This window comes from Nocardia sp. 149-1B, from assembly GCF_057747975.1.
Genome location: NZ_CM173233.1, coordinates 3,329,922 through 3,443,597, shown reverse-complemented (window position 1 = coordinate 3,443,597; position 113,676 = coordinate 3,329,922). Strand labels below are relative to the sequence as shown.

General features: G+C 71.7%; 101 protein-coding genes and 1 pseudogene (2 of these 102 running past the window's edge). 75 read left to right on the top strand and 27 right to left on the bottom strand.

All coding sequences use genetic code 11. The annotated features are described in order from the left end of the window. Both AC3ANS_RS16405 and AC3ANS_RS16400 read left to right on the top strand, forming a co-directional pair. Positions 1-138 carry the 3' end of a CBS domain-containing protein gene (locus tag AC3ANS_RS16405; RefSeq protein WP_488292649.1) on the top strand. Its footprint begins 240 nt before the window's first position, so 138 of the gene's 378 nt are visible here — the last part of the coding sequence; its start codon lies beyond the left edge, outside the window; its stop codon occupies positions 136-138. A gap of 94 nt (positions 139-232) precedes the next feature. Beyond that, the gene (locus AC3ANS_RS16400; RefSeq protein WP_488292648.1) at positions 233-559 is read left to right on the top strand and encodes a plasmid stabilization protein; all 327 of its coding nucleotides are present in this window, start codon (positions 233-235) and stop codon (positions 557-559) included. Positions 560-561: 2 nt separating this feature from the next. Here AC3ANS_RS16400 and AC3ANS_RS16395 read toward each other — a convergent pair whose 3' ends face one another. Further along, complete coding sequence (locus AC3ANS_RS16395) at positions 562-3,129, bottom strand: hybrid sensor histidine kinase/response regulator (protein ID WP_488292647.1); 2,568 nt, start codon at positions 3,127-3,129, stop codon at positions 562-564. A gap of 263 nt (positions 3,130-3,392) precedes the next feature. On the opposite strand from AC3ANS_RS16395, the gene AC3ANS_RS16390 reads away from it, so the two are divergent. Next, positions 3,393-4,178, top strand: a complete 786-nt coding sequence (locus AC3ANS_RS16390) for a sigma-70 family RNA polymerase sigma factor (RefSeq protein ID WP_488292646.1) — start codon at positions 3,393-3,395, stop codon at positions 4,176-4,178. 12 nt (positions 4,179-4,190) lie between these two features. Here the strand turns inward: AC3ANS_RS16390 and AC3ANS_RS16385 are convergent, their stop codons facing one another. From AC3ANS_RS16385 to AC3ANS_RS16375, 3 genes are read right to left on the bottom strand one after another with little or no spacing between them, the layout of a single operon-like run. Continuing rightward, on the bottom strand, positions 4,191-5,057 hold the full coding sequence (locus tag AC3ANS_RS16385) for a crotonase/enoyl-CoA hydratase family protein (protein WP_488292645.1): 867 nt from the start codon (positions 5,055-5,057) through the stop codon (positions 4,191-4,193). Next, on the bottom strand, positions 5,054-6,289 hold the full coding sequence (locus AC3ANS_RS16380) for an LCP family protein (protein WP_488292644.1): 1,236 nt from the start codon (positions 6,287-6,289) through the stop codon (positions 5,054-5,056). Before AC3ANS_RS16380 ends, AC3ANS_RS16385 begins: the two co-directional genes overlap by 4 nt. 9 nt (positions 6,290-6,298) lie before the next feature. Further along, positions 6,299-7,675 carry a WS/DGAT/MGAT family O-acyltransferase gene (locus AC3ANS_RS16375; RefSeq protein ID WP_488292643.1) on the bottom strand — a complete coding sequence of 459 codons (1,377 nt, stop codon included), beginning with the start codon at positions 7,673-7,675 and terminating at the stop codon, positions 6,299-6,301. Positions 7,676-7,836: 161 nt separating this feature from the next. Here AC3ANS_RS16375 and AC3ANS_RS16370 point away from each other — a divergent pair, with 161 nt between their 5' ends. The 10 genes from AC3ANS_RS16370 (at position 7,837) to AC3ANS_RS16325 (ending at position 20,180) form a co-directional block, all read left to right on the top strand. Further along, complete coding sequence (locus tag AC3ANS_RS16370) at positions 7,837-8,025, top strand: hypothetical protein (protein WP_488292642.1); 189 nt, start codon at positions 7,837-7,839, stop codon at positions 8,023-8,025. A gap of 63 nt (positions 8,026-8,088) precedes the next feature. Beyond that, the gene (locus AC3ANS_RS16365; protein WP_488292641.1) at positions 8,089-8,607 is read left to right on the top strand and encodes an acyl-CoA thioesterase; all 519 of its coding nucleotides are present in this window, start codon (positions 8,089-8,091) and stop codon (positions 8,605-8,607) included. A 116-nt stretch (positions 8,608-8,723) separates the two neighbouring features. Next, positions 8,724-10,169: an LCP family protein gene (locus AC3ANS_RS16360; protein WP_488292640.1), complete on the top strand. Its 1,446-nt coding sequence runs from the start codon at positions 8,724-8,726 to the stop codon at positions 10,167-10,169. 23 nt (positions 10,170-10,192) lie between these two features. After that, complete coding sequence (locus AC3ANS_RS16355; protein WP_488292639.1) at positions 10,193-11,140, top strand: glycosyltransferase family 2 protein; 948 nt, start codon at positions 10,193-10,195, stop codon at positions 11,138-11,140. After that, the gene (locus AC3ANS_RS16350; RefSeq protein WP_488292638.1) at positions 11,137-12,057 is read left to right on the top strand and encodes a glycosyltransferase family 2 protein; all 921 of its coding nucleotides are present in this window, start codon (positions 11,137-11,139) and stop codon (positions 12,055-12,057) included. The genes AC3ANS_RS16355 and AC3ANS_RS16350 overlap by 4 nt, the downstream gene beginning before the upstream one ends. 6 nt (positions 12,058-12,063) lie before the next feature. Continuing rightward, on the top strand, positions 12,064-13,251 hold the full coding sequence (gene glf / locus AC3ANS_RS16345; RefSeq protein WP_488292637.1) for a UDP-galactopyranose mutase: 1,188 nt from the start codon (positions 12,064-12,066) through the stop codon (positions 13,249-13,251). Positions 13,252-13,279: 28 nt separating this feature from the next. Further along, positions 13,280-15,259, top strand: a complete 1,980-nt coding sequence (locus AC3ANS_RS16340; RefSeq protein WP_488292636.1) for a glycosyltransferase — start codon at positions 13,280-13,282, stop codon at positions 15,257-15,259. Beyond that, positions 15,250-16,314, top strand: a complete 1,065-nt coding sequence (locus AC3ANS_RS16335; RefSeq protein WP_488292635.1) for an ABC transporter permease — start codon at positions 15,250-15,252, stop codon at positions 16,312-16,314. Before AC3ANS_RS16340 ends, AC3ANS_RS16335 begins: the two co-directional genes overlap by 10 nt. Then, positions 16,314-17,114, top strand: coding sequence for an ABC transporter ATP-binding protein (locus AC3ANS_RS16330; protein WP_488292634.1), 801 nt, complete (start codon positions 16,314-16,316; stop codon positions 17,112-17,114). Before AC3ANS_RS16335 ends, AC3ANS_RS16330 begins: the two co-directional genes overlap by 1 nt. Before the next feature lie 195 nt (positions 17,115-17,309). Beyond that, the gene (locus AC3ANS_RS16325; RefSeq protein WP_488292633.1) at positions 17,310-20,180 is read left to right on the top strand and encodes an FG-GAP-like repeat-containing protein; all 2,871 of its coding nucleotides are present in this window, start codon (positions 17,310-17,312) and stop codon (positions 20,178-20,180) included. Between the two features lie 41 nt (positions 20,181-20,221). Here the strand turns inward: AC3ANS_RS16325 and AC3ANS_RS16320 are convergent, their stop codons facing one another. Next, on the bottom strand, positions 20,222-20,956 hold the full coding sequence (locus AC3ANS_RS16320) for a TIGR03089 family protein (RefSeq protein WP_488292632.1): 735 nt from the start codon (positions 20,954-20,956) through the stop codon (positions 20,222-20,224). A 17-nt stretch (positions 20,957-20,973) separates the two neighbouring features. Between AC3ANS_RS16320 and AC3ANS_RS16315 the strand changes: the two genes are divergently transcribed. After that, the gene (locus AC3ANS_RS16315) at positions 20,974-22,062 is read left to right on the top strand and encodes a mannose-1-phosphate guanylyltransferase (RefSeq protein WP_488292631.1); all 1,089 of its coding nucleotides are present in this window, start codon (positions 20,974-20,976) and stop codon (positions 22,060-22,062) included. Between the two features lie 200 nt (positions 22,063-22,262). Here AC3ANS_RS16315 and AC3ANS_RS16310 read toward each other — a convergent pair whose 3' ends face one another. The 3 genes from AC3ANS_RS16310 to cofD form a co-directional block, all read right to left on the bottom strand. After that, on the bottom strand, positions 22,263-23,018 hold the full coding sequence (locus AC3ANS_RS16310; RefSeq protein WP_488292630.1) for a DUF3105 domain-containing protein: 756 nt from the start codon (positions 23,016-23,018) through the stop codon (positions 22,263-22,265). A gap of 71 nt (positions 23,019-23,089) precedes the next feature. Beyond that, positions 23,090-24,052, bottom strand: coding sequence for a coenzyme F420-0:L-glutamate ligase (gene cofE, locus AC3ANS_RS16305; protein WP_488292629.1), 963 nt, complete (start codon positions 24,050-24,052; stop codon positions 23,090-23,092). Continuing rightward, complete coding sequence (cofD, locus tag AC3ANS_RS16300) at positions 24,049-25,074, bottom strand: 2-phospho-L-lactate transferase (RefSeq protein ID WP_488292628.1); 1,026 nt, start codon at positions 25,072-25,074, stop codon at positions 24,049-24,051. The genes cofE and cofD overlap by 4 nt, the downstream gene beginning before the upstream one ends. A gap of 154 nt (positions 25,075-25,228) precedes the next feature. Here cofD and AC3ANS_RS16295 point away from each other — a divergent pair, with 154 nt between their 5' ends. The 3 genes from AC3ANS_RS16295 (at position 25,229) to AC3ANS_RS16285 (ending at position 30,100) form a co-directional block, all read left to right on the top strand. After that, positions 25,229-25,483, top strand: a complete 255-nt coding sequence (locus tag AC3ANS_RS16295) for a WhiB family transcriptional regulator (protein WP_284534102.1) — start codon at positions 25,229-25,231, stop codon at positions 25,481-25,483. A 337-nt stretch (positions 25,484-25,820) separates the two neighbouring features. Beyond that, positions 25,821-28,685: a glycosyltransferase family 2 protein gene (locus AC3ANS_RS16290; RefSeq protein ID WP_488292627.1), complete on the top strand. Its 2,865-nt coding sequence runs from the start codon at positions 25,821-25,823 to the stop codon at positions 28,683-28,685. After that, positions 28,682-30,100 (top strand): DUF5719 family protein, encoded by a 1,419-nt coding sequence (locus AC3ANS_RS16285; RefSeq protein ID WP_488292626.1) that lies wholly within the window; start codon positions 28,682-28,684, stop codon positions 30,098-30,100. The genes AC3ANS_RS16290 and AC3ANS_RS16285 overlap by 4 nt, the downstream gene beginning before the upstream one ends. 68 nt (positions 30,101-30,168) lie before the next feature. Here the strand turns inward: AC3ANS_RS16285 and AC3ANS_RS16280 are convergent, their stop codons facing one another. Then, entirely contained in the window at positions 30,169-30,621 is a 453-nt protein-coding gene (locus AC3ANS_RS16280) for a metallopeptidase family protein (RefSeq protein WP_488292625.1), read from the bottom strand. A gap of 49 nt (positions 30,622-30,670) precedes the next feature. Here AC3ANS_RS16280 and AC3ANS_RS16275 point away from each other — a divergent pair, with 49 nt between their 5' ends. The 17 genes from AC3ANS_RS16275 (at position 30,671) to secA (ending at position 51,471) form a co-directional block, all read left to right on the top strand. Next, positions 30,671-31,030, top strand: a complete 360-nt coding sequence (locus tag AC3ANS_RS16275) for a DUF3499 domain-containing protein (RefSeq protein WP_488292624.1) — start codon at positions 30,671-30,673, stop codon at positions 31,028-31,030. A gap of 23 nt (positions 31,031-31,053) precedes the next feature. After that, on the top strand, positions 31,054-32,436 hold the full coding sequence (locus tag AC3ANS_RS16270) for a phosphomannomutase/phosphoglucomutase (protein WP_488292623.1): 1,383 nt from the start codon (positions 31,054-31,056) through the stop codon (positions 32,434-32,436). After that, entirely contained in the window at positions 32,433-32,624 is a 192-nt protein-coding gene (locus tag AC3ANS_RS16265) for a Trm112 family protein (protein WP_488292622.1), read from the top strand. Before AC3ANS_RS16270 ends, AC3ANS_RS16265 begins: the two co-directional genes overlap by 4 nt. Positions 32,625-32,635: 11 nt before the next feature. After that, the gene (locus tag AC3ANS_RS16260) at positions 32,636-33,664 is read left to right on the top strand and encodes an SIS domain-containing protein (protein WP_488292621.1); all 1,029 of its coding nucleotides are present in this window, start codon (positions 32,636-32,638) and stop codon (positions 33,662-33,664) included. 29 nt (positions 33,665-33,693) lie between these two features. Continuing rightward, positions 33,694-34,842: an acyltransferase family protein gene (locus tag AC3ANS_RS16255; RefSeq protein WP_488292620.1), complete on the top strand. Its 1,149-nt coding sequence runs from the start codon at positions 33,694-33,696 to the stop codon at positions 34,840-34,842. A gap of 75 nt (positions 34,843-34,917) precedes the next feature. Then, positions 34,918-36,342 (top strand): protoporphyrinogen oxidase, encoded by a 1,425-nt coding sequence (hemG, locus tag AC3ANS_RS16250; RefSeq protein ID WP_488292619.1) that lies wholly within the window; start codon positions 34,918-34,920, stop codon positions 36,340-36,342. Next, complete coding sequence (locus AC3ANS_RS16245; protein ID WP_488292618.1) at positions 36,339-37,505, top strand: TIGR04053 family radical SAM/SPASM domain-containing protein; 1,167 nt, start codon at positions 36,339-36,341, stop codon at positions 37,503-37,505. The genes hemG and AC3ANS_RS16245 overlap by 4 nt, the downstream gene beginning before the upstream one ends. A 45-nt stretch (positions 37,506-37,550) precedes the next feature. Further along, positions 37,551-38,495 (top strand): DUF808 domain-containing protein, encoded by a 945-nt coding sequence (locus AC3ANS_RS16240; protein WP_488292617.1) that lies wholly within the window; start codon positions 37,551-37,553, stop codon positions 38,493-38,495. A gap of 143 nt (positions 38,496-38,638) precedes the next feature. Then, on the top strand, positions 38,639-40,069 hold the full coding sequence (gene ahcY, locus AC3ANS_RS16235) for an adenosylhomocysteinase (RefSeq protein ID WP_488292616.1): 1,431 nt from the start codon (positions 38,639-38,641) through the stop codon (positions 40,067-40,069). Between the two features lie 204 nt (positions 40,070-40,273). After that, the gene (mtrA, locus tag AC3ANS_RS16230; protein ID WP_488292615.1) at positions 40,274-40,978 is read left to right on the top strand and encodes an MtrAB system response regulator MtrA; all 705 of its coding nucleotides are present in this window, start codon (positions 40,274-40,276) and stop codon (positions 40,976-40,978) included. Positions 40,979-40,984: 6 nt separating this feature from the next. Further along, positions 40,985-42,619 (top strand): MtrAB system histidine kinase MtrB, encoded by a 1,635-nt coding sequence (gene mtrB, locus AC3ANS_RS16225; protein WP_488292614.1) that lies wholly within the window; start codon positions 40,985-40,987, stop codon positions 42,617-42,619. After that, positions 42,616-44,376, top strand: coding sequence for an LpqB family beta-propeller domain-containing protein (locus tag AC3ANS_RS16220; RefSeq protein WP_488292613.1), 1,761 nt, complete (start codon positions 42,616-42,618; stop codon positions 44,374-44,376). Before mtrB ends, AC3ANS_RS16220 begins: the two co-directional genes overlap by 4 nt. An 87-nt stretch (positions 44,377-44,463) precedes the next feature. Further along, positions 44,464-45,198: a ComF family protein gene (locus AC3ANS_RS16215; RefSeq protein ID WP_488292612.1), complete on the top strand. Its 735-nt coding sequence runs from the start codon at positions 44,464-44,466 to the stop codon at positions 45,196-45,198. Positions 45,199-45,631: 433 nt separating this feature from the next. After that, positions 45,632-46,261 (top strand): ribosome hibernation-promoting factor, HPF/YfiA family, encoded by a 630-nt coding sequence (gene hpf / locus AC3ANS_RS16210; protein WP_488292611.1) that lies wholly within the window; start codon positions 45,632-45,634, stop codon positions 46,259-46,261. 124 nt (positions 46,262-46,385) lie between these two features. Continuing rightward, on the top strand, positions 46,386-47,069 hold the full coding sequence (locus tag AC3ANS_RS16205) for a response regulator (RefSeq protein ID WP_488292610.1): 684 nt from the start codon (positions 46,386-46,388) through the stop codon (positions 47,067-47,069). 263 nt (positions 47,070-47,332) lie between these two features. After that, positions 47,333-48,565 (top strand): winged helix-turn-helix domain-containing protein, encoded by a 1,233-nt coding sequence (locus AC3ANS_RS16200; RefSeq protein WP_488292609.1) that lies wholly within the window; start codon positions 47,333-47,335, stop codon positions 48,563-48,565. Positions 48,566-48,639: 74 nt separating this feature from the next. Further along, on the top strand, positions 48,640-51,471 hold the full coding sequence (secA, locus tag AC3ANS_RS16195; RefSeq protein ID WP_488296511.1) for a preprotein translocase subunit SecA: 2,832 nt from the start codon (positions 48,640-48,642) through the stop codon (positions 51,469-51,471). 173 nt (positions 51,472-51,644) lie between these two features. Here secA and AC3ANS_RS16190 read toward each other — a convergent pair whose 3' ends face one another. Next, entirely contained in the window at positions 51,645-52,160 is a 516-nt protein-coding gene (locus AC3ANS_RS16190) for an Rv3235 family protein (RefSeq protein ID WP_488292608.1), read from the bottom strand. Further along, positions 52,157-52,792, bottom strand: coding sequence for a LysM peptidoglycan-binding domain-containing protein (locus tag AC3ANS_RS16185; protein ID WP_488292607.1), 636 nt, complete (start codon positions 52,790-52,792; stop codon positions 52,157-52,159). Before AC3ANS_RS16185 ends, AC3ANS_RS16190 begins: the two co-directional genes overlap by 4 nt. A gap of 111 nt (positions 52,793-52,903) precedes the next feature. Here AC3ANS_RS16185 and AC3ANS_RS16180 point away from each other — a divergent pair, with 111 nt between their 5' ends. Continuing rightward, positions 52,904-53,437 (top strand): hypothetical protein, encoded by a 534-nt coding sequence (locus AC3ANS_RS16180; protein WP_488292606.1) that lies wholly within the window; start codon positions 52,904-52,906, stop codon positions 53,435-53,437. A 22-nt stretch (positions 53,438-53,459) separates the two neighbouring features. Here the strand turns inward: AC3ANS_RS16180 and AC3ANS_RS16175 are convergent, their stop codons facing one another. The 4 genes from AC3ANS_RS16175 to AC3ANS_RS16160 are packed head-to-tail and all read right to left on the bottom strand — an operon-like array spanning position 53,460 to position 56,786. Further along, the gene (locus tag AC3ANS_RS16175; protein WP_488292605.1) at positions 53,460-53,798 is read right to left on the bottom strand and encodes a sec-independent translocase; all 339 of its coding nucleotides are present in this window, start codon (positions 53,796-53,798) and stop codon (positions 53,460-53,462) included. Between the two features lie 3 nt (positions 53,799-53,801). Further along, positions 53,802-54,965 carry an Mrp/NBP35 family ATP-binding protein gene (locus tag AC3ANS_RS16170; RefSeq protein WP_488292604.1) on the bottom strand — a complete coding sequence of 388 codons (1,164 nt, stop codon included), beginning with the start codon at positions 54,963-54,965 and terminating at the stop codon, positions 53,802-53,804. An 11-nt stretch (positions 54,966-54,976) separates the two neighbouring features. Further along, entirely contained in the window at positions 54,977-55,519 is a 543-nt protein-coding gene (locus AC3ANS_RS16165) for a DUF1003 domain-containing protein (protein WP_488292603.1), read from the bottom strand. After that, on the bottom strand, positions 55,512-56,786 hold the full coding sequence (locus tag AC3ANS_RS16160) for a magnesium transporter MgtE N-terminal domain-containing protein (RefSeq protein WP_488292602.1): 1,275 nt from the start codon (positions 56,784-56,786) through the stop codon (positions 55,512-55,514). Before AC3ANS_RS16160 ends, AC3ANS_RS16165 begins: the two co-directional genes overlap by 8 nt. Before the next feature lie 231 nt (positions 56,787-57,017). On the opposite strand from AC3ANS_RS16160, the gene AC3ANS_RS16155 reads away from it, so the two are divergent. The 11 genes from AC3ANS_RS16155 (at position 57,018) to AC3ANS_RS16105 (ending at position 71,996) form a co-directional block, all read left to right on the top strand. Continuing rightward, positions 57,018-58,112: an endonuclease/exonuclease/phosphatase family protein gene (locus tag AC3ANS_RS16155; RefSeq protein WP_488292601.1), complete on the top strand. Its 1,095-nt coding sequence runs from the start codon at positions 57,018-57,020 to the stop codon at positions 58,110-58,112. 37 nt (positions 58,113-58,149) lie between these two features. Beyond that, positions 58,150-58,590 (top strand): PIN domain-containing protein, encoded by a 441-nt coding sequence (locus tag AC3ANS_RS16150; RefSeq protein WP_488292600.1) that lies wholly within the window; start codon positions 58,150-58,152, stop codon positions 58,588-58,590. A gap of 263 nt (positions 58,591-58,853) precedes the next feature. Further along, on the top strand, positions 58,854-60,182 hold the full coding sequence (locus AC3ANS_RS16145; RefSeq protein ID WP_488292599.1) for a phospholipase D-like domain-containing protein: 1,329 nt from the start codon (positions 58,854-58,856) through the stop codon (positions 60,180-60,182). 4 nt (positions 60,183-60,186) lie between these two features. Beyond that, positions 60,187-63,228 (top strand): cutinase family protein, encoded by a 3,042-nt coding sequence (locus AC3ANS_RS16140; RefSeq protein ID WP_488292598.1) that lies wholly within the window; start codon positions 60,187-60,189, stop codon positions 63,226-63,228. A 39-nt stretch (positions 63,229-63,267) separates the two neighbouring features. Continuing rightward, positions 63,268-64,830 carry a LicD family protein gene (locus AC3ANS_RS16135; protein ID WP_488292597.1) on the top strand — a complete coding sequence of 521 codons (1,563 nt, stop codon included), beginning with the start codon at positions 63,268-63,270 and terminating at the stop codon, positions 64,828-64,830. Next, the gene (locus AC3ANS_RS16130) at positions 64,827-66,131 is read left to right on the top strand and encodes a DUF6752 domain-containing protein (RefSeq protein WP_488292596.1); all 1,305 of its coding nucleotides are present in this window, start codon (positions 64,827-64,829) and stop codon (positions 66,129-66,131) included. Before AC3ANS_RS16135 ends, AC3ANS_RS16130 begins: the two co-directional genes overlap by 4 nt. Beyond that, a complete protein-coding gene (locus AC3ANS_RS16125) occupies positions 66,128-66,352 on the top strand; it encodes a hypothetical protein (protein ID WP_488292595.1) in 225 nt (74 codons plus the stop codon). Before AC3ANS_RS16130 ends, AC3ANS_RS16125 begins: the two co-directional genes overlap by 4 nt. After that, positions 66,349-67,362 carry a glycosyltransferase family 2 protein gene (locus AC3ANS_RS16120; RefSeq protein WP_488292594.1) on the top strand — a complete coding sequence of 338 codons (1,014 nt, stop codon included), beginning with the start codon at positions 66,349-66,351 and terminating at the stop codon, positions 67,360-67,362. The genes AC3ANS_RS16125 and AC3ANS_RS16120 overlap by 4 nt, the downstream gene beginning before the upstream one ends. Next, positions 67,359-69,698, top strand: a complete 2,340-nt coding sequence (locus AC3ANS_RS16115; protein ID WP_488292593.1) for a hypothetical protein — start codon at positions 67,359-67,361, stop codon at positions 69,696-69,698. The genes AC3ANS_RS16120 and AC3ANS_RS16115 overlap by 4 nt, the downstream gene beginning before the upstream one ends. A gap of 37 nt (positions 69,699-69,735) precedes the next feature. Continuing rightward, a complete protein-coding gene (locus AC3ANS_RS16110) occupies positions 69,736-70,929 on the top strand; it encodes an acyl-CoA dehydrogenase family protein (protein WP_488292592.1) in 1,194 nt (397 codons plus the stop codon). Beyond that, positions 70,926-71,996, top strand: a complete 1,071-nt coding sequence (locus AC3ANS_RS16105; RefSeq protein ID WP_488292591.1) for a hypothetical protein — start codon at positions 70,926-70,928, stop codon at positions 71,994-71,996. Before AC3ANS_RS16110 ends, AC3ANS_RS16105 begins: the two co-directional genes overlap by 4 nt. Positions 71,997-71,999: 3 nt before the next feature. Here AC3ANS_RS16105 and AC3ANS_RS16100 read toward each other — a convergent pair whose 3' ends face one another. Further along, entirely contained in the window at positions 72,000-73,004 is a 1,005-nt protein-coding gene (locus AC3ANS_RS16100) for an endonuclease/exonuclease/phosphatase family protein (protein ID WP_488292590.1), read from the bottom strand. A 130-nt stretch (positions 73,005-73,134) separates the two neighbouring features. On the opposite strand from AC3ANS_RS16100, the gene AC3ANS_RS16095 reads away from it, so the two are divergent. The 3 genes from AC3ANS_RS16095 to AC3ANS_RS16085 all read left to right on the top strand — a co-directional run bounded on the left by AC3ANS_RS16095 (position 73,135) and on the right by AC3ANS_RS16085 (position 75,552). Continuing rightward, positions 73,135-73,317, top strand: coding sequence for a DUF5302 domain-containing protein (locus AC3ANS_RS16095; protein ID WP_488292589.1), 183 nt, complete (start codon positions 73,135-73,137; stop codon positions 73,315-73,317). Positions 73,318-73,385: 68 nt separating this feature from the next. After that, positions 73,386-73,919 (top strand): MaoC family dehydratase, encoded by a 534-nt coding sequence (locus tag AC3ANS_RS16090; RefSeq protein ID WP_488292588.1) that lies wholly within the window; start codon positions 73,386-73,388, stop codon positions 73,917-73,919. A 160-nt stretch (positions 73,920-74,079) separates the two neighbouring features. Continuing rightward, the gene (locus tag AC3ANS_RS16085; protein WP_488292587.1) at positions 74,080-75,552 is read left to right on the top strand and encodes a peptide MFS transporter; all 1,473 of its coding nucleotides are present in this window, start codon (positions 74,080-74,082) and stop codon (positions 75,550-75,552) included. Here AC3ANS_RS16085 and AC3ANS_RS16080 read toward each other — a convergent pair. Further along, a complete protein-coding gene (locus AC3ANS_RS16080) occupies positions 75,524-76,717 on the bottom strand; it encodes an MFS transporter (protein WP_488292586.1) in 1,194 nt (397 codons plus the stop codon). The two genes, AC3ANS_RS16085 and AC3ANS_RS16080, sit on opposite strands and share 29 nt — an antisense overlap. Positions 76,718-76,826: 109 nt before the next feature. On the opposite strand from AC3ANS_RS16080, the gene AC3ANS_RS16075 reads away from it, so the two are divergent. After that, on the top strand, positions 76,827-78,794 hold the full coding sequence (locus AC3ANS_RS16075) for a CASTOR/POLLUX-related putative ion channel (protein ID WP_488292585.1): 1,968 nt from the start codon (positions 76,827-76,829) through the stop codon (positions 78,792-78,794). A gap of 37 nt (positions 78,795-78,831) precedes the next feature. Beyond that, entirely contained in the window at positions 78,832-79,389 is a 558-nt protein-coding gene (locus AC3ANS_RS16070) for a histidine phosphatase family protein (protein WP_488292584.1), read from the top strand. 211 nt (positions 79,390-79,600) lie between these two features. On the opposite strand, the gene AC3ANS_RS16065 is transcribed toward AC3ANS_RS16070, so the two are convergent. Together AC3ANS_RS16065 and AC3ANS_RS16060 are read right to left on the bottom strand one after the other, a co-directional pair. After that, positions 79,601-80,095, bottom strand: coding sequence for an HNH endonuclease signature motif containing protein (locus AC3ANS_RS16065; protein ID WP_488292583.1), 495 nt, complete (start codon positions 80,093-80,095; stop codon positions 79,601-79,603). A gap of 92 nt (positions 80,096-80,187) precedes the next feature. Next, positions 80,188-80,748: pseudogene (locus AC3ANS_RS16060) on the bottom strand (DUF222 domain-containing protein); the annotation flags it as partial. 578 nt (positions 80,749-81,326) lie between these two features. Between AC3ANS_RS16060 and AC3ANS_RS16055 the strand changes: the two are divergent. Both AC3ANS_RS16055 and AC3ANS_RS16050 read left to right on the top strand, forming a co-directional pair. Further along, positions 81,327-81,974, top strand: coding sequence for a DUF6758 family protein (locus AC3ANS_RS16055; protein WP_488292582.1), 648 nt, complete (start codon positions 81,327-81,329; stop codon positions 81,972-81,974). A 31-nt stretch (positions 81,975-82,005) separates the two neighbouring features. Next, positions 82,006-82,881, top strand: coding sequence for a PHP domain-containing protein (locus AC3ANS_RS16050; protein ID WP_488292581.1), 876 nt, complete (start codon positions 82,006-82,008; stop codon positions 82,879-82,881). Between the two features lie 3 nt (positions 82,882-82,884). On the opposite strand, the gene AC3ANS_RS16045 is transcribed toward AC3ANS_RS16050, so the two are convergent. Then, positions 82,885-83,646 carry an SDR family NAD(P)-dependent oxidoreductase gene (locus AC3ANS_RS16045; RefSeq protein ID WP_488292580.1) on the bottom strand — a complete coding sequence of 254 codons (762 nt, stop codon included), beginning with the start codon at positions 83,644-83,646 and terminating at the stop codon, positions 82,885-82,887. A gap of 132 nt (positions 83,647-83,778) precedes the next feature. Between AC3ANS_RS16045 and AC3ANS_RS16040 the strand changes: the two genes are divergently transcribed. Next, positions 83,779-84,588: a ParA family protein gene (locus AC3ANS_RS16040; RefSeq protein ID WP_488292579.1), complete on the top strand. Its 810-nt coding sequence runs from the start codon at positions 83,779-83,781 to the stop codon at positions 84,586-84,588. Next, positions 84,585-85,271, top strand: a complete 687-nt coding sequence (locus AC3ANS_RS16035; RefSeq protein ID WP_488292578.1) for a L,D-transpeptidase — start codon at positions 84,585-84,587, stop codon at positions 85,269-85,271. The genes AC3ANS_RS16040 and AC3ANS_RS16035 overlap by 4 nt, the downstream gene beginning before the upstream one ends. A gap of 62 nt (positions 85,272-85,333) precedes the next feature. Here the strand turns inward: AC3ANS_RS16035 and AC3ANS_RS16030 are convergent, their stop codons facing one another. Then, positions 85,334-86,818 carry a DEAD/DEAH box helicase gene (locus tag AC3ANS_RS16030; protein WP_488292577.1) on the bottom strand — a complete coding sequence of 495 codons (1,485 nt, stop codon included), beginning with the start codon at positions 86,816-86,818 and terminating at the stop codon, positions 85,334-85,336. Positions 86,819-87,007: 189 nt separating this feature from the next. Between AC3ANS_RS16030 and AC3ANS_RS16025 the strand changes: the two genes are divergently transcribed. Further along, a complete protein-coding gene (locus tag AC3ANS_RS16025; RefSeq protein WP_488292576.1) occupies positions 87,008-87,757 on the top strand; it encodes a ferritin-like fold-containing protein in 750 nt (249 codons plus the stop codon). Here the strand turns inward: AC3ANS_RS16025 and AC3ANS_RS16020 are convergent. After that, positions 87,708-88,109, bottom strand: a complete 402-nt coding sequence (locus tag AC3ANS_RS16020; RefSeq protein ID WP_488292575.1) for an STAS domain-containing protein — start codon at positions 88,107-88,109, stop codon at positions 87,708-87,710. The genes AC3ANS_RS16025 and AC3ANS_RS16020 overlap by 50 nt on opposite strands. A gap of 290 nt (positions 88,110-88,399) precedes the next feature. On the opposite strand from AC3ANS_RS16020, the gene AC3ANS_RS16015 reads away from it, so the two are divergent. Further along, a complete protein-coding gene (locus AC3ANS_RS16015; protein ID WP_488292574.1) occupies positions 88,400-89,638 on the top strand; it encodes an ANTAR domain-containing protein in 1,239 nt (412 codons plus the stop codon). 49 nt (positions 89,639-89,687) lie between these two features. Continuing rightward, a complete protein-coding gene (locus AC3ANS_RS16010; RefSeq protein ID WP_488292573.1) occupies positions 89,688-91,514 on the top strand; it encodes a SpoIIE family protein phosphatase in 1,827 nt (608 codons plus the stop codon). A 40-nt stretch (positions 91,515-91,554) separates the two neighbouring features. On the opposite strand, the gene AC3ANS_RS16005 is transcribed toward AC3ANS_RS16010, so the two are convergent. After that, positions 91,555-91,776 (bottom strand): DUF3107 domain-containing protein, encoded by a 222-nt coding sequence (locus tag AC3ANS_RS16005; protein WP_488292572.1) that lies wholly within the window; start codon positions 91,774-91,776, stop codon positions 91,555-91,557. Positions 91,777-91,841: 65 nt separating this feature from the next. Further along, positions 91,842-92,477: a TetR/AcrR family transcriptional regulator gene (locus tag AC3ANS_RS16000; RefSeq protein WP_488292571.1), complete on the bottom strand. Its 636-nt coding sequence runs from the start codon at positions 92,475-92,477 to the stop codon at positions 91,842-91,844. Positions 92,478-92,618: 141 nt separating this feature from the next. On the opposite strand from AC3ANS_RS16000, the gene moeZ reads away from it, so the two are divergent. The 5 genes from moeZ (at position 92,619) to AC3ANS_RS15975 (ending at position 97,150) form a co-directional block, all read left to right on the top strand. Next, positions 92,619-93,818 (top strand): adenylyltransferase/sulfurtransferase MoeZ, encoded by a 1,200-nt coding sequence (gene moeZ, locus AC3ANS_RS15995; RefSeq protein WP_488292570.1) that lies wholly within the window; start codon positions 92,619-92,621, stop codon positions 93,816-93,818. Between the two features lie 182 nt (positions 93,819-94,000). Continuing rightward, entirely contained in the window at positions 94,001-94,885 is an 885-nt protein-coding gene (locus AC3ANS_RS15990; protein ID WP_488292569.1) for a hypothetical protein, read from the top strand. Positions 94,886-95,004: 119 nt separating this feature from the next. Continuing rightward, positions 95,005-95,328: an MGMT family protein gene (locus tag AC3ANS_RS15985; protein WP_488292568.1), complete on the top strand. Its 324-nt coding sequence runs from the start codon at positions 95,005-95,007 to the stop codon at positions 95,326-95,328. Between the two features lie 41 nt (positions 95,329-95,369). Beyond that, positions 95,370-96,341 (top strand): ATP-binding cassette domain-containing protein, encoded by a 972-nt coding sequence (locus AC3ANS_RS15980; protein ID WP_488292567.1) that lies wholly within the window; start codon positions 95,370-95,372, stop codon positions 96,339-96,341. Beyond that, the gene (locus AC3ANS_RS15975; RefSeq protein ID WP_488296510.1) at positions 96,341-97,150 is read left to right on the top strand and encodes an ABC transporter permease; all 810 of its coding nucleotides are present in this window, start codon (positions 96,341-96,343) and stop codon (positions 97,148-97,150) included. The genes AC3ANS_RS15980 and AC3ANS_RS15975 overlap by 1 nt, the downstream gene beginning before the upstream one ends. A gap of 34 nt (positions 97,151-97,184) precedes the next feature. Here AC3ANS_RS15975 and AC3ANS_RS15970 read toward each other — a convergent pair whose 3' ends face one another. From AC3ANS_RS15970 to AC3ANS_RS15960, 3 genes are read right to left on the bottom strand one after another with little or no spacing between them, the layout of a single operon-like run. Continuing rightward, entirely contained in the window at positions 97,185-98,612 is a 1,428-nt protein-coding gene (locus AC3ANS_RS15970) for a YlbE family protein (RefSeq protein WP_488292566.1), read from the bottom strand. After that, the gene (locus tag AC3ANS_RS15965) at positions 98,609-100,027 is read right to left on the bottom strand and encodes an AllF/FdrA family protein (RefSeq protein ID WP_488292565.1); all 1,419 of its coding nucleotides are present in this window, start codon (positions 100,025-100,027) and stop codon (positions 98,609-98,611) included. The genes AC3ANS_RS15970 and AC3ANS_RS15965 overlap by 4 nt, the downstream gene beginning before the upstream one ends. Further along, positions 100,024-100,680, bottom strand: coding sequence for an oxamate carbamoyltransferase subunit AllH family protein (locus tag AC3ANS_RS15960; RefSeq protein ID WP_488292564.1), 657 nt, complete (start codon positions 100,678-100,680; stop codon positions 100,024-100,026). The genes AC3ANS_RS15965 and AC3ANS_RS15960 overlap by 4 nt, the downstream gene beginning before the upstream one ends. Before the next feature lie 75 nt (positions 100,681-100,755). On the opposite strand from AC3ANS_RS15960, the gene AC3ANS_RS15955 reads away from it, so the two are divergent. From AC3ANS_RS15955 to AC3ANS_RS15900, 12 genes are all read left to right on the top strand, one after another. Then, positions 100,756-102,042, top strand: a complete 1,287-nt coding sequence (locus AC3ANS_RS15955) for a PucR family transcriptional regulator (protein ID WP_488292563.1) — start codon at positions 100,756-100,758, stop codon at positions 102,040-102,042. A 185-nt stretch (positions 102,043-102,227) separates the two neighbouring features. Beyond that, entirely contained in the window at positions 102,228-103,661 is a 1,434-nt protein-coding gene (locus AC3ANS_RS15950; RefSeq protein WP_488292562.1) for a uracil-xanthine permease family protein, read from the top strand. A gap of 21 nt (positions 103,662-103,682) precedes the next feature. Continuing rightward, positions 103,683-104,507, top strand: a complete 825-nt coding sequence (locus AC3ANS_RS15945; RefSeq protein WP_488292561.1) for an FAD binding domain-containing protein — start codon at positions 103,683-103,685, stop codon at positions 104,505-104,507. After that, positions 104,504-104,983: a (2Fe-2S)-binding protein gene (locus AC3ANS_RS15940; protein ID WP_488292560.1), complete on the top strand. Its 480-nt coding sequence runs from the start codon at positions 104,504-104,506 to the stop codon at positions 104,981-104,983. The genes AC3ANS_RS15945 and AC3ANS_RS15940 overlap by 4 nt, the downstream gene beginning before the upstream one ends. Beyond that, complete coding sequence (gene cutA, locus AC3ANS_RS15935; RefSeq protein WP_488292559.1) at positions 104,980-107,403, top strand: aerobic carbon-monoxide dehydrogenase large subunit; 2,424 nt, start codon at positions 104,980-104,982, stop codon at positions 107,401-107,403. The genes AC3ANS_RS15940 and cutA overlap by 4 nt, the downstream gene beginning before the upstream one ends. After that, positions 107,400-108,026 (top strand): SRPBCC family protein, encoded by a 627-nt coding sequence (locus AC3ANS_RS15930; RefSeq protein ID WP_488292558.1) that lies wholly within the window; start codon positions 107,400-107,402, stop codon positions 108,024-108,026. The genes cutA and AC3ANS_RS15930 overlap by 4 nt, the downstream gene beginning before the upstream one ends. Next, on the top strand, positions 108,023-109,429 hold the full coding sequence (locus AC3ANS_RS15925; RefSeq protein WP_488292557.1) for an amidase: 1,407 nt from the start codon (positions 108,023-108,025) through the stop codon (positions 109,427-109,429). Before AC3ANS_RS15930 ends, AC3ANS_RS15925 begins: the two co-directional genes overlap by 4 nt. Positions 109,430-110,440: 1,011 nt before the next feature. Then, the gene (locus AC3ANS_RS15920) at positions 110,441-111,484 is read left to right on the top strand and encodes an ice-binding family protein (protein ID WP_488292556.1); all 1,044 of its coding nucleotides are present in this window, start codon (positions 110,441-110,443) and stop codon (positions 111,482-111,484) included. After that, positions 111,474-112,100, top strand: a complete 627-nt coding sequence (locus tag AC3ANS_RS15915; protein ID WP_488292555.1) for a class F sortase — start codon at positions 111,474-111,476, stop codon at positions 112,098-112,100. The genes AC3ANS_RS15920 and AC3ANS_RS15915 overlap by 11 nt, the downstream gene beginning before the upstream one ends. 410 nt (positions 112,101-112,510) lie before the next feature. Beyond that, complete coding sequence (locus tag AC3ANS_RS15910; protein WP_488296509.1) at positions 112,511-113,176, top strand: lysophospholipid acyltransferase family protein; 666 nt, start codon at positions 112,511-112,513, stop codon at positions 113,174-113,176. A 10-nt stretch (positions 113,177-113,186) separates the two neighbouring features. Continuing rightward, positions 113,187-113,531: a hypothetical protein gene (locus AC3ANS_RS15905; RefSeq protein ID WP_488292554.1), complete on the top strand. Its 345-nt coding sequence runs from the start codon at positions 113,187-113,189 to the stop codon at positions 113,529-113,531. A gap of 91 nt (positions 113,532-113,622) precedes the next feature. Next, positions 113,623-113,676 carry the beginning of an amidohydrolase family protein gene (locus AC3ANS_RS15900; protein WP_488292553.1) on the top strand. 1,185 nt of this gene lie beyond the right edge of the window, so the window shows 54 of its 1,239 coding nt (coding positions 1-54); the start codon lies at positions 113,623-113,625; the stop codon falls past the right edge of the window.

The following is a 113,676-nucleotide window of genomic DNA, read 5'->3' as shown; positions in this document are numbered from 1 at the left end:
GCGACCGGACGCCGGCGGCTCGCCGTCGTCGATGACGACAGCGGATTGCTCGGCCTGCTGTGCCTCAAGCGGCGCCTCACCGGGTTCTGCAGCGACGCGGACGTGTCCGCGCGAGCCGGCGATCACCGCCGCGGCTGATCGGCCCGTCCGCCCTGGGCCAGGCATCCCTCGCGCGCGGCCGGGTACCGACGATGCACGGAGAGTGCACCCGACGTCAGGGAGGTCGAGGACCATGCCCCAGCAACAGTGGAGCAACAAGCGCGAACGGCAGTACGAGCACATCAAGGAGGGCCTCGAGGAACGCGGCCGAGCCGAGGACCAGGCGGAGGAGATCGCCGCCCGCACGGTCAACAAGGAGCGGGCCCGCAGCGGCGAGGCCCGCCAGCGCAGCCGCACCTCGACCCAGGACATCTCCTCGTCCCGGCGTGGCGGGCTGCGCTCGCACCGGGGTGCCGGCGGCCGCACCCGGGACCAGCTCTACGAGGAGGCTCGGCGCAAGAACATCAAGGGACGATCGAAGATGAACAAGGCCGAGCTCGAGAAGGCCGTCGGGCGCTAGCGCTAGCCGGCGGGCACGGCGACCACCGGTCGGTCGCGCGGGACCCAGCGCTCCAGGACGCGCGCGAGCTCCTCGGTGGTCGCGGGCTTGGTGACGTAGTCGTTCATGCCGGCGGCCAGGCAGCGCTCGCGGTCCCCAGCCACCGCCGAGGCGGTCATGGCGATGACGGGCAACGCCGAGGGGCACCGGCGTCGGATCTCAGCCGTCGCCTGGTAGCCGTCCATGCCGGGCATCAGGCAGTCCATGAGTACGGCGTCGAAGACCCCGGCCTCGAGCGCCTCGAGCGCCTGGAGGCCGTCCGGTGCGACCTCGGCGTCGTAGCCGAGGTGCTCCAGGATGCCGACGGCCACCAGCTGGTTGACCTCGCTGTCCTCGACCACCAGGATCCGGCCCCGGGACGGCGCGGCCGCCTGCGAGAGCGGGGCCGGCACCGGTTGCGCGGACGGGCCGCGTGTCGTCGGCGCCCGTCCCGGTCGATCCGGGGTGATCGGGAGCGGGACCGAGAACCAGAACACGCTGCCGCCGCCGAGGCCCGGACGCGGGTCGACACCGATCTCGCCACCCATCGCCGTCACCAGCTGGCGGCTGATCGCGAGCCCGAGACCCGAGCCCCCGAAGCGCCGGGTGGTCGAGGAGTCCGCCTGGGTGAAGGCGTCGAACAGGTGCTCTCGTTGGGCGGGATCGACACCGATCCCGGTGTCGACGACCTGGAAGCGGACCCGCGCCACCGCCGAGGCGAGCGGGTGGTCGAGCCGGGCGGCGAGCACGACGCGTCCGGTCTCGGTGAACTTGATCGCGTTGGCGGCGAGGTTGAGCAGCACCTGGCGCAGCCGCACGTGGTCGCCGCGGAGCCCCCGCGGTACCTGCGAGGAGCAGTCGACGATGAGCTCGAGCCCCTTGTCGCGCGCGGACTCGCCGACGAGTCCGGCGGTCTCCTCCAGGAGCTGGACGACGTCGAAGTCCACCTCGTCGAGCTCGAGGCGGCCGGCCTCGATCTTCGAGAAGTCCAGGACGTCGTTGATGACCTGGAGCAGCGCACCGCCCGCGACGCGGATGCCCTCGGCGTAGCGGCCCTGCTGCTCGTCGAGCGGGGTGGTCAGCATCAGCTCGGTCAACCCGAGGACGCCGTTGAGCGGCGTACGGATCTCGTGGCTCATGGTCGCGAGGAACGTCGACTTCGCCCGGGACCCCGCCAGAGCTGCGTCCCGGGCGCGCTCCAGCCCGAGCTCGGCCTCCTTGCGTGCGGTCGAGTCCGACAGCGAGATCACGATCCCCCGCACCTGCGGGTCGTCGAGGAGGTTCACGAACCGGCCCAGCACCCAGCGGTGCCCGACGTTGGCGGCGAGACGCCCGGGGGCCTCGTCCGGATCGAGCTCGAACTCGTCCTGCACGACGACCCTGGGGGAGGCCAGCGAGCGACGGAGCGCGTCCGCCAGGTCGTCGCGGACCCGGGGCCCGACCTCCTCGACCCACGCGAGCAGGCCTTGCTCGGGAGCCGAGCCCAGGTAGCGCTCGACGCTCCGTGAGCAGAAGACGACCTCCAGCCGCTCGTCGACGACCATGATGGCGTCGACCGAGTTGTCGGCGAGGGCCTGGAAGTACCCGCGGCTCCGAGCCACCTCGGCGTGGGCTGCCGCCTCGGAGGCGAGCAGTCGGCCCACTCGGAGCAACGTGATGAAGAGCAGCACGCTCATCCCGACGTAGGGCACGTAGAGGGCGTGCTGGTCGCGGTGCGTGATCAGGTGAGCCGCCGGGGGCACGGCCGCGGGCAGGATCGCCAGCAGCATCCTCGAGGTCGCATGGCTCTGCGGGGCCGCGATCTGTGCCCGGATGACCGACTGCACCGGGTCGGATCGCGGCACGGTGGCGAGGGCGAGGAACAGCATGCCGAGCAGCCATCCGGCGTCGAGCCAGGCCGGTGAGGAGTCTGCCGCGGTGACGAAGGCCGCGCCGGTCCCCAGCCAGGTCGTCAGACCCGCTGCGAGCAGCCAGCTGGTCGCCGAGCGACCCCGGTAGAGGACGATCGCGCGGATCGTGAACACGACGAGGATCAGGTCGGCGAGCGGCGTGGAGGCCTGGAGGGCCCCCTGGGCGACGCTCAGACCGCTGTTCTCGAACGCCTTGGTGGTGGACGCGGTCCACACGAGCAGGACACCGATGGTCACGACGGTCGCCGCCTCGAGCGCGACGTCGGCGCGCGCGAACCGCCTGCGGGCGCCCGGAGGTCTCAAGAGCGCGAGCACGGCGGCTCCGAGGATCAGGTAGCCGACGAAGTAGGCGCCTGCCGCGAGCCAGGCGCCGGTCCCGATCCCGGCCATCTCGCTGGTGATCTCGATGACGTCGCCGAGCTGGGAGACGCTCAGGCCGGCCGCGATCAACGTGGCGACGCTCCGGCACTCCTGCTGGGCCCCGACGCCCGCCCAGGCGATCGCGGTCACCACCGCGAGAGCGCCCAGGTAGCTCAGCTCGCCGACCGGGCCGGTCGGATGTCCCGCGTGCACGGCGGCGACCACGCTGAACGTCACCACGGCCGCAACAACGGCCGTGGTCCGGACGGCGGTGGGCTGCATGGCTCCCCCGGGTCGGTCGGTCAAGGTCACGTCGCCGGACCCGAGTGGCGCCGCGTGCTCTTCCGTTCGGCAGCGAACCACCCGACTGAAGGCTTTCCGGCCGCCTCGCCGCCGTCCCGGAGACGCGCTGGAAACCCGCGTCCTGGTGCCGGCCGGGCCATCGACCAGTCGCCCGAAGGGGTGGTGTGTCACCTGGGGTCCGCTGCGACCATCGAAGTGGCGGACGCTCTGCGTCCGCCGCCAATCCTTCTAGGAGGTGCGAGATGGAGCACCGACGCGAGGCCACGGCCCGGCTGTTCGAGGAGCTGGCGTCGGCCTCCGACGAGGGCGCTCACCACATCCGCGACGAGATCGTCCAGATCAACATGGGGGTCGCGAGCGACTGTGCCCGCCGCTACCGGGGCCGGGGCATCGCGACCGAGGACCTCGATCAGGTCGCCTACCTCGGCCTGGTCAAGGCGGTCCGCTCGTTCGAGGTGGGCCGGGGCTACGACTTCCTGTCCTTCGCGGTGCCGACCATCCGCGGCGAGGTGCGCCGTCACTTCCGCGACCTCGGCTGGGCGCTGCGTCCTCCGCGCTCGATCCAGGAGCTCCAGTCGCGGATCCTGGGCGCCGAGAGCGACCTGGCCCAGGAGCTCGGTCGCTCGCCGCGTCCCACCGACCTGGCCAAGCACCTCGGGGTGGACCTCGAGCAGGTGCTCGACGCGCTCGGGGCGAGTGGCTGCTTCGCCCCCGCCTCGCTCGACGTCCCGGCCCTCGAGGGTGACGACTCCCTCGGCGAGCGGATCGGCGACGTCGACCCGGCGTTCGCCACCGCAGAGGCGCGAGTGACGCTGGCCGCAGTGATGCGCGGGCTGACCCCGCGCGAGCGCCGGATCCTCGAGCTGCGGTTCTTCGGCAATCGCACCCAGGCCGAGATCGGCGCCGACATCGGCGTCACCCAGATGCAGGTCTCCCGGCTGTTGAACCGCATCCTGGCGCGGCTCCGCGAGCGCCTGCTAGCCGATGCGGACGCCGAAGCCGACGCCGCGTCCCCGGCCGCCTCGTAGGGCCGCGAGGCGTCAGAAGATCCGCGGCAGCTCGGAGGCGCGTCCGGTGAACCCCGGCGTCCGCTTCTCGAGGAACGCGGCCACCCCCTCTTTGCCGTCGCCGATCGAGGAGTAGTACATCGCCAGCGAGTCCGACAGGTGCGCCTCGAGCGGTTCGGCGGCGGCGCTGTTGCGGTAGAGCAGCTGCTTCGCCAGCCCCAGGGCCGCGGGTGAGCGGTCCACCACGAACAAGCGAGCCAGTTCGTACGCCGCCGGCAGCAGGTCCTCCGGCGCGTGCACGCTGCGCACCAGGCGGCCGGCGAGCGCCGCGTCGGCGGTGAGGATCTCGGCGGAGTAGACCCACTCCAGCGCCTGCTGGATCCCGACGATGCGGGGGAGGAACCAGCTCGACGCCGCCTCCGGGACGATGCCGAGCCGGCCGAACACGAAGCCGATCCGGGCACTGGTCGAGGCGAGCCGCAGGTCCATCGCCAGCGTCATCGTCGCCCCGATCCCGACGGCAGGACCGTTGATCGCGGCGATCACCGGCTTTGGGAGCGCGTGGATCGCGAGGGTCACCCGGCCACCGGTGTCGCGCACCCCGTCTTGGTACGGCGCATCGTCGTACGCCGCGCGGAACTCCTCGGGCGTCGGCTGCAAGGACTCGTCGAGCCCGAAGACGTTGCCCTCGACCGCGAGATCCATGCCCGCGCAGAAGGCTCGGCCCGCGCCGGTGACCACGACCGCGCGCACGTCGTCGTCGCGCGCATCGGTGCGGAACACCGTCTCGAGCTCGCGCGCCATCGTGACGTCGAAGGCGTTGAGCTGGTCGGGCCGGCTCAGCGTCAGCGTGGCGATGCCGTCCCCATCGACCGTCCAGTCCAGGGTCTCGTAGCTCATCCGGTCACGCTCTTCGGCAGGCCGGTCGGTGTGCAGAGGCTCTTCGGGATGTCACCGGTCTTGTCCTCGATGATGTAGCGGAACATCTGCCGGGACCGCTCGGGGTCCCAGTGGACGGCGAGGTCCGAGATCGGCACGACGCAGCTGAGGTCCGCGCTCCGCATCGCCGTGGCCCACATCGCCGCCCGGGTCGCGCCGGTGCCGTCGCCGAACGCGAAGAAGTCGGGCACGGCGTTCGCGAGGTTCCAGTACCGCACCGGGTTGATGAAGGTCCACGGTGAGAAGACCTTCCCGCCAACGGCGGCCACGACCTCGCGCTGGTGCTTGACGCGGGTGATGTCGCCGTAGCGGGGGTCGGTGTGCCGCGATCGCGCGTAGCCGAGCGCGGTCTCGCCGTCGGCGTGCTGGCAGCCCTTCTTGATGTGCAGGTTCGCCAGCTTGTCGTCCATGTCGAACGTCGGGCAGATCGTGATGCCACCCACGGCATCGACCACGCCCGCGAGCCCCCCGAGGCCGATCTCGACGTAGTCGTCGATCCGGATGCCGGTGTTCTGCTCGAGGGTCTTCACCAGGAGCTTGGGGCCGCCGTACGCGTAGGCCGCGTTGATCTTGGTCGTCCCGTGCCCGGGGATCTCCACCAGCGAGTCGCGGGGGATCGACATCAGCAGGTTGGGGCCGTCCCCGGTGTGCAGGAGCATGATCGTGTCCGTGCGCTGCCCGGCCGCGTCGCCGGTGCCGAGCTTCTTGCGCTCGGCAGCGCTCAGACCAGCTCGCGAGTCGCTGCCGACGAGCAGGTACGTCGTGCCGGGCTGGTCGTCGGGGCGCTTGCCGGACGGCTCGAACGCCACCTGGTCGACGTTCTTCCACGCCCACAACGGCACCGCGACCAGATAGACGACCCACAGCAGGAGCAGCGCCAGCACGATCCGCAGCCAGAACCCGGGGCCCCGGCGCCGGCGAGCCGGCCGCGCCGCGCCTGGCGTGGGCGGCGGTGGTGAGGGCGGCGGCGTGGGCCCGCCGGGGGAGCGGGGTGCGGGCGCCGGCACCGGCGGCGTCGGTCGACCGGAGCCGGGCTGGCCGGAGCCGGCTTGGCCGGGGCGTGGCATCGTGGGCATCACCCGGGTCTCGTCGGGGCGGGGCTCGCGGTCCGGCTTGCCGGCACCGCCGTACAGCCAGTGGTAGTCGGGCGTCCCGTCCCCGGGCTCACCGTCCTCCCGGGGACGATCGGTCATGCGCCGACGCTACCGTGCGACCAGATCCGCCCAGGACTCCGCAATGCCGTCGGCGAGCACCTGGAGGTCCGGCATCGACTCGTGGTCGCCGGTCAGCCCGAACGTCAGCGTGTCCCGGTAGGACAGCATCGCGATCCCCACCCGGAGGTGGTCGGCGATCGGGACCCACGGCACCATCGAGCGCACCGGCCGGCCCAGGCAGTAGAGCTGCACCGGCGGTCCTGGCACGTTCGTGGTCACGGTCGTGACCTGGTGCTGCGGGAACCGCCAGGCGGTCCGCATGCCCCACGACACGAGGGGGAAGGGACCGAGCTCTGCGGCCGAGGTGATGCCCACGCCGGCCTCCGGCTCGTGGTGCGCGCGGAGCCGGCGCAACCGGCGGTGGACCGTCTGCACCCGCTCCAGCGGGTCCGCGACGTCGACGGGCAGGTAGGGGAGCAGCAGCGTGACCTGGTTGTCCGGCGTGGACTCACTGCCCTTGGTCCGGGTCGAGACAGGCACCAGGGAGCGCACCGTCCGCGCTCCGGGTTCCTCGCCCCGCTCCAGCAGCAGGCGGCGGAACCCGCCCGCGACCGCCGCCAGGGCGACGTCGTTGACGCTGGCGCCGCACCGCCGGCGTACGTCGCGGACCTCGGACATCTCGGCCTCGACCCAGGTGAACCGGCGGTCGGCACCGATCGGGCCCAGCAACGAGGACGGCGCGACGGGCCGGGCCGCCCCGCTGAGGTCGACCAGCCCGCGCGCGGCGTGCGCGACCGCGTTGATCGACCGGACGGGGGTGCGCGAGAGCCGGCCCACCGCCGTCGCGACCCGGGCCGGGTAGCCGACCAGCTCGCCGAGGCCCCGGGCAGCGTGGGCGGCATCGGTCGCCGGGGGTGGTGCTGGTGCGGCGTCGGGGACCAACGGGGTCGTGTTGGGCGCCAGGTCGAGGAAGAGCCGGTACAGGTCGGTGCCGGACACCCCGTCCGCTAGGCAGTGGTGCACGCGGGACAGCACGGCCCACCGGCCGTCGGGGAGCCCTTCGCACAGCCAGCACTCCCACAGGGGATGGGCACGGTCCATCCGGGGCGCCATCAGCCTGGCCATCAGGTCCGCCACCTCGGCCGGTCCGCCGGGACTCGGCACGGCCGCGCGCAGCACGTGCCTGCGGAGGTCGAAGTCGTCGTCCGCGACCCAGGCCGGCGCGGCCAGGTCGAGCGGCACCGACCGCAGGCGCTGGCGGTAGCGGGGGACCAGCGGGAGCCGCGCGTCGATCATCGCCAGGAACTCGGCGTACCCGGGCGCGGGCCCGTCGAAGACCGCGAGGGACCCGATCGCCAGCGACACGGCCGGGTCGACGTCCTCCACCTCGAGGAACGCGTCGGCGAGCGGTGTGAGTCGGTCCACGGCGGACTCCTTCCCGCGCCCAGTCTCGGCGCGGTGGCGACCCGGCGCCCGGGCCGACCGACCTCGCCCCGGCCGCCGGGGGTCCCGAAGGGCCCGGGCCGAAAGGCCCTAGGGCGGGGGCACTGTTCGGAGTGATGGTGGTCATAGCGAGAGGAGGAGCCATGACCGAGCGGGAGCAGGTACAGGCCCAGCAGGAGGCGAAGTCCGCGGCTACGCGAGCGCCCAGCAGCGCCGAGCGGGCGCGGCTGTGGGCGGGCATGAACCGCTACCTCGCCGCCGAGGCAGCCCACGCGCACCGGGTCAACGACGAGTCCGAGGAGAAGGCTCCCCGACCGGGCGACTCCGACTGACCGCTGTCCGACTGAACGGCTCCGACGGGCTGGCTCGACGGCGCCGGCGGTAGCGTGACGGGCATGCCACCAGAGCCCGAGCGCCACGGTCTGTCGCCGTCCTACGCCCGCGTGTCGCTGGCGGTCGTGACCTCGAGCGCCCAGGCCAACCTGCTGGGCAACATCCACGGCGGCGAGATCATGAAGCTCGCCGACTCGACCGCCGGCGCGGTCGCCGCGCGGCACAGCGGCGGGCCTGCGGTGACCGCAGCCATGGACGAGATGGCCTTCCTCGAGCCCGTGCACGTCGGTGACATCGTCCGCACGTTCGCCCAGGTCAACTGGGCGGGCCGGTCCTCGATGGAGATCGGGGTCCGGGTCGAGACCCAGCCGTGGAACGACCCGTCGACGACGTCGCTGCACGTGGCGTCGGCGTACTTCGTGTTCGTCGCGGTCGACGGTGCCGGCCGGGCGCGGCAGGTGCCCGGCCTCGTGCCCGAGACGCCCGACGAGCTGCGCCGCCACCGCGAGGCCGAGATCCGGCGCGCGCACCGGCTCTCACGGCGTACGGCGATCGAGGCGGGACGCCGCCCCCACGCCTGACCCGCGGGTTGATCGGGGCGCACCGGCGCGTCGCGGGCCGCTGTGACGGGTGTGACTGGTGATACTGGCGGTCAGCACCATCCCCTTCCCCGTTCCACATGCAGAGAGGCATCTCGATGCCGCCCGTCACTTCCCCCGGGTCGCTCGAGCGCCAGGTTCCGCGCTTCACCGCCGGTGACCGAGCCGCTCGGGTGCGTTTCCGCAGGGCCCTGGCCCTGATGCTGATGACCCTGCTGCTGCCGGGGTCCGCCCAGCTGGTGGCCGGCCGGCGCCGAGTCGGCCTGATCGCGCTCCTGACCTGGTTCGTCACGGTCGTGGTGTTCCTGGTGACCGTCGTCGTCGGGTTCTTCTGGCACGGGTTGGTCTTCAAGCTCGGCTTCGACACCACGGCCCTGCTCGGGCTGCGGCTGGTGCTGATGGCGCTCGCCATCGGGTGGGCGGGGCTGTTCTTCGACGCGTGGCGGCTGGGCCAGCCGCTGACCCTCAGCCTGGGACACCGGCGCGCGGCGGTCGGGTTCAACGGGGTCCTCGCGCTCTCCGTCGCGGCGGCCCTGCTGTTCGGCGCCCACCTGGCGGGCGCCCAGCGCGACCTGATCCTCACGATGTCCGGCGACGGCGACGTGACCGGTGCCCACGACGGCCGCTACAACGTGCTGCTGATGGGCGGCGACTCGGGCGCGGGGCGCTGGGGGCTGCGCCCGGACTCCATGACGGTCGCGAGCATCGACGCCGAGACTGGCCGCACCGTGCTGATCTCGCTGCCGCGCAACATGCAGAACTTCCCGTTCGTCAAGGGGTCGGTGATGCGCGAGCAGTTCCCCGACGGCTTCGACGCCGACTACCTCAACGGCGTCAGCACCTGGGCGGGCGACAACACCGAGCTGTTCCCGCACTCCAGCAACCCCGGTGTCGACGCGACGATCATGGCCATCGAGGGCATCACCGGCCTGAAGATCAACTACTGGGCCATGGTCAACCTCGAAGGGTTCAAGGACCTGGTCGACGCCGTCGGCGGAGTGACGCTCAACGTGCGGCAGCCGATCCCCGTCGGTGGCCTCGGCAACGACGTGACCGGCTACATCCAGCCCGGGGTGCGCAAGCTCGACGGCCACGACACGCTGTGGTTCGCCCGGGCGCGTGACGACTCCGACGACTACTCGCGGATGGCCCGGCAGAAGTGCGTGATGAACGCGATGCTCCAGCAGATCAGCCCGCAGTCCGCCGTACGCAACTTCGCGAGCATCGCGGAGGCCAGCTCGGCGATGGTCTCGACCAACATCCCGTCGGGCGAGTTCGGCCACTTCGCCGAGCTCGCGCTCAAGGCCCGGGGGCAGAAGATCTCGACCCTGTCGCTGGTGCCGCCGATGATCGAGACCGCGCACCCCGACATCAAGCTGATCAAGAAGAAGGTCGCCGAGGCGATCGACCGGGCCGAGGGCAACGCCCCGCCGCCGGCCAAGCCGAAGGGACACACCGACGACCCGGTGACCGGAGGCTCGATCGGCACGCTCAGCTCCGGGTACGCCGCCAACGAGGCCGACGACCTCGACACCGCGTGTTGACGCGCCACCCCTAGGGTGGTCGCGTGACCGAGCAGCCGCTGGACCGACGCGTGGTCGCGGTCGTGGTCACGTTCAACCGGCTCTCGCTGCTCCAGGGGCTGCTCGAGCGGCTCGACCAGGTGCCGGGTCTCGCGGAGATCCTGGTCATCGACAACGCCTCGACCGACGGCACGGGGGAGTGGCTGGCCGGGCTCGACGACCGCGACCCCGGGGAGGCCCATCCCACGACCCCGGTGCTGGGCCGCACGCTCGCCGAGAACGGCGGTGGCGCGCGGGGTTTCCACGACGGCCTCGCGTGGGCGATGGAGCGAGGTGCCGACCTGGCGTGGCTGATGGACGACGACGGCCTGCCCGAGCCCGACTGCCTGTCCCGGCTGCTCGTCGAGGACGACCTGGACTTCTGGGGCCCGGTCGTCGTCGACCAGGACCAGCCGGACCGGCTGGTCTTCCCGATCCGGCTGCCCGGTGGCACCCGCGTGGTGCACGACCTCCCGGACGTGGAGCGCGCGGCGGCCGACGGCCGGATCGACGGCATCGTGATCCCCTTCAACGGCGTGCTGGTCACCCGAGGGCTCGTGGAGCGGATCGGGCTGCCACGTGCCGAGTACTTCATCTGGGGCGACGACCACGAGTACCGCCTGCGCGCCGAGGCCGCCGGGGCCCGGATCGCCACCGTGGTGGGCGCGCAGGTGCGACACCCGGCCGTCGGCAGCCTGGGGACCCCGATGATGTTCGGGCGCACGACGTACAACCACAGCCCCAGCGACCTCAAGCACTACTGCATGGCGCGCAACAACCTGCTCAACCAGCGTGAGTACCGCGGCTGGCCGCACGCGTTGGCGTTCGTCGCGAAGACCGTGTGGTTCTACACGTTCACCCGCCCCGACCCCCGTCGGGTGGTGCTCAGCGTCCGGGCGATGTACGCCGGTCTCCGCGGCGACTTCGGCGGGCACCGGAGGTTCCTGCGATGAGCGCGCGGGAGAGCGTCGCGGTCGTCGTCGTCACCTACAACCGGGCAGACCTGCTCGCGCACATGCTCGACGGGCTGGCCGCCCAGACCCGGCCGGCGGACGCGATCTTCGTCATCGACAACGCCAGCAGCGACCACACCCGGGCGGTGCTGACCGAGCAGGTGGCCGCGGCTCGGCCCGGGCTGCCGCTGCTGGTCACCCACGCCGAGGAGAACCTCGGCGGCGCCGGCGGCTTCCACCGCGGCGTCCAGCTGGCGTTCGCCGCCGGCTACGACCGGATCTGGCTGATGGACGACGACGTCGTCCCGGCGCCCGACTGCCTGGAGGTCCTGCTGGCCCAGGACGAGGCGTGCCTGATGTCGGTGCGCCAGGACGTCCACGGGCGGCTGGTCGAGAAGGCCGCCACCCGGTTCGACCTGCGCAACCCGCTCTCGGTGCGCCCCAAGACCGCGATGGTGGAGACCGAGTACGGCAGCCGGGACCGGATGCCAGCTCGGGTCGAGCTCGAGAACGTCGCGTTCGAGGGGTTCATGCTGCGCCGCGAGGTGGTCGAGGCGATCGGCCTGCCCGACCCGTCGTACTTCATCTTCTACGACGACGTCGACTACGCGGTGCGGGCGCGGCGCGCCGGATTCCGGATCTGGGCGATCCGCGACGCGGTGCTCGTGCGTCAGCTGGCCTTCGACCAGCAGCACGACCTGAGCGGGTGGAAGGGGTACTTCATGTACCGCAACCTCTTCGTCGTGCACCTCCGGTACGGCGAGAACGTGCTGGTGCGGCTCAAGCCCTGGATGGTGACCGCGGCGGTCGTGCTGCTCAGCCCGCTGCGGGGTGGGCGCGCGGAGGCGCGCAATGTGATCCGGGCCATGCGCGACGCGCGGGAGATGCGGGCGGCGCCCTCGCGATCCGTAGACTGACCCACCGTGTCCTCCTCTGCTCCCACGCCTGATCTCGTCGTCGTCGGCTCCGGCTTCTTCGGGCTGACCGTCGCCGAACGCTGTGCGACCGAGCTCGGCCTGAAGGTCCTGGTGCTCGAGCGCCGGTCGCACCTCGGCGGCAACGCCTACAGCGAGTTCGACGAGGAGACCGGCATCGAGGTGCACGTCTACGGGACGCACCTGTTCCACACCTCCAACCAGAAGGTGTGGGACTACGTCAACAACTTCACCGACTTCACCAGCTACCGGCACCGGGTCTTCGGCAAGTACCAGGGACAGGTCTACTCGCTGCCGATGAACCTGGGCCTGATCAACCAGTTCTTCGGCAGGAGCCACACCCCCGACGAGGCCCGAGCGCTGATCGCCGAGCAATCGGCAGAGTTCGACACCGCCGACGCCCGCAACCTCGAGGAGAAGGCGATCAGCCTGATCGGGCGCCCGCTCTACGAGGCGTTCATCAAGGGCTACACCGCCAAGCAGTGGCAGACCGACCCCAAGGAGCTGTCGGCCGACATCATCACCCGGCTGCCGGTCCGCTACACGTTCGCGGACGGCTGGTTCAACGACACCTACGAGGGCCTCCCGGTCGACGGCTACACCGCCTGGCTGGAGCGGATGGTCGCGCACCCGAACATCGAGGTCCGGCTCGACACCGACTTCTTCGCCGTGGCCGAGGAGTTCAAGGGCCAGGTGCCGATCGTCTACACCGGCCCGGTCGACGAGTACTTCGGCCACAGCGAGGGTCGCCTCTCGTGGCGGACCATCGACCTGGAGCGCGAGACCGTCGACGTCGACGACTACCAGGGCACCGGAGTGGTCAACGCCAACGACGCCGATGTGCCCTACACCCGTACGCTCGAGTTCAAGCACCTCCACCCCGAGCGCACCTACCTGCCCGGCAAGACGATCGTCGTGCACGAGTACTCCCGCTTCGCGGAGGAGGGCGACGAGCCGTACTACCCGATCAACACCGCCGCGGACCGCGAGAAGCTGCTGCGCTACCGCGAGCTCGCCAAGCGTGAGCCGAAGGTGCTGTTCGGTGGCCGGCTCGGCACCTACAAGTACCTCGACATGCACATGGCGATCGGCTCGGCGCTCTCCATGTTCGAGAACAAGCTCCGGCCGCACTTCGCTGAAGGCGTGCCGCTGACCAGTGGAGGCGTCGACGAATGACCACCCCACGATCCCGAGGGGACCACGAATGAGCACGACCCGACTGCTGCAGCGTCAGATCCTGCCCCTCGACCGCGACTTCGACGTCCTCGCGCTGTACGTCGACCCGGAGGACGCGAAGCTCGACGCCGACAAGTACGAGATCGGCGGCAGCCGCGCGGCCAAGGACCTCAACAACGCCGCGATCCGCCAGTCCACGGCGACCGGCCACGCGATCCACCCCGACCAGATCGTGTCCCGCACCGCGTTCCGGGTGAAGTCGGGCGACCGGCTCTCGTTCGGCACCTACTTCAACGCCTTCCCCGCCAGCTACTGGCGGCGCTGGACGGTCGTCAAGGACGTCCGGCTCACGGTCACCGTGGCCGGCAAGGGCGCGACCCTCCTCGTCTACAAGTCGATGGCCCGCGGCCACGCGCAGCGCGTCGCGTCGGCGGACACCGCCGACCAGGAGCGCGGCACCTACACGTTCGACCTGCCGTTGAAGCCGTTCGTGGACGGCGGTTGGTACTGGTACGACCTCATCGCCGGTGACGACGACGTCGTCGTCGAGTCCGCCGAGTGGACCGCCGAGGTCCCCGACGACCGTGCCCAGCACGGCACCGTGGACATCGCGATCACCACGATGAACCGGCCCGACTTCTGCGCCAAGCTGCTCGGCCAGATCGGGGACGACGAGGTGCTCCGTCCCTACCTCGACACGGTCTTCGTGATGGAGCAGGGCACCGACAAGGTCGTCGACTCACCGGACTTCCCCGCGGCGCAGGGCGCCCTCGGCGACACGCTGCGCGTGCTCGAGCAGGGCAACCTCGGCGGCTCCGGCGGCTACGCCCGCGGTCAGCTGGAGTCGGTCCGCAAGGGCACCGCGACGTACGCGATGATGATGGACGACGACGTCGTCTGCGAGCCCGAGGGCATCATCCGCGCCGTCACGTTCGGCGACCTGGCCAAGCGTCCGACGATCGTCGGCGGCCACATGTTCAACATCTACTCGCGCTCCCGGCTGCACAGCTTCGGCGAGATCATCCAGCCGTGGCGGTTCTGGTGGCAGTCGCCGCTGGACACCTACAGCGACTGGGACCTGGCCGGCCGCAACCTGCGCTCCAGCCGGTGGCTGCACAAGCGCATCGACGTGGACTTCAACGGCTGGTTCATGTGCCTGATCCCGCGGGTCGTGCTCGAGGAGGTCGGCCTGTCGTTGCCGCTGTTCCTCAAGTGGGACGACTCGGAGTTCGGGCTGCGCGCCAAGGCCGCGGGCTACCCGACGGTCACGCTCCCGGGTGCCGCGGTGTGGCACATCCCGTGGACCGACAAGAACGACGCGGTGGACTGGCAGGCCTACTTCCACCAGCGCAACCGGTTCGTCGCCGCGCTGCTGCACTCGCCGTACCCCAAGGGCGGACGGATGGTGCGCGAGAGCCTCAACCACCAGATCGCGCACCTGGTCTCCATGCAGTACTCCACCGCCGAGCTGCGGCTGATGGCGATGGAGGACGTGCTCGCCGGACCGGAGGGCCTGCACGCGCTGCTGCCGCACCGACTGGCCGACGTCAACGCGTTCCGCAAGCAGTTCACCGACGCACAGGTCGAGGTGGACCCGGACGCGTTCCCGACCGTGCGCCGATCGAAGCCACCGCGCAAGGGCAAGGACGCCGCCGAGGTCCCGAGCCGGATGTCGCAGCTGGTCAGCGCCGGCCTCCAGCCGCTGCGCCAGCTCAAGCCCGCGCGACCGCTGTCGCGCGAGCACCCCGAGGCGGAGGTCCGCGCGATGGACGCGAAGTGGTACCGGCTGGCGTCCTACGACTCCGCGATCGTCTCGATGAACGACGGCACCTCGGCCGCGTTCTACCGCCGTGACCCCGAGCTCTTCCGTGACCTGATGAAGCGCACGCTCGCGATCCACGAGCGCTACCGCCGCGAGTGGCCGCGGCTGGCGGAGGAGTACCGGGCCAAGCTCGGCGAGATCACCTCGCCCGAGGCCTGGGAGGAGACCCTCCGACCGTGGCTGTGAACCCGTCTGCGCCGGAGCCCGCAGGGGCGCCGGTGCCGGACCCGTCTCCGGACCAGGGCTCCGGGCCCGACCCGGCCCGGGTGTCCGACTCGGCTCCGCTGCCTGACCCGGCTCCCGTGCCCGACCCGGCACCCAAGCCGGCGTCGAGCGGCGTCGCGACGGCGGTCCCGCTGTCGGAGCGGCCGATCCGGGTCGTCGACGCCGAGCTCGCGCCACCGTCGTCGACGACCGGGCTGCTGGGGGTGTTCAAGCGCCGCTACCTGCTGCGGCTGCTGGTCCGCCGCGAGGTCAGTGCCCGCTACCAAGGCTCGTTCCTCGGGCTGATGTGGTCCTACGTCAACCCGCTCTCGCAGTTCTTGATCTACTACTTCGTGATGGGCGTGCTGTTCAAGCTCCATCAGGAGGTGCCGAACTTCGCGATCCACATGTTCTGCGGGATCATCATCGTCCACTTCTTCAACGAGACCTTCAACGCGGGCACCCGCTCGATCGTTCGCAACCGGGGCCTCGTGCAGAAGATGGCGATGCCGCGGGAGATGTTCCCGGTCGCGTCGATGCTCGTCTCCGGCTACCACGTGCTGCCGCAGCTGGCGATCCTCGTCGTGGTCTGCGCGTTCTACGGGTGGACCCCGACGGTGGTCGGCATGCTCGCCCTCGCGCTCGCCCTGATGATCATCGGGATGCTCGGCACGGCGATGGCCCTGATCTTCAGCGCGGCCAACGTGTTCTTCCGCGACGTCTCCAACGTCGCCGCCATCCTGACGAACTTCGTGCGGTTCGGCGTGCCGATGATCTACCCCTACACGGTGGTCCACGAGCGGTTCGGCGCGGCTGCGGCCTACTACCTCTACAACCCGATCGCGGACGCCGTGCTGCTGTTCCAGCGGGCCTTCTGGGTCGGCGCCACCCCCCACCCGAAGAAGACCATCGCGACGCACATCCCCGACCACCTCTTCGCCTACAGCGTGCTCGCGCTCTTCGTCAGCATGGTCATCCTGCTGATCGGCCAGCTGACGTTCTCCCGCCTGGAGAACCGGATCCCGGAGCGCCTCTGATGACGACCCCGCGACAGACCTCGATCGTCGTCGAGCACGCGACGAAGACCTACACGATGCAGTACCACCGCACGTTCAAGCAGATGACCGTCGCGGCGATGCGACGCCAGGAGATCAAGAACACCTTCGACGCCGTCAACGACGTGTCGTTCGAGGTGCAGCAGGGTGAGTCGATCGGCCTGATGGGCTTGAACGGATCGGGCAAGAGCACGTTGCTCAAGCTGATCAACGGCGTGATGCGGCCCGACCGGGGGAGGGTTCTCACCCGGGGCCGGATCGCCGGCCTGATCGCCACCGGCGCCGGCTTCCACCCGCAGTTGACGGGCCGGGAGAACGTGTACCTCAATGCTGCGGTGCTCGGCATGACCGAGGCCGAGACCAAGCGCAAGTTCGACGACATCGTCGAGTTCGCCGACGTCGGCAAGTTCCTCGAGGTGCCCGTCGGGCACTACTCCTCGGGCATGTTCGCCCGGCTCGGCTTCGCGGTGGCCATCCACGTCGACTCCGACATCTTCCTCGCCGACGAGGTGCTCGCGGTGGGGGACAAGCCGTTCAAGCAGAAGTGCCTGGCGAAGATGCAGGAGATCCGCGACGGCGGTCGCACGCTGTTCTACGTCAGCCACGCGGCGGCCTCGGTCGCCAGGATGTGCGACCGGGTCCTGGTCCTCGAGAAGGGCAGCCTCGCGTTCGACGGCGGCGTCGAGGAGGGGATCCGCTACCTCAAGTACGACGGCGACAGCGTCTCCGAGGAGCTCGGCGTCGACGAGGGCGAGGACGAGGAGCTCGGCGCGGACATCTGAGCTGCCCCAGCCTTCGCAAGCTCAGGCTCGGGCAGCTCAAATTACAAGAATGAAGTTTCTTGACAAATCTTCAAAACACCGGCGTGTCGAGTGGAAATTACAAGATTGTAGTTACTCGGATTCTCTTCCGCACTCCTGTTACTGGTGTGACAGTTGCTCCACGTGTGAACTTCCCCGCGCACATGGAGTCCTTCAATGCCCCCCAGCAAGACCACCTTCGTCACCGCCTGCCAGCAACTGCTGGCCCTCGGTGTCGTGCTCGCCGCGCTCACCCCGGCCGCGAGCGTCGTCAGCCTCGATGTCGTCCGCGAGATGCCGACCGGAAGCGCCGGCTCTCGGACCGACTCGCTCGCCGCCGACCTCTCCGCCTACACCCGTGAGGCCTCGCGGCCGTCGAAGGTGCCGACCGAGGTGGTCGACCCGACGGTGAAGGAGTACTCCCTCACGGCACCCGCCGGCTCGAAGGCGGCTCCGCGCGCAGTCAGCAGCCGGACCAAGGCCGGCGCGCTCGGTGGCTCGCAGGTGACCAGTGTCCCCGAGGCCGTCGTCGGCTACGGCGCGGTCGGGGTGACCTGGGCCCACGGCACCAAGCTGCCCGCCGACGCGATCGCCCTCGCCGTGCGCACGCGCACCGGGCAGACCTGGTCGGCCTGGATGAAGCTCGACTACGACATCGAGCACGGTCCCGACCCGGGCTCGGTCGAGGCTCGGCACGCCCGCCCCGGCACCGACGCCCTCCTGGTCGGCGACGTCGACCAGGTCCAGGTCCGCGCGTCGTCCACCGGGACGCTGCCGCCCGACCTGCGTCTCGCGGTCGTCGACCCGGGCACGGCCAAGCGGAGCGCGGTGGAGAAGCCGGCGCTCGACACCGACACGATGGACGGCGCCGACGCCCCGGCGGCACAGCCCGGCACGCTGGCGACCGACCCGGGGGAGGGCACCGGCGGCAGCGACCAGATCGACCTGCAGGCCGCGACGTACACCCCGCGGCCGCAGATCTACTCCCGCGCCCAGTGGGGCGCCGACGAGAGCATGCGCGACAAGAGCTCGCTGCGCTACTTCGAGGTGCACGCCGGCTTCGTGCACCACACGGTCAACGCCAACGACTACACACGCGCCGAGGTGCCCGGGATCCTCCGCAGCATCTACGCCTACCACACCCAGTCCCGCGGCTGGTCCGACATCGGCTACAACTTCCTCGTCGACCGGTTCGGCCGCATCTGGGAGGGCCGGTACGGCGGCATCGACCGGCCGGTCGTCGGCGCGCACACCCTGAACTACAACGACTACTCGTTCGCGATGTCCGCGATCGGCAACTACGACATCAAGCAGCCCTCGCAGGCGATGGTCCAGGCCTACGGTGCGCTGTTCGCGTGGAAGCTGTCCCTGCACGGAGTCGACGCGTCCTCCACCAAGCAGTGGGTCGGCTCGCGGGACTTCGAGGCGATCAACGGCCACCGCGACGCCGCGTCGACGGCCTGTCCCGGCAAGTACCTCTACGCCAAGATCCCGGAGATCCGCACCCTCGCGGCCGAGGCGCAGCGCGGTTGGGCCGGCCGCGAGCTGGAGTCCAACCTGGCGTCGACGCCGCACCCGGACCTGATCGTGCGTCGAGCGAGCGACGGTCAGGGTTTCGTGATCCCCACCGCCGGCATGACCACCTTCGCCTCGGGCATCACCGCGCTCAATGGCCTGACCGCGGACGACAGCGTGATCGCCTCACCCGACCTGACCGGTGACGGCATCGGGGACCTCCTCGTCCGCGCCGCCGATGGCAGCACGACCGTGCGCCCCGGCGCCTCGAACGGAACCTTCGGCTCGAGCGGCACGCAGGTCGCCGGCCTGGAGGGTCACGACCTGGTCACCGCTGTCGGGGACCTCGACGGTGATGGCAAGAACGACCTCGTGGCGCGCTGGCCCGCCACCGGCCGGCTCGACGAGTTCCTCGGCCGTGGCGACGGCACGTTCCGGGTCCAGCGGCTCGGCACCGTCTGGGGCGGCTACACGACGCTCGTGGGCACCGGCGACCTGAACGGCGACGGGCGGACCGACCTCCTCGGCCGCGACGCGGCCGGTGCGCTCTGGCTGCACCCCGGCGTGGCCAAGGGCGGGTTCGGCACGCGGGTCGCGGTCCCTGGCTCCTGGAAGCGCTGGGCGAGCATCACGGGCGCCGGCGACTTCACCCGTGACGGCCAACCGGACCTCTTCGTCCGCGACGCGGCGACCAAGACCGGCTACGTGCTGCCCTCGCTGGGTGACGGGACGTTCGGGCAGCCGCTCGGCCCGGTGACCCGCATCCAGGGCGTCGGGAGCCTCGCGGGTGCGGCGCAGGTCCTCCGTGACGCCACCCCCGACGTCGTGGCCCGCACCGGCGCCCGCGTGGTCGTCTTCCCCAACAACGGCGGAACCGAGGTCGGCAAGCCAATCGCGACCGGCGTCGACCTCTCCAACGCCAACCTGGTGCTCAACGCGGGCGACTGGGACCGTGACGGCTTCGGCGACATCATCAACCGCAACAAGGCCACCGGTGCGCTGTTCCTGCGCCGCGGTGACGGCACCGGGCACTTCGGTCCCGCGACCAAGCTGGCCGACGGCTTCGGGAACGTGGCGTTGCTCGCGGCCGTCGGTGACATGACCGGCGACGGCTACCCCGACCTGATGGGCCAGCCCGCCGGCGGCGCGATCCGGATCTACCCCGGCAAGGGCGTGGCGGGCCTGCAGACCAGCTACGTCGCCCACGGGCGGATCCAGGCCGGGACCCAGGTCGCGGTCGGCCGCTGGGACGGCGACGGCGCACCCGACTCGCTGTTCCGCCAGGGCTCGAAGCTGGTGCTGTTCCCCGGCAACGGCCCCGGCGGGCTCACCAGCCCGCGCACGCTCAGCCTCGACCTCTCGCCGTACGACTGGGTGATCGGGGTCAGCGATGTGTCACTCACCGGTCACGCGGACGTGATCGTCCGGGAGAAGGCGACCGGCTACCTGTGGCTGCTCCAGGGCACCGCGACCGGCTTCGCGCCGCGCCGCTTCCTGGCCGAGGGGATGGGGGCCTACGACCTGGCCGGCTAGCCCGGCCACGTGAGGAGAGAGATCTGGCTGGTCTTCCGCGATCAAGGGAAGCGAGCCGTGGCGCGCTCGGCGGTGTAGATCGCCTCGATGCGTCCCGGCTCGGCGTGGGTGACCAGGACCAGCGAGCCGCCGCGAACGAGCGGCTCGGTGAAGGCGGCGACACCTGGTGGGGAAGCCGGGTTCGCCTCCGAGAGGAGGCGGCCGCCGTCGGTGAGGAGACTCCCGGCGGCGGCCGTCGTCCACAGCTCCGCCTGCGTCGCGCCGCCGTACGACGACCCGGTCGCGGCGTCGTCCGCGCCGGGCGGGTCCCAGGGCGTGAACGCGTCCGGCTGGGACCAAACCTCGATCCCGACGTCGTGGACGCCGGCCGGCAGCGGGTCGGCGAAGCGGACGCCGAGGGGGAGCAGCGAGCACGCGAGCACGGGGAGGTCGTCGGCCCGCTCGGCCCAACGCTCGAGGCTGCCCGGGCCGCACACCACGGCGTCCGGGATCACGTCGTCGGCGTCCTCGGGCCCGATCACGACCAGGCCGACCGTCCACGCCGCGCCCAGGAACACCGGCGCGAGCCAGTGCGTCGGCAGGTCGACGCACAGCGTCTGGCCGCGCTCGAGGTCGTGCTCCTCAGCGAGCAGCGAGGCGGTCTTGGCGACCCAGTTGGCGTACGTCGTCACCGACAGCTCCACCCGCTCGCCGGTCGCCTCGTCGTAGAACGTGAGCAGCGGGCGTGAGGAGTCGGCACGCAGCTGGCGCGCCAGGACATCGGCGAAGGTCGTCACCTGGATAGCCTCTCAGCATGCCTGCAGACTCCAGCATCGACCACTTCTGGGCCGTGATCCCGGCGGGCGGTGCGGGCACCCGGCTCTGGCCGCTGTCGCGCTCCTCCGCCCCGAAGTTCCTGCACGACCTCACCGGGCGTGGCCGCACGCTGCTGCAGGACACCCGCGACCGGCTCGCTCCGCTGGTCGAGGACCGGTTCGTGGTCGTCACCGGCGGAGCCCACCGCGAGGCCGTGCTCGAGCAGCTGCCCGAGGTGCCCGCCGCGCGGGTGCTGGCCGAGCCGGCTCCGCGCGACTCGATGGCCGCGATCGGCCTGGCCGCCGCCGTGCTCGAGCGCGAGGACCCCGACGCGGTGATGGGCTCGTTCGCCGCCGACCACGTGATCCCCGACCCGGAGTCCTTCGCCGCGTCGGTCCGCGTGGCCGCCGAGGTGGCCCGCGACGGCTGGCTGGTGACGCTCGGGATCGAGCCGGCGTTCCCGTCCTCGGCGTTCGGCTACATCCACCTCGGGGACCCGCTCCCGGGTCACGCCGGGGCGACCACGGTGCGTGAGTTCGTGGAGAAGCCGTCGGTGCGGACCGCGAGCGAGTACGTCGCGACCGGGCGCTACCGGTGGAACGCCGGCATGTTCGTCGTACGTCCTGGGGTGCTGCTCGACCTGCTCGCGCAGTGGCACCCCGAGTTCGCCGCGGCTCTGCGCGCCATCGCGGCGGATCGCGGTCGGCTCGAGGAGCTCTGGACCGGCCTGCCGAAGATCGCCCTCGACCACGCGGTGGCCGAGCCCGCGGCCGACGCGGGCCGGGTCGCCTGCGTGCCCTCGTCGTTCCACTGGGACGACGTCGGCGACTTCGACTCGCTCGCGGGCCTCGTCGGAGCGGGCGCCGAGTCCGTCGCGGTCGTCGGCGACGGCCGGCTCGTCCGCGCTGTCGATGCCAGCGGCCTGGTCCTGCCCGGATCCGGACGCGTGGTCGCGGTGATCGGCCTCGACGACGTGGTGGTCGTCGACACCCCGGATGCCCTGCTCGTCACCACCCGGGCCCGCGCCCAGGACGTCAAGCAGGTCGTCGAGGCGCTCAAGGCCGAGGGGCGCACCGAACTGACGTAGTCGGTCTCGGTCGTCGAGCTTGTCGACGCCACGTAGGGCGTCGCTGGTTGTCGAGACCACTCCAGGTCGACGACTCGAGTCGACGTCCCGCTGCGGTGCTGGGTCTCGAGACGCCGGTCGCGGCTTCGTTCCTCAGCCGCGCGGCTCCTCGACCTGGCGCCTGGGTCCCGGCCTTCGCAGGCTCAGGCCGGGGGCGCTCATCACATGGCGTTGGGCTCGGGGGAGTCGAAGTAGGGGTACTTCTTCATGAACGAGTCGAGGGCGGCGCCGCTCACGGAGGAGCAGTACTGCCAGACCCCCAGCTGCTTGCTGGTGTCGGTCTCACCCTGGCCGCCGGCGGACCAGTGGGTCAACGCGACGTGCTCGCCGTCGGGGAACGAGGCGCCGTTCTCGTCGTCCTTGGTCCACGGCACGGCGATGAACTTGTAGCGCGGGTTCTCGCCGCCCCCGAACTTCTCCGCGATCGCGCGCAGCTCCTCGACGTCCTTGTCGTTGTCGGCGATCGTGGCGTCGTACCAGAGCAGCGTGTAGCCGTGCTCGAGGTTGTGCACGAGCGCCTCGAGCGGGGGGCGGTCCTCGGGGGTGTAGAACTTGCGGGCGAACGGCGCGGGCGCCACGCCCGCCTCGTTCCAGTGGGCGCCGAACGCGGGCGGCGCGTCCTTGTAGTCCACCGGCGTCCCGGTCGGGACGTGGTTCTGGTTGCCGTCGGCCTTCTTGGTCGTGATGTCCTGGCACGAGGAGGCCGGCGCGCCGATCTCGTCGAGCGCGACCTTGTCGAACTGGCGACCGTCCCACCAGTCCTTGACCGGCTTGTACGCCGCCGCACCGACGATCAGCGCGCCGACCAGGACGCAGACGCCGACGATCGCGAAGCCGCGGCGCTGGTCGGCGCTCTTCTGCTTCTTGAGCTTCTGCTGGATGAGCGCCTGGCGGTCGTTCTTGGCTGGCTTGGCCACGGTGTGCGTCCTCGGTCGTGCTCGGTCGTGCAGGGCGGTCGGGGTCAGTCGACGGCAGAGTCTACGGGTGGTCAGGGAACCGCTGGGCGCAATCGCGTGCCGCTGGGCGAATCGGAGCGGACCACCTCCCAGCCGTGGGCGAACGCGAGGGTGGCCACCGCCCGGGTCAGCCCCGGGGGCACGGTCACCAGGAGCTCGGTCCCGTCGGCGCCCGAACGCGACGCGAGCAGGCCCAGTGCGTCGGTGATCGCCGCCGCCAGCTCCGCCGGCGCGGCCGGTGCGCCGAACGGTGCGCGGTCGGACGGGTCGCCGGTGAGAGCGCGTACGACGGCCTCGCGGGCGCCGTACCCGAACAGGTCGGCGCCCTCCGGCCTGATCAAGGTGGCGGCCCCGGGGCCGTCGTCGCCGGGTGGGAGCACGAGGTCGGCGCGCCCCCGCACGATCGCGAAGGGCCGCCCGCCGAGCTTGCCCTGGGCGAGCTCGGCGACCCCGGCGATCTCGTCTGCGACGGCGGGCAGCGTCACCGCGAGCTCGTTGCCCCACCGGTCGGTGCGTCCGGCGTGGTCCTCCGCCACGACCAGGCCCGCGGCGCCGATCGCGATGTCGGTCTGCCCCTCACGCCACGCGCGACCGGCGGTGTCGGTGATCACGACCGCCACGTTGCGCCCGGTGCGCTCCCGCAGTCGCTCCCGCAGGCCGCGGGCCGAGGCGTCCGGGTCGAGCGGCAGCAGCACGACCTGGCCGGTCGGCACGTTGGAGCTGTCGATGCCTGCCGCGGCCATGGTGAGACCGAGGCGGTTGCGCACGATCGTCGTGGGGCCGCGGCGGGCGACCACCCGGGCGGTCTCGCCGGGCAGCAACTCCTCCCGAGTCCCGGGACGCACCCGTCCCTCGGCCTTGCTGACCACCTTGCTGGTCACGACGACGACGTCCCCGTCGGCGAGCTCGACGCGAGTCAGCAGGTGCTCGACCAGGTCGTCCCCGGGCCCGATCTCCGGGATCCCGTCCGGGGCGGTGACGTCCAGGTGGGTCATCCGTGGACCGGTCCGGCAGCGAGGTCCACGGCAGCTGCCGCCATCGCCGCGGTGGCGTGCACGTCGGTCATCATCAGCGGCACCGCGCGGCACGCGATCTCGGCGGCCTCGACCCGCCCGACCTGGTCGGCGTCGACCTCGTCGACGAGCCAGCCGTCGAGCACGCCGCCCTGCGAGCGAGCGCCGTAGTGCAGGCCTACGCCGGCGGCGCTCACCTCGACACCGAGCGAGGTGAGCAGCTGGTTGGCCATGCCGCGCACGTGGCTGCCCCCGACGATCGGCGAGAGCCCGACCACCGGGGCGCGCGTGGCGATCAGGGCCTCGCGGACCCGGGGCACGCCGAGGATGGTGCCGACCGACACGACGGGGTTGGAGGGCGGGAGCAGGACCAGGTCGGCGTCGGTGATGGCGTCGATGACCCCGGGGCCCGGGGTGGACTCGTCGAGGCCGACGACGACCACGGCCTCGGCGGGCACCTCGGCGCGCAGTCGCACCCAGTACTCCTGGAAGTGCACCACACGCCGCCCGCTGGCCGCCTCGGGGTCGGCGATCGCCACGTGGGTCTCGACCCGGTCGTCGGTCATCGGCAGCAGCCGGACCGCCGGCCCGTGGACGGGGGTGAGCCAGCGCCGGCAGAGCGCCTCGGTGACCTGGGAGAGCGGGTAGCCGGCGTCCAGCATCTGCGTGCGCACCAGGTGGGTGGCGATGTCGCGGTCGCCCAGGCCGAACCACGTGGGCTCCACGGCGTACGCCGCGAGCTCGTCCTTCACGCTCCACGTCTCGTCGCGCCGGCCCCAGCCGCGCTCGAGGTCGATGCCCTCGCCCAGGGTGTACATCACGGTGTCCAGGTCGGGGCAGACCTTGAGGCCGTGGATCCACAGGTCGTCGGCGGTGTTGGCGACCACGGTGACGACGGCGTCGCGCTCGACGCCCGGGATCAGGCCCTCGGCGATGCCGTGGAGCAGGCCCTGCAGGAAGCGGGCGCCGCCCATGCCGCCCGACAGCACGGTGATGTTCTGCATGCGGATACCTTGCCGCACGGGGGAGTGCTCGCGGTCGCCGGTCGTCGCCCATAGCAGATCCGGGGTTGACTTTCGGGGTACGACAGGCATGTAATTCCCACAGTGTCGTTCACGATGTGGGGAGCGGCCGTACCGGGTCGAAAGGGCGAGGGCCGTGAGAGAACTGTTTCTCCTCGACGGGGACGCCGAGGAAGCAGGCTGGCAGGAACGTGCGCTGTGCGCACAAACCGACCCCGAGGCGTTCTTTCCGGAAAAGGGAGGCTCGACTCGGGAGGCCAAGAAGGTCTGCCTGACGTGTGATGTGCGAGACGACTGTCTTGAGTACGCCTTGATGAACGACGAGCGCTTCGGCATCTGGGGCGGGCTCTCCGAGCGGGAGCGCCGCAAGCTCAAGAAGCGCGCCGTCTGAGCTGGCCTCGTCACCCGAGCTCGCTCGGGTGACGAGGACTACGGCCGATCGAGCCTGCAGCCTGGATGCCCTGATCTCGACACGCCGGTCGCGACCTCGTGCCTCGGTCGCGCGGCTTGCTCGATCACCGCCATCGAGTCCGCTACCGCATCCTCGATCTCGACACGCCGGTCGCGACCTCGTGCCTCGGTCGCGCGGCTTGCTCGATCACCGCCATCGAGTCCGCTACCGCGTCCTCGATCTCGACACGCCGGTCGCGACCTCGTGCCTCGGTCGCGCGGCTTGCTCGATCACCGCCATCGAGTCCGCTACCGCGTCCTCGATATGGTTCGGGATCGTGAGTTCCTCGGTCTCAGCGCTGCTCGTCAGCCACGACGGCGCCCGGTGGCTGCCCGCCGTGATCGAGGGGCTGCGCGCCCAGCGCACCCCCGTCGACGACGTCGTGGTCGTCGACACCACCAGCAGGGACGGCAGCGCCGACCTGCTCCACGACGCCTTTAGCGGCGAGTTCGGCGAGGTCCTCAGCGCGCCGGGGTCGACCACGTTCCCGGCCGCCGTCGACCTCGGGCTCGACGAGCTGCGCCGGCGCGGCTCCACCTCCACGTGGGTCTGGATCATCCACGACGACGCCAACCCCGACCCGGGGGCGCTCGCCGCGCTGCTGGCGGCGGCCGACGCCGACCCGACGGCCGACATCCTCGGGCCCAAGCTGCGGGAGTGGCCCTCGCTGCGGCGCCTCCTCGAGCTCGGCGTGACGATCTCGGGCACCGGCCGCCGCGAGACCGGGCTCGAGCGCGGCGAGTACGACCAGGGCCAGCACGACCAGGTGCGCGAGGTGCTCGCGGTCAACACCGCCGGCATGCTGGTGCGCCGGTCGGTGCTCGAGGAGCTGGGCGGGCTCGACCCGCAGCTGCCGATCTTCGGCAACGACATCGAGTTCGGGTGGCGCGCCGCGATGGCCGGCCACCGCACGCTCGTGGTCCCCGACGCGATCGTCTTCCACGCCGAGGCTGCCCACCGCGGCCTGCGGCGTACGCCGTTGACGGGCCGGCACACCCACTACCAGGAGCGGCGTGCGGCGATCTACACGCTGCTCGTCAACGCCCGGCGCCGCGCGCTGCTGTGGCTCACCGTGCGGCTGGCGTTCGGGACCCTGCTGCGGATGATCGGCTTCCTGCTGGTGCGTGCCGTCGGCGAGGCGCTCGACGACCTGGCCGCCCTGCTGTCGATCTACTCCCACCCGGGCCAGGTGCGTGCGGCCCGTCGGGTGCGCCGCGAGCGGGGCCCCCTCGACGAGGAGCGCGCGCGACCCCTGCTGGCGCCGTGGTGGCTGCCCTACCGGCACGGCCTGGACTTCCTCGGCGACCTGGTCGCGGCGGCGACGAACCAGGCGCAGGACGTCGCCGAGCGCCGCCGGATCGCGGCCGCCGAGCACGCGCCCGCGAGCACCGTGTCGCGCCCGCGCTCGGAGGAGGACGAGCTCACCGAGGACACCGGCGCGGTCGCCCGCTTCCTGACCAACCCCATCGCGCTCGCGCTGGCCCTCGTCGTGCTCGTGGCGCTCGTCGGTGCCCGCGACGCTCTCGGCGACGTCGCCGGCGGCGGGCTCTCGCCCGTACCGGCCGGCGCATCGGACTGGTGGCGCCTGCAGACCGAGACCTGGCACCCCCTCGGCACCGGGACCGCGGTCCCGGCGCCGGCGTACCTCCCGGTGCTCGCGCTGCTCGCCACGCTGCTCGGCGGCAGTCCCGCCGCTGCGGTGTCGGCCGTGCTCGTGCTGACCGTGCCCGTGGGGCTGTGGGGAGCCTGGCGGTTCCTGCGCGTCGTGGGCCGGCTGGTCACCCCGACCGGGGCTCCGCGGTGGGCACTGCTCTGGGGCTCGGTGACGTGGGCGGTGGTGCCGGTCGCCAGCGGTGGCTGGGGCGACGGCCGGCTCGGGGTCGTCGTCGGATCGGCCCTGCTGCCGTGGCTCGCCCACGCGGCGCTCGGGTTCGCCGACCCCGCGGCGGACCGCCGTTGGCGGGCGGCCTGGCGCGCCGGCCTGCTGCTGACCGTGACCGCGGCGTTCGCTCCGGTGCTGTGGCTCTTCGCGTTGCTGCTCGGCCTGGTCGTGGTCGCCGCCGCCTTCGCGATCGTGCGGGGAGCCGGTCGCGACCGGTCTGTCTGGGGACCGCCGGCGGCAGCCCTGGGCCTGGTCCCGCTGCTGCTCTCGCCCTGGTGGCTGCCCGCGATCCAGCGTGGCGCGGCCGCGGCCCTGCTGCTCGACGTCGGCCGGCTCCCGGCTCCCGAGGTCGACGCGCTCGCGCTGGCCACCGGTCGGCTCGGCGACCTCGGCGCACCCTGGTGGCTCGGCGCGGTCCTCGCCGTCCTGGCCGTGCTCGCCGTCGTGCCCCGGATGACCCGGGTGCCGGTGCTCGTGTGCTGGGTGGTCGCGCTGGTCGCGGCGGTGCTGGCCGCGGTGCTCGGGACGTTCTCGATCACCCTTCCGGCCGCGACCGCGGACGCGGGGCTGGGTGCCCTGGTGGTCGTGCTGCAGGGCGCGCTGGTCGTGGCCGTCACCACCGGAGCCATCGGGCTCGCCCACGGTGCCGCGACCTGGCGCCGGGTGGGGGCGGGCCTGCTCGCGCTCGTGGCCGCCGCCGTACCCGTCGGGGGGCTCGTGTGGTGGTTCGCCGGTGCGAGCCCGGCCATCACCGACGGCGTCGACACCGACATCCCCGTCTACATGGTGCAGAGCTCCGAGGCCGGCGCCGCCCACGGGATCCTGGTGGTGCGCGGCGACGTCGAGGACGGCCTGACCTACACGGTGCGCCGCGGTGACGGGATGACCCTCGGCGAGGACGAGATCCTCGACCTGACCTCCGAGGACGATGCGTTCACCGCCGAGGTGCGCGAGCTCGTGTCGCGGCCGACGCCGAGCGTGATCGACCGACTCGGGCAGAGCGGCATCGAGTACGTCGTGCTCCCCTCGCCCGCCGACGGCGACGTGGCCTCCGTCCTCGACGCCGCTGCCGGGCTCGTGCAGGCGAGTGCCGCCGACCGCTCGACCCGCGCGTGGCAGGTCGACCGCCCCCTGGACTCCTCGTCGCTCGACGGCTCGACCTCGTGGCTGCGGGTGCTGCTCCTCGTCGTGCAGGGCGCCGGAACCGTGGCCGTCGCCGTTTTGTGCCTGCCCACCACCAGCCGGAGGCGATCGTCGTGAGCCACAGCGCACCCGCCGCCCCGGGACGTCGCTCGACGCGTCGTGGGTCCCGCGTCGACATCACGGTCGTGCTCGCGGTCGTGCTGCCGCTGCTCGCCGGGATCGCGGTCTTCCTGGTCCGGCCCGCCTCCACGTCCGGGTCCGACCACCCGCCCACGCGCGTCGCCCTGACTCGGGCGACGGTCGTGTGCCCGTCCGCGCTCGGCGACGCGGGCGTCTCGCTGACCAGCGCCGCCGAGGACGCCCAGGGACAGGTACAGGTGGGCCTCGGGGACGACCGTCGACCGGCGGACCTCGTCAGCGGTCAGGTCACGACCGTGGCCGGCGACCAGGGACCGGTGGCGGTGGCCGGTGAGGACGAGTCCGCTCCGGGGCTCGTCGCCGCCCGGTTCGCCGCCGGCCAGCCCGCGGCCCTCGCCTGTCCCGCCCCCGCGCCCCACGCGTGGTTCACCGGGGTGGGCGCCGGGGCCGGGCACACCTCCGTGCTCGAGCTGGCCAACCCCGACTCCGGCACCGCGGTCGCCGACGTCACCGTCTACGGCCGCAACGGCGTCATCGACGCGCCCCGGTTGCTGGGCGTGTCCGTGCCGGGCGGCACCAGCGTCCGGCTCGACCTCGCCGCGGAGATCCCCCGGCGCGACGAGCTCGCGATCGAGGTCGTCGCCTCCCGGGGCCGCCTGGGCGCCACGGTGCTCGACCGGTACGACGAGCTCGGTGGCGCGACACCCACCGAGGACTGGCTGCCCGCCCAGGCCGAGCCGGCCACGGACAACCTGCTCATGGGGCTCGCGCCGGGCGCGGGTCGCCGTACGCTCGTGGTCGCCAACGGCACCGACAGCGAGGTGCGAGCCGACGTCCGGGTCGTGACCGACAAGTCGGTGTTCGCGCCGAAGGGCCTGCCGGAGATCCGGATCGCCCCGCAGAGCGTGCAACGCATCCCGGTCTCGGACGTTCTCGGCCCGGCGATCGCCGACGGGGCGACCGGGCTGCTCGTGACCGGCAGCGGCCCGATCACCGCCACCGTCCGGTCGGTCGCGCGGGGCGATCTCTCCCACGCGGTCGCGGACACCCTCATCGACGGAGCGGCCACCGTGCTGCTGCCCGGGGGTGGCAAGGGCGTCGACAAGACCGTCGAGCTGGCCGGTGCCGTTCGCACCGGTGCCGTCACGGTGGTGGCCCGCTCTGCCACGGGCAAGGTGCTCGACACGGTCCGGGTCGACGTGGTGCCCGACGAGGGGGTCACCGTGAAGCTTCCCGCGGACGCGCTGCTGGTGACGGTCACGCCCGAGCGCACCTCCGTCGCCGGGGTGGTTCAGGTCTCGACGACCGGCAAGCACCCGGGGACCGCGGTGGTGCCGCTGACCCAGCCCGCGATGAACGGCCTCGTGCCCGACGTAGGGCCGGGACTGCCCTAGCCGCGGCTCGTGCGCCGACGTCGTCGCCGCGCGAGACGCGGTACCCCAGCACCGGCGAGTCGCAGGGATCAGTCGTCGCGGTCGTACCTCGGGTCGACCTGCTCGGCGTCGATGCCGAGCAGTTCGGCGACCTGCTCGACGACCACCGTGAGCACCATGGCCTCCAGCTCGGTGCGGTTCTCGCAGCGGTGCTCGATGGGCCGGCGGAACAGCACCAGCCGGGTCGGTGTGGTGCCGGAGCCGCGGACGAGCGAGGACAGCGGCACGGTGTCCGAGGACCAGTCGTCGGGGATCTGGGGAGTGTCCTCGACGGCGTACTCGACAAGGCCGAGGCGGTCCTGCCAGCGGGTGTCGATGTCGGTGACGATGTCGAGCGCCAGGTCGTCGAAGCGCTCCCGGGCCGTGCGGAGCTCGGGTCGCCCGGGGAGGGCGGGCAGCACCCCCGGGCCGCGCATGCCGCGGCCGCGCCGGTCGCGGATCCGTCGCTTCGGTGGGCCGCTCTCGGGCGCCGTGTCATCCACGCCGCGAGCCTAATCCGCCAGCGCGGGGGAGGCGGGTACCGTCAGCGACGTGAGTCCTGCCCGCCGCTGTTCGCGTACTGCCTGCGGCCGTCCCGCGGTGTGCACCCTGACGTACGTCTACGCGGACCAGACGGCGGTCCTCGGGCCGCTGGCCACCTACGCCGAGCCGCACGCCTACGACCTGTGCGAGCTGCACAGCGAGCGGCTCTCGGCCCCCCGGGGCTGGGAGGTGCTGCGGCTCGCGGCCGACCCGGCCGCCCAGGGACCGTCGAGCGACGACCTGCTGGCGCTCGCCGACGCGGTGCGCGAGGCCGCCCGCCCGGCGCCGCAACCCCGGGTCGCGCCCGCCGCGGAGACCGGTCGCGAGACCGCCCGACGCGGACACCTGCGGGTCCTCAGCAGCGACTGACTCGCCACCCCTAGGCTGTGCGTATGGCCGACACCCTCGACCCGGCGAACGTGCGTGCGGTCTTCAAGGCGTACGACGTACGCGGCGTCGTACCCGATCAGGTGGACGAGGACCTGGCCCGGGCGACCGGCAGGGCGTTCGTCGAGGTGGTGGGTGCGACCACGGTCGTGGTCGGGCACGACATGCGGCCGAGCTCACCCGGCATGGCCGGTGCGTTCGCCGAGGGCGCCAGTGCGGCCGGCGCCGACGTCGTGATGATCGGCCTCGCCTCCACCGACCAGCTCTACTTCGCCTCCGGGCACCTCGGTCACCCCGGCGCGATGTTCACGGCGAGCCACAATCCCGCTCAGTACAACGGCATCAAGCTGTGCCGCAGCCTGGCGCAGCCGGTCGGCCTCGACACCGGCCTGGCGCAGATCCGGGACCTGGTGGCCGGAGGCGCCGCGACCACCACCGCCCCCACGCAGCCGCCCGGCGCGATCACCGAGCACGACGTGCTCGAGGCCTACGCCGCGCACCTGCTCTCCCTCGCCCCGGTCACCGGCCGGCGGCTCAAGGTCGTGGTCGACGCCGGCAACGGCATGGCCGGACACACGGCGCCGGCGGTCTTCGCCCGGCTCGGCGACGCCGTCGAGCTGGTGCCGATGTACTTCGAGCTCGACGGCACGTTCCCCAACCATGAGGCCAACCCGATCGACCCCGCCAACCTCGTCGACCTCGAGCGCCGGGTCCTCGACGAAGGAGCCGACATCGGACTGGCGTTCGACGGTGACGCCGACCGCTGCTTCCTGGTCGACGAGCGCGGCCGCGCGGTCTCCCCGTCGACCCTGACCGCGCTGATCGCCGCGCGCGAGCTCGCCAAGGAGCCGGGCGCAACCGTGATCCACAACCTGATCACCAGCCGCGCGGTGCCCGAGATCGTCACCGAGCTCGGCGGCTCCCCGGTCCGCACCCGCGTCGGCCACTCGTTCATCAAGGCCACGATGGCCGAGACGGGGGCGATCTTCGGTGGCGAGCACAGCGGCCACTTCTACTTCCGCGACTTCTGGCGGGCCGACTCCGGCATGCTGGCCGCGCTGCACGCGATGGCCGCCCTCGCCGAGACCGAGCAGACCCTCTCCGAGCTCCTCGCGCGGTACGAGCGCTACGTGGTCAGCGGTGAGATCAACAGCGAGGTCGCCGACCCGGTCGCGGTGATGGCCGAGATCGAGGCGACGTACGCCGGGCAGGACGGCGTCAGCGTCGACCGCCTCGACGGACTCAGCGTGAGCCACGCGGACTGGTCGTTCAACGTCCGTCCGTCCAACACCGAGCCGCTGCTGCGGCTCAACGCCGAGGGTCGCGACGAACCCACCATGGCCGACATCCGCGACCGGGTGCTGACCCAGATCAGGAGAGACCGATGAGTGTGAACCCTGCAGCGAACATCGACCCCGAGCTGCTGAAGATCATCGTCTGCCCGGCGTGCCGGTCCGAGCTGGATCTCACCGAGACAGCCGGGGCGGCGGAGCTGGTCTGCCGCGGGTGCGGGCTCGCGTACCCGATCCGCGACGACATCCCGGTGCTCCTGGTCGACGAAGCCCGCAAGCCCTGACGGGGCCGGCCATGGTCACGTGGTTCGACGAGTCCCGCCTGGACGACGAGTCCGCGCTGGAGTCCGACGGCGCGCTGCGCCACCTCGCCGAGTCCGGCGCCCGGGTGCGCCGCGCCGCGGGTGACGCGGCCGAGGCGACGGCCGATGCGGTCGCGCGCTCCGAGGAGCTGGCCCGGCCGCGGGCGGTGATCGCCGCCGGCCCCGACTCCCGGCTGCTGCGCGCGGTGCTGGAGCCGTGGTGCCCGGTCCCGTTCGTGGCCTGGCCCGGACCCGCCCTGCCGGGGTGGGCCGGAAGCCTTGACCTCGTGGTGGTGCTGGCTCCCGACGGCGGCGACACCGGTACGGCGTCCGCGGTGGCCGAGGCCGTGCGCCGCGGCTGCCAGGTCGTGGTCGCCGCACCACCGGGGTCGATGGTGGCCGAGCACGCGGCCGGTCGCTGGAGCACGATCCTGCCGACCGACAACCGCGACCAGCTCGCCACGGCCGTCCTCGTCCTGGAGTACCTCGACCGGGTCGCGCTCGGTCCCCGTGCTGACGCCGAGCAGGTGGCCACCGCGCTCGACGAGGTGGCGATCGCCTGCTCGCCGCACCGCGACCTGGCCGTGAACCCCGCCAAGATGCTCGCGATCGCGCTCGCCGACACCAACCCGCTGGTCTGGGGTGGGTCCGTGCTGGCCGCGCGAGCAGCCCGCCGGGTCGCCGAGGCCATCCGTCGCGCCAGCGGCCGGACCGCGCTGGCCGGCGACGCCGACCACCTGCTGCCGGTGCTCGAAGCCACGCGGCCACGCGACGTGTTCGTGGACCCGTTCGCGGACGGACCGGCGGAGCTGCGCTCGATGCTGCTCGTGCTCGACGACGGAGCCGAGGAACCCGTGGTGCGTGAGCACCGCGGCCGGCTCCAGGCCGCGGCCGCCTCGCGCGGCGTACGCGTCGAGGCGTTGACCACCGACGCACCGACCGAGGTCGCCCGCTACGCATCGCTGATGCTCGGCGGCCGCTACGCCGCCGAGTACCTCCGCCTGGGGCTCGTGGAGGACTGAACCCGGCCCGCGTGGGGTAAGTCCCCAGGGTGCCGACCCAGAGCCCGCCCGCGGACCCGGTGACCTCCTCACCCGTGCCGAGCGCGCGCGACCCCTGGTTCGACAACGCCAAGATGGCGTTGGTGACGCTGGTGGTCGTGGGTCACGCGTGGACCCTGCTCCCCGACAACGCCGTCAACGCCCACCTCTACGACTTCCTCTATGCCTGGCACGTGCCGGCGTTCGTGCTCGTCACCGGCTACCTCTCGCGGTCGTTCAGCTACAGCCGGGTCCGGCTGTGGAAGCTGGTCCGCACGGTCGTGGTGCCCTACCTCGTCTTCGAGTGCGCGTTGGCGCTGTTCCGTGTCTACGTCGGGGGAGAGCGGCTCGAGGACCTGTTCCGCGACCCGCACTGGCCGATGTGGTACCTCGCCGCCCTGTTCCTGTGGCGGCTGATGACGCCGATCTTCCGTCCGCTGCCGGCCGGTCTCGTGGTGGCGGTCGCAATCAGCCTGGTGGCCGGGATGTACGCCGGCAACACCCTCGACATCGCCCGGGTGCTGGGCCTGTTGCCGTTCTTCGTGATGGGGCTCAAGGCCACGCCCGAGCGGCTCGAGCTGCTGCGGCACCACCGGGTGCAGGTCGCCGGTGTGGCGGTGCTCGTGGGCATCTGGGTGCTGACGACCTGGACCGACGTGTGGGCCAGCACCGAGTGGCTCTACTACCGATCGCGCTACGACGAGATGGGCCACGCCGACGACCTCCACGCCCTGCTGACCCGGGCGCTGGTGCTCGCGATCGGCGCCCTGGGCGCGTGCGCCTTCCTCGCGCTGGTGCCGCGCGTCTCGGGATGGTTCAGCCGGATGGGTGCCTGGACGCTGGTCGTCTACCTCTTCCACGGCTTCGCGGTGAAGGGCGCCGCGTACGCCGGCTACGGCGACTGGGCCGCCTCGCACGCCCTGCTCGCGATCGCGGTCACGACGCTCGCGGCGGTGGGTCTGGCCCTCGTGCTGGCGTGGCACCCGGTGGCGAGCCGGCTCAACGACGTGGTCGACCCCCTGGGCTACGCCGAGCGCCACGTGCGGCACGCCGTCGAGATCACCGTGGTCAAGGACCAGGTCCAGCCCGAGATCGAGGCGGAGATCGTGGCCGAGATCGCGGCGGCCCACCCGGAACGCGCCTCGGTGCATCCCGGCTGATCGGTGACCAGGGCCACCCGGACGAAGGACCTTCGGTCCGGGTGGTGAGGACCCTCGCGCGGCGAGGATGGCCGCATGACCGGCACGGGTGGGCACGAGCGCGCGCACCCACAGGTGCCCGAGGTACTTGTCGTAGGCGGGGGTGTGAGCGGCCTGGCCACGGCGTACTTCCTGCGCCAGCGGCTGGGCCCCGACGCCGGCGTGCGGGTCCTCGAGTCCGGTCCCCGCGCCGGCGGGAAGGTCCACACCCTCCGCGTCGCGGGGCGAGCGTTGGACACCGGACCCGACGCCTACCTCGCGCGCGCGCCGGAGCTGCGCGGGCTCATCGAGTCACTTGGCCTGACCGCGGACGTCGTCGAGCCCCGGAGCACGGGCAGCTACGTCTGGTCCCGCGGCGCCTTGCGGGCGCTGCCGCCCGGGATGGCGTTCGGCCTGCCGGAGCGGCTGGTGCCACTGCTGCGATCGCGCCTGCTCGCCCCCCACGAGGTGGCGCGGGCCGGGCTCGACCTCGTGCTGCCGCCGACCAGGCTGGCCGAGGACCCGTCCGTCGCCGACCTGGTGCGGCCGCGGTTCGGAGCCGGCGTCTACGACCGGCTGGTCGCGCCCCTGCTCGGAGGCGTGCACGCCGGCGATCCCACCACCCTGAGCGCCACCAGCACGGTCCCGGAGATCGCCGCGATGGCGCGCTCGGGACGCAGCCTCTACCTGACGATGCGGCGCCGGCGTCGGAGCGCGCCCCGCCCCGCCGGCCGTCCGAGTGCGCCCCTGGTCTCGTTGCGCGGCGGACTGTCCCGCCTCACCGACCGGTTGGTCGAGGAGCTCGGGAGCGACGCAGTCGTGACCGGCGCCCCGGCGCGGCGGCTCGAGCGCGGCGCCGACGGCTACACCGTGCACACCGACGCCGGGGCATTCGCCGCGGCCCGGGTCGTGCTCGCCACCCCGGCGTACGTCACCGCCGATCTCCTCGCCGACCTCGCGCCCGCGGCCTCAGGGCTGTTGCGCAGCATCGAGTACGTCGACGTCGCCAACGTGACGCTCGCCTTCCGCCGCGACCAGGTGCCGGCCCTCCCGCCGGGCACCGGCTTCCTCGTCCCGCCGGTCGAGCGCGAGCTGGTCGTGGGTTGCAGCTGGCTGTCGCAGAAGTGGCCGCAACCCGACGACGAGATCGTCCTGGTCAAGACCATGGTCGGCCGGGCCGGCGACGCCCGCTGGCTGGCGATGGACGACGAACGGCTCGTGGGCGAGGTCCGCGAGGCACTGGGCCGGATGCTCGGCATCCACGCCGAGCCCGTCGACCGTGTCGTCCAGCGGTGGCCCGCCGCCATGCCGCAGTACGCCGTCGGGCACGCCGCCCGGCTGACGGCGCTCGACGCCGAGCTGACCGGCCTGCCGGGGATCGCGCTGACCGGCGCGGCGTACCGCGGCGTCGGTCTCGCCGGCTGCGTGGCCCAGGCCGAGGCGACCGCCCGAGAACTCACCGCCCGAGGAGCGTCCGTATGAACCACCCCGCCGGTCACCCCGCCGGTCACCCCACCGGTCACCCCGCTGGGATCGCCCTGCCTCGCTCGATCGACTACGGCCAGCGGCCGATGCTGGTGTTCTGGGAGGTGACCCGCGCCTGTCTGCTGGCCTGTCGGCACTGCCGTGCGTCCGCGGAGCGCGACCCGCTGCCCGGCGAGCTCAGTGGCGCCGAGGGCCGCGCGCTGATCGACCAGGTCGCGGCGTTCGGGCGCCCCTACCCGATCCTGATCCTCACCGGGGGCGACTGCCTGCTGCGTCCGGACGTGTTCGAGATGGTGGAGCACGCCAACAGCCTCGGCATTCCCGTCGCGATGTCCCCATCGGTCACCCCGATGCTGACTCCCGACGCCATCGCGCGGATGGTCGAGTCCGGCGTCAAGGCGGTGTCCCTGAGCCTCGACGGCGCCACACCGGCCACCCACGACAACGTCCGCGGCATCCCGGGTCACTTCGACCAGACGGTGCTGGCGATCCGCGCCCTGGTCGAGGCCGGGCTCAAGGTGCAGATCAACACCACGGTGATGCGCGCCAACCTCGACGAGCTCGCGGACATCGCCGCGCTGATGGCCGAGACCGGGGTCGCGATCTGGGAGGTCTTCTTCCTGGTGCACGTGGGCCGGGGCGAGGCGACCGGGGCGATCACGGCCGCCGAGCACGAGGACGTGTGCCACTTCCTCTTCGACTCCTCCCACTACGGCTTCACGGTCCGCACCGTGGAGGCGCCGTTCTTCCGCAGGATCGTCGTCCAGCGCAAGGCCGGCGCACCGGCGCCGGCGACCGCGACGTACCTGCGGCTCCGCGACCGTCTCGTCGAGCTCGCGGGCCCGATCGAGGGCCGGTCCACCGCGCACACGGTCTCGACCCGCGACGGCAAGGGGATCGTGTTCGTCGCCTACGACGGCGAGGTCTACCCGGCGGGCTTCCTCCCGCTGCCGCTGGGCTCGGTGCGTGACACGCCGCTGGCCGAGATCTACCGCGACAACGAGGTGCTGCGCAGCATCCGGGCCTCGGAGTTCAGCGGCCGGTGCGGGCGGTGCGAGTTCGCCGACCTGTGCGGCGGCTCCCGGGCCCGGGCGTACGCCGACACCGGCGACCCGCTCGCCGAGGACTCCGCCTGCATCTTCCAGCCGGCCCTCACCTGAGCCTGGACGCGGGCGCGTTGCGGACCGCCCGATAGCCTTCCGCCCATGGCTGGTGGGTTGTTCGCGCTGCTCGACGACGTCGCCGCGCTCGCGCGGCTTGCCGCGGCGTCGGTCGACGACGTCGGTGCAGCCGCCGGCCGGGCCACCACGAAGGCGGCGGGCGTGGTCGTGGACGACACCGCGGTGACGCCGCAGTACGTCCACGGTGTCACCGCGGACCGTGAGCTGCCGATGATCCGCCGCATCGCGATCGGCTCGATCCGCAACAAGCTGCTGCTGATCCTCCCCGTGGCGCTGGTGCTCAGCCAGTTCCTGCCGTGGCTGCTGACCCCGATCCTGATGCTGGGCGGCGGCTACCTCTGCTTCGAGGGCGCCGAGAAGGTCTGGGGCCGGATCCGCGGTCACGACGCCCATGCCGCCCCGGTGGCCGAGGCCGGTGCCGACGCCGAGAAGGAGATGGTCAGCGGCGCGATCCGCACCGACCTGATCCTGTCGGCCGAGATCATGGTGATCGCGCTCAACGAGGTCGCCGACGAGCCGTTCCTCAGCCGCCTGCTGATCCTGGTGATCGTCGCGATCGTCATCACCATCGGCGTGTACGGCGTGGTCGGGGTGATCGTGAAGATCGACGACGTCGGCCTGCACCTGACCCAGCGCCGCTCGACCGCGCTGCAGCGGCTCGGGCGGGGACTGGTCGCGTTCATGCCGCGGCTGCTCGCCACGATCTCGGTGGTCGGCACGGCCGCGATGCTGTGGGTCGGCGGCCACATCGAGCTGGTGGGGCTCGACGACCTCGGCTGGCACGCGCCGTACGACGCCGTGCACCACCTCGAGGACAAGGTTCACCACGCGGTCGGAGCCGCCGGCGGCGCACTCGGCTGGCTGGTCAACACCGTCGCCTCGGCCGTCCTCGGCCTGCTCGTGGGGGCGGTCACCGTCGCCGTCATGCACCTGCTGCCGTTCGGCAAGAAGGCCGCCCCGGCGCACTGAGCGGCCGACCGAGCGACAGACCGAGCGCGAGGATTCCGTCTCCCGGCGATCGCCGTCCTACGCTTGCCGGGTCCGCGTGGGAGATCCCAAGACGTGCAGATGCACGACGCAGACCTGACTCCACACTCCCGAGGAGACGAACGATGGACTACAAGGTCGCCGACCTCAGCCTTGCCGACTACGGCCGGACCGAGATCACCCTCGCCGAGCACGAGATGCCGGGTCTGATGGCGATGCGCGAGCGCTACTCCGAGAGCAAGCCGCTGGCCGGCGCCCGGATCGCCGGCTCGCTGCACATGACGATCCAGACCGCCGTGCTCATCGAGACCCTGGTCGCGCTCGGCGCCGAGGTGCGCTGGGCCTCCTGCAACATCTTCTCCACCCAGGACCACGCGGCCGCCGCGATCGCGGTCGGCCCGAACGGCACCCCCGAGGACCCCCAGGGCGTCCCGGTCTTCGCCTGGAAGGGCGAGACGCTGGAGGAGTACTGGTGGTGCACCCAGCAGATCCTCGACTGGCCCGGCGGCGACCTGCCGAACATGATCCTCGACGACGGTGGCGACGCCACGATGCTCGTGCACCTCGGCGTCCAGGCCGAGAAGACCGGTCAGGCCCCCGACCCGGCCTCGGCCGGCAGCACCGAGCAGCGGATCGTCTTCGAGGTCCTCAACAAGGTCCTCGCCGAGAACACCGACCACTGGACCCCGATCGCCAACTCCATCAAGGGCGTGACCGAGGAGACCACCACCGGCGTGCACCGTCTCTACGAGATGATGCGCGAGGGCACGCTGCTCTTCCCGGCGATCAACGTCAACGACTCCGTCACCAAGTCGAAGTTCGACAACAAGTACGGCTGCCGTCACTCGCTGATCGACGGCATCAACCGGGCGACCGACGTCCTCATCGGCGGCAAGGTCGCTGTGGTCTGCGGCTACGGCGACGTCGGCAAGGGCTGCGCCGAGTCGCTGCGCGGCCAGGGTGCCCGCGTGATCGTCACCGAGATCGACCCGATCTGCGCGCTGCAGGCATCGATGGACGGCTACCAGGTCATCACGATCGAGGACGCCCTCCCGTACGCCGACATCATCATCACCGCGACCGGCAACAAGAACGTCGTGACCGTCGACCACATGCGGTCGATGAAGCACAACGCGATCGTGGGCAACATCGGCCACTTCGACAACGAGATCGACATGGCCGGGCTCGAGGCCCCGGGCGTCGCGGAGCGCAAGAACGTCAAGCCGCAGGTCGACGTGTGGACCTTCCCGACCGGGAAGTCGATCATCGTGCTCTCCGAGGGTCGCCTGATGAACCTCGGAAACGCGACCGGCCACCCGTCGTTCGTGATGTCGAACTCCTTCACCAACCAGGTGCTCGCCCAGATCGAGATCTTCACCAAGACCGAGGAGTACCCGGTCGGCGTCTACGTGCTGCCCAAGCACCTCGACGAGGAGGTCGCCCGCTTGCACCTCGACGCGCTCGGGGTGAAGCTGACCCGCCTCAGCGAGGAGCAGGCCGCCTACCTCGGCATCGACGTCGCCGGCCCCTACAAGCCGGAGCAGTACCGGTACTAGGTGAGCTGCCCCCGCCCGAGCCTGCGCGGGCGGGGACCTAGCAGCCAGGTCGAGTAGCCGCGCGAGCGAGGAACGAGCTCGCGACCGGCGTATCGAGACCTGTGATCAGTGGGGCGGTCAGATGAGGCCGCCCCACTCGCACGTCCTCGACCCGTCGAGGGGTGAACACGACCCGGCGAGGCGCACTAGGGCAAGATGGACCCCATGAGCGAGCAGGCGGCCGAGAGTCTCACCAAGGGCCGCATCCTGGTTGTGGACGACGACGCCTCGCTGGCCGAGATGCTGACGATCGTGCTGCGCCAGGAGGGCTTCGAGAGCCACATGGTCGGCCGGGGTGACCTGGCGATGGACGCGTTCCGCGACTACCACCCGGACCTCGTGCTGCTCGACCTGATGCTGCCCGGCAAGGACGGCATCGACGTGTGCAAGGAGATCCGCGCCGAGTCCGGAGTCCCGATCGTGATGCTGACGGCCAAGGGCGACACCGTCGACGTCGTCGTGGGCCTCGAGTCCGGCGCCGACGACTACGTCGTAAAGCCGTTCAAGCCCAAGGAGCTCATCGCGCGGATCCGCGCCCGCGTGCGCCGCTTCGACGCCCCGAGCCAGGAGACGCTGACGATCGGGGACCTCGCGATCGACGTCGCCGGCCACGCGGTCACCCGCGCCGGTGAGCGGATCAGCCTGACCCCGCTCGAGTTCGACCTCCTCGTGTGCCTGGCTCGCAAGCCGTGGCAGGTGTTCACCCGCGAGGTGCTCCTCGAGCAGGTGTGGGGCTACCGGCACGCCGCCGACACCCGCCTGGTCAACGTCCACGTCCAGCGGCTGCGGTCGAAGGTCGAGCACGATCCCGAGAACCCCGAGATCGTGGTGACGGTCCGCGGCGTGGGGTACAAGGCCGGAACGGCCTAGGACGCGGTGCTCCGCCTGCGCTCCCCGGTCGACGAGCACCGGTTGCCGGAGTCCCTCCGCCGGGGGTTCACCTTCTGGCGGCGCTCGATCCAGGCGCGCGTGGTCGCCAGCACGTTGATCCTCTCCGCGGGGGTCGTCAGCGTCGTGGGGTGGTTCCTGCTCCAGCAGACCCGCGACGGCCTGCTCGAGCACCGGGTCGACGCGGTCGTCGCCGAGGCCAACGACGAGACCGAGGAGGCCCGGGACCTGCTCAAGGCGGCCCCGGGCATCGACAGCGACGCGTTCGGCCAGCAGCGCTCGCTCGCGGCGACGCTGATCCAGCGCGGCGAGACCCGGGGCTACTCCGTCGTGCTCGTGGGCCCGACCACCCCGGGCAGCCGCATCGCCGAGGGTGGCGCGAACTTCACTCCCGGACTGGACACCGGCAGCGTGCCCGAGTCGCTGGAGGAGCACTTCGACTCGGCCACGGCGACGGCGTGGACCTACACCACCATCCGGCGCACCGACGCCGACGGTGCGGTCGTGGAGCGCCCCGGGATCGCCGTCGGCTCCCAGGTGCAGCTGCCGTCCGACGCGCAGTCGTACACGCTCTACTACCTCTTCCCCCTCGACGAGCAGGAGGAGACCCTGGCGCTGGTCACCCGGGCGCTGCTCACCGCCGGCATCCTGCTGCTGGTGCTCGTCGCGGGGATGACCTGGTTGGTGACCCGGCAGGTCGTCACCCCGATCCGGCTCGCCCGCCAGGTCGCCGAGCGGCTGGCCGCCGGCCAGCTGCAGGAGCGGCTCAAGGTGTCCGGCGAGGACGACCTTGCCCGGCTCGCGACCTCGTTCAACCAGATGGCCAGCAACCTCCAGCGCCAGATCCGCCAGCTCGAGGAGCTGAGCCGGGTGCAGCGGCGGTTCGTCTCCGACGTCTCCCACGAGCTGCGCACGCCGCTGACCACGGTGCGGATGGCCGGCGACGTGCTGCACGACGCCCGGCAGGGCTTCGACCCGGCGACCGCCCGCGCGGCCGAGCTGCTGCAGACCGAGCTCGACCGGTTCGAGACACTGCTCGCGGACCTGCTCGAGATCAGCCGCTTCGACGCCGGCGCGGCGGTGCTCGAGCTCGACGACGTCAACCTCGTCGACGTGGCCCGCCGGATCGTCGACGTCACCCGTCCGCTCGCCGAGCAGCGGCACGTGCAGGTCGTGGTCCGCGCCCCCGACACACCCTGCCTCGCGGAGGCCGACGTACGCCGGGTGGAGCGCATCGTGCGCAACCTGGTCACGAACGCCATCGACCACGCCGCCGCGGACGGACCGGGCGCCGGCATCGTGATCCACGTCGGCGGGGACGAGCACGCGTCCGCGATCGCGGTGCGCGACCACGGGGTCGGGCTGGCGCCGGGCGAGGCGTCGATGGTGTTCAACCGGTTCTGGCGGGCCGATCCCGCGCGGGCGCGGACCAGCGGGGGCACCGGCCTGGGCCTCTCGATCGCGCTGGAGGACACCCACCTGCACGGCGGGTGGTTGCAGGCCTGGGGCCGTCCCGGCGAGGGTGCCCAGTTCCGGCTCACCCTGCCGCGTCGAGCCGGCGGGGTGCTGCGGCACAGCCCGCTGCCGCTGGTGCCGGCCGATGTCGCGGAGCCGGTCTCGTGACCCGCCGGCCGCTGTCCGCCCTCCGCGCCCTGGTGGGGGTGCTGATCCTCGCCGCCCTGGCCGGCGGCTGCGTCCGGGTGCCCGACCGGGGCCCGGTGGTCGAGACCCGCTCGGGGGGCGACCTCTCGTCGGACTCCGGGTTCTTCTTCGATCCGCGGCCCCCTGAGCACGGTGCGGCGCCGGCCGAGATCGTCCGGCAGTTCCTGATCGCGATGCTCGCGGTCCCGGTGAGCACCAAGGTGGCGCGCGAGTACCTCACCGAGGACGCCGCCGCGTCCTGGGACCCGAAGCAGGAGACGATCACCTACGCGGCCCCACCGACGCCGACCGGCGACGGCCGGGACGTGTCGATCACCCTTGCCGGCGCCCACCACCTCGACAGCCGGCGCGCCTGGCGCGGCGCGCTCCCGCGGGACGAGCGGTCGATCGACTTCACGATGTCGATCGAGGACGGGGAGTGGCGCATCTCGGGGCTGCCGGACGCGCTGATCGTGCCCGAGGACTGGTTCCAGCAGTACTTCCGCCAGGTCTCGCTCTACTACTTCGACCCGACCGCCACGATCCTGACACCGGAACCGGTGTACGTCCCTCGCGGCGACCAGCTCGCCTCGACGCTCACGGAGGCGTTGCTTACGGGTCCCTCGCCCGGCCTGTCCCGGGTGATCCAGAGCTTCATCCCGCCCGGGCTCGAGGTCTCCGTCGGGGTGACGGTCTCCGACGACGGTCTCGCCGACATCCTTCTGACGGGGGAGGCCGGTCAGCTCAGCGCCGACACGATCGAGATGATGCTCGCCCAGCTCGCCTGGACGCTGCGGCAGGAGCCCGCCGTCAAGAGCATCCAGCTCTCGATCAACGGCGACCCGGTCCCCCTGCCGGGCGGCGTGTCGACGTACCGCGTCGACGGCGGCGCCCAGTTCGACCCCGCCGGCTTCCAGGCGAGCCCGTTGCTCTTCGGTCTGCGCCGGGGCGGTCTCGTCTCCGGCACGCCTGCGGGCCTGTCGCCGGTCGACGGCGTCCTCGGCGGCCGGACCCTGGGGTTGAGCTCGGTCGGCGTGAGCCTCGACGCGAGCTCGGTGGCCGGCGTCGGCGCCGGCGGCACCTCCGTGCTCCTCGGCCACCTCGGCGCCACCAGCGACGACGAGGTGCAGACCGTGGTCAGCGGGGGGCAGGACTTCCTCAAGCCCGCGTGGGACTTCTCCGGGCGGATGTGGCTGGTGGACCGGACCTCTCGCGGCGCACGTGTGTCGTACGTCGAGGGGACCACCGTGCGCCCGCTGCAGGTCCCGGGCATCACCGGCGAGCGCATCCGGTCGTTCCTCGTCTCGCGCGACGGCACCCGGCTCGTCGCGGTGGTCGACGGCGCGGACGGGGACTCGGTCGTCGTCAGCCGGATCGAGCACCGAGGCACAGGCCGCGTGCTCGGGGCGACGCGGGCGATGCGGATCGGAGCCAGCGTGGATGCCGGGCTCCCGATCCGGGCGATCGCCTGGCGCAGCGCCAGCAGTGTCGCGATCCTCAACCCGCCGCTGGCGACGTCGCTGGCATCGGTGGAGGTGGCTTCGGTCGACGGCTCGCCCTCGCTCCAGGACTCCTCTCCGATCAGGGTCGAGGGGCTGCTCTCCGGCCTCGTCGGCTCGCCGGCCGCGGACGAGCCGGTCTTCGGGCTCACCCGCCGGTCGCTGGTCGACATCGATCGGGCGGACCAGCGCGCGACGACCTTGCGCAAGGGCACGTCGGCGGTCGTCTACGTCGGCTGAGGCCCCGTGTGCGGCTCCGTGTGCGGTCTCGTCCACAGCCTCGGCAGACGGACTTGAGCCACGCGTCGCGCCCTGGTGCGATCGAGCATGCTCCGCGACGTCCTGGACGGTTCGCTCGACCTGCTGCTCGGCGGCTCCTGCGTCGGATGCGCGCGTCCTGGCCGGGCCCTGTGCGACGGGTGTGCGGCGGCACTCCCTGCGGCGGCGCGGCCCGCTTGGCCCACGCCCGTGCCGGCCGGCCTGGTGTCGCCGTGGGCGGCCGCGACGTACGACGGCGTGGTGCGTGCCATGGTGCTGGCCCACAAGGAGCACCGGGTGCTCGCGATGCGGGCCCCTCTCGGACGGCTGCTCGCGCAGGCGGTCGGGTCAGCGCTCGCGGACGCGCCCGCCGGGCCGGTCGTGCTCGTGCCGGTGCCCTCGCGCCCCGGCACGGCCCGGGCCCGGGGCCACGACCCGACGTGGTCGATCACCGTGCGCGCAGCGAGGCTCGCCCGGGCCGAGGGACGCGACGTGGTCGCCATGCGCCTCCTGCGGAGCCGGCAGGGGGTCCTCGACCAGGCGGGACTCGGTGCAGCCGAGCGGGCCAGCAACCTCTCCGGCTCGATGCACTGCCCGGGGGCCGCGTTGCACCGCCTGGGTGCTCGCCGTCCGCGCGCGCACCTCGTGGTCTGCGACGACGTCCTCACCACCGGTTCGACCGCACGCGAGGCCCAGCGTGCTCTCCAGGCGGTCGGCCTCGCCGTGGTCGCGGTCGCCGCCGTGGCGGCCACCCGACGACGTACAGCGGGGCCGGCGGCGTCGTGGGACCTGGGTCCCTTTTGAATGCCGATGCGTTCGACTAACGTCTGTGCATGGAGTCCGTCCGGGTCCGTGGTTGCGTCGTCGGGACGCGCCGGTCCACCCGGGCGTCAGGTCGACAAGCCGATGCCAGTCGCAGGCAAAACGGTCCACGTAAGACACTCCTCGCCGGTCTCCGGCGGGGAGCGTCGATCACGGTGCGGCTTAGTAGTAAGTCCTGCCTCGGCCCCGTCGCCAGATGCGGCGCCGGCCGGGAGAAGGTCAGTAGTGGCATCCAAGCTGCGAGCACCTCAGCAGGCGAGTGTGGGGTCGAAGACCAGGTCGGCCGGACGGACTCCTTCCTCCACCTGGAGCACCGGACCTCTCAACAGAGGTGCCGGCGGGCCGATCTGCGTCTGGAAGGGCGTGCTCGGGTGCTGGATCATCGTTGAAACCAACTGTGCAACGGGAGGTTCACATGGAAGTTGTGGTCACCGGTCGTCATTGCGAGATCTCGGACAGGTTCCGTAGTCACGTCGACGAGAAGCTGGGCAAGCTCGAGAAGCACGACCATCGCATCATCCGCGTGAACGTGGAGGTCGAGTGTGAGCGCAATCCGCGCCAGGCCGACCGTGCTGTGCGCCTCCAGCTGACCGCGCTGTCGAAGGGGCCCGTGATCCGGGCCGAGGCCACCGCCGCCGACAAGATGGCGGCTCTCGACCTCGCGCTGGACAAGATGGCGGCACAGATGCGCCGGGCGTCCGACCGGCGCCGCGTGCACCGCGGACGGCGTACGCCGGTCTCGGTCGGCGAGGCGCTCGCCGACGGCTTCGCGGCTGTCGAGGAGACCGCTGAGGACGAGCAGGTGACCACCACCCACCGCCAGGTCGGGCCGATCGACGTCGCCGGCGACGGACCGTTGGTGGTGCGGGAGAAGACCCACAACGCCAGTCCGATGACCCTGGACCAGGCGCTCTACGAGATGGAGCTGGTGGGCCACGACTTCTACCTCTTCGTCGACAAGGAGAACGACCGGCCCTCGGTCGTCTACCGACGCCGTGGCTACGACTACGGCGTGATCTCGCTGGACGTCGAGGCGACGGTCTGAGACGTACGACCGGGCCTGAGGGGCCGATCGGATGACCGGGGTGGTCCTAACGGGCCACCCCGGTCCCGCGCCTGGGCCACCCGTCCGTGCACGTCAGGGGGCCTGATCGTGCCATGATGCGCCCATGGGAGAAGCGACGATCGAGGGCGGGCGCGAGCCGATCCGGGTGCTCGTGGTCGACGACCAGGAGCTGTTCCGTCGAGGCCTGACCATGCTGCTCGGCATCGAGTCCGGCATCCACGTCGTCGGCGAGGCCGGTGACGGGGTCGAGGGCACCACCCTTGCCGAGACGGCCGCCCCCGACGTCGTGCTGCTCGACATCCGGATGCCCAAGCGCTCCGGCATCGAGGCCTGCCTGGCGATCAAGGAGGCAGTCCCGTCCGCGAAGATCATCATGCTGACGGTCTCCGACGAGGAGGCCGACCTCTACGAGGCGGTCAAGAGCGGGGCCTCCGGCTACCTGCTCAAGGACTCCTCGATCGAGGAGGTCGCCCAGGCGGTGCGGGTCGTCGCCGACGGCCAGTCGCTGATCAGTCCGTCGATGGCGGTCAAGCTCATCGACGAGTTCAAGCAGATGTCGCGACCCGAGCGGGACCACGTCCCCGGGCTGCGACTGACCGAGCGCGAGCTCGAGGTCCTGCGCCTGGTCGCGCGCGGCATGAACAACCGCGAGATCGCCAAGGAGCTGTTCATCAGCGAGAACACCGTGAAGAACCACGTGCGCAACATCTTGGAGAAGCTCCAGCTCCACTCCCGCATGGAGGCCGTGATGTACGCCGTCAAGGAGAAGCTCTTGGAGCTTCCCTGAGTGCGGCCGGAGGCCGCACTCAGGATGAGAAGCGAAGGTTGAGGAGCGTCGGCGGAGACCGGAGCGCAGCGACGGGCTCCGCGACGCGTCTCGAAACCCGGTGAGACGAGAGTCGGCCTCGTTCGCGACGGTGGTTTCGAGGCTCCCTTCGAGGCTCGCTTCGCTCGCACCTCAGGACAAGCGCTTCGCTCGCACCTCAGGACAAGCGCTGCGCTGGCTACTCGACCAACGAGTGTCGGCATCCTGATCTAGGGTCTGGCGTCGTGGTCGACTCGCTGAGCAACGCCCAGGCCCGCCGGATCGCGCTCGCCGCCCAGGGCTTCCTCGACAAGCCCCACGCCGAGCCCACGATGCGCACGTTCCAGCGCACGCTCGAGCGCACCGGCGTGCTCCAGGTCGACTCGGTCAACGTGCTCCAGCGGGCGCACTACATGCCGTTGTACTCGCGGATGGGTCCCTATGACGTCGAGCTGCTGCGTCGCGCCGCCGAGGGTCGCCCGCGCCGGATCGTGGAGTACTGGGCTCACGTCCAGGCGTTCATGCCGGTCGAGCTGTGGCCGGTGATGCGGCACCGCATGGAGGCCTTTCGCGGCAAGCGCGGCAAGTGGGGCTTCGTCGCCGAGAACGACCGGCTCGAGCAGAACCTGCTCAGCGAGGTGCGCGACCGGGGGGCCTCGACCGCTCGCGATCTGGACGAGGGTCTACCGCGCACGAAGGACAGCTGGGGCTGGAACTGGTCGGAGACCCGGCGGATGCTCGACTACCTCTACACCGCGGGGGAGCTCGCGATCGCCGGGCGCAACAGCCAGTTCGAGATCCTCTACGACCTGCCCGAGCGGGTGCTCCCACCCGAGGTGCTCGCGCAACCGACCCCCACAGTCGCGGAGGCCAGCCGCGAGCTGGTGCGCAGGGCCGCCCTCTCCCACGGTGTCGCGACCGTCCAGGACCTGCGCGACTACTACCGGATGGAGCTCGCGCACACGACCCAGGCGGTCGCCGAGCTGGTCGAGGACGGCGAGCTGCTTCCGGTCGCGGTCGACGGCTGGAAGCGCCCGGCCTACCTGCACCGCGATGCGCGGCTGCCCCGGTGGGTCCGGGCCCGGGCACTGCTGAGCCCCTTCGACCCCGTGGTCTGGGAGCGCGCCCGCACGGAGGCCCTGTTCGACTTCCACTACCGCATCGAGATCTACGTGCCGGCGGAGAAGCGGGTGCACGGCTACTACGTGCTGCCGTTCCTGCTCGGCGACAGGATCGTGGCCCGCGTCGACCTCAAGGCCGACCGCCAGCACGACGCGGGTGCGGGCCGGTTGCTGGTCAAGGCGGCGTACGCCGAGCCGTCGGCGCCCGCCGAGACGGCCGAGGAGCTCGGCGCGGAGCTGCGCCGCCTGGCCGGCTGGCTCGGGCTCCGCTCGATCGCCCTCGAGCCGCGGGGTGACCTCGCGCCGGCGTTGAGCCGATTCGTGGCGGACGGCCGTGTCGAGGACCGGTTCGTTTAGGGCCGCCTCGGGCGCCTGGGTAGAGTGAGCGAGGTCTGTCTACCCCATCCAGGAGTCCGTGCCTCGTGCCTGCCATTCTCGACAAGATCCTCCGCATCGGCGAGGGCAAGATCCTGCGCCAGCTCGAGGCCATCTCCCAGGCGGTCAACGCCATCGAGGACGACTTCGTCGCGATGAGCGACGCCGAGCTCCAAGGCATGACCGCGGAGTTCAAGGAGCGGCTCGCCAACGGCGAGACCCTCGACGACATCATGCCCGAGGCCTTTGCGACCGTCCGCGAGGCCGCGCGCCGCGTGATCGGCCTGCGACCCTTCGACGTCCAGGTCATGGGCGCCGCGGCGCTGCACCTCGGCAACATCGCCGAGATGAAGACCGGTGAGGGCAAGACGCTGGTCGCCGTGCTGCCGTCATACCTCAACGCGCTGTCGGGCAACGGCGTCCACATCGTCACCGTCAACGACTACCTGGCCAAGTTCCAGTCCGAGATGATGGGCCGGGTCCACCACTTCCTCGGGCTCTCCGTCGGGGTGATCCTGCCCGAGATGCGCCCCGACCAGCGGCGCGAGGCCTACAACTGCGACATCACGTACGGCACCAACAACGAGCTCGGCTTCGACTACCTGCGCGACAACATGGCGGGCTCGATCGAGGAGTGCGTCCAGCGCGGCCACAACTTCGCGGTCGTCGATGAGGTCGACTCGATCCTCATCGACGAGGCGCGGACCCCGCTGATCATCAGCGGGCCCACGCAGGACGAGGTGCACTGGTACGCCGAGTTCGCCAAGATCGTCAAGACCCTCGTCCGCGACGAGGACTACGAGGTCGACGAGAAGAAGCGCACGATCTCCGTCCTCGAGCCCGGCATCACCAAGGTCGAGGACCACCTGGGCATCGACAACCTCTACGACTCGGTCAACACCCCGTTGATCTCGTTCATGAACAACTCCATCAAGGCCAAGGAGCTGTTCCACCACGACAAGGAGTACGTCGTCATCAACGGCGAGGTACTCATCGTCGACGAGCACACCGGCCGCATGCTGGCCGGCCGCCGCTACAACGACGGCCTGCACCAGGCGATCGAGGCCAAGGAGGGGGTGGAGGTCCGCGAGGAGTACCAGACGCTCGCGACCGTCACCCTGCAGAACTACTTCCGCCTCTACGAGAAGCTCTCCGGCATGACCGGTACGGCCATGACCGAGGCCTCCGAGTTCGACAAGATCTACAAGCTCGGCGTGGTCCCGATCCCGACCAACAAGCCGATGGCGCGCGTCGACCAGCCGGACCTCGTCTACCGCACCGAGGAGGCCAAGTACGACGCGGTCATCCAGGACATCGCCGAGCGGCACGAGAAGGGCCAGCCGGTCCTGGTCGGCACGGTCTCGGTCGAGAAGTCCGAGTACCTCTCCGGCAAGCTGAAGAAGCGCGGCATCCCGCACTCCGTCCTCAACGCCAAGGTGCACGCCGACGAGGCCAAGATCGTCGCGCTGGCCGGTCACAAGGGCGCGGTCACCGTCGCCACGAACATGGCCGGTCGAGGCACCGACATCATGCTCGGTGGCTCCGTGGAGTTCCTCGCCGACGCCGAGCTGCGCAAGCGCGGCCTCGAGCCTGCGGGCGAGACCGCCGAGGAGTACCAGGCCGAGTGGCCGGGCACCCTCGAGCGGATCAAGGCCCAGGTCGGCAACGAGCACGACGAGGTCCGTGAGCTGGGCGGCCTCTACGTCGTCGGCACCGAGCGCCACGAGTCCCGCCGCATCGACAACCAGCTGCGTGGTCGGTCCGGCCGTCAGGGTGACCCGGGCGAGTCCCGGTTCTACCTGTCGCTCCAGGACGAGCTGATGCGGCTGTTCAAGTCCGAGTGGGTCGACCGGGTCCTGCAGGTGCTCAAGATCCCCGACGACGTCCCGATCGAGAACAAGCGGGTCACCAGCGCGATCGCCAACGCGCAGGGTCAGGTGGAGTCGCAGAACTTCGAGTCCCGCAAGAACGTCCTAAAGTACGACGACGTCATGGACCGGCAGCGCAAGGTGATCTACGCCGAGCGCCGCGAGGTGCTCGAGGGCAAGGACCTGCAGGAGCAGATCCGCACGTTCATCGACGACACGATCGCCGGCTACGTCAACGGCGCGACCGAGGAGTTCGCCGAGGAGTGGGACCTCGACGCACTGTGGACGGCGCTGCGCCAGATCTACCCGGTGGGCGTCGACTACCACGTGCTGGAGGAGGAGGTCGGCGGGCGGGCCAACCTGGATCGCGACGAGCTCATCGCCGTGCTCCAGAAGGACGCTCACGAGGCCTACGACCGCCGCGAGGCCGAGGTCGGCGAGACCGTGATGCGCGAGCTCGAGCGGCGTGTCCTCCTCTCGGTGCTCGACCGCAAGTGGCGCGAGCACCTCTACGAGATGGACTACCTCCGCGAGGGCATCTACCTGCGGGCCTACTCCCAGCGCGACCCGCTGGTCGAGTACCAGCGCGAGGGCTTCGAGATGTTCGCCGCGATGATGGACGGCATCAAGGAGGAGGCCGTCGGCTTCCTGTTCAACCTCGAGGTCCAGGTCGACGTCGAGGAGGAAGAGGACGAGGAGGAGGCCGAGGTCATCGAGCCGATGCGCCAGGCGGTGCCGGCCTTCGACCAGTCCGGCGAGCAGGTCTCGGGCCCGTCCCGCGAGGCGCCGCAGATCCGCGCAAAGGGCCTCGAGCGGCCCAACACGCCGAGCAACCTGGCCTACTCCGCGCCCAGCGAGGACGGCGAGGCCGAGGTCAAGGGTGTGACGGCGTCCAACGCCGACGACGAGTTCTCCGGTGTCGGCCGCAACGACCGGTGCCCCTGCGGGTCGGGCAAGAAGTTCAAGCAGTGCCACGGCCGCCCCGGTGGCCCGACGGGACTGACCGCCCGCATCAGCTGAAACGACGGCCACTGACGAACGGCGGTGATCTTCGGATCGCCGCCGTTTGTCGTCTCACCGGGTTTCGGCGGGCCTCGAAGCCATCGGGATTGACGGACGGCGGTGATCTTCGGGTCGTCGCCGTTCGTCGTCTCACCGGGTTTCGACGCGCTCGCGCGACCTCGTTTCACTGTTCAAGCCCACTCCAGTGCGGTGCAGCACCAGCGCTGGTCGACCGCCTCGAACCGCGCGGCCAGGGCACGCGACCGCTCGCCGTAGCGCACGTGGGCGCTCACCTCGACAGTGCTTTGGGTGAGGAAGCAGGTCTGCACCCCGAGAACCTTGGGCCGCACCGGCTGCACCCGACCTTGGCCGGGCTGGTGACGGCCGGCCCGGGCCACGAGCTGGGCGCGGCGCTCGAGGTTGTCGAAGACCTCGCGTGTGCTCCAGCGCAGCAGCTGGGTCACCGGACGGTCGCCGCCGACGATCTCGACCGCGGCCTGGATGTAGCGCCGCGCCCACAGCTCGAGCCCGCGCCGCAGCGGCTGCTCGATCGCGATGACGTCGGCCGAGGGCCGGCCGGTGACCGGTCCGGGATCGGGCGGGTCGTGGCGAGGTTGGAGGTCGAGCGCGAGCGTGCCCTGCACGCTGGCCATCGGCACGGGCGGCCGCAACGCGACGACGTTCTGGTCGAGGGGGTGATCGGTCACGGTGTCTCCTCTGGTCGGTCGGCAGGGAGCCGAAGGTGGGTCGCGGGATGGATCAGGCCCGGGTCGTCGCCGATCACGGGCCGGTTGAGGTCGTAGATCTCGGGCCAGCGGCTCGGGTCGCCGAGATGTGTCGCCGCGAGGTCCCAGAGCGTGTCGCCGGGCCGGACGACGATCGACCGCGTGGCCGGTGGAGTCCTCCGGACGGGGCCGGTGCCGATAGAGGCTTGGGCAGGCAGTCCGACCGCGCGGTCGGGGAAGGGCAGGCCGGCCACCGCGGATGCCGGCCCGTGGTCGGTGTGCACCTCTCCGGGGGTGGCGTGGGCGGGGGCGACGAGCCCGGCCGCCAGCCCGGCGCCACAGGCGGCGAGCACGATCCGTCGTAGGGGAGCGGGCACACCTCGGGTGCGGGGCGCCCGCCCCTGGGCCGCCTCGAGGATCGTCAGGCTCGAGGCGAGCCAGAGCCAGCCGATGCCGAGGATCGCTACCGCCGCGCACAACCGCACGAGCAGGTCGTCGAACGCCGGGTCCGGCGTACCGACGACCGCGACCGGAACGAGCCAGCGGACCGCCGCGGCGGCGACCGCGGTGCCGGCGGCCCAGACGCCCAGGCAGCGCAGCGGAGAAGGAGCCATCCCGAGACCTTCGATTCATGCGTTTGCGTGCGTTTACGTCAGAAGACGCCTTTTTGAACACGATGTCAACGGGTTCTCCACAAGCGCGCTCTGTCGTGGGAAGGTCGGTCCATGGCCTGGGAGGACGAGTTGTTCGCGGTGCTCGACGACCTGGAGCAGCAGGCCGAGGCGGCCTACGGCGCCGAGCGGGACGCCGAGCTCGCCGACCGCAGTCGTGCGGAGTACCAGCAGGTGACCCTCGCCAGCCGGTTGATGGCCTCGCTCGGCGCACCCGTGCGGCTCGAGGTCGCCGGCATCGGCGTCGTGGCGGGCACGCTCGACCGGGTCGGCACCGGCTGGTGCCTGGTCGCCGGCCACGCGCAGGACTGGGTGGTGCGGCTGGACGCCGTCGTCACGGTGCGCGGTGCGTCAGAACGGTCGCTGCCGGAGGTCGCCTGGTCGCCGGTGGCCCGGCTCGGCCTCGGGTCAGCGCTGCGCCGGGTGGCCGACGCGGGGGAGCGGTGCATCCTGCACCTGCTCGACGGCTCGACCCATGACGCGATCCTGCGGCGCGTGGGCGCCGACTTCGTCGAGGCCGTCGAGGGTGAGGGCCACGTCGTGCTCGTGGCGCACACCGCCCTGGCGGCGGTGCAGAGCCGGGAGTGACCTGGCGGTCAGACGGGGTGGCTCAGGTCGCGTCGGGGTCGTACGGCGGAACCTCGCCGTCCAGGAGCGGTCGCTGGCCCCGGCGGGGCGGGCGCGGGGCCACCGGTTCGTCGTCGTCCTCGAGGGCCTCCGCGAGGTGCCGCCTCACGATCTCGCGCGGGTCGAGGTCGCGCAGCTCGAGATCGGCGTACTCCGGCCCGAGCTCGGCTCGCAGCTCGTCACGCGCGTTGTTGGCCAGCACCCGCACCCGGCGGACGATCTGACCGGCCTGGCGGGCGAGCTCGGGGAGCTTGTCGGGGCCGAACACGAGCACCGCCACGAACGCGAGCACCGCGAACTCCGGCAGGCCGACCCCGAACACGCGTCAGAACTTACTGGTGGGGGTGAGTCCGAGCTGCATCCCGGCCAGTCCGCGGCCCCGCCCGGACAGCTTCTCCGCGATCGAGGTCAGCGCCGCTGCGCCGGGCGCGGTCGGGTCGGAGTCGACGATCGGCTTGCCGGCGTCGCCGCCCTCCCGCAGCGCGGTGTCGATCGGCACGCTGCCGAGCACGGGGACGTCGTAGCCGAATCGCGTCGAGAGGGTCTGCGCCACCCGCTCCCCGCCGCCCGCGCCGAAGATCTCCAGCCGGTGGTCGGTGCCCTCGGCCGCGCAGTGGGGGCAGGGGAGGTAGCTCATGTTCTCGACGACGCCGACCACGCGCTGGTGCATCATCGAGGCCATCGTGCCGGCCCGCTCGGCTACCTCGGCGGCGGCCTCCTGCGGGGTGGTCACGACCACGACCTCGGCACCGGGCAGGTGCTGGCCCAGCGAGATCGCGACATCGCCGGTGCCGGGCGGCAGGTCGAGCAGGAGCACGTCGAGGTCGCCCCAGTAGACGTCGGCGAGCATCTGGAGGAGGGCGCGGTCGAGCATCGGGCCACGCCAGGCGACGACCTGGTCGCGCCGCGGCTTGAGCATGCCGATCGAGATCACCGAGACCCCGCTGGGCGTGGGCACCGGCATGATCAGGTCGTCGACCTGGGTGGGTCGCTGGTCGGCGATCCCGAGCATGGCCGGGACCGAGTGACCGTAGATGTCAGCGTCGACCAGGCCGACCTTGAGGCCCTGCTTGGCCATCGCCAGGGCGAGGTTGACGGTCACCGAGGACTTGCCGACGCCGCCCTTGCCGCTCGCGATCGCGAACACCTTGGTCAGCGAGCCGGGCTGGGCGAACGGGATCTCGCGCTGAGCCTGCCCGCCGCGCAGCGTCTCCTGCAGGCCGCTGCGCTGCTCGGCGGTCATCACGCCCAGGGTCAGGTCGACGCCGGTCACGCCAGGGACCCGGGTGACGGCGGCGGTGACGTCGCGGTTGATGGTGTCCTTGAGCGGGCAGCCGGCCACCGTCAGCAGCACGGTGAGGTGCACGGTCCCGGCCTCGTCGATCTCCACCGAGTCGACCATCCCGAGGTCGGTGATCGGCCGCTTGATCTCCGGGTCGTTGACGGTCGCCAGGGCGGCGTTGACGTGCTCGAGGACGGGGGTGCTCATGATCCCCGAGTCTAGGTGGTGGCCGGTCCGGGCTCGTCCTCGGCCGGGTGAGGCTGGACACCCTCCTGGGCGCGCTCGTCGAGCTCGCCCAGCAGCGCGCGCAGCTCCGAGCGCAGGAAGTCGCGGGTCGCGACCTCGCCGACGGCCATCCGCAAGGAGGCGACCTCGCGGGCGAGGAACTCCATGTCCGCGTGGGCCCGGGCGTTGGCCTGCCGGTCCTGCTCGGCGACGACCTTGTCGCGCTGCTCCTGCCGGTTCTGCGCGAGCAGGATCAGCGGCGCGGCGTACGACGCCTGGAGGCTGAGCATCAGCGTCAGGAAGATGAACGGGTAGTCGTCGAAGCTGCTCCCGCCCGGGATCACGGTGTTCCACACCACCCACGCGACCACGAACAGCGTCATGTAGATGAGGAACTTCGCGGTCCCCATGAACCGGGCGAACTGCTCGGCGAAGATGCCGAACGTGTCGGAGTCGTACGACGGTCGGCGCACCAGCGTGCGACGGGTCTCCTTGGGGGTGTCCAGCCGGGCGCGGGGGTGACGCGGCTCAGCCACGGCGCACCCCCTGCGAGCGGTCGGTGGAGCGGATCGCCCGGTCGCGCCAGTTCTCCGGGAGCATGTGGTCGAGCAGGTCGTCCACGCTGACGGCGCCGAGCAGGTGGCCGTTCTCGTCGACCACGGGCGCCGCGACCAGGTTGTACGTCGCGAGGTGCGCGGCCACCTGGTCGATGGTCGCCTCGGGCTTGAGCGGGTCCATCGAGTCGTCCAGCACGCCGGCGACCAGGGTCGAGGGCGGCTCGCGCAGCAGCCGCTGGATGTGCGCGACCCCGAGGAACCGGCCGGTCGGAGTCTCCAGCGGCTGCCGGCAGACGTAGACCAGGGCGGCCAGCGCCGGCGTGAGGTCAGGGTTGCGGACCTGGGCGAGCGCGTCCGCGATCGTCGCGTCGGGCCCGAGGATCACCGGCTCGGGCGTCATCATCGCGCCCGCGGTGTTCTCGACGTACGACATCAGGCGCCGCACGTCCTCGGCCTCCTCGGGCTCCATCAACGCCAGCAGCACCGCAGCGGTCTCGGGCGGCAGATCGGCGATCAGGTCGGCGGCATCGTCGGGGGACATCTCCTCGAGGACGTCCGCGGCGCGCTCGGAGTCGAGGTGCTCGAGGATCTCCACCTGGTCCTCCTCGGGCAGCTCCTCGAGGACGTCGGCCAGCCGCTCGTCGTCCAGCGCGGCTACGACGGCGGTACGCCGCTCGACCGGGAGGTCGTGGATCATGTTGGCCGCGTCCGCGGGGCGCATCTCGTTGAGCGCCGCGATCAGGTGGGTGGCGCCCTGGGTCTCCTCGCGGCGGGTCAGGCCCTCCACGTCGCGCCACTCCACGACGTGGCTCTGGCCGCGCCGGCGCAGCCCCTTGGCAGGCTCCTGCACCGCGACCCGGCTCAGCACCCAGTCGCGGTTGCGGGCCTGCTCCATCGCCACGTCGTAGACGGTGCCGGTGATCCCGGTGCTGGTGATCCGGACCGTGCGGTCGAGCATCTGCCCGATGACCAGCGTCTCGGTGGGGCGCTGCTCGAAGCGGCGCATGTTCAAGAGCCCGGTCGTGTACACCTGGCCGCTGTCGATGTTGGTCACCCGGGTCATCGGCACGAAGATCCTGCGACGGCCGAACACCTCCGCCACCATGCCGAGCACGCGAGGCTGATGCACCTCCGAGCGCACCGCGACGACGAGGTCGCGCATCTTGCCCACCTGGTCGCCCTGGGGGTCGAAGATCGGCAGCCCGACGAGGCGGGCCGCATACACGCGGGCAGGGGTGGTGCTCATTCGGGGTCCCCACGGAATCGTGAGACGGAGGAGCGAAGCGGGGGAGTCGCTCGATTGCGTGGGGTGGAGCTCACATACATGAACGCTACCGGCCGGACCGGGTGGGAGGGCTGCACCGTGCCGTCACGTGACCGGCCCGAATGTCTCAGGCTCCCGGGGTGCTGGCCGATGTGTCGTCATGGCCGGCGCCGGGTAGAGTGCTCGCGACCGCCGACCCGAGAGGACGTGAGGATGCCGAAGCACGCTGCCTCGCGTCCGGGTCCTCGCAGGGTCAGTGTCGCCGTCGTCACCGCGGCCGTCATCGCTGCGCTGGGTGTCGTCGTCGCCCTGGTGGCCGCCTTCCAGCTCAGCAACCCGCTCGAGCCCGCCGTCGCCGACATCGTCCAGGCCGACGCACCTCGCCCGAACGTCGCGGCCGCGAGCCCCTCGGCCAGCGAGACGCCCTCCGGGCCCCAGCAGGTCGTCCAGGCGCAGCTCGTGCAGCGCGTGCCCGCGCTGCACCGGCGGGCGGCGGCGAAGAACGGATCCGTCAGCCCGATGGCGCTGCGCCGCAAGGTCGAGCAGATCGTCCTGCCCGCGACATCGAGCTTCCGCATCGGCAGCCTCAACATCCTCGGCAGCAACCACACGCGCGGCGGTCAGGGCGGCTACGGCCCCGGGACCGACCGCGCGGTGATCTCCGCCGGCCTGATCGAGTCGCGAGGCATCGACATCGTCGGCTTCCAGGAGGTCCAGGACGACCAGCTGGTGGTGCTCCAGAACCAGCTCGCCGGCTACGGCATCTGGCCGATGCAGACCCTGGGCAACAACTCCCAGCGTCTGCAGATCGCCTGGCGCGAGTCCCAGTTCGAGCTGACCGACGCCGGCTCGGTCCCGTACGTCTTCGCCAGCCAGCGGATCCCGCTGCCCTGGGTCCGGCTGCACGACCGCATCACCGGCGGCGACTTCTACGTGATCACGACCCACAACTCCGCCGGGACGCTCGAGGGTGAGCGCGACGCGGCGACGAGCGTCGAGATCGCCCTGATCAAGCAGCTCCACGCGACCGGCCTGCCCGTGTACATCACCGGCGACATGAACGAGCACGAGGAGTTCTTCTGCCGCGCCGCGACGGAGGCCCTGATGACCGCCGCGAACGGTGGTAGCGGCTCCAGCGGCTGCGTGCTGCCCCCGCTGCCGCGACGCGTCGACTGGATCATGGGCACCAGCGAGATCGGCTTCTCGGGCTATGTCCAGGACGCCGCCTCCCTGGCGCGGGCCTCCGACCACTACCTGATCTACGCCGACACCTCGCTGACCAGCCCCGGCACCTCGCCCGCCCAGTGAGCCCCGCTGCGCGGCGCGGTCGCCTACTCTGGACGTCATGGTCGGTATCGCGCACGGTCTCGGGTCGCTCGCCCTCGTCCTGACGCTCGGCGGGCTCGTCGCGGGCTGCGGCTCCGACGAGTCCGGGTCGATCGCGCGCGACGAGCCCACCGCCACTCTGTCGTCCGGGTCTCCGGGGTCATCGACCTCAGCGTCCGTCTCCACGGAGCCCAGTCCCACCGAGACCTCGGCGCCGCCGGACTGGCCGTCCTGCGCGAAGGTGTGGGTCGAGGGTGCCGATCTCCCAGCGGGCTATGCCGGTTGTCTCGAGGGCGACGTCGCCGTGGCGGCGCAGGCGCGCAACTGCTCGGCGGGCGTCAAGCTCGTCACGTACGACGACCGCTTCTGGGGAGTCCCCGGCCACCGGATCAGCGCCGCGAAGGGCTCCCTGCGCACCGACCGGGAGTTCCAGCAGACCGTGGCGACCTGCACCGCCTGACCCCCACCCGAGACACCACCTGCCCGGGACAGGGCCGGGCGACACGCCCGTCGCGTGGGCGCTGAGATTCGGGTACGGCGTCGACCGTTGAGTACAGTGACGAGCGGTAATGGGTGCGTGCCGTCCGGTATCCCGCTCCGCGCATCGAGCTCGCGCTCGTCGGCGGATCGGATCGCGACAAGGGAGCTCACCGCCTCGAACAGTCGTTGGAGTGGGGAACTGCAGTGCGCAATCTTGGTCTTCTTGGGGTCGCTACGAGTGCCGTGTCGGCGCTCGTCCTCACCACGCTCGTGGGGGTCGGCCCCGCTCACACGGCCGCGCCGGCCGCCGCCGCGGCGCGCATCGTGGCCGCCGCACCGACCCAGGCGCCCCCGAAGTTCACGCCCCGTGCCGGTGTCACGTTCAACAACCCCTACGGCACCCAGGCCCAGCGTCGCGCGATCATCAGCAAGCTGCTGCGGACCATCGACAGCGTCCCGAAGGGCGGAGAGATCCGCATCGCCTCGTGGAACGTGCGCAGCAACAACATCACCGCGGCCCTCGTGCGCGCCCACCGCCGGAACGTGTCCGTGCAGGTCGTCATGGACTACTCCAACGCCAACCCGGAGAACCCCAACATCGACGTGCAGCACCTGCGGGAGGGGCTGAGCAAGGGGAACAAGAGCCGCAAGCCGAGCCGCCGGAGCTGGCTGGTCGAGTGCAGGGGCGCCTGCCGCGGACCGCACGGCATCGCCCACACGAAGTTCTACCTCTTCAGCCAGGCCGGCAAGGCCCATGACGTCGTCATCTACGGGTCCAACAACGCGACCGAGCTCGCCGCCAGCATCCAGTGGAACGACGTGCTCACCATGGTCAACCAGCCGCGGATGTACTCCGACTTCGAGGGTGTCTTCCGCGAGATGGCCAAGGACCGCAAGCCGAAGGGCGGCGGCTACCGCGAGTTCACCTATCCCGGACTGACCGCGGTCTTCTACCCGAACGCCGGCAAGGACGCCCCCGAGGGCGATCCCGACCTGGCGCGGCTGAACAAGATCCGCTGCACGGGCACGACCGGGGGCGTCGGCTTCAACGGGCACACCAAGATCCGGATCGCGCAGACCGCGATGCACGGTGAGCGCGGGATCCGGCTCGCCCAGCGGCTCGCGACGATGCAACGCCGGGGCTGCGACATCCGCATCGTCTACGCGATGTTCGGCAACGAGGTGCTCCAGATCCTCCGTGGTGCCGGCATCGGCCTGACCCACCTCGCGTGGGACAGCAACGAGGACGGCATCTACGACCGCTACCTCCACATGAAGACGATGGCGGTCGCCGGCGTCTACGGGAAGAAGACCGACGCCTTCCTGACCGTCAACGGGTCCGCCAACCTGACCTCGGTCGCCCAGATCAGCGACGAGATCGTCGGCATCAGCGAGCGCCCGGCGCTCACCCGCAAGTACATCAACTGGATCGACTACCTCTACCACCACCGCCCGGCGTCGTGGGGCGCCGACACCGGCACCAGCACGGGCACCGGGGAAGAGCGCATCGTGGCGCGCCGGGCGCGCGCGGCCGGGGTCGATCCCTACGCGTTGATCAAGAAGGACCTCTGAAGCGATGAGCCTGCGGCGCACCCGGATGGTCGCCATCGCCGTGGTGGTGGTGGCGCTGGCGTGCGGGGCCCTCGTGGCCGTCGCCCGGCTCACCGGCTCGGGCGCGGGAGCCGGTGCGATCGCGCCGGCAGCCGACGAGAGCGCGCGGGCGCGTCGCTCGCCCTGTGCCGACGTACTCCTCGTCGGCGTGGACGGCAACGGCGAGCGACCCCAGCCGGGTGAACGCTTCGGCCCGACCGTCGCGCGCTACGCAGAGCCGTACTACGCGGCGATCGCGGCCCACCGGACGGTCTCGGCCACCCGCCTGGCGGTCGCGACACCCGGTCTCGGCGCGCTGACCGCCCAGCACCGCGACAAGCGCACGGCTGCCGACTCGATCCGCTGGTCCTCGCTGCGCACCTGGCTGCGCCCCGTGAACGACGGCGCGTCGGCGCTGGTCACCAAGGTCGCCGCGGCCGCCACGTCCTGCCCCGAGCAGCAGTTCGTGTTCGTCGGCTACGCCCAGGGCAGCAAGATCATCCACCTCGCCCTGCAGCGCATGCGCGCGAGCGAGTACGGCGAGCGGATCGCCGCCGCGGTGCTGGTCTCGGACCCCGCCCGCCAGGCGCGCTCGGTCGCCGGCCACCAGCTGGGCGACCCGCGCGCGCCCCACCGACTGGCCGGCATCGAGGCCGAGGTCGCCAAGCCGGCCGCGGACGTGCCGGCGACGACGCCGACGTTCTCGGTCTGGGACGTGTGCACGGCCGGGGACCTCGTATGCGCCCCGGGCCGCACCAACCTCACCAAGGCGGCGCAGACGGCCCGGAGCTACAACCGCGTAGCGACGTCGGTGACGACGGTCCGCGACGGGGTGCTGGGGCAGACGCTGCTGTGGCCGACGCCGACACCCGCCGTCCAGGTCCAGTCAGCGGCCGTCGGCGAGCCCTTCAGCCTCGATCTGGCGGTCGACGTCGCGCCCGCCGCCCGGCCGGGGGTGCGCTGGACGGCCACGTCCGCGTTGCCGCCCGGCATCACGCTGTCCGAGGACGGCGTGCTCTCCGGAACCCCCACCGGGAGCGGGACCGTCACGATCGGCTACTCGGTCGCCGGCACCACCCCGGTGACCACGGCCCACTCGGGCGTGGTCACGATGAGCGTCGACCCGGCCGCGACCGGCGTCAGCGCCGGCGGCCAGGTCACGTGCGCGACCGAGGGGGACGGCACGGCGACGTGCACCGGCCCCAACCAGTTCGGCCAGCTCGGCAACGGCACCACCACGGCTTCGAGGACGCCGGTGCGGGTCGCCGGGACCGGCTGGGAGAGCATCAGCACCAGCGGCTCGACCACGTGCGGGATCAAGACCGACGGCTCCTTGTGGTGCTGGGGCCTCAACAACTTCGGCCAGGTCGGCATCGGCAAGTCCAAGCCCCGCACCAACCCGCAGCGCGTGGCCGGCACCAGCACGTGGAAGCAGGTCGACACCAGCTGGTTCCACACGTGCGCGGTCCGCAGCGACGACGCGCTGTACTGCTGGGGTCAGAACCTGCGCGGGCAGGTCGGCACCGGGGCCCTGAGCCGGGCGGTGGAGAAGCCGCGCCGCATCGGCGGTGGCGCCGCATCGTGGTCGAGCGTGACCACGGGGGGCTACCACACCTGCGCGGTCGGCACCGACGGCAGCCTGTGGTGCTGGGGTCAGAACACCCTGGGTCAGCTCGGCAACACCGCGGCGGGTCCGCAGACGTCCCCCACGCGCGTCGGCACCGAGAACGACTGGGTCGAGGCGAGCGCCTCCTGGGGTCACAGCTGCGCGGTCACCACCACGGGGCGGCTGTGGTGCTGGGGCCTCAACGACAGCGGCCAGCTCGGCCTCGGCAACCGGAACAACTTCTGGCGCCCTCAGCCGGTCGCTCCGGCGCAGATCTGGACCTCGGTGACCACCGGTGACGCAGTGACGTGCGCGCTCGACAGCCAGGGCCAGTCGTGGTGCTGGGGCGCCGACGGCTACGGCCAGCTCGGGTCCGCGAACGGCCCGTCCACGCTGCCGATGCGCACCGACACCACCAAGTCGCTCACCTCCATCGACGCCGGCTGGATGCACGTGTGCGGCCTGTCCGGCGCCAACCGGGTGTGCTGGGGCAGCAACGAGGCGGGTCAGCTCGGCACCGGGTCGACCAAGGCACGCGCCGTGCTGACACCTGACCAGCTGGCAAGGCAGCGCGCAGTGCTCGAGCACGGGCAGCAGATGCTGCGGCTCTCCCCGGACGAGCAGCTCCGCCGCGAGATCGGCGACCGGCCCGCCGTACCGGCCTCGGCGCGAGCCGCGGCCCGCGACGCGGTGACGACCAAGGTCATGACCTTCAACCTGCTCGGCAGCAACCACACGGCGCCGTCCGGCGACCGCCCCGACTGGCCGCCGGGCCGGATCCGTTCGGAGTGGGCGGCCGCGCTGATCGCCGCCCGCAACGGCGGGCTCGTCGGCCTCCAGGAGATCCAGCCCGACCAGGTGGTCTCGCTGGGTGCGGCCACCGGTGGTCGGTTCACGATGTACCCCGGCAACTCGATGGGGTACGCCGGGGCGCCGCAGTCCCTGATGTGGAAGACCTCCGAGTGGGAGGCGGTGTGGAAGAGCTCGGTCACGATCCCGTTCATGCGCACCCAGTCGCGCCCCCAGCCGGTCGTCCGGCTGCGCAACATCTCGACCGGCGCCGAGCTCTACATGATCAACGCCCACCTCTCGCCCGGGCAGATGGAGGCCGACCGCGACCGGGGCACCGCGTTGATCCTCAAGACGATCAAGGACCTTCAGGCCGACGGCCTCCCGATCCTGCTGACCGGTGACTTCAACGAGCACAGCGAGGTGTTCTGCAAGGTCGTGCGCCAGACGGACCTGGTCGCCGCGCTGGGCGGCAACGCCACGAGCAACACGTGCAACGTCCCGCCCCGGGCCCGGGTCGACTGGATCTTCGGGTCGTTGGGCGTGTTCGGCACCGTGGGGGTCGACCAGGGTGCGCTGGTGCGGCGTACGACCGACCATGCCGTCCAGGACGTGACCTTCACGGTGCAGTAGAGTGCCGCAGTCCGACGTCAGGCGCTGAGGGAAGTCGTGGTGCGAGCAGACAGGCACGCGATCGCCGGGATCGACGAGACCGGCGTGCGAGTGCCCCGGAGGTTCCGGGGCGCGGCGGACGTCGAGTTCAACGGCCGCCGGGTCTGGTCCTTCTCCGTCGAGTCCGCCGACGACACCGTCGTGGCCTGGCCACGACGGCTGCAGCGGATGCTCGACGGGTACGCCGACGTGAGAGTGCTCGCGGGCTCGCGAGTCCTCCTCGCCGAACGTGTGCAGTTCGGTGAGGGGTCGGAGGAGATCGACCTCCGCGACAGCCACGGCAACGCGATCGTCGTCGACAAGTGGGGGCTGATCCAGCTGCCCTTCGAGGGGCGGCAAGCCGGGGTCGTGGACGCCCTGACCGGCCAGGCCGTGGAGATCCTGGACGTGATGCGCCGCGACTGCGGCTTCGAGGGCTGGATCTCCTTCGGCACCCTGCTCGGCGCGGCCCGCAACGGGCACGCGATCGGCCACGACTCCGACATCGACCTGTGCTTCCTGAGCACGGCCGAGACGCCGGCCGGGATGGTCGCCGACCTGTGGCGGATCGGTCGCGCCCTGCGTCGAGCGGGCATGCGCGTGGAGTACCGCTCGGCCAGCTTCCTCACCGTGCTGTTCAAGGCGGCGGACGGTGCCACGGCCAGCATCGACGTCTACACCACGTTCTTCCTCGACGGACTCCTGCACGAGACCGCCACCGTCCGGGCGCCCGTGCCGCGCGAGGCGCTCCTGCCCCTGGGCACCCTCGAGTTCGAGGGCAGGATGATGCCGGTGCCCGCCGATCCGGCGGCCCTGCTCGAGGTCTCCTACGGGCCCGGGTGGCGGGTCCCCGACCCGTCCTTCCAGCACCGCCCGGGGCCCGAGGTCGTCGACCGCTTCAAGGGCTGGTTCGGCACGCTGATGCACTCCCGCCGCGAGTGGAACCACGCCAACGCGGTCGTCGCTCGCGAGCGGACCGAGGAGCCGTCGGAGTTCGCGGTGTGGGTCGCCGGCCAGCTCGAGCCCGAGGTGCGGGTAGTGGAGATGGGCGTGGGCGGCGGCACCGACCTGCGCTACTACGCCGAGAGGGGCCACTCCGCGCTCGGCCTCGACTTCGTGCTCCCGCGCCCGGTGCGTTCCTCCATCCGGGGCAACCGCGACGTCAGCCTCGTCGAGCTCAACCTCGACGACGGCCGGGCCGTGCTCGCCCGCGGGGCGCTGCTGGCCCGGTCCTCGCGCCGCCTGACCCTGGTCGCGAACCGGCTCTTCGAGGCCCTCGACCCGGCCGGGGTCGAGGCGTTCTGGGTGCTCGCCCGGATGGCGATGCGCTCCGGCGGCCGCGCCTACCTGGGTGGGGAGTCGTTCACCCCACGCATCGCCCGGGAGCGCTCGCTCGGCGACACCGCCGGCAAGCTCCGGGCGTTCTCCCCGCGGACGCTGGAGGAGCACGTGCGCCGCAGCGGAGGGCGCGTCGTCTCGAGCACCGGGTTGGAGCGTGCCGAACGGGCCACCAGGTCGGGGTCACCGGCCACCTGGAGGATGGTCGTGGAATGGCCGCAACCGACCGGGGAGAGGGACCGATGACCACGAGGGTCTACCTGCACGTCGGTACGCCGAAGTCCGGCACCACCTACCTCCAGCGGGTGCTGGACCTGAACCGAGAGCGGCTGGCCGCCGCCGGTGTCCTCGTCGTGGGGGACCGGCACGTCGACCGCGTGCACGCCGCCCTGGCGGTGCGAGAGGACCCCCGGGTCAGGGAGCTCGCGCCGCGGCAGCAGCGGAGCTGGCAGCGCCTGGTCGCCCAGATCCGTGGCTGGGACGGCCCGGCGGCCGTGTTGAGCTACGAGCTGTTCTCCGCAGCCACCCGGGCCCAGGCCGAGCGCGCCCTCGCCGATCTCGCCGGACTCGACGTCCACGTGGTCATCACGGCCCGTGACTTCGGCAAGCTGGCGCCGTCGGCCTGGCAGGAGCGCCTGAAGTTCGGACTGACCACCCCGCTCGCCGACTGGCGTCCCCCGCCGGAGTCGGCCGGGCGACGGCGGGAGTGGGGCTGGCGGACGATGGACCCCGCGAGCGTCGCCAAGCGCTGGGGGGCCAGCCTGCCGGCCGACCACGTGCACGTGGTGACGGTCCCCAAGGTCCGCAGCAGCCCGGACGAGCTCTGGCACCGCTTCGCGGCCGCCTGTGACCTGACAGACCTACCCGTCGACCTGGACCTGGAGGTGGGCCTGGTGAACGAGTCCCTCGGAGTTGTCGCAGCCGAGCTGCTGCGCCGCGTGAACGAGCGGATCGGACCGCCGATCGTGGGCAGCCGCGAGCAGGCGCGTTGGCTGCGCGACACCCTGGCGCACGGCGTGCTCGCCGGGCTGGGCAACGAACCGATCCGCGCCGCCGACGAGCAGCTCGACGACGCCCGTGAGCGCGCGACCCGGACCGCCGACCTGGTGCGCGGCGCCGGCTACGACGTCCAGGGTGACCTGGCCGACCTCGAGGCCAGCAGTGGACGCGGGCGTGCGCCCGAGGACGTGACCGACGCCGAGCTCCTGGACACCGCGGTCGAGACCATCGCGCGGCTGCTCGTGCTGGTGCGCGAGCGCAGTGGCGGCGACGCCGCCGACGCTGCGGGGCAGCCCGTCGGCGGCCGGGTCAAGCGCGCGGTCTCGACCGGGCTCCGGCGAGTCACGTCCGGCCAGGTCGAACGGCAGGCCCAGGCGAACGAGCAGCGGATCCGCCGGCTGGAGGAGTCCGTCGCCGAGCAGCGGGCGCTCCACCTGCGCGTCGCCACGTTGCACGACGTCGTCACCGAGCTGCTGCTGCCCGCCGAGGCGCGCGACCACGAGGTCACCGGGGCCGCCCTCAAGACGTACCTCAAGGAGTCGGTGTGAGGCGGCCGCGTGAGCTGGCCGTCGCACTGGCCCACGCGACCGGCGTACCCCGCTCGCGCGAGCAGCGTCATGCCCTGGAGTCCCTCGAGGAGGCGGTGAGCGAGAACGCGCGACTCGCAACGCTGCTGGAGCAGCAGGTGCGCGAGATCGAGCACGGCCTCCTGCCCCTGCTCGAGGCCGACGCTGCCCAGGGGGCCCACACGCCGGAGCACCAGGGATGAGCGACCCGCGATCCTCGATCGCCCTCTCGGTCGTGGTGCCCTGCTACAACGAGGAGGAGTCGCTGCCGCGGCTCGTCGAGGTGCTCTCGGAGGTGCTGCCCGGCGTCGCGGAGCCCTTCGAGGTCATCCTGGTCGACGACGGCAGCCGGGACCGCACGCTGGAGATGCTGCGGGAGGTCTCGGCGCGCGACCCGCGCTTCCGCTACGTCGCGTTGAGCCGCAACTTCGGCAAGGAGTCGGCGATGCTCGCCGGCCTGACCCAGGCTCGGGGCGCCGCCGTCGCGATCATGGACGGCGACCTCCAGCACCCGCCGCAGCTGCTGGTGGAGATGGTGCCGATGCTGTCCCAGGGCTACCACCAGGTGGTGGCCCGCCGCACTCGCGATGACGACCCGGTCGTCCGCACGTTCCTCTCCCGGCTCTACTACCGCGCGATCAACCGGCTCATCGACGTCCGGCTCGAGGACGGTGTCGGCGACTTCCGCGTGCTGAGCAGCGAGGCGGTCCAGGCTCTGCTCTCCCTCGGCGAGGCCAACCGGTTCTCCAAGGGCCTGTTCGCCTGGATCGGCTTCCCCACGGCGGTCGTCGACTACCAGAACGTCTCGCGCGAGGCCGGGTCGACGAAGTGGCGGATGCGTGACCTGTTCAACTACGGCCTCGACGGCGTGATGTCGTTCAACTACCGGCCGCTGCGGCTCTCGATCTGGTTCGGCCTGATCGTCACCGCGGTCGCGATCGGGTACGCCCTGTGGGTGCTGGTCGACGCGGTCGTCCACGGCAACAGCGCACCGGGCTACGTGACGATCATCTGCGCGGTCACCGGGTTCGGTGGCGTCCAGCTGATCCTGCTCGGCGTGATCGGGGAGTACCTCGGCCGCATCTACGCCGAGACCAAGCACCGCCCGCTGTTCCTCGTCAAGGAGAGCAGCGAGGGCGTGGGGCACACACCGGTCACGGTCGCGCTCGGCGTGGAGCACGCCAGCGTCACCCACCAGGGACCGAGCACATGAGCGCCGAGCGCATGAGGGCCGAACGCCCGAGCGCGGGGGAGCGTGGCCGCGGCCGGTGGCTGTGGCCGCTGGCGGTCTGCCTGGTCACCGCGGCGTACACGTGCCTGCCCTACGCGGTGCACCCCTACTTCTTCCAGCGCGGCGACACCGCGGCCCAGTTCGCCCCCACCTGGTTCCACCTGGGCGAGATGGTGCGCGGCGGCACCTGGCCCACCTGGCTCGACCCGGACGTGTGGGCCGGCGGCAACTACGCGGCCGAGGCGCTGTTCGGCATCTACAACCCGCTGAACGTGCTGGTCTGGCTGTGGATGTCCGCGGCGTCGGACCTGATGCTCGCGACGTTCGTCGTCAAGGCCGTCGTGATGGTGGCGCTGGCGCTGGGCTCCTACCTGCTCGCGCGTGAGTACGGCGCCGCGCGGTGGGCCTCGGCCGTCGTCGCCACCGCGCTGCCGTTCAGCGGGTTCACGCTCTACTGGGACGCTGGCTCGTGGCCCTCGGGCCTGATGGCGTTCGCGTACGCCGCCTGGGTCTGGTTCGTCCTGCGCCGGTGCCTGCGCGGCGTCACCAACCCGCTTTGGGCGTTCCTGGTCGGCATCCTCGCGATCACCCAGGGCAACCCCTACGGCACGCTCGCGGTCGTCGTGGTCGGCTTCGGGCTCGTGGTGGAGGGCCTCCTCCAGGGCAACCGAGCAGGGGTGCTCCGGCTGCTCCTCACCGGGCTCTGCATCGGCGCGTTCGTGCCGCTGGTCTTCATGCCCCTGGTGGAGACCTCGGACCTCACGGTCCGCTCGGTCGGCCCGCTGGTCGCCAACAGCGGCAAGCTCCGCCCCGAGCTCGGTGACCTCCTCGGGCTCAGCTCGCCCACGTTCGTGCCCGGCATCCAGGCGATCACCGGGCCGATGACCGTGCCCGCGACGTACCTCTCCTGGATGGTGCTCCCGCTGCTGCCCTGGCTGCGATACGCCGTCCTGCGGCGACGTGCCCGCGAGCTCAGCGGCCTGGGGATCATCACGCTGATCTACCTCGCGCTCACGATCGGCCCCTCGAAGCTCTGGCTGTTCCGCTGGCCGCTGCGCCTCTCGGAGTACGTCTGGCTGGGCCTGGTCGTGGCGTTCGCCGTCGTGCTCAGCGAGGGCCTGCACCGCACCCACGCCCGGGCCCGCGCGATCGGGTCGGCCGCCATCGTCCTCGGCGGCGGCTACCTCGCCTGGGCGCAGCACCCCACGGCCACGCGACAGGCGCTCTCCGGCGTGCTGCTGGTGCTGGCCCTGGTCGGTGTGTTCGTGCTCTGGAGCCGCTGGCGGGTGCAGGCCACGGCCGGGCTCGCGGCTCTCGGCATGCTCGGTACCGGGCTCGTCCTCGCGCTGCAGGTGCACGCCTTCGGCGAGAACGCCTCCTCCCGGTTCTGGCACCTGCCCCACGACGTGTCCGCGATCCAGCAGCAGTTCTCGGACCGCGACGGGCGGACCATGCAGTTCGCCGACCTCAAGCCACTGCAGACCCAGCACCGCACCCGCGAGCTGGAGCGGGCGTGGGAGCAATTCCTGCCCGGCAGCATGTACCAGGTGGCGGGCGTCGACGCCGTCAACTCCTACACCGGCATGGGATTCCGCGTGTTCGGCGACCGCTTCTGCATGGAGTACGACGGCCTCACCCAGCCCTGCGGCTACCGCAACCTGTGGAAGCCCTTCACCCCCGACGGCACGCCGCTGGCCGACCTGATGAAGCTCCAGACGGTCGTCGTCCAGCCGGAGATGACCGTCGGGGTGAAGACCCCCGACGGCTGGAGCGTGCAGTCGCGCGATGACGCGGCCGTTGTGCTCACCCGCAACGACCCGGTGCCGTGGCCGGACTCCCGGCTGAGCCGGGTGCCCGACGGCGTCGAGGTCGAGTCGGCCACCACCTCGGGCAACTACGAGGAGCGGGCCGTCCTCTCCGGCACCGGTGATGGTGGCAAGGCCACCTTCGCCATGCTCGGCTGGCCGGGATGGACCGCGGTGCTCGACGGCAAGACGGTCCCCGTCTCCCACGACGCGGCTGGGCTGCTGACCGTCGACCTCCCGCCGAACCGGTCCGGCACCCTGGTGCTGAGCTATCGGCCACCACGGTTCGCTGCCAGCCTCGGCGCGGCCGGGCTCGGCACACTCGGTGCCGTCGTACTCGGTGCCTTCACCCTGCTGCGCCGACGGCGTCCCGAGGGTGACACTGGTCCCGACGACGGTGGGTCGGACGGTGGAGCGGCAGGCGGACCGGAAGGCGGATCGCAGGCCGGCGAGCCCGCGCCGACGGGCGATCGTGCTTCATCTCACGTCGGTTCCCACCGCGCGACCGAGTAAGTTACCGGCGAGTTGTCGCCACGTGAAAGGGAAGCCAATGGGCCGCCTGTGTGAAACCGAGGGACTGTCCGAGGACCAGCGCGAGATCCTCAAGGCGGTGCGCACCTTCGTCGAGGACAAGATCCTCCCTGTCGCGACCGAGCTCGAGCACGCGGACGAATACCCGCAGGAGATCGTCGACGGCCTGAAGGAGCTGGGCATCTTCGGGTTGATGATCCCCGAGGAGTACGACGGCCTCGGCGAGTCGCTGCTCACCTACGCGCTGTGCGTCGAGGAGATCGCGCGCGGCTGGATGAGCGTCTCCGGCGTGATCAACACCCACTTCATCGTGGCCTACATGCTGATGCGGCACGGCACCGAGGAGCAGAAGCGCAAGTACCTGCCCAAGATGGCGACGGGCGAGGTCCGCGGTGCGTTCTCGATGTCCGAGCCGGGCCTCGGGTCCGACGTGTCGGCGGTCAAGACCAAGGCGGTCCGCGAGGGCGACGAGTACAGCATCACCGGCCAGAAGATGTGGCTGACCAACGGCGGCACCTCCACCCTGGTCGCCGTGCTCGCCAAGACCGACGAGGGAGCCGACTCGGTCTACAAGAACATGACGACGTTCCTGGTCGAGAAGGAGCCCGGCTTCGGCGAGACCGCACCCGGCCTGACGATCCCCGGCAAGCTCGACAAGATGGGCTACAAGGGCGTCGAGACCACGGAGGCGATCTTCGAGGGGCACCGCGTCTCGGCCGACCAGGTCCTGGGTGGCAAGCCCGGACAGGGCTTCTACCAGATGATGGACGGCGTCGAGGTCGGCCGCGTCAACGTCGCCGCCCGCGCCGTCGGCATCGCCAACCGCGCCTTCGAGCTCGCGATCGCCTACGCCCAGCAGCGTGAGACGTTCGGCAAGCCGATCGCCGAGCACCAGGCGATCCTCTTCCGCATCGCGGAGATGGCCACCAAGGTCGAGACCGCTCACACGATGATGGTCCGAGCCGCTCGCACGAAGGACTCCGGCGAGCGCAACGACGTCGAGGCCGGCATGGCGAAGATGCTGGCCGCCGAGTACTGCAACGAGGTCGTCCAGGACTCCTTCCGGATCCACGGCGGCTACGGCTACTCCAAGGAGTACGAGATCGAGCGGCTCTACCGCGAGGCGGCGTTCATGCTGATCGGTGAGGGCACCAGCGACATCCAGAAGATGATCATCGGCAGATCGTTGCTCAAGGACTACCGGCTTTCATGACGGTTCGTCGCCTCCTGGTCCTGCACATCGGGACCCCGAAGAGCGGGACGACCTACCTGCAGGGCCTGCTGGCGCGCAACCGGAAGGTGCTCCGCGAGGCCGGGGTGCTCTACCCGGGACAGCGCAGCAGCCACTTCCTCGAGGCGATGGGGCTGCGTGAGTCGGGCTTCCGGGGGCACGAGTACGAGAAGGCGCCAGCGGCGTGGGAGCAGGTGGTGCGCGACGTCCGGGAGCACCCGGGCAGCGCGCTGCTCTCCCACGAGAGCTTCGGTTCGTCGCGCAAGCGGCTGATCGAGCGCATCGTCGCGGCCTTCCCCGACCACGAGCTGCGGGTGGTGATCACCTGCCGTGACCTGGCCCGGCAGCTGCCCGCCTGTTGGCAGGAGAAGGTCAAGAACGGCGACACCACGCCGTACGAGGACTTCCTCGACGAGGCCATCGTGGGGTGGAAGGGCGTGCCCACCACCGAGGGCCTGTGGCGGTCCCAGAACATCGCGATGATCGGGCGGCGCTGGGCCGAGCTGGTGGGCGCCGAGCACCTGCGGTTCGTGACCGTGCCGCCCCCCGGCGCCGAGCCGGAGGTGCTGTGGGAGCGGTTCCGAGTGGCCGCCGACCTTCCCGACGCCGGCTACCGTCCGCGGCTGCGGGTGCGGAACCCATCGCTCGGTGCCGCGGAGACCGAGCTGCTCCGGCGCCTGGTCGAGCACCTGCCCGCGGACCTGCCCTGGCCCGAGCACTCGCGCAAGATCAAGCTCGGGTTCGCCGAGCGTCTGCTCACCGCTGACCAGGCTGCTGGGCCGTTGAGCGTCCCCCTGGACCACCGCGCCCCCGTCGACCGGATGTCGACCGCCATGGTGCGCGCGATCCGTGCCGCCGGCTACCCGGTCATCGGCGACCTCGACGAGCTGACGCCCCGCTACCGCGACGGCGGCCGCTCCGCTGACGAGGTCCCCGACAGCGAGCTCCTCGACCGGGCGCTCGCGATCATGGCGACGCTCCTGCTGCGCGATCCCGAGCCAGAGGTCACGCCCGCCCCCACCGAGGCCGCCGAGGCCGCCGAGGCCTAGTGCCTAGCCCCGCCCGGTGAAGACGGGCACGCACACCAGCTTGCCCAGCCCGCGGATCTCGTACGACGCCCACACCGGGTTGTGGTCCGAGAAGTCCGACTGCAGCACCATCGCCCGTCGCGACGTGATGGTCGTGCCCCGGTCCGAGCCGCTGTGGAGGAGGTAGTCGATGCGAGCCCGGGGCACCGAGCGGCCCAGGCCCTTGCCGACCTCCAGCCAGGTGTCGGCGAGCTGGGAGTCCAGGATGCCGACCGCCGGCGACGTCGGCTGGGAGTTCAGGTCGCCGCCCAGGATGATCGGGAGCGGGTCGGCTCGCAGCTGTCCGACGATGGCCCGAGCCTGGGCGATCCGGGCGGCCGGGGACCGCTGGTCGAGGTGGGTGGCGTAGATGCTCACCTGGACGCCGTTCACGTTCACGACGGCGTGCAGCAGGCCCCGTTGCTCGGTGTGCGTGGGGTTCGGCAGCAGGAGCTGGCGCGAGGTCAGGATCGGGAAGCGGCTCAAGATCGCGTTGCCGTAGCGGGCCGACCCGTGCTGGAGGTTGCCTCCGAACGTCCACGACCAGCCCAGCCGGTCGGCCAGGTCCGCCGGAGTGTCGATGCCACCGGTCCGCACCTGGAACCGGTCCACCTCCTGGAGCAGCACGACGTCGGGTCGCCACTGCTCGATCTCCTGGAGCAGGCTGTCGAGGTGCACGCGCCCGTCGGGGCCGACGGCGGCGTGGATGTTGTAGGTGAGCACCTCGAGGCGCTGGCGGCGCGGTGGGTGCACGCAGGTCTGCCCGGTCGGGTCGGAGAGCCCGCCGGCGCCCCTCGCTCCGGGGTTGCGCGCCGGCGCGGGTGCGCCGCTGACTGCTCCCGAGGGCGTGGCCGCCCGCGGTCCGGTCACCTGCATCGGGCTGGCGACAGGGGAGCGGTGGGTCAGCAGGACGGCGGCGACCGCGCCACCGACGAGCACCAGCACCATGGCGAGCGTGGCGAGGGTCGCACCCGGGATCTTCCCGTCCATGTCGTCCCCCCCTGTGCTCGCCGCCGATCCTCAGTGTAGGCGGGCGGTGCTGCCCCCGCGCCAGCCGCGAACCGGTCGCCACGCCTGTGATCTCGCTGGCTGATCGGCTCGAATCGTGCGAAGGTGAAGCATGACCGACGAGCACGCCAACGACGACCTCAAGGCGAAGATGCGCGAGGCGCTCGACCGGAAGAACAACAAGGCGAAGGGCGTTCAGCAGGACGGTCCGGTCCACGAGAAGGCCCATGGGTCCGAGGTGGTCGGAGGAGCACCCAAGCTGCACCGCCGCAAGGCCGGCGGCGGAGGTTCCTGAGTCTCACCCATGCTGCTGGTGAGATAGGCCACGGTGCGGTCGGCCCCTCGCCCGGGCAGAGTGTGCGCATGCAGTTCGGACGCAGCTACGAGGAGTTCGAGGTCGGCGCGACCTACAAGCACTGGCCAGGCAAGACGGTCACCGAGTACGACGACCACCTGTTCTGCCTGCTCACGATGAACCACCACCCGCTCCACCTCGACGCCAACTATGCCGAGGAGACGACCCAGTTCGGCAAGAACGTCGTGGTCGGCAACTACGTCTACTCGATCCTGCTCGGCATGAGCGTGCCCGACATCTCGGGCAAGGCCATCGCCAACCTGGAGATCGAGTCGTTGCGGCACGTCGCTCCGACGTTCCACGGGGACACGCTGTACGGCGAGACCACGGTGCTGGACAAGTGGGAGTCGACCTCCAAGGACGACCGAGGCGTGGTCCACGTCGAGACCATCGGCTACAACCAGGACGGCAAGGTGGTGTGCATCTTCCGCCGCAAGGTGATGGTGCCGAAGAACAACTACCTCGAGGCCCGCGGTGGCGAGCAGCCCGGCCGTCCGGTCCCGCAGCCGGACAAGAACTGGAGCGGCCCCACACCGAGCTAGCGAGGTGGGGGAGAAGCCGCGAAGGTTGAGGAGCGTCGGGTCAGGCAGGAGCGCAGCGACGGTCTGACCCGACGCGTCTCGAAACCCCGGGGCCGCAGGGGTCTGCCGACTAGACGCGCTGCCTCGTTTGCCCGGGCGCTGACTCGGGCACGGGCAACGAATGAGCACTGCGGACACCGCCGTACCCGCCCAGGAGCGAGAGCAGGACCGGGGCTTCTTCGGGCACCCACGCCCGCTGGCCAACCTCTTCGGCGTGGAGATGTGGGAGCGCTTCAGCTTCTACGGCATGCAGGGCATCCTGCTGATCTACCTGTACTACTCCGCCGCGGACGGTGGACTCGGGATCTCGGAGTCCACAGCCACCCAGATCGTGGGGGCGTACGGCGGCGGGGTCTACCTGGCCACGATCATCGGCGGCTGGCTGGCCGACCGGGTGCTCGGGCCCGAGCGCACGCTGTTCTACGCCGCCGCGGTGGTCATGGCCGGGCACATCGCGCTCGCGCTCGTCCCGGGCCTGGGTGGGGTCGGCCTTGGCCTGGTGCTGATCGCCCTGGGCAGTGGCGGGGTGAAGGCCAACGCCAGCTCGCTGGTGGGCTCGCTCTACGCCGAGGACGACGACCGTCGTGACGGTGGCTTCTCGCTGTTCTACATGGGGATCAACCTCGGCGCGTTCGCCGGGCCGCTGCTGACCGGCCTGCTGCAGGAGGACTGGGGCTTCCACTACGGCTTCGGGCTGGCGGCGATCGGGATGTTCCTCGGCCTGCTGCAGTACTCCGTGGGCCGGCGCCGGCTGCCCGACGAGACCCGCGTCGCCCCGCACCCGCTGCCGGCGGGGGAGCGGGCACGGTGGGTCGCTGTCGCCGTGGTGGCCGTTGCGGTGGTGACCCTGCTGGTGCTGCTCGACGTGATCACCGCCGACAACCTCTCCGACGTGGTGGTCGGCGTGACGGTGGTCGCCGCGATCGCGTACTTCGTGGTGATGCTGGCCAGCAGCGAGATCTCGGCGGTCGAGCGGAGCCGGGTGTGGTCGTTCGTCCCGCTGTTCATCGCGAACGCGGTCTTCTGGTCGCTCTACCAGCAGCAGTTCACCGTGGTCACGATCTACTCCGACAAGCGGCTGGACCGTGGGTTCTTCGGCTGGGAGATGCCGGTCTCGTGGGTGCAGTCGATCAACCCGGTCTTCATCATCCTGCTCGCACCGGTGTTCGCCGCGGTCTGGACCCGGCTCGGGGCGCGACAGCCGTCGACACCGGTGAAGTTCGCGGTCGGCACGATCTCGATGGGCGCGGCGTTCCTGCTGTTCCTGCCGGTCCCCGGCGGCGAGCACTCCGCGCCGCTGCTCGCGCTGACCGGCATCCTGCTGGTGTTCACGCTCGCCGAGCTGTTCATCTCACCGGTGGGCCTGTCGCTCTCGACGAAGCTCGCGCCGCGGCGGTTCACCACGCAGATGGTCGCGCTGTACTTCCTCTCGATCGCGCTGGGTACGGCGATGTCGGGCAAGCTGGCCGGCTACTACCACTGGCGCGACGAGGGGGGCTACTTCCTCGTGCTGGGCCTGGCCGCTGTCGCGGTCGGAGTGGCGCTGCTGGCGGCGGTGAAGCCGATCAGGGCACTGATGGCCGGCGTCCACTGACCAGGGTGCCGGCGACCCGGGGAGCGAAGGCCGGAGCCAGCGGCACGATGCCGAGCACCAGCACCATCGGCACCGCGAAGCCGATGCGCAGCGAGTCGGCGCCGACCAGGCCGGTGAGCACCGAGCCGAGCAGCGCGCCGACGTAGTTGAACTGGTTGAAGCGGGCGATGACGGCGTCGACCCGGGCCTGGCGGACCGCCGGCTCGAACTCCTCGCCGGCCTCGGCGGCGCCGGCGATCCGGGCCGCGGCGGAGAAGCTCAGCGGCGCGACGACCGCGACGCCGCCACCGAGCAGTGCGAACCCGAGGACCGCCACCTGCCAGTCGGGCGAGAACACCACGATCGCCAACGACGCGGCACCCACGACCGCACCCGCCCGCAGGACCGGCACCGGGCCGAAGCGGCGGACCAGACCGTCGCCGGCCAGCCGCACGGCGCCGCTCACGAGGAGATAGGCCAGCGCCGCGAGCGCGACGTACCGCTCAGGGGTGGGGAAGGTGTGGTCGAGGAACAGCGGGCCCCAGGTCTGCACGGCGGTGTCGACCATGTAGAAGAGCACCATCGCGATGCCGACCAGCAGGATCGGTCGCCACGGGACAGCGACTTCGTCGGCCAGCTCGGTCGGCCCGTGGTCGCGCGGCAGGAACGGCGCCAGCGCCACCAGCAGCGGGATCACGCCCACGGCGGCGTTCGCCGACAGCGGCAGGTGGGAGGTCCCGAGCGTGGCCGCGGCGCCGACCGCGCCACCGAGGGTCCACGCGCCGTGGAAGGAGGGCAGGATCGGCCGCTCGTAGCGGTGCTCGAGCGCGACGGCCTGCATGTTGGTGCTCGCATCGACCATGCCGAGCCCGAAGCCGTACGCCGCGATCCCGGCGACGAACACCCCGGTCACCTGGGCCGTGCACAGCACCGGGACGCCAACGGCGACGACCAGCAGTCCCACGCGGAGCAGCAGCGCGCTGTCGCGGCGCTTGGCGAGCGCTTCGGCGACGACCGATCCGGCTCCGGCGAGCAGGATCATCATCAGCAGGATCAGCGAGAGCTGGACGTCGGAGAGGTGCCACTTGTCCTGGAACTCGGGCAGCCGCGTCGTCAGGCTCAGCAGGATCAGGCCCTGGCTGAAGAAGCCGGCTGCGGTCGCCAGGCGTGGCCGGGTGAGATCCATGCGCCGAATGGTGACACGGGTTGGGCCAAAAGGGGTGCCGGTCGGGCCAACCTGGGCCACGATTCCGTCAGCACGTGCCTGACGAGCGGGCCTGCAGGGAAGAGGAACGATGGCGCGCACCGGGCAGCAGCTGCGACAGCGGACGGCGAAGGCGATGGCCCAGCCGAAGGGCGCAGCAGGGCCGGGTCAGACGCGAGCGGCCAACGCGCCGCGGTCAGGTCTGGGCGACCGGCTCCGCTACGCGTTCGACAACAGCATGTCGCGGGGCACCCCCGCCCTGATCGCGTGGCTGTGCGTGGTCACGCTGGCCCTGATCCTGCTGTTCTCGGTGATCGTGTCGGTCTTCGGCCTGCGGCCCGAGGGCGACGAGGCCCGCCCCTTCTTCCGCGACCTGATGCAGAACCTCTTCCACGCGCTCGATCCCGGCACGGTGGCGGGCGACGGAGCCGCGTCCTGGCGGTTCCTGCTGACCATGCTCGTGCTCACGATCGCCGGCCTGTTCATCGTCAGTGCCCTGATCGGCGTGATCGCCGCCGGCATCGACACCAAGCTCGCCGACCTGCGGCGGGGCCGATCGATCGTGCTCGAGCACGACCACACGGTGATCCTCGGCTGGTCCGACTCCATCTTCACGATCGTCCGGGAGCTGACGATCGCCAACGAGAGCCGCCGCAAGCCGGTGATCGTGGTGCTCGCCGACCGCGACAAGGTCGAGATGGAGGAGGACCTGCGGGCCAAGGTCGACGACTTCCGCGGCACCCGGGTGATCTGCCGGTCCGGGTCGCCGATGGACCTGGACGACCTCGCGCTGAGCAGCCACCCGACCGCCCGGTCGGTGATCCTGCTGGCCCCCGAGGGCTCCGAGGACCCCGACAGCGAGGTCATCAAGACCCTCCTCGCCCTGACCCACGCGGGCCCCGAGGGGCCGAGGATCGTCGCGGAGATCCGCAACCCCACGAACCTCGAGGCCGCCCGCCTCGTGGGCGCCGAGCGCACGGTGCTGCTCGACATCCGCGAGACCGTCGCCAAGCTCGTGGTCCAGACGTCGCGGCAGTCGGGAGCGGCCGCGGTCTACACCGAGCTGTTCGACTACGACGGGGACGAGATCTACTTCCTCGACGACCACCGTCTCGACGGCTCGACGTACGCCGACGCGCAGCTCGCCTTCGAGCACGCCTCGGTGATCGGCCTGATCGACGCCGGCGTACCGACCCTCAACCCGCTGCCGGACACGGTCATTGCGGGGCAGACCCTGATCGTGGTCGCCGAGGACGACTCGACGCTCCAGGGCGAACCGGACGCGATCGGCCGCCCGGCCCTGGAGCTGCTCGGCACCGCGACCGCGGACGAGGAGCGGCCGAGCCAGGCGCTGCTGATCGGCTGGAACGAACGGGCGCCGATCATCGTGCGCGAGCTCGACCACTACGCGACGCCCGGCTCGGAGCTGACCGTGCTGACGGCGTTCGACGTCCCCACCGTCCCGGAGCTGCGCAACCTCGAGGTGCGCGTCGTGTCCGGGCACACCACCGACCGTGCGACGCTGGAGGAGCACGTCGTCGACGGCCTCGACCAGGTGATCGTGCTCTGCTACTCCGACGACCTGGCGCCCCAGGCCGCCGACGCCCGGACACTGGTGACCCTGCTGCACGTGCGCGACATCCTGTCCCGCTTCGACGCGACGACCCCGGTCGTCAGCGAGATGCTCGACGACCGCAACCGGGTGCTCGCCCAGGTCGCGCACGTCGACGACGTGGTCGTCAGCGGCGAGATCGTCAGCCTGCTGGTCACCCAGCTCTCCGAGGACCCGCGGCTGGAGCTGGTGTTCGGCCAGCTGCTCGGCAACGAGGGCAGCGAGATCTACCTGCGCCCCGCGGAGTGGTACGTCCAGCCCGGTGCCGAGGTGTCGTTCGCGACGATCGTCGCGGGGGCCACGCGCCGCAACGAGACCGCGCTGGGCTACAAGTCGGTCGCCCTGGCCGGGGCCGGTGAGACGTTCGGTGTTCGGGTGAACCCCGCGAAGGCGGAGACGTTCCGGGTGCTGCCCGGCGACCGGGTGGTCGTGCTCGCCGACGACTGATGTCTTCGTGGTCGAGCGGCGCTGTTTGAATAGCCCGGTGAGTGAGCTCTGGGTCGTCCGTCATGGTGCCACCGAGTGGAGCGAGATCGGTCGGCACACGTCGGTCACCGACCTGCCGCTCCTCCCCGAGGGCGAGGAGGTCGCGCGCGGTCTGGCGCCACGCCTGGCCGGCCTGGGCTTCGCGGAGGTGCTGACGAGCCCGCGGCTGCGTGCGCGCCGTACCGCTGAGCTCGCCGGCTTCCCCGACGCGGTCGTGGACGAGGACCTCGCGGAGTGGGCGTACGGCGACTACGAGGGCATCACGACCGAGCAGATCCGTCGTGACGTCCCCGGCTGGACGATGTGGACCCACCCTGCCCCCGGTGGCGAGACCGCTGCGGAGCTGACCACCCGGCTCGACCGGTTCGTGGCGCGTGCGCGCGCCGTCGACGGACCGGTGTTGGCCTTCGGGCACGGCCACTCGCTGCGAGCGCTCGCCGCACGCTGGCTCGAGCTCCCGGTCGGCGACGGTCGGCACTTCAAGCTCGACACCGCCACGATCTCCGTCTTCGCATGGGAGCGGGAGACGCCCGTCGTGCAGCGCTGGAACTCCTGAGGTCGACCACGCGCCTGATGGTCTGCGCCTGATGGCCTGTGCGGGGTGGCGGCGGTCGGGCGTCCGGCGGGTGGGCGTGTGGTTCCGCTTCTCAGTTTTCGAAGGCGTGGTTGCGGTTCGCTGTGGTTGGGGCGGCATGGTTGCGGTCCGCGGGTGTGCTGCGGGCGCGTTGGGGCCCGGGTGTTGTGGTGGCGGTCCCTGGCGTTTCGGTTTATGTCCTCCGGGTGAAGGCGACCTTGCCGTTGGGGAGCAGGGTGGTCTCGTAGTCGGGGTCGTGGGCTCGGGCGTGGTGGTGGGGGCAGTAGAGGCGGGCGTGGGTGATGTCGGTCGTTCCGCCGGTGGCCCAGGGTGGGTCGTGGTGGGTTTGGGTCATGCCGGGGGGCCAGTCGCATCGGTCGGCGGTGCAGCCTTTGTCGCGCAGTGCGATCGCGATCCTCTGGGCTTTGGTGTGGAAGCGGCGGGTGCGGCCGAGGTCGAGGACTTCGGAGGTCCCGCTGAGGACGGCGGGGATGATGCCGGCTTCGCAGGCGAGTCGTCGGGCCTGGCCGGGGGAGATCTCGGCGCCGGTGTCGAGGACCCCGGGCTTGAGGCCGCCCTGCAGTGTCTCGATGGGGATGGTGACGACCATGGTGGCGGACACTCCGCCGGCGTGGGGGAGCTGGTTGGCGGGGTAGCGCTCGATCCACTCCACGAGGGCTTGTCCCATGCGCTGCGGTCCGGGCTTGCGTTCCCCGAGGTGCCCGTCGACGGCGGTGCGGTGCTTGGGGCGGCGATCGCGAGGAGCTGCTTCTTCAGCATCTCGGCCTGGACGGTGGGCAGCGTGAACCGCCCGTGGGTCAGGCCGGTGCCGTCGTCGTGCATCGTCAGCCGGGTCGCCATGGCTGCTTCGCGTTCCTCGCGCAAGAGCAGTTTCGCTTGGTGGGCGTCGGCGGCTTCGGGGTCGATGACGTGGAGGAGTCCTTGGCCGAGGTTGGCGAGCTCTTTGGCGTTGTAGTGGGCTGCTTCACCGATGAGGTGGGCCTCGGCTCGGTCGCGGAGCTCTGGCTCGACGTGGTCGGGGAGCTCGTCGACGGCGTGGATGATCACCGCGGCCTGGTCGGGCAGCACGTCACCGGCCTTGAGGGCGGCGTGCGCGAGGGGGTGCTTGTCGAGGCCGGTGCCGAGCTTGGTGATCCGGTGGGCTTCGGCGTGGGCGAGGCGGGTCTGGTGCGCCCACCAGTTCGGCACCGAGGTGGCGCCGACCTGCTCCGCCACACCCACGGACGAGGCATGGGTGGCGAGGCGGGCCTGCAGCTCGGTGACCCGGGCCGCGACGCGGGTGAGTTCGACGATGGTGGCGGCGGTCTCGTGGACGTCCATGGACCACAGGGACGCGTCGGCGATCTGGTCGAGGGCGTCGGAGATCTCGGTGACGGCGCGGCTGACCCGGTGTGAAGGGTGAGCTTGTGCGGTCATCGCCACTCCCGAGATGAAGTCGTGGCGACAGTCTATCAAACACCTGTTCGGAAAGTCAACAACGAGACCGGTGAGAACTCGACTTTCGCGGGGTGGCTTCGAGGCTCGGGCCTGGGGGCCCTCGCACCTCAACCACCGGAGGTCGAAACCACCGCGCGGGGAGGCGGCGGTCAGGGGGCCGGGAGGAGGCCGTGGCCGCGGCGGACCTGTCCCGCTTTGCTGCCAGCGACGGCGACCACGATCGGCCTGAAGCCGATGCACATCTCGACGCGGGCGCTTGGGTTGCCGGTGGATTCGAGGCTCGCTTCGCTCGCACCTCAACCACCGTGAGGCCCGTGCTCGCACCTCAACCGCCGTCGGCGTGCGTTCGCACCTCGACCACCGTCGGCGTGCGCTCGCACCTCAACCACCGTCGGTGGGGTGGATGCACAGCCGGACCTTGTGCCCTTGACGCATGCAGGCGCGGTCAGCACCGTTGACCCATGTCTCTGGCGGCCAGCTGTGTGCAGTGCTCCGGGCCGGTGCTGGAAGCGCCGGACGACCCGGCCGGCCGGTGGGCGTGCCCGGAGCACGGGCTGACCCACGCGCTGTGGCACGGCGGCGAGGCGACGTACGACGCGTTCGCGGAGCACCTCGCAGCGTCCCGGTCGTTCCCGACCTACCTGCCGTGGCCGTTGAGCCCGGGGTGGAGCGTGACCGACTTCGCGGTCGTGGGAGACGCTCCGGGCAGCGCCCGCGCGACGCTCACGTGCGTGACGGGCACCAGCGAGCTGGACGGGCCGGTCGACGTCCTGGTCGTCGCCGAGGAGGCCGGCACCGGGCTCGGGGCCCGCTGCGCGAGCACGCGGTACAGCGATCCAGGCGCCGACATCGGGCAGCGGCCGCCGACGGTCCGGATCCGGATAGGCAGCCAGTCGGCGAGCCTGTGGGACGTGTCGACCAGCAGCTCGGACGGCGAGTTCGACCGGTCCGTGGTCGCGGGGGAGGCCGGTGGTCGCTGGCTGTGGATCGTGCTGCGCCCGGCGTCCGCGCTCCTGCTGCTGCGTGACGACTGGATCCTCCGCGACGTGTCCCACCTCGGCCCTCAGCTGGTCGAGCTCCCGTTCGGGGGGCCACGTCCGACCTGGTGAGGCATCGCGTGCGCGGCACTACGCTGCACGGATGCGCATCGACCTCCACACGCACTCGCGTGCCAGCGACGGGACCGACACCCCGTCGGGACTGGTGCGCGCGGCCGCCGAAGCGGGACTCGACGTGCTCGCGATCACCGACCACGACACGGCCGCCGGGTGGGCGGAGGCGGCCGCGGCGGCCGCGGAGGTCGGGGTGGAGCTGGTGCCGGGCATGGAGATCAGCACCCGCCACCGCGGGCGCAGCGTGCACCTCCTCGCCTACCTGCCCGACCCGACGTACGCCCCGCTCACCGAGGAGCTCGACCGGGTGCTCAGCGGTCGGGAGTCACGGGTCCCCGTGATGATCGAGCGGCTCCGCGCCCTCGGCGTCGAGATCACCGACGAGGACGTACGCCGCGCCTCCGACGGGACGGCCGCGACCGGCCGGCCGCACGTCGCCGACGCACTGGTGACCCTCGGGGTGGTGCGCGACCGCGACGAGGCCTTCGCGACGTACCTCGGGTGGGGCAAGCCCGCGCACATCGACCGCTACGCCATCGCGCTGGTCGACGCGCTGCGCGTGGTCGCGGAGGCCGGCGGGGTCTCGGTGATCGCGCACCCGTGGGGGCGCGGCGGCCTGGGGCGCCCCGACGAGCACACGCTCGGGGAGCTGCAGGAGCTCGGACTGGCCGGCATCGAGGTGGACCACCAGGACCACGATCCCGCCGCGCGCGAGCGGCTCAGAGCCATCGCCCGCAACCTCTCCCTGGTCGCGACGGGTTCCAGCGACTACCACGGCGACGGCAAGAACGACCACGAGCTCGGCTGCAACTCGACCGACCCGGAGGAGTACGCGCGCCTGCTCGAGCTCGCCGCAGATGCGTCCCAGCGTTCCGGCCGGGTCACCCCCGCCGTCGTCGGCTGAGGATCACTTCCGCCCGAGCGACTGGAACCGCTGCAGCACCCCGGTCGGCACCAGCCGGGCGACCGTGCTGATCGCCTTGTACTGCGCCCCCGGGATCGAGAACGCCTTGCCCTTGGCGTGGTCGGCCAGCGCCTGGGCGACGAGCACGTCCGCGTCGAGCCACATGAAGTCGGGAGCGGAGCCGCGCCCCACCTCCATCCGCTCGTGGAACTCGGTCTTGGTGAAGCCGGGGCACAGGCAGGTCACGGTGACGCCCTGCGGGGCGTACTCGTGGTGCGCCCACTCCGAGAAGCTGTTCACCCACGCCTTGGCAGCCGAGTAGGTCCCGCGGGGCAGGAACGCCGCGACGCTCGAGACGTTGATGATCCCGCCGCCGCCGCGCGCGGTCATCGAGCCGAGCGCCGCGTGGCTGAGCCGCAGCACAGCGGTCACGAGCACGTCGAACATCGCCTGCTCGTCCTCGACGGAGTTGTCGAGGAACCGCTTCTTCAGGCCGAAGCCCGCGTTGTTGACCAGCAGGTCGATCGGCCGCGCCGGGTCGCTCAGCCGCGCCTCGACCGCGCCCAGCTGATCGCGGTCGGTGAGGTCGGCCGCGAGCACCTCCACGAGCACGTCGTACGTCGTGTGCAGCTCCTCGGCCTCGGCATCGAGGCGCGCCCGGTCCCGGGCGACGAGCACCAGGTCGTAGCCCTGGGCGGCGAGCTGGTGGGCGAAGGAGCGACCGATGCCCGCGGTGGGGCCGGTGACCAGAGCGGTGGGCGACATGGGAGAAGTCAAACAGGTGTCTGCGCGATCTGGGACGCCTCGTCCGGCATGATGGTCAACGATGAGCACCCCGCGACGTTCTCCGCCTCCCCCGCTGCGCTCCGCCGGCGCACAACGGCGCGGGGACCCCGCATGACCACGACACTCGCGATCGCCAACCAGAAGGGCGGGGTCGCCAAGACGACGACGGTCGCCTCGGTAGGGGCGGCCCTCGCGGAGCTGGGCCACTCGGTGCTGCTCGTCGACCTGGACCCGCAGGCGTGCCTGACGTTCTCCCTCGGCATCGACCCCGAGGACCTCGAGCTCTCCGTGCACCACGTCCTCACCAAGGGCCTCGACCCGACCGAGGTGATCATCGAGACCGAGGACGGCGTCGACCTGGTGCCGGCCACGATCGAGCTGGCCCGCGCGGAGGCCGAGCTGCTCACACGCACCGGCCGCGAGCACGTGCTGAAGTCGATGATCGAGGCTCTCGAGGAGGCCGAGCTCGAGTACGACTGGGTGCTGCTCGACTGCCCGCCCTCGCTCGGGGTGCTCACCGTGGCCGCGCTCACCGCTGCTGACGGTGTGCTGATCCCGCTGCAGTGCGAGACCCTCTCGCACCGCGGGGTCGGGCAGCTGCTCGACACCGTCCACGACGTACGCCGCTTCACCAACCGCAAGCTCGAGGTGTGGGGGGTGCTGCCGACGCTGTACGACGGGCGGACCAACCACTCGCGCACGGTGCTCGAGACGATCTCGGAGACCTACGACCTCAAGGTCATCGAACCGCCCATCCCCAAGACCATCAAGTTCGCCGAGGCGCCGGCCGCCGGCCGCTCGATCCTGGCGACCAGCCGCAGCAGCAAGGGCGCCCAGGCCTACCGCGCCGTCGCCGAGAACCTGGTCATCCGCTCCCAGCGACCGCGGGCCAAGCCGGCGGCGAAGAAGGCGAAGAAGTGAGCCAGCACCGCGGTGCCCCGGTGCGGCCGCGGTACGGCCGGTTCGCGGCGTTGGGATCCTCCCTGTCGGTCACCCTGATCGCGGTGCTCGGTGGCACCGGTGTACTGCCCTCCGCGGCCGGCGACCGCCAGGACCCCGCAGGCGCGATCGAGAAGGTCGCCGACCCCGCGCCGACCTCCGGCACGTCCGAGAGCCCGTCCGGCACCACCGACGCGACGGGCACCGAGCCCGACCTCGGCACAGCAACGAACACCGACACGGAGCCGGTCGATGACACCACCTTGCCGGCCGGCACCGGCCACGGGAAGCGCATCGTGTTCAGCGAGAGCCGCCAGCGGGTGTGGCTGGTGAGCGACGCCAAGCACGTCGTCCGCACCTACCTCGTCTCCGGCAGCCTCACCGACAACCTCGACCCAGGGACCTACTCGGTCTACTCCCGCTCGGAGCAGGCCTGGGGCATCGACGACTCGGGCACCATGCGCTACTTCGTGCGGTTCACCCAGGGCGACACCGGCGCCGCGATCGGCTTCCACGACATCCCGATCGACAACGGCAAGCCGGTGCAGACCCTCGACCAGCTCGGCACCCCGCAGTCGCACGGCTGCGTGCGGCAGAAGCGCTCGGACGCGATCGCGCTGTGGGAGTTCGCCCCCCTCGGCACGACCGTCGTCGTCACGGCCTGAGATCACCGCGACCCGCCCGGATGCTCCGGGCGGGTCGCAGTGTCAGTGCTGGTGCGTGAGCCTCACTCGGTGGCGGTGGCCTGACCGCTGCCGGCCGAGCCCGACCCGCTGGACCGACGGCGGCTGCGCGAGCGCGAGCGGTTGCGAGACCCTCCGGTGCGCGCCTCGCCGCCCTCGGCGGGCGCCTCGCCCGGCGGCGCGGCGGCCGGCTCGACCGACGACCCGGTGGCAGCAGCGGAGCCGCCGGAGCGGGTGCGCGTCCGGTTGCGGTTGCGCTCGCCACCGCTGCGCTCACCACGCTCGCCACGGCCACGCCCACGCTCGCCGCGGTCCTCGCGGGGCTTGCGCTCCACGGGGGCCGCGTCGACGATCCGGCCCTTGGTGCCCGGGGCGATGCCCTGGTCGTGGTAGAGGTGCTCGGAGGTCGAGTAGGTCTCCTGCGGCTCGTCGAAGGGCAGGTCGAGCGCCTTGTTGATCATCTTCCACCGGGCCAGGTCGGGCCAGTCGACGAACGTGATCGCGATGCCCGTGGCACCGGCGCGGCCGGTGCGGCCGATGCGGTGGATGTAGGTCTTCTCGTCCTCGGGACAGGTGTAGTTGATGACGTGGGACACGCCGGCCACGTCGATGCCGCGGGCGGCGACGTCGGTGGCGACCAGCACCCGCAGCTTGTCCTCGCGGAACCGGTTGAGGGCCTTCTCGCGGGCCACCTGGGCCATGTCGCCGTGCAGGGGGCTCGCGCTGAAGCCGCGCTCCGCCAGGTCGTCGGCCACCCGCTGGGCCTGACGCTTGGTGCGCGTGAACACGATGATCTTCCCGGAGTCCTCCGCCTGCAGCACCCGGCCGATGATCTCGGGCTTGTCGAGGTCGTGCGCCTGGTAGATGAACTGCGCGGTGGCCGGCACGGTGGCGTTCTCGTACGACGACTCCGCGCGGATGTTCATCGGGTGCCGCATGTGGGTGCGGGCGAGCGAGACGATCGCGGCGGGCATCGTGGCCGAGAACAGCATCGTCTGGCGGGTCTCGGGGGTCATCGAGAGGATCCGCTCGACGTCGGGCAGGAAGCCCAGGTCGAGCATCTCGTCGGCCTCGTCGAGGACCAGCGCGTGCACGTGGGAGATGTCCAGCGCCCGGCGGTTGCACAGGTCGATGAGCCGACCGGGCGTGCCGACGACGATGTCGACCCCGCTGGCGAGCGTGTCGAGCTGGGTGTCGTAGCCGACCCCGCCGTACACCGTGAGGACGCGGAGACCCAGGTCCTTGCTCGCCAGGTGGAGGTCGTTGGAGACCTGCAGCGCGAGCTCGCGGGTCGGGGCGACGATCAGCGCCTGCGGCTTGCCCTGCGGCAGGTCGGCGTAGGCCGGGTCGGTCATGGTGACGCTGCGCTGGAGCACGGGGATGCCGAACGCCAGCGTCTTGCCGGTGCCGGTGCGGGCCTGCCCGATGAGGTCGGTGCCGAGGAGGGCGACCGAGAGGGTCATCTCCTGGATGGCGAACGGGGTGACGATGTTGGCGCGCTCGAGGGCGTCGCAGATCTCGGGGAGCACCCCGAGCTCTCGGAAGGTGGTCAGGGTCTTGTCGCTTTCGTGAGTCAGCCGGGTTCAACCGAATGAATGTCGGATGCGGCGGACTGCAGGTACAGCGGTCTGCCGCGCACATACGCGGCCCGGTGCGGGCCCATACGCGGGTCGCGAGGGGCGACCCGTTCGGGTCCAGCCTATCGGTAGGGTGCGCACGTGCCCTCATCCCCGCCGGACGACACCTCCACGAATGACGGCCCGACCGCCGGCCCGAGCGACGGCCAGACCGACGGCGTCGCCTTCCAGGACCCGGAGTACCGCGAGGCGGTGATCGACCTCCTCGGGGCGATCGCGTACGGCGAGATCTCGGCGTTCGAGCGCCTCGCCGAGGACTCGAAGCTGGCGCCGACGCTCGAGGACAAGGTCGCGATCGCGAGCATGGCAGCCGCGGAGTTCGCCCATGTCGCCCGGCTCAACGGCCGGCTCGCGCAGCTGGGTGCCGACCCGTTCGAGGCGATGGCACCGTTCGTGGGCCCGATCGACCGGTTCCACCAGCACACCGCGCCGGCGGACTGGTACGAGGGCCTGATCAAGGCCTACGTCGGCGACGGCCTCGCCAACGACTTCTACCGCGAGATCGCGGCCTACCTCGACGCCGAGACCCGCGACCTGATCGTGGCGTCCCTGGAGGACTCGGGGCACGCGGCGTTCGTCGTCGACCGGGTCCGGTCAGCGATCGCCGCAGACCACCGGCTCGGCGGTCGGCTCGCTCTCTGGGGGCGACGGCTGATGGGGGAGGCCCTGACGCAGGCTCAGCGTGTCGCGGCCGACCGGGACGCCCTCTCGGCGCTGCTGGCCGGTGGGGTCGACCGTCCGGGGCTCGACCTCGCCGCGATCGGCCGGATGTTCACCCGGATCACCGAGCGGCACGCCGAACGGATGGCCGAGCTGGGACTCGCGAGCTGACGCGGTCCGGGGGGTCCGCAGGCGTGCGGGCCGCCCTGAGCTCCGTGACCACGGTCCAGTGGTCGCTGAAGCCGGTGAGCCGCAGCACGCGCCGCAGGAAGTCGCTGGAGCAGACGACCAGGAAGTCGCCGCCCTGGCCGGCCTGCAGGCTGGCGGCCTGGGCGAGCAGCCGGACGCTGCCGCAGTCGATGAACTCGACGGCATCGAGGTCGACGACAAGCGCGCGACGGGCGGGGCCGAGGGCATCGTGCAGGGCTGCGCCGAGGGCGGCACGGGTGAGAAGGTCGAGGTCGCCGCGACAGGTCAGCACGATCTGACCGTCAGCGGGCTTGCGCAGCACGAACTGGTCCATGAGAAGGACTCACATCTGGAGCGGCCGCCGCCGTGGGCTGAGCGGTTGCCGACCACGCCAGCGTACGTCGGGCGCGCGTGGACCAGCCTCACCCTTCTGGGGGGCACCGGAGAGCAGGTCTCGCTGCCACGGCCCGCGTACGGTTGTCCCATGACGTCGAGGCCACGCGGGTCGTCCGGCCCATCGTTCGAGTGCCCCTTCCTGCCCCGGTCCATCCCCACGGCTGGCGCCGTGGGTCAGCCGGTCCATTGGTAGCCGGACCGTCGCCCAGGTCCGTCGACCTGGGCCTGGTGCCGGACCTGTATGCGCGGATCCTGCAGCTGCGCGACCTGGTGGGGGAGTCCGCGGAGATGACCGCGGTCCTCGCCGAGCTCGAGGCGACACACGAGCAGCTCCGGGTCGCCGCGGAGGAGATCCGGACGCAGGAGCAGGAGATCCAGCGGCTCCTGGCGAGCCAGCGGCTGCTGCGCTGGCAGCAGGATCGCGTTCGGCAGCTGCTGCCGGTCGCGGTCGTCACCACCGATCTCCGCGGGACGGTCGACGGGGCGAACGCCGCCGCCTTGCTGCTCCTCGGGGTCGAGCCGGTCCAGCTCGTGCGCACGGATCTGCTGAGGTTCTTCTCGGCGCGGGACCGCGCCTCACTGCGCGCGGCCCTGGCCGGCCTCGCCCAGGGCCACCGGCTCCGGCGTACGGCGACCGTCGTCGGCCGCGACGGCCGCGCCATGGCCGTCGAGGTGAGCGCGGCGATCGCGTCGCCGGGGGCGCGAGAGATCAGCTGGGTGCTCATCGGTCCGCCGCCGGCCGGATCCGATCGCTCGGCGGATCGACTCGGAATGTCCGAGGCGCTCGTCGCGCTGGCCGCCCTGCCGGCCTCGCCGCTCGAGGACCTCGATCTGCTGCGGCGTGCCGTCGCCGTCTGCCAGCAGGCGCTCGGCGACCGGATCGCGGTGAGCGTGATCGTGGGCTCGCCGACGGCCCCCTCCGGGCTGGCGTCCTCCGCGTCGACGGCCCAGGTGGTCGACGGCGCCCAGCTCGCGTCGGAGGACGGTCCCAGTGTGCTGGCCTTCCACGACCGCCGGACGGTGGTCTCGGGTGATCTCCGGTCGGACCCGAGGTGGCCCGGGCTCGCCGCAGACCCCCGGCTCCCCGAGCTCGGGGCGGTGGCCGTCCCCCTGGCGGTCGGGGACGTGCTGCTCGGCGTCCTCTGTGTGTACGGAGACCTGGGCGACCCGCCCCATGAGCAGATCGTCCACTCCGCTGATCTGCTCGGCGCGTCGATGACCGCGATCCTGCACGAGGCGAAGGTCCGCGAGGACCTCGAGCGGGAGTCGGCAGAGCTCGAGGCGGCTTTGCTGTCGCGCGCGACCATCGACCAGGCCAAGGGCATCGTGATGGCCGAGCGCGGCTGCAGCGTCCAGGAGGCCTTCGACCATCTCGTGGAGCTCAGCAGCACCCAGCACGTCAAGTTGCGCGACGTGGCGCGGATGCTGGTCGAGCAGCGGTCGACGGGGAGCACCAGCGCTGGGTGAGACCGCGCCGAACGGGTACCCCCTGCGGACCGGACGGAGGGAGGCACCCATGTCGGCATGGTGGACGAGCTCATCTGACGACGACCCGCGGCTGGCGGCGTTCGAGCACGCGCCCGAGCCGGTCTTCGTCACCGAGGGGGAGCGGCACGGGATCGTCGCCGCGAACGCAGCCGCCCGCGCTGTGCTGGGCGAGCGCGCGCTGGAGGTCGACCTCGCGGAGGCGCTGCCGGCCCTGGACCCTGACCAGCTCGACTGCTGGTCCCAGGCACGTCGGTCGCCAGCACCGGTGGTGACCCGGCTGGTGCTCGAGACGGGTGGCGGAGCTCTCACCTTCGACGTCCACCTGCAGGCCTGGGCAGGACGTCACGGGCACACCCCCGGCGTGGTGGCCCGGCTCCACCCGGTGTCGGACGAGGCTGCGGTGCTGATGCTCGAGGCCGTCCTGCTCGAGGAGCTGCCGGTGCTTCCCCGCGTCGACCTGGCCGCGACGTACCTGCTGACCGAGCGAGTCGGCGGAGCCGGCGGCGACTGGTTCGACGTCGTCCGGACGTCGGGGGGCGACGTGGCGCTCGTGGTGGGCGACGTGATGGGGCGCGGCGCCGCGGCGGTGGCGACGACGGCGGCGCTGAGAGCGGTGCTGCGCGAGCAGCTGCGCACCGGGTCGAGCATCGAGGACGCCCTGCACGCGGCGGACGGGCTCGCCGAGGAGCTGCCTGCGGCATCGGTGTCCACCGTCGTGCTGGTGCTGCTCGACCCGGACACCGGGGCGCTGACGTACTGCACGGCGGGTCACCCGCCGCCTCTCGTCGTCGACCCGGACGGGAGCACCCGGATGCTCCCACGCTCGGGCGGCGGCTGCCTCGGCTCGGGCGTGGGGTTCCCCACCGGTGCAGACGTCCTGCAGCCGGGCCAGCTGCTGCTGCTCCACTCCGACGGGCTGACGACCAGGGCGGCACGCACCGCGGACCAGCGCGCCGGGGAGCTGGCCGAGGCCGCGCTCGCCGTGTTCGCCAGGCACGGCGGCGGACACGGGATCCGGGGGACGGCCGGTCGCGTGTGCGAGCAGGTGCTCGCGGGCCTGGTCGGTGAGACGGGGAGCGCCGACGACATCGTGCTGCTGGCGGCCGAGCGGATGCCCGACACCTCCACGATCGACCTGGTCCTGCCGGCGGCGGCACCCGCGGTGCGGGGTGTCCGCACCGGCCTGGCGGACTGGCTCGACGAGCTGCGCGCCGGTGACCTCGACACCACGGTGATCCTGCACGCCGTCGGCGAGCTGGTGTCCAACGCCGTCGAGCACGCGTACGCCGGTCGCCGGCCCGGCCCCGGCGACGGCCTCGTCGTGGACGCCACGCTGTCTCCGGCCGGTGACGCCGTCGTGTCCGTGACCGATCATGGCCGCTGGCGGATCGCCCGGCCCGGAGGTCGAGGTCGCGGCCTGGCCATGGCCCGCGGCCTGGTCGACCACCTGGAGGTCGACCGCCGCAGCCAGGGCACCACCGTGACCGTGCGTCACCGGATCGGACGTCCCGTCACGATGTTCCGGGGCAAGGCCCCTGTCGAGCGGGACGGGACGGCTGCCGCGGAGTTCCGCACCACCGACAACGGTCCCGGCCGGGTGACCGTCCACGGCCGGGTGGACGGGCGATCGGTGGAGATGTTGCGGGTCGAGCTGCTCCATCGGACCCGAGGCGGCACGGCCCCTCTGGTCGTCGATCTCGGCCCGGTCATGTTCCTGGGCAGGCTCGCCGTCCCGGTGTTGGCCGAGGCCCTGGGGTGGTCCCAGGACGGGGCGGACGTCGTGCTGGTGGCGCCGCCGGGCACGCCCGCACACCATGTCCTGACGACCCTGGGCTTCCCCTGCGCGCCGTCCTGAGGATCAGCCGCGCGTGCTCCGGCTGTCCTGGTGCCTCACGTCAGCTGCGGAACCCGACCTGACCGAGGGTGCCGTGACCGATCTCGACGTACGCGAGCTTGGCGGCCGGGACGATGACCTTGCGACCCTTGGTGTCGGTCAGTGTGAGCACACCCTCGCCGGCCACCGCCTCGGCGACCAGCTTCTCGACCTGGTCTGCGGGCTGGTCGGTCTCGATGATCAGCTCACGGGCGGCGTGCTGCACGCCGATCTTGACCTCCACGAGGTCCTCCTTCTGCTTCGGGCTTGCTGGGGGTGGTGCGGGGCGGTGGTGGATGTGCCGCCGGCTCAGTGCTCGTCGGACTTGGGGTAGCCGCGGATGCCGCGCCACGCCAGTCCGGCGACCAGAGCCGCCGCGTCGTCCTGGCTGATGCCGCCCGGCTCCGTGAGCCAGAACCGCGCGCTGACCTGCGCCATTCCCACCAGTGAGACGGCGAGCAGTCGGGAGGCGTCCGGGGGCAGTCCGGTGTCGTCGTGGATGACGTGCGCGATCATCGCGGCGCACTCGGTCGTGACCCGGTCGACGTGGCCGCGGACGGCGGGCTCGTTGGTCAGGTCGGACTCGAAGACCAGACGGAACGCTCCGGTGGCGCCGGCGACGTACTCGAAGAAGACCTCCATCGTCGCCGCGACCCGCCGCTTGTTGTCGTCGGTGGACTCCAGGGCGACGCGGCAGTTGTCGATGATCGTGTCGCAGGACTCGTCGAGCAGCGCGAGGTAGAGGTCGAGCTTGCCCGGGAAGTGCTGGTAGAGCACGGGCTTGGAGACACCCGCGCGCTCGGCGATGTCGTCCATCGCGGCCGCGTGGTAGCCCTGGGCGACGAAGACCTCCAGCGCGGACTCCATCAGCTGCGTGCGACGCTCGCGTCGCGGCATCCGGGCGCCCCGCGGTCGGGCGGCAGGGGTGTCGTACTCGGCAGTCACCCGCGCAGCCTACTCGGCGGTTCGTCCCGTCCGGATGACGGGACACGGGCCGGTCGTGACCGCCCCGCGGGGAACATGGCAGGGCCGGGCGGCGTTCTCACCAGCGCCGACCAGGCGAACCGACCACGCAAGGAGTACGCCGTGTCCTTTCCCGCGCTCGTGGAGCCCGCGGACGAGCTGACCATCGACGAGGTGCGTCGCTACAGCCGCCACCTGATCATCCCCGACGTGGGCATGACCGGGCAGAAGCGGCTGAAGAACGCCAAGGTGCTGGTGATCGGTGCCGGCGGTCTCGGCAGCCCGGCCCTGCTCTACCTCGCGGCGGCCGGCGTCGGCACCATCGGCATCGCGGAGTTCGACGAGGTCGACGAGTCCAACCTGCAGCGCCAGATCATCCACGGCCAGTCCGACGTCGGGAAGTCCAAGGCGCAGTCGGCCAAGGAGTCGATCGCCGAGGCCAACCCGTACGTCGAGGTCGTGCTGCACGAGCAGCGCCTCGACAACGACAACGTGCTGCAGGTGTTCGAGGGCTACGACCTGATCGTCGACGGCACCGACAACTTCGCGACCCGCTACATGGTCAACGATGCGGCGTACTTCTTGAAGATCCCCTACGTGTGGGGCTCGATCTACCGCTTCGACGGGCAGGCCTCGGTGTTCGCCCCGACGCTCGCCGACGACGCGCCGTGCTACCGCTGCCTCTACCCCGAGCCCCCGCCGCCGGGCATGGTCCCGAGCTGTGCCGAGGGCGGCGTGCTCGGCGTCCTGTGCGCCGCGATCGGCTCGATCCAGGTCAACGAGGCCATCAAGCTGCTGACCGGCATCGGTGACCCGCTGGTCGGCAAGCTGATGATCTACGACGCCCTCGAGATGGAGTACCGCAAGCTGCGGGTCCGCAAGGACCCCAACTGCGCGCTGTGCGGCGAGCACCCGACCGTCACCGGGCTCATCGACTACGAAGCGTTCTGCGGCGCGATCTCCGACGAGGCGGCCGAGGCCGCGGCGGGCTCGACGATCTCGGTGACCCAGCTCGAGCACATGCTCAAGGAGCGCGAGGAGGGCACCCGCGACTTCGTGCTCGTCGACGTGCGCGAGCCCAACGAGTACGAGATCAACCGGATCCCCGGCTCGGTGCTGATCCCCAAGGGCGACTTCCTCAACGGCAGCGCGCTGGAGAAGCTGCCGTCCGACAAGCAGATCGTCATGCACTGCAAGTCCGGAGTGCGCTCGGCCGAGACGCTCGCGATCGTCAAGGGAGCCGGCTACGCCGACGCAGTGCACGTCGGTGGCGGCGTGGTCGCCTGGGTCAACCAGATCGACCCCTCCCAGCCCTCCTACTAGGCCGAGTCGGCGCCAGCTTCCCGCGCATCACCCCCGAGTCGGCGCCAGTTCCTGGAAACTGGCGCCGACTCGGCATCGACTACCCGCGCGTAACCCCGGCGGGTGGGTGGTCGTTGTCACTCCCGACAGAGCAACCCGGCGCCGGCGACCGCCGGCCCCCTATCGGGAGGGTCACCCACCCCATGCGCTTCTCCTCCACGTCCACGATGCGCCGCGTCGCCGGTGCCACCGCCCTGCTCGCCAGCGGCGTGATCGCCGCCGCGTTCGCGACCGCCGCGCCCGCCACCGCCGCGCCGACCTGGGCGCCGGCCGGCACCGCCCAGATCCACCCCGGCACGATGATGTACACCGAGGGTGCCCAGTGCACCGCGAACTTCGTCTACACCGACGGCGCCGGCAACGTGTACGTCGGCTACGCGGCGCACTGCGCGGGCACCGGCGCGGCGACCGACACCGACGGCTGCAAGGCGGCCTCCCTGCCGCTGGGTACCAAGGTGACGTTCAACGAGGGTGGCAGCCTGCTCAGCGAGGGCACCCAGGTGGGCTCGGGCACCTTGGTCTACTCGTCGTGGGACACCATGCACAAGCTCGGCACCACGGACGCCAACACCTGCGCCTACAACGACCTCGCCCTCGTGAAGGTCGCCGCCGCGGACGTGTCCAAGGTGAACCCGTCGGTCCCGTTCTGGGGCGGCCCCGTGGGCATCGACACCGACGGCACCGCTGCCGGTGACCGGGTCTGGACCTACGGCAACTCCAGCCTTCGTGCCGGCCTCTCGCCGCTCTCGCCCCACACCGGCATCAGCCTCGGGGACAACGCGGCCGACGGTGGGTGGACCCACCCGCTCTACACCGTCCTGCCCGGCATCCCCGGTGACTCCGGCTCCGGCTTCCTGAGCGCGGACGGCAAGGCGGTCGGCGTCCTCTCCACCCTGGGCCTCGCGCCGCTGCCCGCGTCGAACAACATCGGCGACCTCTCGAAGGAGCTGGCGTTCGCCCAGCAGCACTCCGGCATCTCCGGGCTGCAGCTGGTCAACGGCACCGAGCCCTTCAACCCGATCCTCTGAGCCATCGGCTGAGCTGAGGGAGCGTCCGGAGGCCCGGAACTTGCCTCCGGTGGCATCACGCACGACGGCCCCGTCCACACCGGACGGGGCCGTCGTCGCGTTCGGGTAGTTTGCCCGGCATGCGGGTCGACCCGGAGGAGTACGCCGAGCTCGTGCTGCGCTGCGTCGAGTCCGTGCCCCGAGGGCGCGTCACGACGTACGGCGTGATCGCGGAGGTCGTGGGCGAGCTGCTCGGTGGCGGCGGCCCCCGCCAGGTCGGCTCGGTCATGTCGTCGCAGGGCGGCGGGGTCCCGTGGTGGCGGGTCGTCCACGCCGACGGCTCACCGCCGACGTGCCACGACGGCGAGGCGCACCAGGCCTACCTCGAGGAGGCCACGCCGCTGCGTCCCTCGGGCAAGGTCGACATGGGGCGCGCGCTCTGGAGGCCGCGGATCGAGCCTTAAGTCGGTGGCCCCGGTCGGTCGGTCGGGGGCAAGGTGGTCTCATGCCCACCGCGATCCGGGCTGCCGGCCTGGTCAAGACGTACGGCACGGTGACGGCGCTCGGCGGCCTCGACCTGGAGGTCGAGGAGGGGACCGTGCTGGGTCTGCTCGGACCCAACGGCGCCGGCAAGACCACGGCGGTGCGGGTGTTCACGACGCTGCTGAGGCCCGACAGCGGGCACGCCGAGGTCGCCGGCATCGACGTGCTGCGACACCCGCGGGAGCTGCGGCGACGGATCGGTGTCTCCGGGCAGTACGCCGCGGTCGACGAGCACCTGACCGGGTTCGAGAACCTCGACATGGTCGGCCGCCTCTACCACCTCGGCGCGGCTGCGAGCAGGGCGCGGGCCCGTGAGCTGCTCGAGCAGTTCGACCTCGCCCACGCTGCCGACCGGGTCGTCAAGGGGTGGTCGGGCGGCATGCGACGGCGGCTCGACCTGGCGGGCGCGCTGGTGGCGAGACCGCCGGTGATCTTCCTCGACGAGCCCACGACCGGGCTGGACCCGCGTGGCCGGGTCGGGATGTGGGACGTGATCGAGGAGCTGGTCCGCGGCGGCACCACGCTGCTGCTCACCACGCAGTACCTCGAGGAGGCCGACCGGTTGGCCGACCGGATCGCGGTGATCGACCACGGCACGGTGATCGCACTCGGCACGGCGGACGAGCTGAAGTCCCAGGTCGGCGGCGAGGAGGTCGAGGTGCGGCTCCCGGTCGGGGGCGACCTGGCCGCGGCGGCGCGCGCGGCCGCGGGCCTGGGCCTGGGCCAACCGGTGGTCGACGAGCGCGACCGGAGGCTGACGGTGCCGGTCGACGGTGGCACCGGCGACCTGCGCGAGCTGCTCGACCGGCTCGACCGGGCCGGCATCGTCGTGGCGGAGGCCGGACTGCGACGACCGACGCTCGACGACGTCTTCCTGGCCCTCACCGGCCATGCCGCCGAGGCGCCCGCCACCGACGAGGACGGAGCCGCGTGATGCCGGCTCTCGCCGAGGGCATCTCCGACGCCTGGGTGATCACGCGCCGCAACCTGCGCAAGATCCTCCGCGTGCCCGACGTCCTGGTCTTCACGACGCTGTCGCCGATCATGTTCGTGCTGCTGTTCGCCTACGTGTTCGGCAACGCCATCGGCAGCCAGGACACGGGCGTGGGCTACACCGAGTTCCTGGTCCCCGGCATCTTCGCGCAGACGGTCGTGTTCGGGGCGACGTTCACCGGCTACAGCCTCGCCGAGGACCTGCAGAAGGGGATCATCGACCGGTTCCGGTCGCTGCCGATGTCGTCGTCCTCGGTGGTGCTCGGCCGCACCGTCGCCGACATCGGCATCAACATCGTCAGCCTGGTGGTGATGGCGCTGACCGGGCTCGTCGTGGGCTGGCGGATCCGTTCCTCGGTGCTCGAGGCGGTCGCCGGGTTCGTCGTGCTGCTCGTCTTCGCGTTCGCCATCTCCTGGATCATGGCGAGCGTGGCCCTGGTCGTGCGCACGCCCGAGGTGGTCAACAACGCGTCGTTCATCGTGATCTTCCCGCTCACGTTCATCGCCAACACGTTCGTCTCGATCAGCAACCTGCCCGGCCCGCTGGCGACGTTCGCGAACTGGAACCCGGTCTCCGCGGTGTGCCAGGGCGCGCGCGAGCTGTTCGGCAACACCGATCCCTCGGCGCCGCTGCCCGACGCGTGGTCGATGCAGCATCCGGTGCTCTACACGCTGATCTGGGTGCTGATCATCCTGGCGGTGTTCGTGCCGCTCTCGATCCGCCTCTACCGGCGCGCCGCGAGCCGGTGACACCGGACGTCATCCCGACCGAGCAACCCCCAGCTCAGGACGGATGACGTCGCGCGGCCGCCAGCTCGGCCAGCCGGGCCAGCGCCTTCGGGAAGATCTCGGCCGGGGGAGTGACCAGCCCGGCGCCGACCTGGCCCACCCCGGCGACCTTGCCGGCCATGCCGGTGTTGATCTGCGGGAGGATGCCCGTGCGGCACACCCGGGTGACGTCGATGCCGGTCGGCGTGCCCTGGAACTCCAGCACCGGCACCGACCAGCGCGGGTTCTCGCCCAGCGTGATCTCGTGCATCCGGCGGGTGGTCGCGAGAGCGTCGGGCACCGAGCCCCCGACGAACCGCACGATCGCGGGCGCCGTGGCCATCGCGAATCCGCCGATGCCGGCGGTCTCGGTGATCGCGGAGTCGCCGATGTCGGGGTTGGCGTCCTCGGGCCCGTAGTCGCCGAGGAAGAGGCCGTCCGCGAGCTGCGCCGGTCCGGTGAACCACTCGTCACCGGTGCCGGCGACCTGGATGCCGAAGTCCGTGCCGTTGCGCGCCATCGCGACGACCATCGTGGAGCCCTCGATGCCGCGCGCGGCGTCGAGCGCGAGCTTGCACGCCGGCATCGCGAGGTTGAGGAAGAAGTGGTCGTTGCCGCCGATGAACCGCAGTGCCTCGGCGACGTCGGCGCCGGCGAACCCGGCTCCGTCGATCGAGCGCACCATGGCGGGGGAGAGGTCGCGCAGCAGCATCAGCGTGCCGGCCCGGTTGCGGTTGTGGGCCTCGTCGCCCATCTGCAGCATCTGGGTGAGGATGCCGGTGACGTCCACCGGGTCTCCCCCAGAGTCGGGCAGGGCGCGCACGGCCGCCTGGAGCAGCGGCCCGAGCACCTCACCCATCCAGCGCAGCCGGGTGAGCACCTCGGGGCCGTAGGCGCCGTACCGCAGCACCTTGCCGAGCCCCTCGTTGAGCGAGCAGAACGTACGCCGGCCGGTGGCCGCGTCCTCGAGCACGAACATCCACATGCTCGGTGTCACGACACCCGCCATCGGGCCGACCGACGAGCGGTGGTGGCACGGCTCGAGCGAGACGCTCGCGCCGGATTCGAACAGCGCGACGGCGTCCTCGGGGTCCTCGACGAGGCCCTCGAGCGCGGCACCCCCCATGAGCGCGCCGCGAAGCGGGCCCGACGCGCGGTCCCAGGCGATCGGCGGCCCGGCGTGCAGGAACTGTCCGGGCTCGAGGCCCAGCACCTCGGACGCGGGCGCGACGTCGACCAGGGTGGCGGTCACGCCGAGCATCGCGGCCAGCGCTCGCTCGTTGGCGGCGTGCCGCAGCGGGTCGGCGGCCACCGTCGCGAGGTCGCCGGCCGTGCCCTCCATCGGGGGTCGCCAGTCGACGCGGGTGACGGGCGTGGCCTGGTCGGCCACCGCGTCGGCCAGCAGGTCGGCGCCGGTGTTGACGACGGCGTTCGGGGTGGTCATCGACGTCCCTCCACGAGCTCGAGTGCGCGGCGGGTGGCGCCGGCGTTGGACAGGTGCACCTCGGCGCCGGCGTCGACCAGCGCGCGGACCTGGCGGTCGCGGCCCTGCGGGTCGCCGTCGGTGCCGACGACCGCGACCACGACCGGCTGGTCGATGCCCGCGATCGCGGGGGCCAACAGAGCGGCCGGATCGGGTTCGGCACCGTGGCCGAGCACCACGTCGAGCAGCAGCACGCCGGTGGCGGGATCGGCCACCGCCCGGGCGAGGTGCTCGAGGCGCAGGGTCGGGTCGATCATCGGGTGCGCGCGGCCGGTCGTGTACTCGTCGTCGCCGAAGTCGACGAACGTGTGGCCGGCATCGGACCCAGCAACCTCCTGGGCGATCAGCTCCGCCTCGCTCTTGAGGGTTCCGCCGACGAACAGTCCGCGCAGCAGGGACCCGTTGACCCGCCCGAAACTCTCGGGCGGGTCAACCGGCCAGGCGGGTACGTCGTGGCCGAGCCGTCGCAGCACGGACTCCGCGGCGGCGGTGAGGTCGGGCCGGCCGGGGCCGAGCAGCGCGAGCTCGACGGGGGTGGACAGGCCGGCGGCGTACTCCTCGATGGCGGCACCGACCTCGGCCGCGGGCGGCTTGGAGATCAGCACGATCAGCTCGACGTCCGGGTCGTCGTCGAGGCGCCGCAGCGCCTCGCGGGTCGCCAGGCCGCCGACCTCGGCGGAGAGGTCGCGGCCGCCGACGCCGAGGGCCGAGGTGACGCCGACGCCGGCGTGGGCGAGGAGTGCGAGCAGCTGCTGGCAGCCGGTGCCGGAGGCGGCGACGATGCCGACCGGCCCGGGCGGCACGACATTGGCGAACCCGAGCCCGAGTCCGCCCACGACGGCGGTGCCGCAGTCGGGACCCATCACGAGCACACCGCGCTCGGCGGCGGTGCGCTTGAGCGCCACCTCCTGCTCGACCGGCACGTTGTCGCTGAACACCATCACGTCGCGGTCCGCCTCGACGGCGTCCATCGCCTCGACGAACGCGTGCGCCCCGGGGACCGAGACCACGACGATCGCGTCGGGCGTACGCCGCAGCGCGCTCGCCGTCGTGCGCGGCGGCGCCACGGCGGTCGACCCCTCGTCGCGGCGGTTGGCGTCGATCAGTGCCCGGTCGACCCCGGCGAGTGCGGGTGCCAGCGCGTCGGGCCCCTCGAGGCGCAGGGCGACCACCAGGTCGTTGGGCCCCGCCGCTGCCGGCACCTCGAAGCCCATCTCGGTCAGCACGTCGATGTTGAGCGGGGTCGCCATCGCCACCTGGGCGGCGAGGACGCCGTCGAGGCCCTGCACGACGCGGCTGACCTGCAGCAGCGTGACGGAGTCGGCGTACGCGCCCGGCCTCAGCTCGACATGCCGGTGATCGGGGGAGTGGGTCATGCAGCGGCACCTTCCAGGTGGTCGAGGGCGACGCGGGCGCCCTGCAGCAGCCCGCGTCCGGAGGTGTGTCCGACCGCCGCGAGGGTCGCGGTGCGGGCGGGATCGTGGGGGGCGGCCAGCCAGGCCGCGAACTCGGGGATGACCTCGCCGTGCATCGCGCAGTCGAGGAGCGTCGCGGAGAGCAGGGTCGTGCGGCCGAGGTGGGCGCGCACCTGGGCGTCGACCTCGACGGTGCCGACCTCGGCCGCGCGGTGCACCGCGAGCCAGCCGCACAGCACGTCGTCGTCGTACGGCGTGAGCCCGTCGCCGCGACCGACCATCGCCGCGACGTCGCCAGGTGGCGGGGCGGGAGTGGCCGCCGCCGCGCGCCGCCGGGGGACGTGCACGTCGAGGAGCCGGCCGACGGCGAGCGGTGTGCCGTCGAGGTGGAGGACCCCCTCGCGGATCTCCGCGGTCGTCGCCTCCTGCACCCGGTCGGCGGACGAGCGCAGCGCGCACGGCACCGCGGTGGCCCGCGTGCTCAGGACCCCGAGGCACCAGCCGTCGAGGTCGAGGTAGACCGCGTCCTGGCCCCGGTGCACCACCGGCAGCGGTCCGTCGGGGGTGGCCCGCAGGCGCGCAGCGACCCGGGTGGGTGCGCTGACGGGGATCACCTACCCGACGCTAGCCGGGGCGATTACGGTTTGCCGATGTGAGGTTGTGCCAACGAGGCACCCGGAGGAGCGCAAGTGTTGATAAGCAGTGACCGCGAGGAGCTCGCGAGCGCCGCCCTGGCCAAGGTGGACGCCCTGCACACCGGGCTGACCCAGATCGTGCTGGAGGGCGGCAACCTCGACGGCATCGCGGCCGAGGTCGCCCGGGTGCTCGAGGTGGGTGTGGCGTTCACCTCCACGGATGGGCGCGAGCGGGCCTCGGCGCTGCCGGAGGACCTGCGCTCGGCCCTGGACGCCCACGACCTGGTGGACCCGACCGGCCGGCTCCGCGTCGAGCGGATGGAGGACGGGGTGGCCGTCGAGGGCGGTGAGGCGCGCTGCCTGCGGGTGGCTGCCGGCGGCACCGACCTGGCGCGCCTGGTCTGCCTGCGCCCGGGCGAGCCGATGAGCGCCGACGACGTGCACGCGCTCGAGCGGGCCGCGGCGGTGGCCGCGCTGCTGATCACCCGTGAGGAGGCCGTGACCGCGGTCGAGAACAAGTACCAGGGCGACTTCCTGCGCGACCTGCTGATGCGCCGTGCGACCGGCCTGGCCAACGACCAGGCCTACGTCGCCGAGCACGCGGCGACGTTCGGCTGGGACCTGGCGCGCCCGGTCGTGGTGGTCGCCGCGGAGCTCGACCCGGCCGTCGAGCAGGAGCCGGTCCAGAGCGCCCAGCGCCGCCAGTGGCAGGAGCGTTTCTCCGCCGCATGGCGCCAGGTGAGCACCACGCTGGGCGCCGGGATCCCGAGCGTCGACTTCTCCTCGGAGGTGGTCACGCTGCTGCCGCTCGTCGAAGGCGATGACGAGCCGGTCGCCGGTCACGGCGCCGTACGCCGTGCCGTGACCGCGGTCGCCGGTGACAAGGGGGGCGGCCGCCGGTCGTTCTCCGTCGGCGTGAGCCGGGTCGCGCACGCACTCGACGAGCTCCCGGGCGCCTACGCCCAGGCCCGGCGGGCCGTCGAGGTCGGCCGCCGGGTCCACGGGCCCGGGTCGACGACGTTCTTCGACCAGCTCGGCCTGCACCGGCTGATCGCCCTGATCCCCGAGGAGGAGAACGGCGAGCTGCGCGCGTTCGTGCGCGACGTGCTCGGGCCACTGGCCGAGCAGACCACCGAGGCGGCCGACCTGCGCGTGACGCTCCAGGTGCTCCTGGACACGAACTTCAACGTCGCGGAGGCCGCCCGGCTGCAGTTCTTCCACTACAACACGATGCGCTACCGGGTCTCCAAGCTCGAGCGGCTGCTCGGACCGCTCTCGACCGACCAGCACCTGCGGCTCGACGTGGCCGTCGCCCTGCGGGTGCTGGAGATCGCGGGCTGATCACACGCGGATCGCCGCCCGGACACGCCTCGATAACGGTCTGCGGGCCTACGCGCCGCGCCCACAACAGGTGCCAGCCCATTCGGCGTTCCTTCGGCATCTGTCGCCGTCGTGGGTGTGTCATGTGCATCACTAGTTTGTGACCACTCGTGGCCCAGGTCACCACAGCAGAAGGGTGCTTCGACATGTCGATGTTCAAGTGGGAAGTGGTCGATCCCAGACCCGGTGAGGCCGTAGCCCCGCACCAGCGCGTGAGCTGGGGCAAGACGGTGGGCCTGGGTGCTCAGCACGTCGTGGCGATGTTCGGCGCCACCTTCGTCTTCCCGATCATCATGGGTCTCGACGCCAACTTGGCGATCATGATGTCGGGTATCGCGACGATCTGCTTCCTGCTGATCGTCCAGGGCAAGGTGCCGAGCTACCTGGGCACCTCCGCCTCGTTCGTCGGCGGGGCCGCGGCGATCTACGCGCAGAAGGGCGGGCCCGCGGACGTCACCGGCGCGATCCTGGTCTCGGGCGTCGTGCTCGTCCTCGTCGGTGTCGTGATCCACTTCGCCGGCGCCAACGTGGTCAACGCCGTCCTGCCGCCGGTCGTCACCGGTGGCGTCGTCATGGTGATCGGCTTCAACCTCGCCGGCGTCGCGACCACCACCTACCTGCCGGCAGACCGCTGGATGGGCCTGATCGTGATGACCGCCGTGATCATGATGGCGGTCGGCCTGCGCGGCTTCTTCGGCCGGATCGCCATCTTCCTCGGCCTGCTCCTCGGCTACGTGCTGTCCTGGATCTTCGACGTCATCGGCGTCGGCGGCGTCGCCGGCGATCGGGTCAACTGGGACAGCGTCAAGAAGGCCGACTGGTTCGGCTTCCCCACGCACACCGTCTCCGGCCTCGTCGGCAACCAGTCGCCGTTCGGCGGCGCCAACAACATGGACCAGGTCGGCTGGCACTGGCCGTCGTTCTCCGTGACCTTCACCCTGCTCGCGCTCCCGGCCGTCATCGCGTTGGTCGCCGAGAACATGGGCCACGTCAAGGCCGTCTCCGACATGACCGGCGCGGACCTGGACCCGATGATGGGTCGCGCGGTCGCCGCCGACGGCATCGGGACCATCATCGCGTCGACGGTCGGCGGCTCGCCCACCACGACGTACGCCGAGAACATCGGCGTCATGGCGGCCACCCGGATCTACTCCACGGCCGCCTACTTCGTCGCCGCGATCGTGGCGATCCTGCTCGGGTTCGTCCCGAAGTTCGGCCAGATCGTGTACGCAACGCCCAGCGGTGTCATCGGCGGCATCACCTTGGTGCTCTACGGGATGATCGGCCTGCTCGGCGCCAAGATCTGGGTCGAGAACCGCATCGACTTCGGCAACCCGGTCAACCTGGTGCCGCTCGCGGCGGGTCTGATCTTCGGCATCGGCTATGGCACGACCGGGTTCTTCGCGATCTCGAACGACTTCACGCTCGGCGGCATCGCCATGGGCACCCTCGTGATCATCCTCGGTTACCACCTGGCACGCCTGGTCGCGCCCAATGCCGGGGACGAGGGCGCGATCATCATGGTCGGCACGGGTGCGAACGTCGAGGACCACGCCGCACCGCACGACCACAAGCACTGACCGAACCGAGTTAAGGAAGCCGTGAAGCCAGCACCGTTCGAGTACCGCCGGCCAGGGACACTCGCCGAAGCAGTGGCAGCCCTGGCCGGCGCCCCGGATGCCAAGGTGCTGGCCGGCGGCCAGAGCCTGGTCCCGTTGCTGTCGATGCGCCTCGCCAACCCGGCGGTGCTCGTCGACATCAACGGGCTGGGCGAGCTCGACACGATCGACGCCGGTGAGACCGGGGTGCGGATCGGCGCGCTGGCTCGGCACGCCGCGGTGCTGGCGCACCCCGACGTACGCCGGGTCCAGCCGCTGGTCCCGATGGCGCTCCAGCACGTCGCGCACGCCACGATCCGCAACCGCGGCACCACGGTCGGCTCGATCGTGCACGCCGATGCGGCCGCGGAGATGCCCGTCGTGCTGGCACTGCTCGGCGGCTCGATCGAGGTCGAGGGCCCCGCCGGTCGGCGGGCCATCCCGTCGAGGGAGCTCTTCCTCGGCCCGCTGGAGTCGTCGGTCGCGCACGACGAGATCGCGGTCTCGGCGTTCTTCCCGGCGCTGGCGCCCGGAGCCGGTGTCGCGTTCGACGAGATCGCCCGCCGGCACGGCGACTACGCGCTGGTCGGTGCGGCCGCGCTGGTCACCGAGGAGTCCGCGAAGGTGGGCTTCCTCTCGGTCGGCGACGTCCCGACGGTCGTCGACCTGACCGGCGTGCCGGTCGACGAGGCCGGGGAGGCTGCTCTGGCCCACCTCGACCCTCCCGACGACATCCACGCCACCGCGGCCTACCGCGCCCAGCTCGTCCGGGTGCTCACCACGCGGGTGCTTCGATCGGCGTACGACCATGCGAAGGGCAGGGCATGAGCGAGGAGCTTCACGACGTACGCCTCACGGTGAACGGCGACACCCACGAGGTCCGGGTGCCGGCGCGGCGGCTGCTGTCCGACGCGCTGCGCCACGACCTGCGGCTGACCGGCACCCATGTCGGCTGCGAGCACGGCGTCTGCGGAGCCTGCACGATCCTGGTCGACGGTGAGCCGATGCGCTCCTGCCTGATGTTCGCGGTCTCAGCGGTGGGCCACGAGCTGACCACGGTCGAGGGGCTGGCCAACCCGGACGGCTCGCTCGGCCCGGTGCAGCAGGCGTTCCTGGAATGCCACGGTCTCCAGTGCGGCTTCTGCACGCCGGGATTCCTCACCACGATCACGGCCGGGCTGCGCGACAACCCCACCCCCACGCACGAGGAGGCCCGCGACATGATCGCCGGCAACCTGTGCCGGTGCACGGGCTACCAGAACATCGTCAAGGCCGTGGAGCGCGCCGCGGAGCTGAGCTCATGACCACCAAGCTGATGGGCCAGAAGGTCCAGCGCGTCGAGGACCAGCGCTTCCTGCGCGGCCAGGGCCGGTACGTCGACGACGTGGCCGTCGAGACCCCCGGAAGTCCACGGAGCCTGCTGCACGCCGCGGTGCTGCGCTCGCCGCACGCGCACGCCCGCATCCTCGACATCGACGTCGAAGCGGTGCTCGACATCGAGGGCGTGCACGCGGTGTGGACCCACGAGGACCTCACCGGCCCGATGAGCGAGCCGCTGCCACTGCTGATCCCGCACCCGGCGCTCACCCACGGCCGCACGCAGTACGCGCTGGCCAAGGACGAGGTCAACTACGTCGGGGAGGCGGTCGCGTTCGTGGTCGCCGACGACCGCTACATCGCGGAGGACGCGATCGACCGCATCCGCGTGCGCTACGAGCCGCTGCCGCCGGTGGTCGGCGTCGACGCGGCCCGCGCCGCACGGCACCTCGTGCACGACGACGTGCCCGGCAACATCGGCGCCCGCCTGGAGCAGAACGTCGGGGACGCACCCGCCGCGATCAAGACCGCACCCCACACGTTGACGCTCGACCTCACCGTCGAGCGCAGCGCCTGCACCCCGCTCGAGGGCCGCGGCACGGTCGCCCGCTGGGACCCCGACCTCAACCGCATGCAGGTGTGGACCTCCACCCAGAGCTCCACCGGCGTCCGCGCGGTGGTCGCGGTCAAGCTCGGCCTCGACCTCGGCCAGGTGGACGTGATCACCCCGGACGTCGGCGGTGGATTCGGCGTGAAGATCAACCACCCGTGGCCCGAGGAGCTGCTGGTGCCGCTCGCGGCCCGCGCGCTGGGCCGCACGGTGAAGTTCACCGAGGACCGGCGCGAGCACTTCATCTCCTCGGCCCACGAGCGCGGCCAGGTCCAGCACATCGAGGTCGGGTTCGACGACGACGGCCGGCTGCTCGGCCTCGACGTGGAGTTCTGGCACGACCACGGCGCGTACACGCCGTACGGGCTCATCGTCCCGATCATCACCTCCACCCAGCTGCTCGGCCCCTACAAGCCGCAGAACTACCGGGTGGTCTTCGAGTCGCTCTACACCAACACCGTGATGGTCACGCCCTACCGCGGCGCCGGGCGGCCGCAGGGCTGCTACGCGATGGAGCGCACGATGGACGCGATCGCGGACTACCTCGGCAAGGACCGCGCCGAGGTGCGGTCGGTGAACTTCATCCAGCCCGACGAGTTCCCCTTCGACCAGGGGCTGATCTTCCAGGACGGTCGCGAGCTGGAGTACGACTCCGGTGACTACCCGGCCTCGCTGGAGAAGATCAAGGCGCTGGTCGGCTGGGACGAGTTCCCGGCCTACCAGGCCGAGATGGCCGCGCAGGGACGCTCGGTCGGCATCGGCCTGGCGTGCTACGTCGAGGGCACCGGCGTCGGCCCCTACGAGGGCGCCCACGTGCACATCGAGACGTCCGGCAAGGTCAAGGTCGCGACCGGCCTGACCACGCAGGGGCAGGGTCACGCGACCGTGTTCGCGCAGCTGGTCGCCGACGAGCTCGGGGTGAAGTTCGAGGACGTCGAGGTCGTCACCGGCGACACCCGCAGGATGCCGTACGCCGTGGGCACGTTCGCCTCGCGCGCCGCGGTGATGAGCGGCTCGGCCATCCACCTCGCCGCCAAGCGTGCCAAGGAGAAGGTGCTCAAGATCGCGGCGGACGCGCTCGAGGCCGCACCCGAGGACCTCGAGATCGTCGACGGCGTGGTGTCGGTCAAGGGCTCGCCGGGCTCCTCCATCGACCTCGGCACGGTCTCGGTGCTCTCCAACCCGCTGCGCTACGCGTTCGACGAGGCGTCCAAGGCCGCCACCCAGTTCTCGGTCGGCGACCCGGGCAAGCCGCCGGTGCCCGAGGACGAGGAGCCGGGGCTGGAGGGCAAGGACTTCTACTCCCCGGAGCGGGCGACGTTCGCCTCCGGGATGCACGCCGTGATCGTCGAGACCGACCCCGACACCGCCGAGATCAAGATCCTCAAGTACGCCGTCGTCCACGACTGCGGCCACCTGATCAACCCGATGATCGTCGAGGGCCAGATCCATGGTGGCGTGGCGCAGGGCGTCGGGGGAGCGCTCTACGAGCGGATGGCGTACGACGAGTCCGGGCAGCTGCTCAACGCCTCGTTCATGGACTTCCTGATGCCCTACGTCACCGAGGTGCCCGACGGCATCGACATCGACCACCTCGAGACGCCGTCCCCGCTCAACCCGCTCGGCATCAAGGGTGCCGGCGAGGCTGGCGTCATCCCCTCCGCGGCGGTGTTCGCGGCCGCGATCGAGGACGCGGAGCGGGTCCGCCGCCCCGGTCTCGCGGTCACCGCGATGCCGATCTCGCCCTCCGAGCTGTTCGCCCTCCGTCAATCGCTTGCCCAGGAGCACACCCCATGAAGATCACCGGGTCCGACGTCATCCCCTTTCCGGTCGCCCAGGTCTGGGACGCGCTGCTCGACCCCCAGGTGCTGGTCGCGACGATCCCCGGCTGCGAGCGCCTCGCGGCGACGGGCGAGCACACCTACGACATGACCGTGACCGCCGGCGTCGCCGCGATCAAGGGGACGTACGCCGGCAGCTGCGCGCTCTCCGACCTCGTCGAGCACGAGTCGCTGGTGATGCGCCTCCAGGGTGCCGGTGCCCCGGGCACGATCGACGCGACCGTCCAGGTCTACTTCACCGAGCCGGACCTCGGGCAGACCCGCATCGACTACGACGCCGACGCGGTCGTGGGTGGCATGGTCGGCGGGGTCGGCCAGCGGATGCTCACCTCGGTCTCCAAGCGGATGGCCGGTGAGTTCTTCGGCAACGTCGGTGCCGCGATCGCGGCGCCGGTGGCGCCGAGCGGCGCCCCGGGAGCTGCGGCCGTGCCGGGGGCTGCGGTCGTGCCGGGGGCCGTGTTCACCGCGCCGGCCAAGGCCGGCATCGCCTCGCGCGACGACTTCGCCAAGGGCATCGCCGTCGGCGCCGGCCTCGTCCTGCTCGGCGTGGTCGTGGGCAGGCTGTTCGGACGGCGATGAGCGACCTGTCGGTCGAGTCGACCGCGCGCGAGCAGGTCGCCGCCGTACGCCGCCGCGAGATCTCCGCGCGCGAGCTGCTCGACCTGCACCTCACCCGGATCGCCGAGCGCAACCCGCAGCTCAACGCGATCGTGTCGCTCGACGAGGAGCGCGCCCGCGCGGGTGCCGCCGAGGCCGACGACGCACTGGCCGTTGGTGAGGACATCGGCCCGCTGCACGGGCTGCCGTTCGCGTTCAAGGACACCCACGCGGTCGCCGGGTGGCGCACGACGTACGGCTCGCCGCTGTTCGCCGACCACGTGCCCGACGCCGACGAGCTCATCGTCGAGCGGGTACGCCGGGCCGGGGTGGTGGTGATCGGCAAGACCAACGTGCCGGAGTTCGCGGCCGGGTCGCACACGTTCAACCGGGTCTTCGGGACCACCCTCAACCCAGTCGACCCGACCCGGTCCGCGGGTGGGTCCAGCGGGGGAGCGGCGTGCGCCCTCGCGAGCGGGATGGTGCCGCTGGCCGACGGCTCGGACATGGGCGGCTCGCTGCGCAACCCCGCGTCGTTCTGCGGGGTCGTCGGCATGCGGCCCTCGCTGGGCCGGGTGCCGGAGTGGCCCCTGTACAACCAGTGGGAGACCACCTCGGTCGGTGGGCCGATGGCCCGCACGGTCGGGGACGTCGCCCTCCTGATGTCCGTGCTCGCCGGGCCGGACCCGCGTGCCCCGCAGGCCCTCGGCGAGCCTGGCTCGACGTTCGCGCCGCCGCTCGCGGCAGCCCTGGCCGGGCTGCGGGTGGCGGTCTCGGTCGACCTGGGCGGTGCGTTCGAGGTCGACCGCGAGGTCGCCGCGGTCGTGGAGTCCTCGGCTGCGGTCCTCGACGCGGCCGGGGCCGTGGTCTCGCGTGCCCACCCCGACCTCCGCGAGGCCGACGACACGTTCCGGACGCTGCGCGCCTGGCACCTGCACGCCAAGCTCGGGTCGCTGCTGGCCGCCCATCCCGGCGAGCTCAAGCAGTCGCTCGCCGACAACATCCGCCTCGGGGAGCACCTCACCGGCGCCGACGTGGCCCGGGCGTACACCCAGCGGACGACGCTCTCCGAACGAATGCGGGAGTTCTTCGACCCGGAGGTCGGAGGCCACGACCTGCTGGTGCTGCCGGTCTCGCAGGTCCCGCCGTTCCCGGCCGACCAGGAGTTCCCCACGCAGATCAACGGGCGCCCCATGGAGACCTACCTGGACTGGATGCGCGCGGCGTACCTGATCACGGTCACCGGCTGCCCCGCGATCTCGGTGCCCTTCGGGTGCACCGCGGACGGTCTGCCGGTCGGGCTGCAGCTGGTCGCCGGCCACGGGCGGGACCGCTTCCTGCTCGAGGTCGCCGCCGCCCTCGAGGGCACGCTCGCCAGCGGCTGACCGCCGGTCTGGACCAGGGCGGAGGTTCTTCCACAGGGTGCGGGAAAACCTGTGGACCACGGGCCCTGTGCCTGTGGAGGACTGGGACACAATCTGTGGAGCAACCAGGGACCTTCGGTAGAACCGACGGAATGTCGCGCCACCCTCTTGCGCGGCGCCGCGCACCGGGCATAGAACTCTCTCACGCACTCCGGAAACGGGGAGCGGGACAGCTCGGAGACGAGAGTCCGAACGACGCGAGGCGGCTTGCCGGCTCGCGGCGCAGCGGCCGGGTGACGTGGTCGCTGGGGCCCTCAGTGGAAGAGCTGCCGACCGGGAGCGTCATCGGAACCGGTCACCCGAAGGGCCCCTTGCGACTCATACTCGCGAGGGGCCCTTCCCTCATTTCTGCCCGGCCTCGATGTCGAGTCGGCGCGTCTGCACGCGCAGGGGGCTCGAGTCGGCGCGTCTGCACGCGCAGGGGGCTCGAGTCGGCGCGTCTGCACGCGCAGGGGGCTCGAGTCGGCGCGTCTGCACGCGCATGTAGCGGCACGGCGTGCCGACGCGATCGGCCTAGGCTGTGAAGATCTCGGCGGATTCTGTGGATGACGTGGCCCACTTCTGTGGAGGACAGGGCCAGTTTCGGTGGAACCAGAAGAATGTCGAGCGAATCTGTTGCGTCGGTCCGGCGACGGGGCATAGAACTCTCTCACGCACTCCGGAAACGGGGAGCGGGACAGCTCGCAGACGAGGGTCCACACGGAGCAGCACCAGCTTGCTGGAGCGGCACCGCGGCGGCTGGGTGACGAGGCCGCTGGGACCCAGAGGACACGAGCTGCCGATCGGGAGCGTCACCAGTACCGATCACCTGAAGGGCCCTTGGAACTCATACTTCCGAGGGCCCTTCGTCATGTCCGCCATCGCCGTTCGGGTCACCGAGGTCGGTCGCGGTGTACGGTGGGTCACATCCGGACATTGTGAACATGTGACGCGTGGTGTGACCACCGCTCCGGGCATCCGCTTGGAGCCTCCATGTCCACCTTTCGTGTTCTTGCTGTCCCCTTCTCCGTGGGCGCCACCGCGCTCGCACTCGTCGCCGGCCTGCACGGCACCGCCTTCGCCGCCCAGGCCCCCGTCGGGCTCGGCACGGCGACGTCGTACGCCGTCCTGGCCGGGACGACCGTCACCAACACCGGTCCGAGCGTGATCTCCGGCGATGTCGGCGTGAGTCCCGGCGCCGCCGTGACCGGGTTCCCGCCCGGCCAGGTGAACGCGGGGACGATCCACGCCGCCGACGCCGTGGCGCTGCAAGCCAAGAACGACCTGACCACGGCCTACAACGACGCCGCCGGGCGCGGTCCGGTGGTCGACGAGACCAGCAAGGACCTCGGCGGTCAGACCCTGGTCGCCGGCGTCTACTCCGCCGCGAGCGCGATGGCCCTCACCGGCACCGTGACCCTCGACGCCCAGGGCGACCCCGACGCGGTCTTCGTCTTCCAGGCGGGATCGACGCTGATCACGGCCAGCAGCAGCACTGTGGCGCTGACCGGCGGAGCCCAGGCCTGCAACGTCTTCTGGCAGGTCGGCAGCTCGGCCACGATCGGCACGGCCAGCTCGTTCGTCGGGTCGGTCCTCGCCCTCACGAGCATCAGCCTGCAGACGGGCGCGACCGTCCAAGGACGGATGCTCGCCCGCAACGGTCAGGTGTCGCTCGACACCAACACGATCACCCGCCCGGTCTGCGCCGCGCCGTCCGAGTCACCGACAGCCTCGGCCACCGCGACCCCCTCGTCGACGCCGACCTCGTCGGCCACCGCGACGCCCACCACCACTGCCACCGCCACCAGTGGTGGTGCGGGCGGCGGCTCGACCGGCGGCTCCGGTGGTGCGACCGGTGCCGGGACCCCCGGCATCGACACCCCCGTCCCGACCGGCCACCCCATGACCGGACGGGCCCCGGACGGTGTGAGCCCGAACGGCTGGCTGATCGCTGGCCTGCTGTGCCTGGGCGGAGCCGGCGTCGCAGCCGTCCGCGGGGCCAGGCGGACTCCGGCCGACGATCCCCGTGGCGACTGACCGGCGCACCTCCCGGGTCGCCGCCGCGGTGCTCGCGCTGGCGGGAGTGGTCTGCCTGCTGATCTGGGCGGACCGGTCCTCGACGGGCACCGAGCAGCCGGCGAGCGCCGCCACCGCGATCGCGTCGACCGAGCCCGCACCGGTTGCCGCGGCGCGGGTGGCGACGCCGCTCCCGGCGCGACTGGTGATCCCCGCCATCGCCGTCGACACCCGCCTGGGCCGGCTCGGCCTGCAGCCGGACCGGACCGTGGAGGTGCCTGCGAACCCGCTCCTCGCGGGCTGGTACCAGCTCGGCCCGCCGCCCGGTGCTCGCGGCTCGGCGGTGATCCTGGGCCACGTCGACTCCGTGGACGGACCGGCGGTGTTCGCCCGGCTCGGTGAGCTCGTCCCCGGTGACATCGTCGCGGTCGCCCGGCGCGACGGCAGCACGGCGTCGTTCACGGTCCGGACGGTGCGCACCTACGCGAACGCCGACTTCCCGGCCCGGCACGTGTACGCCGCGCGCGGCCGTCCCCAGCTCAACCTGGTCACCTGCGGCGGGGCCTACGACAGCGCCCGTGGCGGCTATCAGGCGAACGTCGTGGTCAACGCCGTGCTGGTCCGGACCTCGGGGTGATGTCCGGCCCGGATCCCGCTCAGCTGTGGGAAAACGGGCGGCTTCTGTGGAGGAAGGGCCCGGGTCTGTGGAGGACGGGCCCAGTTTCGGTGGAACCAGGAGAATGTTGCGCGAACCCCTTGCGTCGCTCCGGTGAGCGGGCATAGAACTCTCTCACGCACTCCCGCAAGGGAGAGCGGGACAGCTCGGAGACGAGGGTCCACACGGAGCAGCACCAGCTTGCTGGAGCGGCACCGCGGCGGCTGGGTGACGAGGCCGCTGGGACCCAGAGGACACGAGCTGCCGATCGGGAGCGTCACCAGTACCGATCACCTGAAGGGCCCTTGGAACTCATACTTTCGAGGGCCCTTCGCCCATTTCGGGCGCGAGTCGGCTGACCGGCCGGTAACCGCCAGACTGGTCCCGTGGTCATGTACACGGTCCTGCACGCGGTCGTCCCGCCGGTCGCGAAGGTGGTCTGGCGACCGCGGGTGACCGGCCTCGACAACGTCCCGCGGACCGGGCCCGTGATCCTGGCCAGCAACCACCTCAGCTTCGCCGACTCCCTGGTGATCCCGATCGTCGCGCCCCGCAAGGTGGTGTTCCTCGCCAAGTCCGACTACTTCGCCGGCGGTGGCGTCAAGGGCACCCTGCAGAAGGCGTGGTTCGAGGGGATGGGCATGCTGCCGGTCGACCGCGACGACACCAAGGCCGCGCTCGCCAGCCTCGACACCGCGCTCGCGGTGCTCGGCCGCGGCGAGGCGTTCGGCATCTATCCCGAGGGCACCCGTTCGCGCGACGGGCGGCTCTACCGCGGCCGCACCGGGGTCGCCCACCTGGCGCTGACCGCCGGCGTGCCCGTCGTACCGGTCGGCCTCACCGGCACCGAGCGGCTCCAGCCGGTCGGTGCGCGACTGCCGCGGGTGGTGCCGATCGGCGTGCGGTTCGGGGCACCGATCGAGGTCGCCGGGCGGTACGACGGCGTGCCGGCCGGCCGCGCCCGCCGCGAGGTCACCGACGAGATCATGGCCGCGATCCAGGCCCTGTCCGGCCAGGAGCCGGCCGGCGTCTACAACGACCGGGCGCCCGATGCCTGAGGGTCGGGCGGTGCGCTCGCCGGGGATCGGCCTGGCGGCTGCGCTGGTGGTCGGTCTCCTGGCCGGGGCGGCCCTGGGTGGTCTCGACTCGGCGGCCGCGCTGGTGGGCTGGGCCGTCGTCGGCCTGACCGCGGGCGCCGTTCAGCTCTCCGTCGTGCGGGGTGGGTTGTCCTCGACGGCCGCAGGCTCTGCCGCGGTCGGAGCCGCGACCCTCGCGGGCCTCCTGCTCGAGGCGCTCGCGCTGAGGGACGACAGCGAGAAGATGGACTCCGTCATCGGCACCGGGATCATGGCGGCCGTCCTCGGGGCCGTGTGCGTCGTCGTCGTGCAGCTGCTGACGTCCGACCGGGACTGAGACGGCCCCTGGCAGAGGTTGCCGGAGGACGGCCGTCTCGTCGGCAACCTCTGCCGTGGTCCGACGCCCCTGGTGCCGGTTGAATCGAGCCGTGCCCACCCACCAGCTCGTCGTCGCGGACGCGGCGCTGCGCGGCCGCCCCGAT

What these genes read in the sequence shown, in the direction of transcription:
- AC3ANS_RS16400 (WP_488292648.1), top strand. Translation starts at nt 233, where the DNA reads ATGCCCCAGCAACAGTGGAGCAACAAGCGCGAACGGCAGTACGAGCAC.
- AC3ANS_RS16395 (WP_488292647.1), bottom strand. Translation starts at nt 3,129, where the DNA reads ATGCAGCCCACCGCCGTCCGGACCACGGCCGTTGTTGCGGCCGTGGTG.
- AC3ANS_RS16390 (WP_488292646.1), top strand. Translation starts at nt 3,393, where the DNA reads ATGGAGCACCGACGCGAGGCCACGGCCCGGCTGTTCGAGGAGCTGGCG.
- AC3ANS_RS16385 (WP_488292645.1), bottom strand. Translation starts at nt 5,057, where the DNA reads ATGAGCTACGAGACCCTGGACTGGACGGTCGATGGGGACGGCATCGCC.
- AC3ANS_RS16380 (WP_488292644.1), bottom strand. Translation starts at nt 6,289, where the DNA reads ATGACCGATCGTCCCCGGGAGGACGGTGAGCCCGGGGACGGGACGCCC.
- AC3ANS_RS16370 (WP_488292642.1), top strand. Translation starts at nt 7,837, where the DNA reads ATGACCGAGCGGGAGCAGGTACAGGCCCAGCAGGAGGCGAAGTCCGCG.
- AC3ANS_RS16365 (WP_488292641.1), top strand. Translation starts at nt 8,089, where the DNA reads ATGCCACCAGAGCCCGAGCGCCACGGTCTGTCGCCGTCCTACGCCCGC.
- AC3ANS_RS16360 (WP_488292640.1), top strand. Translation starts at nt 8,724, where the DNA reads ATGCCGCCCGTCACTTCCCCCGGGTCGCTCGAGCGCCAGGTTCCGCGC.
- AC3ANS_RS16350 (WP_488292638.1), top strand. Translation starts at nt 11,137, where the DNA reads ATGAGCGCGCGGGAGAGCGTCGCGGTCGTCGTCGTCACCTACAACCGG.
- AC3ANS_RS16340 (WP_488292636.1), top strand. Translation starts at nt 13,280, where the DNA reads ATGAGCACGACCCGACTGCTGCAGCGTCAGATCCTGCCCCTCGACCGC.
- AC3ANS_RS16330 (WP_488292634.1), top strand. Translation starts at nt 16,314, where the DNA reads ATGACGACCCCGCGACAGACCTCGATCGTCGTCGAGCACGCGACGAAG.
- AC3ANS_RS16325 (WP_488292633.1), top strand. Translation starts at nt 17,310, where the DNA reads ATGCCCCCCAGCAAGACCACCTTCGTCACCGCCTGCCAGCAACTGCTG.
- AC3ANS_RS16315 (WP_488292631.1), top strand. Translation starts at nt 20,974, where the DNA reads ATGCCTGCAGACTCCAGCATCGACCACTTCTGGGCCGTGATCCCGGCG.
- cofE (WP_488292629.1), bottom strand. Translation starts at nt 24,052, where the DNA reads ATGACCCACCTGGACGTCACCGCCCCGGACGGGATCCCGGAGATCGGG.
- cofD (WP_488292628.1), bottom strand. Translation starts at nt 25,074, where the DNA reads ATGCAGAACATCACCGTGCTGTCGGGCGGCATGGGCGGCGCCCGCTTC.
- AC3ANS_RS16270 (WP_488292623.1), top strand. Translation starts at nt 31,054, where the DNA reads ATGGCCGACACCCTCGACCCGGCGAACGTGCGTGCGGTCTTCAAGGCG.
- AC3ANS_RS16265 (WP_488292622.1), top strand. Translation starts at nt 32,433, where the DNA reads ATGAGTGTGAACCCTGCAGCGAACATCGACCCCGAGCTGCTGAAGATC.
- AC3ANS_RS16260 (WP_488292621.1), top strand. Translation starts at nt 32,636, where the DNA reads ATGGTCACGTGGTTCGACGAGTCCCGCCTGGACGACGAGTCCGCGCTG.
- hemG (WP_488292619.1), top strand. Translation starts at nt 34,918, where the DNA reads ATGACCGGCACGGGTGGGCACGAGCGCGCGCACCCACAGGTGCCCGAG.
- AC3ANS_RS16245 (WP_488292618.1), top strand. Translation starts at nt 36,339, where the DNA reads ATGAACCACCCCGCCGGTCACCCCGCCGGTCACCCCACCGGTCACCCC.
- AC3ANS_RS16240 (WP_488292617.1), top strand. Translation starts at nt 37,551, where the DNA reads ATGGCTGGTGGGTTGTTCGCGCTGCTCGACGACGTCGCCGCGCTCGCG.
- ahcY (WP_488292616.1), top strand. Translation starts at nt 38,639, where the DNA reads ATGGACTACAAGGTCGCCGACCTCAGCCTTGCCGACTACGGCCGGACC.
- mtrA (WP_488292615.1), top strand. Translation starts at nt 40,274, where the DNA reads ATGAGCGAGCAGGCGGCCGAGAGTCTCACCAAGGGCCGCATCCTGGTT.
- AC3ANS_RS16215 (WP_488292612.1), top strand. Translation starts at nt 44,464, where the DNA reads ATGCTCCGCGACGTCCTGGACGGTTCGCTCGACCTGCTGCTCGGCGGC.
- hpf (WP_488292611.1), top strand. Translation starts at nt 45,632, where the DNA reads ATGGAAGTTGTGGTCACCGGTCGTCATTGCGAGATCTCGGACAGGTTC.
- AC3ANS_RS16205 (WP_488292610.1), top strand. Translation starts at nt 46,386, where the DNA reads ATGGGAGAAGCGACGATCGAGGGCGGGCGCGAGCCGATCCGGGTGCTC.
- AC3ANS_RS16185 (WP_488292607.1), bottom strand. Translation starts at nt 52,792, where the DNA reads ATGGCTCCTTCTCCGCTGCGCTGCCTGGGCGTCTGGGCCGCCGGCACC.
- AC3ANS_RS16180 (WP_488292606.1), top strand. Translation starts at nt 52,904, where the DNA reads ATGGCCTGGGAGGACGAGTTGTTCGCGGTGCTCGACGACCTGGAGCAG.
- AC3ANS_RS16170 (WP_488292604.1), bottom strand. Translation starts at nt 54,965, where the DNA reads ATGAGCACCCCCGTCCTCGAGCACGTCAACGCCGCCCTGGCGACCGTC.
- AC3ANS_RS16160 (WP_488292602.1), bottom strand. Translation starts at nt 56,786, where the DNA reads ATGAGCACCACCCCTGCCCGCGTGTATGCGGCCCGCCTCGTCGGGCTG.
- AC3ANS_RS16155 (WP_488292601.1), top strand. Translation starts at nt 57,018, where the DNA reads ATGCCGAAGCACGCTGCCTCGCGTCCGGGTCCTCGCAGGGTCAGTGTC.
- AC3ANS_RS16150 (WP_488292600.1), top strand. Translation starts at nt 58,150, where the DNA reads ATGGTCGGTATCGCGCACGGTCTCGGGTCGCTCGCCCTCGTCCTGACG.
- AC3ANS_RS16140 (WP_488292598.1), top strand. Translation starts at nt 60,187, where the DNA reads ATGAGCCTGCGGCGCACCCGGATGGTCGCCATCGCCGTGGTGGTGGTG.
- AC3ANS_RS16130 (WP_488292596.1), top strand. Translation starts at nt 64,827, where the DNA reads ATGACCACGAGGGTCTACCTGCACGTCGGTACGCCGAAGTCCGGCACC.
- AC3ANS_RS16120 (WP_488292594.1), top strand. Translation starts at nt 66,349, where the DNA reads ATGAGCGACCCGCGATCCTCGATCGCCCTCTCGGTCGTGGTGCCCTGC.
- AC3ANS_RS16115 (WP_488292593.1), top strand. Translation starts at nt 67,359, where the DNA reads ATGAGCGCCGAGCGCATGAGGGCCGAACGCCCGAGCGCGGGGGAGCGT.
- AC3ANS_RS16110 (WP_488292592.1), top strand. Translation starts at nt 69,736, where the DNA reads ATGGGCCGCCTGTGTGAAACCGAGGGACTGTCCGAGGACCAGCGCGAG.
- AC3ANS_RS16105 (WP_488292591.1), top strand. Translation starts at nt 70,926, where the DNA reads ATGACGGTTCGTCGCCTCCTGGTCCTGCACATCGGGACCCCGAAGAGC.
- AC3ANS_RS16100 (WP_488292590.1), bottom strand. Translation starts at nt 73,004, where the DNA reads ATGGACGGGAAGATCCCGGGTGCGACCCTCGCCACGCTCGCCATGGTG.
- AC3ANS_RS16095 (WP_488292589.1), top strand. Translation starts at nt 73,135, where the DNA reads ATGACCGACGAGCACGCCAACGACGACCTCAAGGCGAAGATGCGCGAG.
- AC3ANS_RS16090 (WP_488292588.1), top strand. Translation starts at nt 73,386, where the DNA reads ATGCAGTTCGGACGCAGCTACGAGGAGTTCGAGGTCGGCGCGACCTAC.
- AC3ANS_RS16085 (WP_488292587.1), top strand. Translation starts at nt 74,080, where the DNA reads ATGAGCACTGCGGACACCGCCGTACCCGCCCAGGAGCGAGAGCAGGAC.
- AC3ANS_RS16080 (WP_488292586.1), bottom strand. Translation starts at nt 76,717, where the DNA reads ATGGATCTCACCCGGCCACGCCTGGCGACCGCAGCCGGCTTCTTCAGC.
- AC3ANS_RS16075 (WP_488292585.1), top strand. Translation starts at nt 76,827, where the DNA reads ATGGCGCGCACCGGGCAGCAGCTGCGACAGCGGACGGCGAAGGCGATG.
- AC3ANS_RS16065 (WP_488292583.1), bottom strand. Translation starts at nt 80,095, where the DNA reads ATGGGACAAGCCCTCGTGGAGTGGATCGAGCGCTACCCCGCCAACCAG.
- AC3ANS_RS16055 (WP_488292582.1), top strand. Translation starts at nt 81,327, where the DNA reads ATGTCTCTGGCGGCCAGCTGTGTGCAGTGCTCCGGGCCGGTGCTGGAA.
- AC3ANS_RS16050 (WP_488292581.1), top strand. Translation starts at nt 82,006, where the DNA reads ATGCGCATCGACCTCCACACGCACTCGCGTGCCAGCGACGGGACCGAC.
- AC3ANS_RS16045 (WP_488292580.1), bottom strand. Translation starts at nt 83,646, where the DNA reads ATGTCGCCCACCGCTCTGGTCACCGGCCCCACCGCGGGCATCGGTCGC.
- AC3ANS_RS16040 (WP_488292579.1), top strand. Translation starts at nt 83,779, where the DNA reads ATGACCACGACACTCGCGATCGCCAACCAGAAGGGCGGGGTCGCCAAG.
- AC3ANS_RS16020 (WP_488292575.1), bottom strand. Translation starts at nt 88,109, where the DNA reads ATGGACCAGTTCGTGCTGCGCAAGCCCGCTGACGGTCAGATCGTGCTG.
- AC3ANS_RS16010 (WP_488292573.1), top strand. Translation starts at nt 89,688, where the DNA reads ATGTCGGCATGGTGGACGAGCTCATCTGACGACGACCCGCGGCTGGCG.
- AC3ANS_RS15990 (WP_488292569.1), top strand. Translation starts at nt 94,001, where the DNA reads ATGCGCTTCTCCTCCACGTCCACGATGCGCCGCGTCGCCGGTGCCACC.
- AC3ANS_RS15985 (WP_488292568.1), top strand. Translation starts at nt 95,005, where the DNA reads ATGCGGGTCGACCCGGAGGAGTACGCCGAGCTCGTGCTGCGCTGCGTC.
- AC3ANS_RS15980 (WP_488292567.1), top strand. Translation starts at nt 95,370, where the DNA reads ATGCCCACCGCGATCCGGGCTGCCGGCCTGGTCAAGACGTACGGCACG.
- AC3ANS_RS15975 (WP_488296510.1), top strand. Translation starts at nt 96,341, where the DNA reads ATGCCGGCTCTCGCCGAGGGCATCTCCGACGCCTGGGTGATCACGCGC.
- AC3ANS_RS15970 (WP_488292566.1), bottom strand. Translation starts at nt 98,612, where the DNA reads ATGACCACCCCGAACGCCGTCGTCAACACCGGCGCCGACCTGCTGGCC.
- AC3ANS_RS15965 (WP_488292565.1), bottom strand. Translation starts at nt 100,027, where the DNA reads ATGACCCACTCCCCCGATCACCGGCATGTCGAGCTGAGGCCGGGCGCG.
- AC3ANS_RS15950 (WP_488292562.1), top strand. Translation starts at nt 102,228, where the DNA reads ATGTCGATGTTCAAGTGGGAAGTGGTCGATCCCAGACCCGGTGAGGCC.
- AC3ANS_RS15940 (WP_488292560.1), top strand. Translation starts at nt 104,504, where the DNA reads ATGAGCGAGGAGCTTCACGACGTACGCCTCACGGTGAACGGCGACACC.
- cutA (WP_488292559.1), top strand. Translation starts at nt 104,980, where the DNA reads ATGACCACCAAGCTGATGGGCCAGAAGGTCCAGCGCGTCGAGGACCAG.
- AC3ANS_RS15930 (WP_488292558.1), top strand. Translation starts at nt 107,400, where the DNA reads ATGAAGATCACCGGGTCCGACGTCATCCCCTTTCCGGTCGCCCAGGTC.
- AC3ANS_RS15925 (WP_488292557.1), top strand. Translation starts at nt 108,023, where the DNA reads ATGAGCGACCTGTCGGTCGAGTCGACCGCGCGCGAGCAGGTCGCCGCC.
- AC3ANS_RS15920 (WP_488292556.1), top strand. Translation starts at nt 110,441, where the DNA reads ATGTCCACCTTTCGTGTTCTTGCTGTCCCCTTCTCCGTGGGCGCCACC.
- AC3ANS_RS15910 (WP_488296509.1), top strand. Translation starts at nt 112,511, where the DNA reads ATGTACACGGTCCTGCACGCGGTCGTCCCGCCGGTCGCGAAGGTGGTC.